Origin of the sequence: Kitasatospora sp. NPDC088160, assembly GCF_044741445.1 — a bacterium.
Classification (GTDB): domain Bacteria; phylum Actinomycetota; class Actinomycetes; order Streptomycetales; family Streptomycetaceae; genus Kitasatospora.
Window position 1 is genome coordinate 1 of the sequence record NZ_JBIUSS010000006.1, and the last position, 88,868, is coordinate 88,868.

General features: G+C 74.6%; 53 protein-coding genes, 1 tRNA gene and 3 pseudogenes. 32 read left to right on the forward strand and 25 right to left on the reverse strand.

Going from position 1 to position 88,868, the window contains the following annotated elements:
• Nucleotides 1-514, forward strand: a pseudogene (locus ACIOGZ_RS10510) (AarF/ABC1/UbiB kinase family protein); the annotation flags it as partial.
• Nucleotides 515-1,172: 658 nt separating this feature from the next.
• On the opposite strand, the gene ACIOGZ_RS10515 reads toward ACIOGZ_RS10510, so the two are convergent.
• Nucleotides 1,173-1,550: a helix-turn-helix domain-containing protein gene (locus tag ACIOGZ_RS10515; protein WP_363585541.1), complete on the reverse strand. Its 378-nt coding sequence runs from the start codon at nucleotides 1,548-1,550 to the stop codon at nucleotides 1,173-1,175.
• Nucleotides 1,551-1,690: 140 nt separating this feature from the next.
• Between ACIOGZ_RS10515 and ACIOGZ_RS10520 the strand changes: the two genes are divergently transcribed.
• Nucleotides 1,691-2,674 carry an NADP-dependent oxidoreductase gene (locus ACIOGZ_RS10520; protein WP_363627786.1) on the forward strand — a complete coding sequence of 328 codons (984 nt, stop codon included), beginning with the start codon at nucleotides 1,691-1,693 and terminating at the stop codon, nucleotides 2,672-2,674.
• Between the two features lie 79 nt (nucleotides 2,675-2,753).
• Here ACIOGZ_RS10520 and ACIOGZ_RS10525 read toward each other — a convergent pair whose 3' ends face one another.
• Nucleotides 2,754-3,845 (reverse strand): polyprenyl synthetase family protein, encoded by a 1,092-nt coding sequence (locus ACIOGZ_RS10525; RefSeq protein WP_363627785.1) that lies wholly within the window; start codon nucleotides 3,843-3,845, stop codon nucleotides 2,754-2,756.
• A 122-nt stretch (nucleotides 3,846-3,967) separates the two neighbouring features.
• On the opposite strand from ACIOGZ_RS10525, the gene ACIOGZ_RS10530 reads away from it, so the two are divergent.
• Nucleotides 3,968-4,300: a cupin domain-containing protein gene (locus tag ACIOGZ_RS10530; protein ID WP_363627784.1), complete on the forward strand. Its 333-nt coding sequence runs from the start codon at nucleotides 3,968-3,970 to the stop codon at nucleotides 4,298-4,300.
• A 123-nt stretch (nucleotides 4,301-4,423) separates the two neighbouring features.
• Here the strand turns inward: ACIOGZ_RS10530 and ACIOGZ_RS10535 are convergent, their stop codons facing one another.
• Entirely contained in the window at nucleotides 4,424-4,765 is a 342-nt protein-coding gene (locus ACIOGZ_RS10535; protein WP_363627783.1) for a DUF6968 family protein, read from the reverse strand.
• Nucleotides 4,766-4,978: 213 nt separating this feature from the next.
• Between ACIOGZ_RS10535 and ACIOGZ_RS10540 the strand changes: the two genes are divergently transcribed.
• Nucleotides 4,979-6,145: a serine hydrolase domain-containing protein gene (locus ACIOGZ_RS10540; RefSeq protein WP_400985579.1), complete on the forward strand. Its 1,167-nt coding sequence runs from the start codon at nucleotides 4,979-4,981 to the stop codon at nucleotides 6,143-6,145.
• A 141-nt stretch (nucleotides 6,146-6,286) separates the two neighbouring features.
• Nucleotides 6,287-7,462, forward strand: coding sequence for a serine hydrolase domain-containing protein (locus ACIOGZ_RS10545; RefSeq protein ID WP_400985581.1), 1,176 nt, complete (start codon nucleotides 6,287-6,289; stop codon nucleotides 7,460-7,462).
• Between the two features lie 147 nt (nucleotides 7,463-7,609).
• On the opposite strand, the gene ACIOGZ_RS10550 is transcribed toward ACIOGZ_RS10545, so the two are convergent.
• Together ACIOGZ_RS10550 and ACIOGZ_RS10555 are read right to left on the reverse strand one after the other, a co-directional pair.
• Nucleotides 7,610-8,311, reverse strand: coding sequence for a response regulator transcription factor (locus tag ACIOGZ_RS10550; RefSeq protein ID WP_363624295.1), 702 nt, complete (start codon nucleotides 8,309-8,311; stop codon nucleotides 7,610-7,612).
• A complete protein-coding gene (locus ACIOGZ_RS10555; RefSeq protein ID WP_400985583.1) occupies nucleotides 8,308-9,546 on the reverse strand; it encodes a sensor histidine kinase in 1,239 nt (412 codons plus the stop codon). The genes ACIOGZ_RS10550 and ACIOGZ_RS10555 overlap by 4 nt, the downstream gene beginning before the upstream one ends.
• 303 nt (nucleotides 9,547-9,849) lie before the next feature.
• Between ACIOGZ_RS10555 and ACIOGZ_RS10560 the strand changes: the two genes are divergently transcribed.
• Together ACIOGZ_RS10560 and ACIOGZ_RS10565 are read left to right on the forward strand one after the other, a co-directional pair.
• Entirely contained in the window at nucleotides 9,850-12,189 is a 2,340-nt protein-coding gene (locus ACIOGZ_RS10560; RefSeq protein WP_400985584.1) for an MMPL family transporter, read from the forward strand.
• A 184-nt stretch (nucleotides 12,190-12,373) separates the two neighbouring features.
• Nucleotides 12,374-12,447 (forward strand) — tRNA-Met (locus ACIOGZ_RS10565).
• 81 nt (nucleotides 12,448-12,528) lie between these two features.
• On the opposite strand, the gene ACIOGZ_RS10570 is transcribed toward ACIOGZ_RS10565, so the two are convergent.
• Nucleotides 12,529-13,161, reverse strand: a complete 633-nt coding sequence (locus ACIOGZ_RS10570) for a cyclase (protein WP_400985585.1) — start codon at nucleotides 13,159-13,161, stop codon at nucleotides 12,529-12,531.
• A 365-nt stretch (nucleotides 13,162-13,526) separates the two neighbouring features.
• Between ACIOGZ_RS10570 and ACIOGZ_RS10575 the strand changes: the two genes are divergently transcribed.
• Complete coding sequence (locus ACIOGZ_RS10575) at nucleotides 13,527-14,705, forward strand: agmatine deiminase family protein (protein ID WP_363627779.1); 1,179 nt, start codon at nucleotides 13,527-13,529, stop codon at nucleotides 14,703-14,705.
• A gap of 212 nt (nucleotides 14,706-14,917) precedes the next feature.
• Here ACIOGZ_RS10575 and ACIOGZ_RS10580 read toward each other — a convergent pair whose 3' ends face one another.
• Together ACIOGZ_RS10580 and ACIOGZ_RS10585 are read right to left on the reverse strand one after the other, a co-directional pair.
• A complete protein-coding gene (locus tag ACIOGZ_RS10580; protein ID WP_363585519.1) occupies nucleotides 14,918-15,652 on the reverse strand; it encodes an alpha/beta hydrolase in 735 nt (244 codons plus the stop codon).
• 251 nt (nucleotides 15,653-15,903) lie between these two features.
• Complete coding sequence (locus ACIOGZ_RS10585; protein WP_063352386.1) at nucleotides 15,904-16,500, reverse strand: TetR/AcrR family transcriptional regulator; 597 nt, start codon at nucleotides 16,498-16,500, stop codon at nucleotides 15,904-15,906.
• 256 nt (nucleotides 16,501-16,756) lie between these two features.
• Here ACIOGZ_RS10585 and ACIOGZ_RS10590 point away from each other — a divergent pair, with 256 nt between their 5' ends.
• The 7 genes from ACIOGZ_RS10590 to ACIOGZ_RS10620 all read left to right on the forward strand — a co-directional run bounded on the left by ACIOGZ_RS10590 (nucleotide 16,757) and on the right by ACIOGZ_RS10620 (nucleotide 23,685).
• On the forward strand, nucleotides 16,757-17,050 hold the full coding sequence (locus ACIOGZ_RS10590) for an agmatine deiminase family protein (protein ID WP_400985587.1): 294 nt from the start codon (nucleotides 16,757-16,759) through the stop codon (nucleotides 17,048-17,050).
• A gap of 87 nt (nucleotides 17,051-17,137) precedes the next feature.
• The gene (locus tag ACIOGZ_RS10595) at nucleotides 17,138-18,136 is read left to right on the forward strand and encodes an agmatine/peptidylarginine deiminase (RefSeq protein ID WP_400985589.1); all 999 of its coding nucleotides are present in this window, start codon (nucleotides 17,138-17,140) and stop codon (nucleotides 18,134-18,136) included.
• Nucleotides 18,137-18,309: 173 nt separating this feature from the next.
• A complete protein-coding gene (locus ACIOGZ_RS10600) occupies nucleotides 18,310-19,968 on the forward strand; it encodes an ABC transporter substrate-binding protein (RefSeq protein WP_363624276.1) in 1,659 nt (552 codons plus the stop codon).
• A gap of 73 nt (nucleotides 19,969-20,041) precedes the next feature.
• Nucleotides 20,042-21,001 (forward strand): ABC transporter permease, encoded by a 960-nt coding sequence (locus ACIOGZ_RS10605; protein ID WP_400985591.1) that lies wholly within the window; start codon nucleotides 20,042-20,044, stop codon nucleotides 20,999-21,001.
• Nucleotides 20,998-21,852 (forward strand): ABC transporter permease, encoded by an 855-nt coding sequence (locus tag ACIOGZ_RS10610; protein WP_063352389.1) that lies wholly within the window; start codon nucleotides 20,998-21,000, stop codon nucleotides 21,850-21,852. Before ACIOGZ_RS10605 ends, ACIOGZ_RS10610 begins: the two co-directional genes overlap by 4 nt.
• Entirely contained in the window at nucleotides 21,849-22,823 is a 975-nt protein-coding gene (locus ACIOGZ_RS10615; protein WP_363585513.1) for an ABC transporter ATP-binding protein, read from the forward strand. The genes ACIOGZ_RS10610 and ACIOGZ_RS10615 overlap by 4 nt, the downstream gene beginning before the upstream one ends.
• 64 nt (nucleotides 22,824-22,887) lie before the next feature.
• Nucleotides 22,888-23,685, forward strand: coding sequence for an ABC transporter ATP-binding protein (locus tag ACIOGZ_RS10620; protein WP_400985593.1), 798 nt, complete (start codon nucleotides 22,888-22,890; stop codon nucleotides 23,683-23,685).
• Between the two features lie 108 nt (nucleotides 23,686-23,793).
• Here ACIOGZ_RS10620 and ACIOGZ_RS10625 read toward each other — a convergent pair whose 3' ends face one another.
• Nucleotides 23,794-24,465 carry a TetR/AcrR family transcriptional regulator gene (locus ACIOGZ_RS10625; RefSeq protein ID WP_363585511.1) on the reverse strand — a complete coding sequence of 224 codons (672 nt, stop codon included), beginning with the start codon at nucleotides 24,463-24,465 and terminating at the stop codon, nucleotides 23,794-23,796.
• Nucleotides 24,466-24,610: 145 nt separating this feature from the next.
• Here ACIOGZ_RS10625 and ACIOGZ_RS10630 point away from each other — a divergent pair, with 145 nt between their 5' ends.
• Nucleotides 24,611-25,792: an agmatine/peptidylarginine deiminase gene (locus ACIOGZ_RS10630; RefSeq protein WP_400985595.1), complete on the forward strand. Its 1,182-nt coding sequence runs from the start codon at nucleotides 24,611-24,613 to the stop codon at nucleotides 25,790-25,792.
• A gap of 397 nt (nucleotides 25,793-26,189) precedes the next feature.
• Here ACIOGZ_RS10630 and ACIOGZ_RS10635 read toward each other — a convergent pair whose 3' ends face one another.
• The 6 genes from ACIOGZ_RS10635 to ACIOGZ_RS10660 all read right to left on the reverse strand — a co-directional run bounded on the left by ACIOGZ_RS10635 (nucleotide 26,190) and on the right by ACIOGZ_RS10660 (nucleotide 35,038).
• The gene (locus ACIOGZ_RS10635; protein WP_363585509.1) at nucleotides 26,190-26,534 is read right to left on the reverse strand and encodes a tRNA-binding protein; all 345 of its coding nucleotides are present in this window, start codon (nucleotides 26,532-26,534) and stop codon (nucleotides 26,190-26,192) included.
• A complete protein-coding gene (locus tag ACIOGZ_RS10640; protein WP_363585508.1) occupies nucleotides 26,534-27,436 on the reverse strand; it encodes a 2OG-Fe dioxygenase family protein in 903 nt (300 codons plus the stop codon). Before ACIOGZ_RS10640 ends, ACIOGZ_RS10635 begins: the two co-directional genes overlap by 1 nt.
• A gap of 367 nt (nucleotides 27,437-27,803) precedes the next feature.
• Nucleotides 27,804-28,967, reverse strand: coding sequence for an alpha-hydroxy-acid oxidizing protein (locus ACIOGZ_RS10645; protein WP_400985597.1), 1,164 nt, complete (start codon nucleotides 28,965-28,967; stop codon nucleotides 27,804-27,806).
• A 349-nt stretch (nucleotides 28,968-29,316) separates the two neighbouring features.
• Nucleotides 29,317-32,550 (reverse strand): AfsR/SARP family transcriptional regulator, encoded by a 3,234-nt coding sequence (locus ACIOGZ_RS10650; RefSeq protein WP_400985599.1) that lies wholly within the window; start codon nucleotides 32,548-32,550, stop codon nucleotides 29,317-29,319.
• Nucleotides 32,551-32,559: 9 nt separating this feature from the next.
• Entirely contained in the window at nucleotides 32,560-33,504 is a 945-nt protein-coding gene (locus tag ACIOGZ_RS10655) for a DUF4184 family protein (RefSeq protein WP_400985600.1), read from the reverse strand.
• 733 nt (nucleotides 33,505-34,237) lie between these two features.
• On the reverse strand, nucleotides 34,238-35,038 hold the full coding sequence (locus ACIOGZ_RS10660) for a maleylpyruvate isomerase family mycothiol-dependent enzyme (RefSeq protein ID WP_363627771.1): 801 nt from the start codon (nucleotides 35,036-35,038) through the stop codon (nucleotides 34,238-34,240).
• Between the two features lie 511 nt (nucleotides 35,039-35,549).
• Between ACIOGZ_RS10660 and ACIOGZ_RS10665 the strand changes: the two are divergent.
• Nucleotides 35,550-35,708: pseudogene (locus ACIOGZ_RS10665) on the forward strand (IS630 family transposase); the annotation flags it as partial.
• 20 nt (nucleotides 35,709-35,728) lie between these two features.
• Here ACIOGZ_RS10665 and ACIOGZ_RS10670 read toward each other — a convergent pair.
• A complete protein-coding gene (locus tag ACIOGZ_RS10670; RefSeq protein WP_400985602.1) occupies nucleotides 35,729-36,631 on the reverse strand; it encodes a hypothetical protein in 903 nt (300 codons plus the stop codon).
• Nucleotides 36,628-36,954 (reverse strand): PadR family transcriptional regulator, encoded by a 327-nt coding sequence (locus tag ACIOGZ_RS10675; RefSeq protein ID WP_363627768.1) that lies wholly within the window; start codon nucleotides 36,952-36,954, stop codon nucleotides 36,628-36,630. The genes ACIOGZ_RS10670 and ACIOGZ_RS10675 overlap by 4 nt, the downstream gene beginning before the upstream one ends.
• Here ACIOGZ_RS10675 and ACIOGZ_RS10680 point away from each other — a divergent pair.
• Nucleotides 36,949-37,212: a hypothetical protein gene (locus tag ACIOGZ_RS10680; RefSeq protein ID WP_400806908.1), complete on the forward strand. Its 264-nt coding sequence runs from the start codon at nucleotides 36,949-36,951 to the stop codon at nucleotides 37,210-37,212. The two genes, ACIOGZ_RS10675 and ACIOGZ_RS10680, sit on opposite strands and share 6 nt — an antisense overlap.
• Before the next feature lie 87 nt (nucleotides 37,213-37,299).
• Here the strand turns inward: ACIOGZ_RS10680 and ACIOGZ_RS10685 are convergent, their stop codons facing one another.
• On the reverse strand, nucleotides 37,300-37,935 hold the full coding sequence (locus ACIOGZ_RS10685; protein WP_400332108.1) for a TetR/AcrR family transcriptional regulator: 636 nt from the start codon (nucleotides 37,933-37,935) through the stop codon (nucleotides 37,300-37,302).
• 146 nt (nucleotides 37,936-38,081) lie between these two features.
• Between ACIOGZ_RS10685 and ACIOGZ_RS10690 the strand changes: the two genes are divergently transcribed.
• Both ACIOGZ_RS10690 and ACIOGZ_RS10695 read left to right on the forward strand, forming a co-directional pair.
• Nucleotides 38,082-38,840, forward strand: coding sequence for an SDR family oxidoreductase (locus tag ACIOGZ_RS10690; protein ID WP_363585498.1), 759 nt, complete (start codon nucleotides 38,082-38,084; stop codon nucleotides 38,838-38,840).
• Nucleotides 38,841-39,004: 164 nt separating this feature from the next.
• A complete protein-coding gene (locus tag ACIOGZ_RS10695; protein ID WP_363627765.1) occupies nucleotides 39,005-39,133 on the forward strand; it encodes a hypothetical protein in 129 nt (42 codons plus the stop codon).
• Nucleotides 39,134-39,497: 364 nt separating this feature from the next.
• On the opposite strand, the gene ACIOGZ_RS10700 is transcribed toward ACIOGZ_RS10695, so the two are convergent.
• Entirely contained in the window at nucleotides 39,498-40,109 is a 612-nt protein-coding gene (locus ACIOGZ_RS10700; protein ID WP_400985605.1) for a TetR/AcrR family transcriptional regulator, read from the reverse strand.
• A gap of 167 nt (nucleotides 40,110-40,276) precedes the next feature.
• On the opposite strand from ACIOGZ_RS10700, the gene ACIOGZ_RS10705 reads away from it, so the two are divergent.
• Nucleotides 40,277-41,236: an alpha/beta hydrolase family protein gene (locus ACIOGZ_RS10705; RefSeq protein WP_400985606.1), complete on the forward strand. Its 960-nt coding sequence runs from the start codon at nucleotides 40,277-40,279 to the stop codon at nucleotides 41,234-41,236.
• An 85-nt stretch (nucleotides 41,237-41,321) separates the two neighbouring features.
• Here the strand turns inward: ACIOGZ_RS10705 and ACIOGZ_RS10710 are convergent, their stop codons facing one another.
• The 5 genes and pseudogenes from ACIOGZ_RS10710 to ACIOGZ_RS10730 all read right to left on the reverse strand — a co-directional run bounded on the left by ACIOGZ_RS10710 (nucleotide 41,322) and on the right by ACIOGZ_RS10730 (nucleotide 45,207).
• Nucleotides 41,322-42,032 carry a hypothetical protein gene (locus ACIOGZ_RS10710; protein ID WP_363627763.1) on the reverse strand — a complete coding sequence of 237 codons (711 nt, stop codon included), beginning with the start codon at nucleotides 42,030-42,032 and terminating at the stop codon, nucleotides 41,322-41,324.
• 200 nt (nucleotides 42,033-42,232) lie between these two features.
• The gene (locus tag ACIOGZ_RS10715; RefSeq protein ID WP_400985609.1) at nucleotides 42,233-42,433 is read right to left on the reverse strand and encodes an MbtH family protein; all 201 of its coding nucleotides are present in this window, start codon (nucleotides 42,431-42,433) and stop codon (nucleotides 42,233-42,235) included.
• A 49-nt stretch (nucleotides 42,434-42,482) separates the two neighbouring features.
• Nucleotides 42,483-43,355, reverse strand: a pseudogene (ddaH, locus tag ACIOGZ_RS10720) (dimethylargininase); the annotation flags it as partial.
• Between the two features lie 33 nt (nucleotides 43,356-43,388).
• Nucleotides 43,389-44,213 (reverse strand): ABC transporter permease, encoded by an 825-nt coding sequence (locus tag ACIOGZ_RS10725; RefSeq protein WP_363624229.1) that lies wholly within the window; start codon nucleotides 44,211-44,213, stop codon nucleotides 43,389-43,391.
• 82 nt (nucleotides 44,214-44,295) lie between these two features.
• Nucleotides 44,296-45,207 (reverse strand): ABC transporter ATP-binding protein, encoded by a 912-nt coding sequence (locus tag ACIOGZ_RS10730; protein ID WP_363375621.1) that lies wholly within the window; start codon nucleotides 45,205-45,207, stop codon nucleotides 44,296-44,298.
• Nucleotides 45,208-45,665: 458 nt separating this feature from the next.
• Here ACIOGZ_RS10730 and ACIOGZ_RS10735 point away from each other — a divergent pair, with 458 nt between their 5' ends.
• Together ACIOGZ_RS10735 and ACIOGZ_RS10740 are read left to right on the forward strand one after the other, a co-directional pair.
• Nucleotides 45,666-46,142, forward strand: coding sequence for a GNAT family N-acetyltransferase (locus ACIOGZ_RS10735; protein WP_363585491.1), 477 nt, complete (start codon nucleotides 45,666-45,668; stop codon nucleotides 46,140-46,142).
• Between the two features lie 408 nt (nucleotides 46,143-46,550).
• Nucleotides 46,551-53,843, forward strand: a complete 7,293-nt coding sequence (locus ACIOGZ_RS10740) for an amino acid adenylation domain-containing protein (protein ID WP_400985612.1) — start codon at nucleotides 46,551-46,553, stop codon at nucleotides 53,841-53,843.
• Nucleotides 53,844-53,917: 74 nt separating this feature from the next.
• Here the strand turns inward: ACIOGZ_RS10740 and ACIOGZ_RS10745 are convergent, their stop codons facing one another.
• On the reverse strand, nucleotides 53,918-54,751 hold the full coding sequence (locus ACIOGZ_RS10745) for an alpha/beta fold hydrolase (RefSeq protein ID WP_331744763.1): 834 nt from the start codon (nucleotides 54,749-54,751) through the stop codon (nucleotides 53,918-53,920).
• Between the two features lie 324 nt (nucleotides 54,752-55,075).
• Here ACIOGZ_RS10745 and asnB point away from each other — a divergent pair, with 324 nt between their 5' ends.
• The 9 genes from asnB to ACIOGZ_RS10790 all read left to right on the forward strand — a co-directional run bounded on the left by asnB (nucleotide 55,076) and on the right by ACIOGZ_RS10790 (nucleotide 88,770).
• Complete coding sequence (asnB, locus tag ACIOGZ_RS10750) at nucleotides 55,076-56,959, forward strand: asparagine synthase (glutamine-hydrolyzing) (RefSeq protein WP_400985614.1); 1,884 nt, start codon at nucleotides 55,076-55,078, stop codon at nucleotides 56,957-56,959.
• Entirely contained in the window at nucleotides 56,956-57,699 is a 744-nt protein-coding gene (locus tag ACIOGZ_RS10755) for an aspartate/glutamate racemase family protein (RefSeq protein WP_400985616.1), read from the forward strand. The genes asnB and ACIOGZ_RS10755 overlap by 4 nt, the downstream gene beginning before the upstream one ends.
• The gene (locus ACIOGZ_RS10760; protein WP_400985618.1) at nucleotides 57,696-59,483 is read left to right on the forward strand and encodes a non-ribosomal peptide synthetase; all 1,788 of its coding nucleotides are present in this window, start codon (nucleotides 57,696-57,698) and stop codon (nucleotides 59,481-59,483) included. The genes ACIOGZ_RS10755 and ACIOGZ_RS10760 overlap by 4 nt, the downstream gene beginning before the upstream one ends.
• Nucleotides 59,480-65,971, forward strand: coding sequence for an amino acid adenylation domain-containing protein (locus tag ACIOGZ_RS10765; RefSeq protein WP_400985620.1), 6,492 nt, complete (start codon nucleotides 59,480-59,482; stop codon nucleotides 65,969-65,971). The genes ACIOGZ_RS10760 and ACIOGZ_RS10765 overlap by 4 nt, the downstream gene beginning before the upstream one ends.
• Before the next feature lies 1 nt (nucleotide 65,972).
• Entirely contained in the window at nucleotides 65,973-66,710 is a 738-nt protein-coding gene (locus tag ACIOGZ_RS10770) for an aspartyl/asparaginyl beta-hydroxylase domain-containing protein (protein ID WP_331744769.1), read from the forward strand.
• 104 nt (nucleotides 66,711-66,814) lie between these two features.
• Entirely contained in the window at nucleotides 66,815-71,287 is a 4,473-nt protein-coding gene (locus tag ACIOGZ_RS10775; protein WP_363585485.1) for an SDR family NAD(P)-dependent oxidoreductase, read from the forward strand.
• Complete coding sequence (locus ACIOGZ_RS10780) at nucleotides 71,284-79,953, forward strand: amino acid adenylation domain-containing protein (RefSeq protein WP_363585484.1); 8,670 nt, start codon at nucleotides 71,284-71,286, stop codon at nucleotides 79,951-79,953. Before ACIOGZ_RS10775 ends, ACIOGZ_RS10780 begins: the two co-directional genes overlap by 4 nt.
• 100 nt (nucleotides 79,954-80,053) lie before the next feature.
• Complete coding sequence (locus ACIOGZ_RS10785; protein WP_400985622.1) at nucleotides 80,054-85,573, forward strand: SDR family NAD(P)-dependent oxidoreductase; 5,520 nt, start codon at nucleotides 80,054-80,056, stop codon at nucleotides 85,571-85,573.
• Nucleotides 85,570-88,770 (forward strand): amino acid adenylation domain-containing protein, encoded by a 3,201-nt coding sequence (locus ACIOGZ_RS10790; protein WP_400985624.1) that lies wholly within the window; start codon nucleotides 85,570-85,572, stop codon nucleotides 88,768-88,770. Before ACIOGZ_RS10785 ends, ACIOGZ_RS10790 begins: the two co-directional genes overlap by 4 nt.
• Nucleotides 88,771-88,868 lie beyond the last annotated feature (98 nt).

Genomic DNA, 88,868 nt, shown 5'->3' on the forward strand with positions numbered 1-88,868 from the left:
GGCCGAGATGGGCAACCCCACCCCCTGGGCCGACCTCGCCGGATTCCGCACCGACATGAGCGCCCTCGTCCCGAAAGTCACCTCCGCATCCCTGGACGATCTCGACTTCGGTGTCACCCTCACCGCCGTCCTCGTCTGCGCCACCCGCCGCGGCGTCCGCTCCAGCCCCGTCATCGCCCTCCTCGGCAAATCCTTCGCCAACCTCGAAGGATCCATCCGCCACCTCTGCCCCGAACTGTCCATCACCGACGTCTTCGCCGACAACCTGCGCACCATCATCTTCGGCCTCACCCGCGAGACCCTCTCCGAACAGCAAGCCGCCCGCACCGCCCTCGAACTCATCATCGCCGCCCCCGGCACCCTCCAGCAGAGCCGCAACATCCTGCGCAACCTCGCCGACAACGACCTCACCCTGAGCATCACCAACACCACGGACCGGCCGGACCACAGCCACACCCACGCCGCACTCATCCTCGCCGCCGCCATCATCTGGGCCACCAGGCACAGAAGATGACCCCGCTCCCGACCACGGCAATGGACAACGAACACCGGGTACGTCCCGCGAGCGCGCCGCCCCGGGTCGGACCTCTCCCGTCACCGGCCCTGTCGCGCATCCTGGGGAAGGCACCGACACAGGGGCGACGTCGTTCTCACCCGCGGTGCGGCTACTGAGCGGGCCGGGTGGCGCCAGGCCACCGCTTTGCACTGCGGGGCGCTGTCCGGGCCCGGGCACTCTCACCTCCCGGACCGCCCGTGAGCGCCTGACACTCCCGGGGATCCTGACCAGACCGGCGCCGGCCCGCCCGGCGGGGCGGACAGCACCGACACCGCCCTGCCCCCGCCCGCCTCCCTGGAGCTCTACGCCCGGGGACTGGCCGGCTCCGCCGAGGCGTTGGCGCACGGCTGGCTCCGACTCTGGCTGACCCCGGAGACCGGCGCGACCACGCCGGTGCGACCATCGGCAGGTTCTCCCACCTGCTGCCGGACGCCGCGCAGCGGGTCACAGCGGCCTGCGCGGAGGCCGAGACCACCGCCGCCGAGGGCGCCGCGCAGGCGGAGGAGTGGCTGCTGGCCACCTGTCCCAGGTCCGCCGTCCACGCCCAGCCGCACGACCTGCGGACGGCGGCGTGCTGAACCCTCGGCTGCGGGAACCGGTCGTGGCCACTGCCGGGCTACCCCGCGACCGGCTCGGGCCGGAGGGCCTGGTCGATGTTCTCCTCGACCCAGGAGCGAAGCGCGTTCAACGGCACCGCGGCACTCTGGCCGAGGCGGGTGAGGGAGTACTCGACGTGCAGGGGGACGACGGGGTACACGGTGCGGTCGAGGATGCCGAAGTCCTCCAGGCGGCGCAGGGTCTGGGTCAGCACCTTGGGGCTGACGCCCTGGAGGCGGCGCTGGAGTTCACCGAACCGCTGGGGACCGTCTTCGAGGGCGCCGATGGCGAGGGCGGCCCACTTGTTCGCGAGCAGGTCGAGCAGGATGCGGCAGGGGCACTGGGCGGCGTAGACGTCGTGCTGCGAGTGCTCGCCGCTGGGGCAGGTGGTCGTCATGCTCACCCTCCTCACCAGGACACTTCCCGATGGGAAGTACTAGCCCTTGAAGGTAACCATACCCGCGGGGATAGCGTCGCCGGCATCGAGGAACGGCCGCTCAACGGCCTTCCGCACTCTGATGCTCCGGGAGATGACGCATGTCCGCAGACACGATGCGCGCGGTGGTCCAGGACACGTTCGGCGGGCCGGAGGTGCTGCGGGTCGCCGAGGTGACGCGTCCGGTGCCGCTGCCGACGGAGGTGCTGGTACGGGTGCACGCGGCCGGGATCAACCCGGTGGACTGGAAGACCCGCGGCGGCTCCGGCATGGCCGGCCTGCTGGGTGAGCCGCCGTTCACGCTCGGCTGGGACGTGTCCGGCGTGGTCGAGGAGGTCGGCTTCGGCGTGACCACGCTGAAGGCCGGTGACGAGGTGTACGGCATGCCGTGGTTCCCGCGCGCCGCGAACGCCTACGCCGAGTACGTGACCGCCCCGGCCCGGCAGTTCGCCCGCAAGCCGGCCACGCTCGACCACGTGCACGCCGCCGCCGTGCCACTGGCGGCACTGACCGCCTGGCAGGCCGTCGTCGACACGGCCCGGGTGCGGGCCGGCCAGCGGGTGCTGGTCACCGCAGCCGCCGGCGGGGTGGGCCACTTCGCGGTCCAGTTCGCCCGCCACCTGGGCGCCCACGTGGTCGCCACCGCCAGCGCCGCCCGGCACCCCTGGCTCAAGGAACTCGGCGCCGACGAGGTGATCGACTACACCAGCACCCGCTTCGAGGACGCCACCGCCGGCATCGACGTCGTCATCGACCTGGTGGGCGACGACCACGACCTGACCAGCACCCGTTCCCTGAAGGTCCTGCGCCCCGGCGGCCTGCTGGTCGCCGTCCCGGCCGGCGTCTCCCCCGAGCTGGCCGCGGCCGCCGAGGCGGCCGGCGTGCGGGTCACCCCGTTCCTGGTCGAGCCGGACGGCGCCGCGCTGACGACGATCGCCGCGCTGATCGACGCCGGCGAGGTCGCCGTCGAGGTGGAGCGGACCTTCCCGCTGGAGCAGGCCGGGGCCGCTCATGCCCGCGGCGAGGCGGGCCGCACCCGCGGCAAGCTCGTCCTCACCACCGGGGTCGGGCCCGGAGCCAACTGACCGCCGATCAGGAACGGACGGGATTCCCCGCTCGCCCCTCCCCCGTCCTCCGCCCTCCCTGTCGCGGGCTCACCTCACCTCACCGGACTCGCTCGACGCTCCACCTCGGCAGGTACTCGAAGAACGCGACGGCTTCCTCCCGCCACCTGGGGCGCCAGGCCGCGGCTTCCGCGGCGGCCGCGTGCGCGAAGCGCCGCATGTCCGCCCGCATCCGCTCCGGGACGCCGTGGCGGTGGGCGATGTCGCGGATGGCGGCGACGGTCTCCTCGGTGCAGGCTCCGTCGCCGAGTGCGGACTCCACCACGGCCCGCTCGGCGTCGGTGGCCGCCGCCAGGACGGCGCGGACGGTGTAGTTGCGCCGCCCCTCCCGGAGGTCCGTTCCGGTGGGCTTGCCCATGGTCCCCGCGTCGCCGAAGAGGTCCAGGTAGTCGTCGCGCAGCTGCCCGCAGATCCCCACCAGCCGGGCGTAGCGGCGCAGTTCCTCGTCGTGGCGGGCGGGCTGGACGCCTGCGGCGAGCAGTCCCAGCTGGAGCGGGGCGAGGACCGAGTAGCGGGCGGTCTTGTAGTCGGCCACGTCGTGCAGCACCTCCTCGTCCGGGTCCGCGGTGAAGTCCCGCTCCAGGTCGATGATCTGGCCGACGAACGTGGCCGTTGCCGCTCGCGTCTGCACCTCGACCATGGCCTGTCGGACCGGGAGCGGGGCCCGGGAATCGAGGAGGACCTGGAGGGACAGCGCGAGTGCGAGGTCGCCGGCGAGGACGGCGAGCCCGAGCGCGGTCTGCGGCCGGTCGGGGAACCGCCCCCGGTAGGCGTAGTAGGTGGAGGGCCCGCCCCGGCGGGTGGGGCTGTCGTCGATGATGTCGTCGTGGACCAGCCCGTGGGTCTGGAGCAGTTCGATGCTCAGCGCGGCGTCCTCCAGCCCCGCCACGGGCTCGGCGGTCACCAGCCGGGCGGCCTCGAAGAGCAGGGCCACCCGCATCCGCTTGCCGCCGCGCAGCGACAGGTCCCGCAGCAGGGCCAGGCAGTCCGGGGTGAACCGGCTGAACGACGGAGCGTCGAAGGCGGCGGCCAGGTCCTGGAAGTACTGCTCGGACAGCGTGCTGAACCGGCGCTCGTACCCGGCGAGACGGGCCCGGATCTGCTCGGTGGGGACGGCGGCGGTATCGGTCACGAAGATGTCTTCCGTTCGGGCGGGGATGCGGGCCCGCGCAGGCGCGGAGGTGCCACGGATCCCGGTGGTGGTCCGTCACCCATGCTGCCCCATCGGCCTCCCGGTCCGAGATACTGGGGAGCATGCAGACGATTTCTCTGGACACACAGGCCCGTGAGCACCTGGAGCGTGCGGCGGCAGCCTCCTCGGGACGCAGCGCGGCGACCGTCTACACCGGCCACGAGCGCGGACTGCGTCAGACCGTCCTCGCCCTGACCGCCGGCTCGGGCCTCGCCGAGCACGACAACCCCGGCGACGCGACCCTCCTGGTACTGCGCGGACACGTGCGGCTCGTCGAGGGCGACACAAGCTGGGAGGGCCGCGCCGGTGACCTGATCCCCATCCCCGAGGCTCGCCACAGTGTCGAAGCGATCGAGGATTCGGCCGTGCTCCTCACCATCGCCAAGCGCGACTGAAACAGCACACCGGACAGGTGCCGGACAGGGCGTGCCCACCTGCGGACGCGCCCTGTCCGGCACCCGCCCCGTCCGAGGCGGCCGCCCCCGTCACCGCCGTCACGCCTCATCCGCTCTGCGCCCTCAGGAACCCTCGCCCCCCAGCATCAAGTCCGTCCCGCCCAGGAAGGTCAGCCCGGCGGCGTCGTTCGACTCGTTCAACTCGCTCAACTCCCTCAACTCGCCGGGAAGGCGGGTCAGGGCGAGTTGCAGGGCCTGCAACGAGTCCACGCCGAAGATCGCCGTCACGCGGTCGACGACGCCCGGGTGTCCGGTGATCCGGTACGGGCAGTACCAGTCCGGCCCCTCCGGGTCGCGGCAGGGCAGCCCGACCTCCAGCAGCACCGGCCTCTGCGTCCCGTCCGGAGCGGTAAAGGCCAGCTCACGACTGGCGATGACCTGGCCAAGCTCGTATTCAGCGCTCACCGCAGCAGTACAACACACCCCACGGTTCGAAGCGCCTCTCCACCGGAAGGCCGGCAAGAGCACTGCCGGGAGCACGGTCCTGGTTGGGGCCGGCTCCCGGAGCCGGCTCCCGGGTGCGGTCTCGTCCTGGGTACGGACGAACTCGCCTGCCCCTGAATGGTCCTCTTGATCAAGGCCGGGAATCACCGGCGCCATTCCTCAGAGGGGTTCTTCGTGAACGAGCATGCACCGCACAGTCGCCTCCCGCGCTCGCGCCGGGGCGGCCGGCACCGGGCGGTGGCGGTCGTGACCGCCGTGGCCGCCGGCGTGATGACGGTCGGAGCGCTGGCACCGACCGCGGCGTTCGCGGGCGGCAAGCCGGACAACGTCCAGTCGAGCCTGAACGCGCTGGTGAAGGACGACGGCCTGCCCGCCGCGCTGGCCGCCGTCAAGGGCCGCGACGGCCGCACCCGCACCTACACCGCCGGTGTCGGCGACGTCGCCACCGGAGCCAAGGTGCCCACGGACGGGCAGGTGCGGATCGGCAGCAACACCAAGACCTTCACCGCCGTCGTCGTGCTCCAGCTCGTCGCCGAGGGAAAGGTCGGCCTGGACTCCCCCGTCGAGACCTACCTGCCCGGCCTGCTGCGCGGCGACGGCATCGACGGACGCAACATCACCGTCCGCCAACTGCTCCAGCACACCAGCGGCCTGCCCGAGTACGTGGACAAGGACTCGATCCTCACCGGTCCGACGCGCTACTACGAACCGCGCGAACTCCTCGACGCGGCCCTGGCCCAGAAGGCCCACTTCGCCCCGGGCACCAGCTGGGAGTACAGCAACACCAACTACCTGCTGGCCGGCCTGATCATCCAGAAGGTCACCGGGCGGCCGCTCGGCGAGGAGGTCAACCGGCGCATCGTCGACCGCATCGGCCTGCGCCACACCTACTTCCCCACCCCCGGGGACACGGGCATCCGCGAGGCCCACCCCAAGGGCTACAACCGGGACGCCGACGGCTCGCTCCGCGACTACACCGAACTGGACCCCTCCTGGGGCTGGGCGGCAGGCGCCGTCGTCTCCACCAACAGCGACATCACCCGCTTCTACACCGCGCTCCTCGGCGGCCGGCTCCTGCCCGCGGCGCAGCTCGCCCAGATGCGCACCACCGTCCCCGCCGACGAGGTGGGCCCCGGCGCCCGCTACGGGTTGGGCCTGGTGAGCCGGCCGCTGTCGTGCGGCGGCCTCTACTGGGGCCACGGCGGGACCATTCCGGGCTACGAGACCGCCGGGGGCGCCACCGATGACGGCCGCGCCACCAGCATCGCGGTGACCATGATCCCAAGTGGTGCGGCCGGACAGCACGTTGAGGCCGCGGTGGACGCGGCCCTGTGCCGCTGACCCTCCCCGATCCGGCCTGAGCTTCCGCACCAGTACGACCCGCGGGTTCTGCGCGCCTCGGCGAGCGCGGAACCCGCGCGCTCGCGTACCCGCGCACCTGCACATCCCGCCAATTCCCCTTTCCCGTAGAGGAGTTCTTCCGTGAACGAGCACGTCCCGCACAGCCGCTCCCCCCAGTCCCACCGGAGCCGCCGCGGTCGGCACATGGTGGCGGCAGCCGTGGCCGCCGGCGTCGTGGCGGCCGGAGTGCTGGCACCGACCGCGGCGTTCGCCGGCGCCAAGCCGGACAGCGTCCAACAGAGCCTGAACGCGCTGGTCAAGGACGACGGCCTGCCCGCCGCACTGGCCTCGGTCAAGGGCCGCGACGGCCGCACCCGCACCTACACCGCGGGCGTCGGCGACCTCGCCACCGGCGCCAAGGTCCCCGTCGACGGGCAGATACGCGCCGGCAGCAACACCAAGACCTTCACCGCCGTCGTCGTCCTCCAGCTCGTCGCCGAAGGGAAGGTCGGCCTCGACGCGCCCGTCGACACCTACCTCCCCGGCCTGCTGCGCGGCGACGGCATCGACGGACGCCGCATCACCGTCCGCCAGCTGCTCCAGCACACCAGCGGCCTGCCCGACTACATGGAAACCCCCGCACTCCCGGACTTCACCACGATCCAGTACCGCTACTTCGAGCCCCGCGACCTCCTCGACGCGGCCCTCGCCCAACAGGCCCGCTTCCCCGCGGGTACCAGCTGGGAGTACAGCAACACCAACTACATCGTCGCCGGACTCCTCGTCCAGAAGGTCACCGGACGGCCCGTCGGCGAGGAGATCACCAAGCGCGTCATCGACCGCATCGGCCTGCGCCACACCTACTTCCCCACCCCCGGGGACACCGGCATCCACGAGGCCCACCCTCACGGCTACTACCGCAGCTCGCCGGACGCGCGGACGATCGACTACACCGAGATGGACTCCTCGGCGGCCTGGGCGGCGGGGGCGATCGTCTCCACCAACACCGACCTCAACTCCTTCTACGCCGCGCTCCTCGGCGGCCGACTCCTGCCCGCGGCGCAGCTCGCCGAGATGCGCACCACCGTCCCCGCCGAGCTCCTGGGCCCGGGGGTCCGCTACGGGCTGGGCCTGCAGAGCAAGCCGCTCTCCTGCGGCGGCCTCTCCTGGGGCCACGGCGGGACCACCGCGGGCTACCGCTCCCGCAACGGGGTCACCGACGACGGCCGCGCCGCCGCCATCACCGTCACCGCCATCCCGGGCGAGGCCGGCGCGCAGCACATGGCGGACGCCCTGGACGCGGCCCTCTGCCGCTGACCGCGCCACCCCTCGGGGCGCCCCCTGCCTGCGCGGGGGGGCGGACACCGGACAGACGGCCTCGCGGCTCCCGTGGGCGGGGACCGCGAGGCCGTCTGTGGAGTACCGCTGCCGGGATCAGTCCGACTCGGGCAGGCTCAGCCCGCCTCAGCCCGCCGGGTTCGCGGGCCGGGCCTCGACCAGGCCGGACTCGTAGGCCGCGATCACCGCCTGGGCACGGTCGCGGACACTCAGCTTGGCGAAGATGCTGGTGATGTAGTTCTTGACCGTGGAGACGCTGATGCCCATCGCCGACGCGATCTCGGCGTTGTCCAGGCCGGTGGCCAGCAGGTGCCACACCTCGATCTCGCGGGGCGTCAGTTCGCCCAGACTGGACACCGGCAACGGCACCGGTGCCGGTGGCAGGCGGGGCGCGGTGACGTACGTGGAGATCAGCCGGGTGAGCAGGCGCGGCGCCACCGCCGCCTCCCCGGTGTGCACGGTGCGCACGGCCGCCGAGAGCTCCTCCGGGGAGACGTCCTTGGGCAGGAACCCGGAGGCGCCGGCGCGCAGGGCGGCGACCACGTACTCGTCCATGTCGAAGGTGCTCAGCGCCAGGACCCGGCAGTCCGGCAGTTCCCGCGTGAGCCGCTCGGTCGCCTGGACGCCGTCGAGAACCGGCATCCGGATGTCCATCACCACGACGTGGGGCCGGTGCCGGTGCGCGAGGTCGACCGCCTGCTGGCCGTCGTCCGCCTCGGCCACCACCTCGAACGCCGGGTCGGGTGCCAGGATCAGGGCCAGGCCCCGCCGTACCAGCGGCTGGTCGTCGGCGATCAGCACCCTGATCCGCTCCGGGGTTCCCGTCATCCGAGCCGTTCCTCTCCGTCGGCCGGCGCCACCGGCAGGCTGGCCGCCACCCGGAAGCCACCACCGTCCACGGCGCCGGCCACCATGCTGCCGCCCTGCAGCGCGACGCGTTCGCGCATGCCGATCAGACCGTATCCGGTGCGGCCCGCCCTCGGTCCGGCCGCACCGCCCGCTCCCGCCAGGGCGCCCACCAGGGTGTCGGCCGGCGCGGCGGTGCCGTTGTCGGACACCTCGACGGTGATCCGGTCCGGGTGGTACGTCAGCCGGACCCGCGCCTGGGCCCGGCCGGCGTGCTTGCGGGTGTTGGTGAGGGACTCCTGGACGATCCGGAACACCGCCAGGCCGGTGCTCGGCGGCAGCGGGCGCTCCTCCCCCAGGACGGCGAACTCAGTGGGAAGACCGGCCCTGCGGGACTCCTCGACGAGCCGTCCGAGGTGTCCGACACCGGGCTGCGGCTCGGCCGGCGACTCCTCCGGCTCGTCGCCGGCCCGGAGCACGTCGAGCAGTTGGCGCATCTCGCGCAGCGCCATCCGCCCGGAGCCCTCCAGCGTGACCAGGGCGTCGCGCACCACCTCGGCGTCACCCCCGAGGTTCGCTCTGGCACCGCCGGCCATCAGCTGCATGGTGGTGATGTGGTGGGCGACGATGTCGTGCAACTCCCGTGCGATGCGGCGCCGTTCCTGCGCCACCGCGCGGTCGGCCAGCAGCCTGCGCCTGGCCTCCACCGCGTGCTGCCAGCGTTTCAGCGCCTCGGCCGCGGCGATGACCAGCGCCACGGCGACCACGTTGGACGCCACTTGCGAGAGCGGAGGCGGCAGCGGATGCCCCCGGCCCAGCAGCGGTACGACGGCCGCCACGAGGGCGGTCGTCACCGCCACCACGAGGCCGCGCGAGCGGGCGACCGCGAACAGCGCGATGCAGAGCGTGCAGTTGAAGTGTTGCGGCACCGGCCCGCTCAGGTTCAGGGCCAGGCCGAGGGCCAGCACAGCCGTCAGCGACGCCAGCGGGTAGCGGCGCCTGGTGAGCAGCGGCATGGCCGCCAGTACGAGCAGGACCAGCGCCGTCAGGGCGATCGGCTGGCTTCCGTCCGGGCCGCCGATCGAGTAGCCGAGGAGGTCCAGGGCGGCAGCCCCGACGGCCACCAGTGCGTCACTGGCCGTCCAGGGCAGACCGTCGGCTCTCGGCGGCTGCGGCTGCGGCTGCGGCAACAGCAGCGGCCGGTGGTGCGTCGACATGCTGGTGGTGGTCCTTTCCGTGGCCGGTCGGCCGTGTGCTGTCGTCCGTGAGCCGCGAGCCGCGAGCCGTTCCCGCGGAGCCCTCGGGGGGGCCTGCGGTCCATTCTCCCTGTGGCCCCCGGCCCCGGGCCGGCACCCGGGACCGATCCCGGACCAGGCCCCTGGTCCTGGTCCGGGCCTGGTGGCGGGCTCAGGTCCTGATGCCGTTCTCCTCCCGCGCTCGGACGAGAACGCCCGGTACGCCGTGATGGTCTGGAGACGTGCCGGAAATCCCCGGCGACAGCACCACAGCCGGAGGACATCGTGATCCGCGCCCTGACCGGATTCTCCACCAGGAATCCGTGGAAGGTGATCGCCGTATGGGCGGTCCTGGGAGTACTCCTGACCGTCCTGAGCCAGACGTTGATCTACCGGGTGACCCAGACGCAGACGGCCGACTTCCTGCCGAAGAGCTACGACTCGGCCGCCGCCATGAAGATCGCCCAGGACCGCTTCGGGACGAAGCCCGACGCCAACCCGGTGACCGTCCTGGTCGCGCGGGCCGACGGCCGGGCGCTGACCGCCGCGGACCGGCAGCAGATCGACGACGGGGCGAAGCGGCTGAGCCGCCTCAAGGTCACCATGCCCAAGCCCAAGGACGCCGCGCCCCTTCAGCGGGACTACTCGCAGGTCCCCCAGGTCGACCCGGCCATGACCGCGCCGGACGGGACCTTCGAGCTGCTCTCCGCCAACCTCACCGGAAACCCCGCCGACCCGGGCCTGGAGAACACCTACCGGGCGTTCCGGGACGGCACCCGGGCGGAGTTCGCCGCCCAGGGACTGCGGACCGGCTTCACCGGCGCCCTCGCCGACCAGGTCGACTCCGCCGACGACGGCAAGACCCTCGCGACCGTCGCGTCCGCCTGCGCCGTCGGCCTGATCATCCTGCTCCACATCCTCGTGTTCCGCAGCGCCCTGGCCGCGCTGCTGCCGCTGATCGCGGTGGCCCTCGTCAGCGGCGTGGCCGCCGGCGCCGTCGTGGGCACCGCCCTGCTCACCGGCATCAAGCTCGACCCGTCCGTACCGAGCCTGATCGGCGTGGTGCTGCTGGGCATCGGCATCGACTACTTCCTGTTCCTGATGTTCCGCTTCCGCGAGCAGCTGCGGGCCCACCCCGAACGCCACCACCGCGCCACCGCCGCCGAGGTCGGCCACAAGGTCGGCACCGCGATCACCTCGGCCGCGCTGACCATCGTCGCCGCCTTCGCCACCCTCGGGGTCGCCAGCTTCGGGCAGTTCCGGGTGCTCGGCCCGGCCGTCGCGGTCTCGGTCCTGGTCATGCTGCTGGCCAGCCTCACCCTGATGCCCGCCGTACTCGCGGCCTGCGGACGCGCACTGTTCTGGCCCTCACGCGCCCTCAAGACCGTGCCCCGCGACGGCGCCACCGCCCGCTTCGCCGACCTGGTGGCCCGCCGGCCCGTGGTCATGGTCCTCGCCTCGCTCGCCCTCCTGGGCGCCCTGGCCGGCGGGCTGGCCGGGATCAGGATGGACTACGGCCTGGGCGGCGGACCGCGCACCGCCTCCCAGACCACCGCCGCCGAGATCTCCCGCGTCCTGCCCGCCGGTGTGGCGGACCCGACCAGCGTCTACGTCGAGACCAAGAACGCCGGCCCCCTCACCCCCGGCGCGCTGAACGGCCTGGCCCAGCGCCTCACCCGGGCCACCGGCGTCGGCCAGGTGGCAGAGCCGGTCCTGAGCGAGAGCCGGCAGGCCGCGCGGATCGACCTCTTCCTCACCGAGGACCCGCAGTCCCAGCAGGCCCGCGACCTGGTCGCCGGCCCGATCCGCGCGGCCGTCGCCCAGGGCACACCCGCCGACCTGAACGCGCACGTCGGCGGCACCCCGGCCGTCTTCGCCGACGTCTCCACCGCCGTCGGCCGCGACCTGCGGCTGGTCTTCCCGGTCGCGGCGGCACTGATCGGGGTCATCCTCCTCCTGCTGCTGCGCAGCCTGCTCGCGCCGGTCGTCCTGATGCTCTCCGTCGGCCTCGGCTTCGCGGCCACCCTCGGCGCGGCCGCCTTGCTGTTCCAGCACGCGATGGGCAAGCCGGGCGTCAACTTCACGCTGCCGCTGGTCCTGTTCCTGTTCGTGGTCGCGCTCGGCACCGACTACAACATCCTGATCAGCGACCGGATCCGGGAGGAGATGGAACACCCCGGCCCGCCCCGGGCCGCGGTCGCGCGCGCCCTCCGGCACACCGCCCCGGCCATCGCGACGGCGGGCCTGGTCCTGGCCGGCTCCTTCGCCGGCCTCGCCGTGACCCCGCAGCCCTCGACCCAGCAGATCGGCTTCGCGACCGCGCTCGGCATCCTGCTCTCCGCGTTCCTGCTGTCCGTCGTCCTGGTGCCCGCCCTGGCCGCGCTCCTCGGCCGCAGCCTGTGGTGGCCCCTGCGTCCAGGCCGTACCACGGCCCGCACGGCCCCCGGGCACCCCCGCGCAGAGGCGCCGCAGTCGCCGCAGTCCCAGCCCTGGTCGCAGTGGCCCACGCCGCCGCGGCCGGACGACCACCCCTCCCCCTACCCTCAGCCCTATCCCCAGCCGTACGCGCCGCAGGAGGAACAGGGCGCAGCCTCCTCCTGGACCGGAAGCAGCCACCACCCGTAGGAAGCGGGCGGGCTCGGACGACGACACCGGGCGCAACGGCCGGCGCCCCCGGTTCCGTCGCGCTGCGGCTGTCGGCTTCCGCTGAACGCGCATCACCTCGGGGCCGCCGTTGGAGCCGCGCACCCGGCCGCCCGGTGGCCGATTAGGTGATCGCCGCCGGGTGCCGTACGGTCGGTACTACCGACGCGGGGTGGAGCAGCTCGGTAGCTCGCTGGGCTCATAACCCAGAGGTCGCAGGTTCAAATCCTGTCCCCGCTACTTCCGACACCGGGGCCGACGCACACTGTGCGCCGGCCCCGGTGCTGTTCTCCCTCGGTCGCCTTCGGCGCGAGCCCCCGGTCAGCTCACCGTCGTGGTGCTGAGCGCCTGTGCGGTGGCCGGGTAGCAGGCGGTGGGCACGTCGACGGTGAAGAACGAGACGGGCACGGTCGCCGTGAAGGTCAGCCCCGGGTCCGTGTAGCTCGTACCGGCCACCGAGGTGCGGATGACGCTGCCGGAGGCCCCGGCGGCCAGGTTCAGGGTCAGCGCGGGAAGCGTGAAGGTGCCGCCGCCGCCGACCGACCCGTTCACCGTGAGCACGACGTTGCCGTTGTTCACCGCGACGCTCGCGCTGCCCGAGTAGCCGGAGCCGCCAGTCAGCGACTCGCCGGTCAGCGTGGCGTTCGCGGGGACCGGCACGGTGAGGACGATGTTGCTGATCGACTGGATGCTGTAACCACCCACCGTGGTGGGCACGGTGAGCGCGTCGGGGGCCAGGGTGACGGTGAACTGGCTGCCGGCCGTGACGGTGGCGGGCGCGGCGGCGTTGACACCGGCGTTGAGGTTGAAGGTCTGTGCCGACCCGATCGGCGGGGTCGCCTGGCAGGCCAGGACGACCGGGGTGTCCGCGGCCGCGGCGGTCGGCGCGAACAGCCCGACCGCGGCCACGCCGCCGGCGAGCACGACCGAGGCACGTCGCAGAGCAGAGGTCATTCCCATGAGGGTTCTCCCGCGAAGCCTGAGGTGGGGGGTGAGGGTGGGGCGCGCGAGCGTCGGGGCGTGGGGTACCTGAGCCGCCCGCCCACCCGGCGGCCCGGCGCAGGCCGGGCGAATTCAGCATGGGCGCGTCAGGGACCTCCAACAATCCTGCTGCGCAAGGCAGTTGCAGCACTTTCCGGCCATTCTCCGGCCGCGCCGCGCTCGGCCCTCATGGCTGGTCGGCGGCGGCCGACGCATGCGTGGCGAAGGCGGCGCCCGTCATCAGCGGACGGGCCGCTTCGGGCTTGACTGACTTTTCAGTCAATGAAAGTGTTGACGGCGAGCTCGACGTCGGCGCTACCCCTGACCGGAGAATCCCCGTGCCCTACCCTGATCTGTCCCGCCGCACCATCCTGCGCTCCCTCGGCGGCGCGGGCGTCCTCGCCCTCGGCCTGACCGCCTGTTCGGACCTCGACGAACCCGTCGAGGACGCCACGCAGGCCCCGCAGCCATCCGGGGCCCCACAGCCGTCCGGGTCCTCGGCGGCTCCCGGTGCGCGCCGCTTCGGCGCCGAATGGGAGAAGCACGTCCGCACCGTGATGTCCTGGCCCGCCTCGGAGAGCGTCTGGGGCGACCAGCTCCCCGACGTCCGGAGGGACATCGCCGGCCTGGCGCGGGCCATCGCCGCCCGCGAACCGGTCGTCCTGATGGCCCGCCCCGAGCAGAAGGACGCCGCGCAGAGCGCGTGCGGCTCCGCGGTCGAGGTCGTCCCCATCGCCGTCGACGACCTGTGGGCCCGCGACACCCTGCCGGTGTTCGTCGAGGAGGGCGGCAAGGTCAAGGGCGTCGACTTCAACTTCAACGGCTGGGGCGACAAGCAGCAGCACGCCAACGACGGCAAGATCGCCCGCACCGTCCTGGCCAAGTACGGCGTCGAACGCATCGAGACGAAGCTGGTCGCCGAGGGCGGCTCCTTCGAGACCGACGGCCAGGGCACCCTGCTGGTCACCGAGAGCTCCGTCGTCAACGGCAACCGCAACCCCGGCATGTCCCGCGACCAGGTCGAGGCCGAGCTCAAGAAGGCCCTCGGCGTCACCACCGTGATCTGGCTGGCCGGCGTCAGGGGCAAGGACATCACCGACGCCCACGTCGACTGCCTCACCCGCTTCGCCGCCCCCGGAGTCGTCCTGCTCGACCAGGCCTTCCCCGGTTCACCCGCCGACGTCTGGTCCCGCTCCGCCGACCAGGCCCGCGGCGTCTTCACGGACGCCGTCGACGCCCGCGGCAGGAAGCTCGACGTCATCGAGCTCCAGCAGCCCGACCCCGACAGGATCACCGGCCGCGGCGACGCCTTCGTCTCCTCCTACATGAACTTCTACGTCGGCTCCAAGGGCGTCTACCTCCCAAAGTTCGGCGACGACCGCGCCGACGTCCGCGCCCAGCAGATCCTCAAGCAGCACTTCCCCGACCGCGAGATCGTCCCCGTCAAGATCGACAACATCGCCGCCGGAGGTGGCGGCATCCACTGCGCCACCCACGACATCCCGGCCGTCGGGTGAACGCGCGGTTCGCCTGACACCCGCCGGGGCGTGCGGTCTCCTCGAAGCTCCACAGAAATCGAACCGTTGATGACTTCAGGCAGCACGGGCCCCTGCCGAGAGTTCAGCAGGGGCCCACGGTGCAGAGAGCTGTGGACGGCCGGGGCCTGCCCTCGACGAGTGGCAGGCCGTCGGCATCAGCTATCGTCTGCCGCCGGTCCGACGGCCCGGCCTCACCTCAGGTGTCGGGTGAAGAACTGGGCCGCGGCGTCCCCGGCGAACTGCGGGACGCCGGTGTGCCCGCCCATGTTGGCGTGCAGGGACTTCTCCTTCGAGCCGAAGGCGTCGAACAGGTCCAGGGCCGCCTGCCGGTCGTTCCCCTCGTCGTCCCACTGCAGCAGGACATGCAGCGGAATGGTGACCTGCCGGGCCTCCTCGAACATGGAGCGAGGCACGAAACTGCCGGCGAACAGAACGGCGGCCGAGATGCGCGGCTCGACCACCGCCAGCCGGATCCCGATGGAGATCACTCCCCCCGAGTACGCGACCGGGCCGCCGATCTCGGGCAGCGCGAGGAGGGCGTCCAGGGCGGCCCGCCATTCCGGGACCGCCTTGTCGACCAGCGGGAGGATGAGGGCGTCGACGATCTCGTCGCTGACCGGCTCGCCGGCCTCCAGCGCCCGGCGCAGGTCGGCGCGGGCCTGCTCCACGGCGGGCCAACGAGGCCGGTCGCCGCTTCCCGGGAGCTCGATGGTCGCCGTGGCGAAGCCGTCCGCCGCGGCGTGCCGGGCCCGGGCCACCAGTCGGGGGTACATCCTGCGCAGTCCGAGGGGAGGGTGGCCGAGCAGGATCAGCGGCGCCGGTGCGGATGCGGCTCCGGGCGTCCACAGGATGCCGGGGATCTCGCCGAGGGTGAACTCGCGCTCGAGGACACCGTCGTCGAGGCGCTGTTCAGAAGTGAAGTGCATGGTCGTGCCTTTCGGGAGGGCTCGGATACGGCGCTCCCGGACGACCTATCGCCCGACCGTGACCCCGGAGGAGAGCACCCATGTGAATACTGCGTTCACGGGTACCACCTCCTCGTTCTCTCGCACGGCCTCCGGAAACATAGCAGCGGTCGCCTCGTCCGCCAAACGGGTTTTTGCGGAGTCTCCGCGACGGCGGGGTGCACCGGCGCCGGCGGCGGCCTGCCCCGCACCTCGGGCAGGTGGAGGATCGGTCAGCAGCGGCACCGCACGACGGCCGGCAGCGCCTCCAACTCCACCTCGATCGCCTCCCGGAGCAAGCGTCGCGCGTGCTCCAGCGGCATCGAACCGGTCAGCCAGCGGGCGCTGAGGCCCTCGATCAGGACGGTGAGGCGTTCGGCGGAGGCCGTGTGGGCCGGCGCCGTGGCCTCGGGGCGGGCGCGGCCGAGCAGGTCCGCGACATCGTGCACCCAGGCGTGGGTGGCCCGTGCCAGTTCCTCCCGGAGATCGGGCTCGAAGACCGCGCTGGCCCTCAACTCCCCCCAGGCCGTGCTGTTCTCCCGCACGTCCGGGGTGTCCTGGAGTTCCAGGAGCAGGACCTGTTCGAGATCGCGCCGGGGATCGTCCGAGTACCCCGCCGAGTCCCCCTCCGCGGTGTAGCGGTCCGCCCGGTCGCTGATGAACTCCAGGGTCTTGCGGAGCAGCCCGGCCCGGTCGGTGAAGTGGTAGTACAGCAGCGAGGTGGACACCCCCGCCTCGGCGGCCAGTTCGCCCACGCGCAGCCCGCGCACACCACGCCGCGCGATGACGCGGGTGGCGGCGATGAGTATCTCTGTTCGACGATCCGACACAAGCGATCACCCTACCCGGCCGGGGCCTCGCGCGGAGGAATTCCTGATCAAAATTTCAGGGCCCAACTCCCGTACGGCCAGGCGGGTGACCCCAGCCCGGGGCTCACGGCGGACTCACGGCAAGCTCGTGGCGGGCTCACGACAGGCCGGTGCGGCAAGGAAAACCGCGATACCGTACGTATCGGGTATTGACTGAATTTTTAGTTGCAGCCAAGATGTGCGTCACCCCACACCTCCCGCCCCCAAGGGAGTCCTCTTGGACACGCCCGTTCCCACCCGCCGCAGCCTGCTCGGATTCGGCGCTGCCGCGGATGCCCGCGGAGACCGATCTGCACACCCTCACCTTCATGGCCTGGCCCGCCCTGTCCTCAACGGCGCCGTCCTCGCACCGCAGTTCGGCGACGGCTACGCAGACGGGGTCGCCTACGCGATCCTCCAGGCCAAGTACCCCGACCGCACCGTGGTCCAGCTCGACATCGACAACATCGCGAGCGGCGGCGGCATCCACTGCTCCACCCAGTCGCAGCCCGCCGCACCGCCCGCCGGCTGAGCGCGGCCGAGCCCCCGCCGACCACCTCGGTCGGCCACTCTCGACCCCATCCTGACTGAAAATTAGAACAAGAGAGAAGGATCCGTCATGACGTTCCAGATGCCGGCCGAGTGGACCCCCCACGACGGGTGCCTGATGGCCTGGCCGACCAGGTCGGACCTCTGGGGGGAGACCTTCGAGGAGGCCAAGCGGGAGTACTCCCAGGTCGCCCGGGCGATCGCCGAGTTCGAGCCGGTCACGATGGTCGCGCTGCCGGGCCGGGGCGCCGAGGCGCAGGAGCTGTGCGGGGAGGGCGTCGAGGTCGTGGAACTCCCCATCGACGACTCGTGGTTCCGCGACTCCGGGCCGATCTTCGTCCTCGGCGAGGACGGCCGGCGGGCCGGTGTGGACTTCCGCTTCAACGCCTGGGGCGGCAAGCACCACCCGTACGACACCGACGACCTGATCGCCGGGCGGCTGCTGGAGCGCCTGGGCGTCGAGCGCGTCGACTCCCGGATGATCCTCGAAGGCGGGGCGATCACGGTCGACGGCGAGGGCACGCTGATCACCACCGAGCAGTGCCTGCTCAACCCGAACCGCAACCCGGGGATGAGCAAGGAGGAGATCGAGGCCGAACTGATCGCGAAGCTCGGCGTCAGCACGATCATCTGGCTCCCGTACGGCGGTCTGCTGGACACCGAGACCGACGGCCACGTGGACGGCGTCTGCGCGTTCGTCGCCCCCGGCAAGGTGATCGTCCAGCTGCCCGCCGACCCCGACCACCCCGACCACGAGCGCATGCGCGCCAACCACGCCGTCCTGGCGTCCGCCACCGACGCCCGGGGCCGCAAGCTGGAGATCCTCGAAGTCCCGCAGAGCGCCTTCGTCGAGGTCAACGGCACCGACGTCGAGGTCGGCTACCTCAACTTCTACATCGCCAACGGCGGCGTCGTCGTCCCGGTCGCCGACGTCCCGGAGGACGAGGGGGCCCTCGCCGCCATCGCGGCCGCCCTGCCCGGCCGCAAGGTCGTCGGGGTCCGCTCCCGGGTGATCGCCTACGGCGGCGGCGGTGTCCACTGCATCACCCAGCAGGTGCCCACCGCCTGAGCCGCCCGCCCGCCGGCCCAGCCACCCGCCCCTCGCCCCGCCCGTCGCCCCGCCCGTCGCCCCGCCCGTCGCCGCGCCCGTCGCCGCGGCCCGGGCAGCGAACCCGTGCTGCCGGGGCCACCCCCTCCCCCCGCCCGCCGGACCCCCGTTGAGCCTGGAAGAAAGAACCCTCGATGCCACGAAGCCAGCGCCCGGAGCACAGATCCCCGCACCGCCGCCACGCCCTGCCGGCCGCCGCCCTGGCAGCCTTCGCCCTGGTCGCCGCCTGCGCCGGGCCGCCGAAAACCGGTGACGGAGGCAGCGGCGACCAGGCGTACAAGCTGTCCGCCGACACCCCGGCCGCCAAGGGCCGGCTCGACTCGTTCAGCTGGGCCGTGTACGCCGAGCCGCCGACCCTCGACTACATCTCGGCGTTCGACTACCCGCAGAACACCATCCTGTCCAACGTGTGCGAGAGCCTGATGCGGTGGACCCCGCAGCTGACCCTGGCCCCCGGGCTCGCAGCGAGGACGACCAGCCCCGACCCCACCACCTGGGTCTACGACCTGCGGCCCGACGTGCACTTCCACGACGGCGGCGTGATGACCGCCGACGACGTGGTGTACAGCCTCGGCCGGCAGATGAACCCCGACAACGCGGCGGCCTGGGCCCAGCAGTTCCAGAACGTCAGCACCGTCACCAAGAGCGGCCCGCTCCAGGTCACCGTCAAACTCAAGCAGCCCGACTCGCAGTTCAACCAGTACATGGCCACGGCCGCGGGCGTCGTCGCGTCCAAGGTCGGCATCGAGGCGGCCGGCAAGGACTACGGCACCTCCGGCAGCCTGGACTGCACCGGCCCCTACCAGCTCGGCTCCTGGAACAAGGGCCAGTCCATCCAGCTGCGGCGCTTCGACGGCTACTGGGGCACCAAGGCCAAGTCCGCGAAGGTCGACTTCCGCTTCCTGACCGACCCCTCGGCGCGCGTCAACGCCATGATCAGCGGTGAGGCGGACGGCGGCTACCTGATCCCGACCGAGAGCTACGACCGCCTGAGCAGGAGCGGCGTGGGCACCCTCTACTTCGGCGAGGGCCTCAGCACGGTCAACGTCAACGTCACCGACATGAAGGGCGTGCTCGGCGACGTCCGTGTCCGCAAGGCGCTGTCACTGGCCCTCGACCGCTCCGGCTTCGTGCGCACCGGGCTCGCCGGCGCCGGCAGCGCCACCGGCTCCCTCACCTCCCGCGCGGCCTGGGCCGCGGCGCCGCCGGACGTCAGGAAGGAGGCGTTCGAGGGGCTCACCCCGACCGCCCCGGACATCGACCGGGCCAAGGCCCTGGTCAAGGAGGCCGGCGCCACCGGAAAGACCGTCACGGTCGCGACCAGCTCCATCGGCCAGGACGTCTCGCTGCTGGCCACCGCCGTCCAGTCGGCCGGCGCCAGGATCGGTCTCGACGTCCAGCTCAAGACGATCGCGCCCAACGCGTTCACCGCGCTGTTCACGGACGCGAAGGCCCGCGAGGGCATCGACCTGTTCCCGGAGACGTACTACGACTCCATCACCGACCCGCTGGACCTGCTGGCCAACTTCAAGACCGGCGCCTACCAGAACTTCGCCGGCTACAGCGACCAGGCCTACGACGACCTGGTCGACAAGGCGACCGCCGCCGCCGACCCGGCTGAGCGCTTCACCCTCGAAGCGCAGCTCCAGAAGACCGCGTCCGACCAGCTGCTGTGGATCCCGGTCGCCGAGTGGCCCACCGCCGTGTTCCTCAACAAGAGGATCACCGGCGCCCCGACCACCATCTCCTACATGTACTACCCGTGGGCGGCCGACGTGGGATCGGCCCAGTGACGTCTCCCGGATCCACCGTGCGGCGGCCGGTCCTCCCGGCCGCCGCCCCGCCCCCGGACGTGAGGGCCTCCACGTGAGCTTCCTGCGCTTCACCGCACGACGGCTGGCCGAGATGGCGGCCACCCTCCTCGGCGCCTCCTTCGTGATCTTCGGCGCGATGTACCTGGCGCCGGGCAACCCGGCCAGCTTCCTGCTCTCGGGCCGCTCCGCCTCCCCCGAGGCACTCAAGGCGATCAACGACCAGTACCACCTGGACGAACCGTTCCTGCTGCAGTACCTGCGCTGGCTCGGCCAGATCGTCCACGGCGACTTCGGCCGCTCCATCACCTACCGCACCGACGTGTCGCGGCTGCTGGCCGACCGGCTGCCCGCCACCCTCCTGCTCGTCACCATGGCCCTGCTCCTGGTCGTCGCCGTCGGACTGCTCCTCGGCTGGATCGGGGCCGTCCGCGGCGGCGCCGTGGACTCGACCATCCTGGTCGCCACCACCGTGGCCGTCGGCACCCCGTCCTTCGTCGCGGCCGTCCTGCTGCAGGGCCTGTTCGCGGTGAAGCTGGGCTGGTTCCCGACCGGCGGCACCGGCGACGGACCCGGCCAGATGCTGTGGCACCTGGCCCTGCCCGCCGTCGCGCTGGCGCTCTACCTGATCGGCATGCTCGCCCGGGTCACCCGCGCCGCGATGCAGGAGGTCCTCGGCCAGGAGCACGTCACCGTGGCCCGCAGCCGGGGCGTCGCCGAGCACGAGGTGATCCGCCGGCACGTGTTCCGCAACGCCCTGGGCACCGTCCTGACCACGGGAGGCCTGATCGTCTCCACCCTGCTGGTGTGCACCGTCCTGGTCGAGTCCGCGTTCAGCGTCGGCGGCATCGGCCAGCTCCTCGAACTGTCCACCACCACCAAGGACTTCCCCACCGTGCAGGCGATCTCCCTGCTCATGGTGGGGTTGTTCATGGCGGTGAACCTCGTCGTCGACCTGCTGCACCCGCTGGTCGACCCCAGGGTCACCCTCGCGCCGAAGAGGTCCGCCGCATGAGCACCACCGTCCTGCGCCGCCCCGGGCTCGCCCGCCTGCGCACCGCCCGAGCACCCCTGTACCACCTCTGCCTCGGCCTCGTCGCCGTGGTCGTCCTGGTCGCCGTGCTCGCCTCCTGGCTCGCCCCGTACGACCCGAACGCCGTCGACCTGGGCAACGCCCTCGCCGGTCCCTCCGGCGACCACCTGCTCGGCGTCGACGCCGCCGGCCGGGACACCCTGTCCCGGCTGATGCTCGGCGCCCGCACCTCGCTGCTCGGCCCGCTCGGGGTGGTCGCCTTCTCCACCCTGGCCGGCGTCGCCATCGGCGTCACCGCGGCCTGGCGGGGCGGCTGGCTCGACTCCGTCCTGTCCCGCTCCACCGAACTGGTCTTCGCCTTCCCCGGCATGCTGCTGGCGATCCTGATCGTCGCGGTCTACGGCGAGGGGCTGATCGCCCCGGTGATCGCCCTCGCCATCGCCTACCTGCCCTACGTCAGCCGCCTCAGCCGCTCACTCGTCCTCGCCGAACGCTCCCGCCCCTACGTCGAGGCCTACCGCGTCCAAGGCCATTCCGGGCTCCAGATCTGCCTGCGCCACATCATCCCCGGCATCGCCCCCGTCGTCCTCGCCCAGTCCACCATCAACTTCGGCTACGCCCTGATCGACCTCGCCGGCCTCTCCTTCCTCGGACTCGGCGTCCCGGCGCTCACCCCCGACTGGGGCCGCATGGTCTTCGACGGCCAGACCGCCATCCAGCACGGCTACCCGCTGTCGGCGATCCTGCCGTGCGTCGCCATCGTGCTGACCGTCGTCGCCTTCAACGTCGTCGGCGAACGCTGGGCCGACCAGGTCGCCAGGAGGGACCGTTGAACGTCCTCGACATCCAGGGCCTGCGGCTGCGCCTGCCCGGCACGGCCCGGCCCGTCCTCGACGGCGTCGACCTCACCGTCGACGCCCGCGAGACCGTCGCCCTCGTCGGCGAATCCGGCTCCGGCAAGAGCCTCACCTCCCGCAGCGTCCTCGGGCTGCTGCCGCGCGGCGCCACCACCGAGGGCGTCGTGCGCGTCAACGGCGACGACGTCCTCACCATGAGCCCGGAGCAACTGCGCCGCCTGCGCACCGACACCGCGGCCATGGTCTTCCAGGACCCGCGCGCCTCCGTCAACCCGCTCCGGCGCATCGGCGACTTCCTCACCGAGACCAGCCGCCGGGGCCCCGGCGGGGCCGACGCCGCCGCCGGACGGGCCGCGGAGATGCTGGCCGCCGTCGGGCTCCCGGAGACCACGCTCGGCAGGTACCCGGGGCAGCTGTCCGGCGGCATGCTGCAACGCGTCATGATCGCGGGGGCGCTGATGGGCGACCCCGCCCTGATCCTCGCCGACGAGGCCACCACCGCGCTGGACGTCACCACCCAGGCCGAGGTCGTCGCCCTCCTCGGCGACCTGCGCGAACGCTTCGGCACCGCACTGGTCTTCGTCACCCACGACCTCGGACTCGCCGCCGCCATCAGCGACCGCGTCTACGTCATGTACGCGGGACGGATCGCCGAAACCGGGCCCGCCGAGGCCCTGTTCGAGCGGCCGCGCCACCCCTACACGGCCGCGCTGCTCGCCTCCACCCCCCGCCTGGACACCCCCCGGGGCCGGCTGGCCGCCATCGGCGGCAGGCCACCGAGCCTGCGCGAGGACCTGACGGGCTGCCCCTTCGCCGCCCGCTGCCCGCTCGCGACCGAGGTGTGCACCGAGCGGGCGCCGGCCCTGCTGCCGCTCGCCGACGAGCCGGCCCGGCGGGCCGCCTGCCACCACGGCGACCGCGTCGCGGAGGTGACCGCCGATGCCTAGGAGCACTGCCGGTAGCGGCACCACGACCAGCCCCGCCACGACGAGCCCCGGAGGAGAACCAGCGATGCCGAAGACCGTCCTGGAGGCCGTCGGCCTGCACCGCGCGTACGGGAGCGTCCAGGCGGTCGACAACGTCTCCTTCACCCTGGCCGAAGGCGGATCGCTGGGCATCGTCGGCGAGTCGGGGTCGGGCAAGACCACCACCGCCCGGATCGTCGTCGGGCTCGAACGGGCGGACTCCGGACGCGTCCTGGTGCACGGCCGGGACCGCACCGAGCACCGGCGCGGCCGGGCCCACCGGCTGGCCCGCGCCCGCGAGGTCCAGATGGTCTTCCAGGACCCGTACCTGTCCCTCGACGCCCGCACCAGCGTCGGCACCGCGCTGCGCGAAACGCTCAGGCTGCACTTCCCCGACGCGGACCACCCCCGCCGGATCGCCGAACTCCTCGACCAGGTCGGCCTCGGCGAGCGCGAGGCCGAGGCCCTGCCCCGCCGGCTCTCCGGCGGCCAGCGCCAGCGCGTCGCCATCGCCCGCGCGCTGGCCGTCGAGCCCGCCGTCCTCGTCCTCGACGAGGCGGTGGCCGCCCTCGACGTCTCGGTGCAGGCGCAGATCCTCAACCTGCTCGCCGACATCCGCGAACAGACCGGCATCGGTTACCTGTTCATCACCCACGACCTGGGCGTCGTCCGGTGCGTCACGGACGAGGTGGTCGTGATGCGGCACGGCCGGATCGTCGAGTCCGGCCCCACCGCCGAGGTCCTCGCCCGGCCCCGGCACGCCTACACCCGGCTGCTGCTCGACTCCGTGCCCAGGCCGGGCTGGGACCCGCGGTCCATCGCGGCCGCCCGCCGGGCCCTGTAGCCGGGCCCTCCGGACTGCCGGGCCTTCCGGACTGCCGGGGTCCCGCGGGGTCGGCGGACTCCACGGGGCCCCGGTGTCGTTCGGCCGACGGGCGGACGACGCCGGGTCCTATGCCGTCCCGGCGTCGGCCGGGGCCTGTGCCGTCCCGGACGGTGCTCCGGCGAGCGCGCGCACCAGCGTCCCCAGCACCGTCGCCGCGTCCACGTTCGAGTCGAGGGACTGGATGGCCGCGAGGCCGTCCACCGCCGCCGCGACCGCCTCGCCCAGGGGTCGCGGGTCGATGCCGCCGCCCCGCTCGTCGGCGAGCACCTGGAAGAGCCGGACGAAGCACGACCGCCAGCGCAGGTACTCCTGCTCCAGACTCCCCCGGACGCGTTCGTCGTTGAGGGCGTGCCAGTGCAGGGCCGCGTGCAGGTGCGACAGGTCCGGGCTCTCGCCCCGGGTCAGCAGGCCGATCACGCGCTCGGCCCGCTCGGCGAAGTCGCCGGGGCCGTCCACCGCTTCCTCCAGCGGGGAGATCCACTCCGGCCGGATGTCCTCGATCACCGCCACGATCAGATCGGTGCGGTCGCGGAAGTGGTAGTGGCACATCCCGTGCGAAACGCCGCACAGCGCGGCGACGTTGCGCGTGGTGAAGCGCCCGGCGCTCTCGCCGGCCAGCAGGGTCCGGGCGGCGGAGACGAGCCGTGACCGGGTCTGCTCCCCCTTGGCCGACGAGCGCGTGCGCCCCTGCGGAACCACGGGGGCCGCCTGAACCTGTTCCTTCTCGCCTGTCGCCATGGCGCAACTCTAGGGCGTGTCCGACCCACGCCCCCGCTCCAGGAATCTTCGTCCGATCCTGCGCAGATAATTGACCGAGCGCTCGGTTAGTTCTACCTTTCGAGTCAATCCCGTTGCCGAGACGGGCAGTTGACCGGAGGACCCGATGAACGATCACGTCCCGAGCAGACCCGGCCTGGGCAGGCCCGGCCTGGGCAGACGACAGTTCCTCACCGCGGCCGGACTCACCGCCGCCGGCCTGGCCGTGACGTCGGCGGCAGGCTCAGCCGCCGCGGCGGCCGGCCTCCGCAGCTCCCGCAACGAGGACACCGCACTGGCGGGTGCGTTCGCCGTCCCGATCGACGGCGCGCGGCACACCCGGACCTGGATGGCCTGGCCCGACAGCACCACGATCTGGCGCAGCCAGCTCGGCGGCATCCAGTCGAACATCGCGCTGATCGCCAGGACCATCGCCAAGTACGAGCCGGTCATCATGTGCGCCAACCCCGCGAGCGCCGCCAAGGCCCGCTCCCTGTGCGGCTCGTCGGTCACCGTGATCACCACCATCCCCGTCGACGACTGCTGGATGCGCGACACCGGCCCGGTCTTCCGCACCGACGGGCCGGGAGCCCTCGACGCCGTCGGCCTCAACTTCAACGGCTGGGGAAACCGGCAGACCCACGCCAACGACGCGCTGGTCGCCCGACGCATCGCCGCCTACGTCGGGGTGCCGTTCACCGCCGCCGGCCTGATCGCCGAAGGCGGCGCCATCGAACAGGACGGCGCCGGCACCCTGATGGCCACCCGCAGCAGCATCGTCAACGACAACCGCAACCCCGGGATGAGCCAGGCGCAGATCGAGACCGCGATGTGCCAGGCCTACGGCGCGTCCAAGGTCATCTGGTTCACCGGCATCAGGAACCAGGACATCACCGACGACCACGTCGACGCCACCTCGCGCTTCCTCGCCCCCGGCGCCGGGCTGGTCCAGATGCCGCTGGCGACCGACACCGACGCGTGGGCCAGCGACGCGCGCGAGCAGTACCGGATCCTGTCCGCCGCCACGACGGCCGCAGGCGGGCCGACCACGGTGACCAGACTCCAGGGCCCGGACTACTACAAGATCCGCTCCACCAACCAGAACTTCGTCGCCTCCTACGCCAACTACTACGCGTGCAACGGCGCCGTGATCTCCGCCCAGTTCGGAGACGGCACGGCCGACGCCGCCGCCCGGGCGACCCTGGCCCGGCTCTTCCCCGGACGCACCGTCGAGCAGCTCGACATCGACTCCCTCGGCGCCGGCGGCGGCGGCATCCACTGCGTCACCCAGCAACAGCCCGCCGTCTGACACCCGGCGGAGCGGCGCGCACACCGGCACGGCCCACCGGCCACGCGCAGGCGTGCGCGCCGAACCCCCCGCAACTGCCCCGGGCGTCCGGCCGGCACGCCCGAACACCTCGTCCACCGCGACATCGTCAGCGCCCTGCCCACCCTGGACACCAGGATCACCCCCGCCCCGACCGACCCCGGCTTCCCCAGCATGCGCGGACGGAGTTTTGAACGATCAGTGCAGGACCCGGCCGGCGGGGGTGCGCCGGAAGAGGTTGTTCACCCTCCACGAACGGGACCGGGCCGGCCGGTCGGGAGGCCCGGGGGAATCTCCCCCGGGCTCCCACAGAGTGACGTCAGGTCGCTCCTCCGCGGCGTCCCCGGCCCGGTCGTCCGGCCGGTGATGCCGGTTCGCGTCAGAGCAGCCGCGCTCCCGGCTTGACCTCCCGGTCCGGGGCGATCAGGACCACGTCGCCGCCGCCCTCGCCCGGCACTCCGAGGACGAGGACCTCGGACATGAAGTCCGCGACCTGCCGGGGCGGGAGGTTCACCACGGCCATCACCAGGCGACCTTCGAGGTCATCGAGCGCGTACAGGTCGGTGATCTGGGCGCTGGACTTCCGAACGCCCAGATCACCGAAGTCGATCCACAGCTTGTACGCGGGCCGGCGGGCGCGCGCAAACGCCTCGGCACGGACGATCCGGCCCGCACGGATGTCGACGTCCAGGAAGTCGGTGATCGTGATCCCGTCCGCCGCCATCAGACCATCACCGAGGGAAGCAACCCGACCGACATCGGCAGGGCGGAGTGGCAGGCGAGGGAGTCGTGCGTGTGGGAGATGTGACCCTCCAGGGCGGGCTTCCGCGTGAAGAAGATCAGCATATCCCTGGTGGAGGTCTGCTGCGGGTCGGCGGCGACCACCGGGGAGAGGCTGTGCTTCCGCTCGTGGTCGACGACCAGCATGGTGTCGAGGAAGTGGCGGTGCTGGTACTGGCCCACGACGAGCTCCGGCTCAACCTCGTCCCAGCGGACCGCGTTGATCTGCCGCATGTCGTGGAGGAAGGTGATGGCGCTGTCGGCGGTCATGTTCTCACTGCCGAGCAGGGTGGTCATGGTGTGGTCCACGCCGTCGCTGTGCACCCCTTCGAGGGCGGGCTCGCCGACGAGTTCGGGCGTGGTGACGGTCCGCAGGTTGAACAGGGTGCACACCCAGCCGGGGTAGTCGTAGTCCAGCTTCGGGCGGTGCGCGATCTCCACGTCCTGGACCATGAACGCCTTGAACAGGAGCAGCCCCTGGAAGGCCCGGTTCAGCTGGAGGTCGTCACCGACCTCCGCGAACTCACGCTTCTGTCCGGAGTCATGGCGTACGAAGTCCTCGTCCGCCGAGAGCGCGAACGGCTGGAATTCGCCCCGGTCGATCGTCCCGTTCTTCACGTCGAAGTGGAAGCGGCCGTTCTTCGACTGGCGGAAGGGGAGGGTGGGGTCGTCCGGCAGGTCGTCACTCACCCGCTGGAGCTGGGCCAGGTCGGCGTCGGTGGCGCCGAGCCCCTTCAGTAAGCCGGCCATGCGCTCTCCAGGGACGAAAGCCGAACGCTGCTCGACATACTCCTTCTTGATCCGGGTCAACTCGGATATGACCTGGTCGAGGTCGTTGGTGTTCATAGAATGAATACTCCGTTCCGGTTCAGGGGACGACTCCCCGCAGGCTCTCGTGTCATCGGTGACGTCCGCCCTGGGGCGGAACCGATCGCCTCCGACGAGAAAAACCTACGAGCAGCTGATCAATGATCAGTCAACGATGGATCTACGTGCGCGTCATGGCTGATTCAAGGTCTTGACGGCTCCACGGACCCGCAGATCACAGTCAAGTGACGGCCAGTCATACACATGAACTCCTGACGGTCAAGCCGACCACAGAGATCCGGTCAGGACCGCTTTCACCACAACCGGGTTCACGTAGTCCGGGGAAGCACGGACCGCATCGCCACCGAATACGTGTCGTGAATTCGGCCGTCGACCGTCGGCCGTCTCAGAGGCGCACCAGCGCCTCGCGGGTCAGGTCGGCCAGGGCCGGGTAGCCGTCGACCGCCATGAGCAGGTCGGCCTCCGCCAGCAGTGAGCGCAGCACGTGCACGATGCCGTCCTCGCCGCCGAGCGCCAGCCCGTACGCGTACGGGCGGCCGACGCCGACCGCGGTGGCGCCGAGGGCGAGCGCCTTGACGACGTCGGCGCCGCTGCGCACCCCGGAGTCGAAGAGCACCGGCAGAGCGCCCGCCGCCTCGACCACGGCGGGCAGCGCGTCCAGGGCGGGCAGGCCTCCGTTGGCCTGGCGGCCACCGTGGTTGGAGCAGTAGAGACCGTCGACGCCGCCGTCCCGGGCCCGGCGGACGTCCTCGGGGTGACAGACGCCCTTGAGGATGATCGGCAGGTCGGTGAGCGAGCGCAGCCACGGCAGGTCGTCCCAGGTCAGCGGGTTGCCGAAGAGACCGGCCCACTCCAGGATCGCCGCACCCGGATCCTCCTCGGGAGCCTTGGCCAGGCGGGCCCGGAAGACCGGGTCGGTGAAGTAGTTCGCCAGGCAGTGGCCGCGCAGCTGGGGGAAGTTGGAGGTGGCGAGGTCGCGCGGGCGCCAGCCGGTGATCCAGGTGTCCAGGGTGACCACGATGCCCCGGAAGCCGACCGCCTCCGCGCGGTGCACCAGGCTGGCGGCGAGGTCTCGGTCGGTCGGGGTGTAGAGCTGGAAGAAGCCGGGCGTGTCGCCGAACTCGGCCGCGACCTGCTCCAGCGGGTCGACGGTGAGGGTGGAGGCCACCATCGGCACGCCGCTGCGGGCGGCGGCCCTGGCGGCGGCGAGGTCTCCGTGGCCGTCCTGGGCGCAGAGGCCGATCACGCCGACCGGCGCCAGGAACAGCGGCGAGGGCAGGGTGTGGCCGAACAGGTCGACGGTCAGGTCGCGACGGGCGGCGCCGACCATCATCCGGGGGTAGAGGCCCCACCGCTCGAAGGCCCGGACGTTGGCGCGCTGGGTGTGCTCGTCCCCCGCGCCGCCGGCCACGTACGACCAGATCGACGGGGGGAGGGCGGCCTGCGCCCCGGCCTCCAGCCCGGCGTACGTCATCGGCAGGGCGGGCTGCACCCCGCGCAGGCCCTCGAAGTAGATCTCGTTCTGGTAGTCACCGAACTGCTGGGCCATGGTTCCCAACCTCCTGTTGGTGCGGTGCGGTGCGGTGCGGTGTCCGTGTGCGGGAGTGACGGGAGTGACGGTTGCGTTGATCTGATGTCTACCGGCCCCTGCGAGCGTTCGGACGTCTTGCCGTAGGTACGTAGGGAGCGTCATCCGTGTTTCGAACGATTGTTGTCCGTACGGCTGTTGCCGGTGCGGCCGTGCTGGTGCCGGTGGTGGGCGCTGTTGCCGTGGGCGCGGGGGCCCCCGTGCGACAGGGCTCGCCGACCGAGCCGTCGGCGCAGGCCTGCGGCGGGTCGGCCGACGTGCACTGCCTCTCGGGGCGCATCGCGTGGAACGGCACCGGTCTCGTCATCCGCTACCGGGGGTGAGGGGTCCGGTCGGCGGTCGCCAGGGCGGCCAGCATCGACGTCACGTCGGCGGCCTCCGGGGCGCTGAGGCGGCTGAGCAGTAGGCGCGCCTTCGCTTCCTGATGCCGGGCGGCGTGGTGGTCGCTGCGGGCGGTCATCGCATGGGCCAACACCAGGTGGGCGAGAGCGCGTTCGCGCTGTCGCCCACCTGCTTCTGCGAGGTCCAGTGCCCGCTCCGCCTGCTGAACGGCCTCGTCGAGCCGTCCGAGCAGGCGCAGGACGTCGGCCAGGCGGCTTCGGGCGGCCGACTCCCGGTTGAGATCGCCGGTGACGCCCGCGCAGCAGATGCAGGACCGCAGCTGCGCCGCGGCGTCGTCGAGTCGGCCCAGTTCCTGGTAGGCGAGGCCGAGGACGTAGTGCACGTACGCGGTCATCGCGACGTCGGCGGTCCCCCCGGGTTCGGCGAGGATCCGCTGACAGGTCTGCACCGCCGTGGCCACGTGACCGGTGCGGATGCGGGACAGGGCCGCGTTCGCGGTGCTCGCCACCTCGCCGGACCGGTGGCCGAGCTGCCGGGCGAGCGCCACCGCCTCGTCGAAGGCGGCGATCGCCTCCTCGTGCCGGCCCTCGGCCTGGGCGATGAGGCCCAGGTCGTTGAGGGCTTGCCGGAGAACGGCCGGGTCCTCCGCCTCCCGGCAGGCTTCGGCCGCCTGCCGGGCCTGTGCGCCGGCCTCGCCGAGCCGGGCCCGGGCCAGCAGGACCGTGCCGAGGAGGAACCGCGACCGGCCCTCCGCGCAACGGTCGCCGGCCGCGACGGCGGCGGCGATCAGCGTGCGGGTGGCGTCTTCCGCTCGGCCGCCGACGGCGCCGAGGCCGAGCGGGCTGAGGGCGATCAGCAGGTTGACGGCCGCCCGCAGGTCGGTCATCGCCGAGGGCCGGCCGTCGGCGAGGGCGCGCAGGGTGTCCGTCGCGACGGCGGCCGCGAGCGCCACGGCGCCGGGTGTCTCGGTCCGGGCCCACCGGCGGGCGTCCGCCAGATCCGCGAAGACCGGGGATACCGGGGAGACCGGGGAGACCGAGGGGCGCAAGGAAGCCGGGGCGACCGGGGAGCGGCCTGGACGGGCGGCCGGGGAGCGGCCAGGAGGGGCGGCCGGCTGCTGGAGCGGCTCGCCGAAGACGTCGGCGACCGGGTCGCCGGGTACGGCGAGGGTGAAGGCCGTACGGGCGCAGCCGAGCAGATGGGTCAGCAGCCGCTGCTGGGCGCCGGCCCGTTCGTGGTCGCCGGTCCGCAGCGACGCCCGGCGGGCGAAGGCGCGCACCAGGTCGTGGTAGCGGTAGCGCCCGGCGCCCGTCGACTCCAGCAGCGCCTGGTCCACCAGCGACTCCGCGAGCCGCTCCGCCTGGTACTCCGCCAGGCCCAGGACTGCGGCTGCCGATGCCAGACCGAGGTCGGGCTCCGCCCAGGAGAGCATCCGGAACGCCGTGGCCAGGGGTGGTGGGAGCAGCCGGTAGCTGAGCTCGAAGACCTGCTCGATCGCCAGGTCGCCCGTGCGCAGGGCGTCGATGCCCTCGCGGTCGTCGGCCAGGCTCCGGACGAGCTCGGCGATCGGCTGATCCGGGGTGGCGGCGAGCCGGGCCGCGGCGATCCGCACGGCCAGGGGGAGCCGGCCGCAGGCATCGACCAACATCCTGGCCTGGGGGCCCTGTCCGGACCGGCGTGCCGCGCCGATGACCGAGTCGAGCAGGCCGATCGCCTCGGGCTCGCTGAACACGTCCAGCGCGACGTGCAGGACCGACGGCACACTGGTGAGCACCGTGCGACTGGTGACGATGACCGCGCAGTCCGACGAGCCGGGCAGCAACGGCTGGATCTGGGCCTCGTCGCGTGCGTTGTCCAGGAGGATGAGCAGCCGTCGTCCCGCGCTGGCGGTCCGGAACAGCGCCGACCTGCTTTCGAGGTCCTTGGGCACAACTGCCGCCCGGACGCCCAGCGTTGTCAGGAAGTCCGCCAGGATGTCGGACGCGTTCGCGGGCACCAGGTCGGCGCCGCGCAGGTCCGCGTACAGCCGGCCGTCGGGGAAGTCCGGGCGCACGGTGTGGGCGGCTCGCACCGCGAGGGTCGTCTTCCCCACCCCGGCCATCCCGGTCACGGTCACCAGTCGCAGTGCGGGGCTGGTCCGTACGGCCGGTGCTCGCCCGGTCAGCGCTTGTCCGATTCCGGCGATGTGGTCCTGCCGTCCGATGAACTGCGCCAGCACCGGGGGGAGTTGGTCCAGGGCTTCACTGTCGGCCGCATCGCCTGCGCTGCGGTCGACGTCTCGTTCGGCGCCGCGGTCGACGTCTCGGTCAGCGCCTCGGTCAGCCGACGCGGGTGATAACGGTACGTCTGGGCGCAAGTCCGGACCGGGTGCAGCGGCCCTCGATCGCATGGCGGCATCCACACCCAGATCGTGACACAACTCCGTGAGCGCGGGCGCCGGTTCGATCCCCAGCTGCTCCACCAGCCGTAATCGAAGCGCGTCGTAGACCGCACGCGCCTCGGACGTGCGCCCTTGCCGCCGCAGCGCGCGGATGAGCAGTTCCTGGAGGCGCTCGTGGAGCGGGTGGTCACCGGCCAGCTGCTCCAGCTCCGACAGGTAGCCGGAGGGAGCGTCGAGGGCCACGTCGAGGGCCGCGCCGAGTCCCGCACCGTGGGCCACGTCGAGGGCCACGTCGAGGGCGAGGCGCTCCTCCAGGAGGGTGAGGCGCAGCCTCGAAAGCCGCTCCCGCTCGCGGCACATGAGCGGCCCCGGCAGGCCGGCGAGCGGCTCCCCGCGCCACTGGGCCAGGGCTTCTCCCAGTGCGTTCCGGGCGTCCTGCGGGCGCTTGGCGGCGCACGTCCCGGCCAGTTCCTGCAAGCGCTTGACCCGCCACAGGTCCACGCGGTCCGGCTCGACGGCCAGACGGTAGCCACCCGTTCGGGAGACCAGCACCCTGGGCGCCGTGCGCACGGGCTCCAGCAGGTTCCGCAGCTGCCACACGTAGGTGCGCAAGCTGGTGTCGGGCGCACCGGGCGGCCGGTCTCCCCACAGGCCGTCGATCAGCTCGTCGACCGTCACGACCGCGTTCGGGCGCAGCAGCAGGGCGGCCAGTACCGACCGCTGCTGCGGGCCGCCGAAGTGCAGGTCCGTGCCGGCGCGCCGGACCCGCAGCTCGCCGAGTAACGCGAAGCTCAGCGAATCCTGATCATGATCTGGACGCACGTGTTCCCCTCATCTGGTCGGCCGGGTACCGAACCGGCCATCGGCCTCTGCCTGGTGTTCCGATTGTCGGTGAACGGCCCCGCGTTCTCCCTGCGGACCCGGGCGTACTGTGTCAACTCTGCCCCGGCGGAGGCGGGTTGCCGTGAGGGCGCGCCGACTCCACCACATGAGGACGTACAGGGCCAGGCTGCCGATCAGGCCGGCGCCCGCGCCCTTCGCCGCGTCGGACAGCACCCCTTCGACGACGGCGCTCAGCGGCAGCCCGTCGGCCACCGCCTCCGGGCCGGCGAGCCACCGCCAGGCGTGGGCAACGGCTCCGACGAAGGCGACCAGGGCCATGGCGAGGAGGACGGGGCGCCGGGTTTCGCTGCCAGGCTTCGTGCGGCCCTCAGTGGCGAGGAAGCGGGCCCGCCTCGGCCACACGTACACCGCGATGGCGGCCAGGCCGCCGATCGTGCTCGCGTGCTGCAACGCCCGCGCCCAGGTGAGGCTGCCCACCAGCGTGGAGTTGAGCCAGGGCGTACGGGCGACCACGAAGCCGTCGAAGTGGGTGAAGGCGTCCCAGACCAGGTGCGTGGCGATGCCGATCAGGGCGGACAGCACGATCCACCCGGCTCGTCGCGCCAGCGCGCCGGCAGCGCGGAGCCGCGACGCGGCGCTGGGCTCCGGCAGCGGCAGCGGCAGCAGGGACGCCAGCGGGCGTTCGCCGGCGCGGAGCAGTCCCCACAGGGCGAGGGCGTACGGCAGGGCGACGGTGACGGCGCCCGGAGCGCTGTGCGAGGTCGTGGCGTTGACGAACGGTTCGTACCAGGACTGCGCACTGACGGGCAGTCCCGTGGTGACGACGAAGTAGGGCAGGTCCGGTGCGACGGCTCCGGCAACCAGCGCGGCCCGACTGAAGGGTCTCCGCAGCAACGGCAGTACGGCCGCGGGGTGGGCCAGGGTGAACGGCATGAGCATCCTCTCGCGCAGACCCCAATAGTCCGTCGAACGGAATGCTACGTCAAACGGACTAATGACCTCTGGCGGATGCGCCGCGTCATCCCTCGCGGCTCCGGCTGCGGCGGGCGACCGTGCTGTCGATGCCCAAGGCCCGATAGGCCAGATGGGCCTGAACGCCGTCCGGAATCCGGCATCCTCCCCGTCACGGTCGCCGCGGGTCCGCTCGCAGAAGCCAACCCTCACCACCGGCGAACTCGATGCCCTGGAAGGAAGCACCGAACGCCACCCGGTCGAACCCGACTTCCCGGTGCAGAGAGGTTGTCGTCTTTCCGGGCTTGAGGACTGCGTTCTCGCTGGTCAGGCATAGGGTCGGCGGTCTCGTGGCAGTGGTGACGTGTCGTGTCGTCGCGTTGGTGGAGGTCGAGGATGCCGTCGGTCGTGGGACTGCTGGAACAGCGTGAGCTCACCGCTCGCCGTCGTGTCGACGATCTGCGGGAGGAGGCCGACCGCCTCCAGACGGAGCTGGCCGTGGCCGAGCGGGAGTGGAACGAGTGGGTCATCGCCCGCTCACGCGTTGGCGAGGTACTGGCCCCGGGCAACGACGCCGTCATCGGCCCCGCCGCCTCCGAGGGTCTGCCGGCTCCCGGTGTGCAACCGGCGCGGCCCGAACCGGCGGAGGCGGCGAAGAGTCGTGTCCTACCGGCTCGAGGCCCGGTCCCCGCCCCGCCCCCGTCCCCGCTACGTCCTACTTCTCCTCCGGCTCCCAGGCGCGGAGCAGGTCGAGCAGCCCTGCGTCTCCGTCAACGTGCAAGGAATCGGCCTGGATCCGGTCGTACAGGTAGAGGACCAACTCACTGGCCGTGCCGTGGACGGAGGCGCCGGCTGCGTCCGAGTCCTCGCCGGTCGCGGCGGTGGGCGCGGGGATGCGGGTGGTGCGTGCGCCGTCGCCGTCGACGGTGAGGCGCCAGGAGCGGCCCTCGGCGGCGTGGAAGTCGAAGGCCGTGGGCTTGTGCGGCCAGGCACTCGGCGTTCCGCAGACGGTGAACAGGAACTCCTCCACACCGTCGAGTACCACCTCGACCGGCAGCGGCTGCGGGGCGCCCCAGGCGAGCTGGGCGTCGTACGTGTGCACCGCGGTCTCCTGGACCCGGTGCCGGGCGACACCGCCGGAGGTTGGCGGTGACTGCGACGCGGGCCACCACGTCCAGCAACCGCTCTCCGGTCCTGCCTCGCGCAGGGCGCTCAGCAGAAGCTGCGTCGACGTGGCCAGCCAGGCCAGCAGGGCCTCACGCTCCCGCGGCACTACCAGAGCGGCGCGCGCGGCGACGGCCTCGGCCGGGGGCGCGTCGGCAGGCCCCGCACCGACGATGGCGGCCCAGAAACGGTCTCCCCCACCCAGGTGCTTCACCAGATCGAACAACGTCCACCCGGGGCAGGTCGGCACCTGTGCGTCAAGACTGGGCGCGGCGGCGACCACGGCGCGGAATGCGGTCGACCGTTCATCGATCAGTCGCAGCAGGTCAGGGAACTCAAGATTCTTTTCCACGCCGGATGTCTATCACCGTGCTCCGGTGATCGGACAGCGATTTTCACAGTCGCCGCCGGTTGGCCACTGCGGACGTCTCGCCTCCCACCGCTCGGGTGACAAGCTGCGCACTGCTGCGAGGACGCCGGTGGTGGCGGTACGCCAGGCGTCGTGCCGGTGGGTGCCCTGGCCTCGCCGCGCGGCCGGGCACCTCGGCGACGTGACGTCCACCCGGTGCGCGCTGTTCGGAGACCTTGTGTCGCGCCTCGAGGACGACTTCGCCACGCGGTGTGCGACCGAGCGAGACGCCCAGGACCGCAGTGAGTACGGTCGTGTCACCGTACCGGCAGATGCGACCGTGTGCGGGACTCGGATCGTCGTCTGCGTGGGCGAGTTCGGGTCGCCGGCCCTGGTCTGCGCGGACAACCCCGGCGCCTTCCTGGTGCTCTGACCGCGAAGGTTCACCGGGTTCGCGGTGGCACGGTCCGGACCGGTTGGACGTGGGTGGACATCCGAGGTTCGGGGAGGCGTGGTGGCGGAGCCGGTCAAGGTCCGGAGACTGGCCGGCCAGGAGGGCCAGCAGTTACAGCGGATTGTGCGGCGTGGCAGTACGGGTTCGGTGCGCTACCGGCGGGCAATGATGTTGCTGGCCTCGGCCGGCGGGAACCGCGTGCCGGTCATCGCCCAGCTGCACCGTCCCCGAGCTGCCGGTCAGCGGAGGAGGCGACCGCTTCGCTTCAGGCGGCCGGCGAGCCCGACGGCCACCACGGTGGCCGGCAGCGCGGCCGCCAGGCACGCCACGACAGCCGCCTCGCCCCACGCCACCGTGTAGGCGTGGGCGAGCAGCGGCGGGGAGGCCAGGGCCATCGCCGCCAGCTCGCGGCCGCCCCGCGATCCACTGGACCAGGTCAGCGCGACACCGGTCGCGGCGAGGACGACCAGCGGCCAGCACCCGTAGTCGGTGCTGACCCACGGCACCCCGTGCGAGGCGATGGCCGCCCGCGGCACGACCACGAGCGCGACCACGGCAGCGGCCGCGCCCGCTCGCCCCGCCGCGACGCCCTCCGCCCGCCGGTCCTGCGGGCAGGCGAGCAGCACGGCCGCCGCCAGAACCATCGCGGCCGGGGTGACCACCGGGTCACCGAACCCCGGCCCGCTGACCACCGCGGCCACCGCGAAGGAGAGCAGCCCGGCCACCGCGCAGGGCACCCCCACGCGCCACCGGCCGGCCAGCGCCGCTACCGCCCCCGCGACCACGACCAGCGACGAGACGAGCAGCGCGCCCCACGCCCCCGACAGGTCGGCTTCGAGTCGCACCCCCAACGGGGCGGGCGAGGAGACGACATCGGCGTACCAGGTCAGCAGGTGCAGGCCGCAGGCGGCGGCCGAGGCGGCCAGCGCGAAGGGGTACGCCAGCGCGAGGACCTTCGCGACGGGAGCGGCCGGGCCCAGCCCCATCCGCATCCTCATCGCGTGCGCCGCCAGACCCGCGCCCTCCCGCAGCCGCGAACCCAGCGGCTCGCCCGCGGTCATCTCGCGGAAGGTCGCGACGATCTCCCCGCCGTGGGCCCGGCGGTAGGCGGCGGGATAGAGCCGCAGGACGCGCTCGATCATGCGGAGGCCGCCGGCGGCTTGGCGACGGACAGGCGGCGGGTGGCCTCCTTCGCCGCCGCGGCCAGGCGCTCGGCCTCCACCGCGAGCCGCTCCCGCCCCGCCGGGGACAAGGTGAAGATCCGCCGGGCCCGGCCGTCGACGATCTCCTCGCGGTCGATGTCGATCAGGCCGTCGGCCAGCAGCCGGTCCAGGGCCCCGTACAGCGCACCCGTGCGCAGCGCGACCCGGCCGCCGGTCATCGTCTTGACCTCCTGCGCGATGGCGTATCCGTGCCGGGGCGCGTCCGCGAGGGCGGTCAGCACCATCAGGGTGGGCTCTTGCATCACACGTTCACTCACCTCACGAAGATAGTCACTCCGCCGGACCATCTCAACGCGGTCGGCCGGGGCCCTGAGGTGCGGTGCCGGGGCCTATCGCCGTTCGGCGCGTCATTCGGCGCTCCGTTCGACGCCACGTTCGACGCCCGGTTCCTGCGCGGGCAGGCCGCGGAGCAGCGTGCCGAGGAACAGTTCGAAGCGGGGGGTGCTGTCGCCGAGGTCGAGGGGGTGCTCCTGAACAGCGGTGATGCGCTGACCGCTTGAGCTCGCCTTCGTTTGCCGACAGGTATCGCGGGTGAAGGCGTCGCGGTCTTTGGCATTGCGCGTCAGTGTCGAAGTTCCGGCTTCGGGTCAGGCCGGCGGGTCGGGGGTGTATCTGGCGAGCATGGTCTCGACGGCCTCTTCGACGGCGTTGTGGATGTCGGAGGCTGCGGGGTTCCAGCCGGTCAGCAGCATGCGGGGCCACAGGACGTAGTTGGCGATCATGCCGAGGAACTGGTTCGCGGCGCTCTCAGCGTCGGGCACATCAGCGTTGCCCGCCTCATGCTCGGATTCCAAGTAGTGCTGGACGGAGGCGAAGTAGGGCAGTTTGCCGAGCTGGAACTGCATCCGTCCCAGCTCGGGGAAACGAGGCAGTTCGGCGATGACGATCCGGAACAGGCCTGTCATGCGGGGCTGGCTGATCAGGTCGGCGTAGCGGTGGCCGATGGCTGTCAGCCCGGAGCGCAGATCTCCCGCCTGCGGCCGGGCGGCGGTATCGCCGGCGTCACGCTGCCAGGACTCGGTGACGATGGCCTCGAAGAGGGCCGCCTTGGTGGGGAACCGCTTGAACAGGGTGGACTTCGAGACCCCGGCCGCTTCGGCGATCCGTGCGAGGGAAGTGCCGGCGTAGCCACGGTCCAAGAACAGTTCTGTGGCCGCGGAGGTGATCGCCTCGCGCTTCTGCTGGGCGAGCCTGCGGTGATGCGCGGTGAGTTCTGCTGCCATGCGGAGAGTATGCCGCAGTCCCGAGGCGAGTCACTTGACTCGCCTCGGGGGCCCGCTTACGGTGCACCAACAAGGCGAGTCAAGTGACTCGCCTCTGATCTGTGGCACCTGGGCGGATCCTGGTTGTCGCACGGTGGAGGAAGTTCATGACAATCGACAAGATCGCTTTGGTGACCGGTGCGAATCGCGGCCTCGGGCGCAGCGCGGCCATCGCCCTGGCCACACGCGGAGTGCGGGTCGTGGTCACCCACCGCGGCGATGTGGCCGGGGCTGAGAGGACGGCGGAACAGGTGCGGGCCGTGGGTGGGACTGCCGCTGTTCTCCGGCTCGACATCAGCGACGTCTCCTCCTTCGCGTCCTTCACCTCCGAACTGGGCGCGCAGCTGGAGCGCTGGGGTACTTCGAGGCTCGACATCCTGGTCAACAACGCGGGAGTGGGAGTCTTCGGGCCGCTGGAGACTGTCACGATCGACGACTTCGACACGGTGATGGGCACCAACGTCCGGGGCACGTTCTTCCTCATCCAGTCGCTCGTGCCGCTGCTGGCCCAGGGCGGCCAGGTCATCAACGTCTCGACGTCACTGACCCGCCACACCAGCCCCGCCACCTCGGCCTACTCCGCGTCGAAGGCCGCCGTCGAAGCTCTGAGCCGCACCCTCGCCGCAGAACTCGGACCACGCGGCATCCGGGTCAACTCCATCGCCCCGGGGCCGACCGCCACCGACTTCAACGGTGGAGCGATGCGGGACGACGCCGGAATGCGCCAGGTTCTGGCCGGACAGACCGCGCTCGGCCGCGTCGGCGAACCTGAGGAGATCGGCGACGCCATCGCTACGCTGGCCTCCGAGGGACTGCGCTGGGTCACCGCCCAGCGCATCGAGGTCTCCGGCGGTGCTCTCCTGTGACGCCGGGCGACGGTCGGTAGGGAAGCAGGCAGTGACGGCCCCGGCTCACTCCGAGCCGACCGACTCGTCCTCATCCTCGTCCAGCTCTGGCGCATCAGGGTCCCGAAGCGGGCTCAGGGCGCCGGCGGCCGGAAGGATGGCGGTGACCACTGTGCTGGACGACCATGATCGTTCTCACCGATAACGGCTGTACCGATGTTCAACTCAGCGCCGCCAGCTACCAGCCGGCCCCCGGCGACGTGGAGGGCTGGGCCTTCGGCGCGGGCGGCCAGCCGAGCGTCACCGCGCCGTAGCACCGACCCGGTACGCGCGCCGCTGCGGACGACCTGCGGCGGCGCGCGCTTGGCGGGCACCGCCGCCATCCTCTACTTCACACTCGTGGTGCACCTGCCCGCCGCACTGGCCCTCTCTGTCAGCCTTGGGTGAGACAGCCCGCTTTGGCGGGTTGGCCTGAGAGGGCCCGAGCAGCAGTTCCACCCCTGGTGACCAGCACCGATCCGTCCGCCCGTGGTGGACGAGGCGTTCACCGCCGTCGAACACGAGCTGGGCACCACGGCCGCAGCCGGGGCGGGGCATAGTGATCAGGTCCATCCACGCCATGCCGGCCAGGACCGGCCGAACCGAGGAGAGCTCACGGTTGCGGAAGGCCGTGGCCCGTCAGGATGACGGCGGTCGCTGGAGGCCCTGGAGGAGCAGGTCGACCAGGCGGCGGGGGTCGTAGCGGGGGTCGTCGTCGCGGCCGGCGCAGAGGTTGCCGATGCCGCGCATCAGTTCGTAGGCCTGCGTTCCGGGCCTGGTCTCGCCGGCCTCGGCCGCGGCGGCGAGCAGTTGGGCGCAGACGGGCACCAGGCGGTCGAGGAAGTAGGCGTGCAGCGCGTCGAAGCCGCCGCCGTCCGATTGCAGCGCGTTGGCGAGTCCGTGTTTGGTGACCAGGAAGTCGACGAAGAGGTCGACCCATTGGCGAAGTGCCGCGAACGGGGAGTCGGCCTCGGCCAGCAGGGCCGGGCCGGCTTCGGCGCAGGCCTCGACCTGGTGGCGGTAGACGGCGACGACGAGGTCCGCGCGGGTCGGGAAGTGGCGGTAGATCGTCCCCGTTCCGACGCCCGCCCTGGCCGCGATCTCGCGGATCGGCGCGTCGACGCCGGAGGAGACGAACACCTCGGCGGCGGCGGCCAGCAGCGTCTGCCGGTTGCGCTGCGCGTCGGCCCGCCTTCCTCTGGCCGGCGACTCCCCGGACCGGGTCTCCCCGGACTGGCCCGCAGTGGACACCACGCTCTCCTCCCGATAGTCGTTGACGAAGCGGAACGCTGTTCCGTATAGTAAGTGGAACAAGGTTCCGGTTTCAGCATAGCCGAAACCGGACGCTCCCGACCGCCTCGCCCGCCGCCGGCCGCTCAGGCCCGGCCGGGAGAGGCCCCTGAAGGGACATGCGCACCATGAGCGAATCGACGCACCCGGCCGACACCTTCGGCCCGCCCGTTCCCGTCCTCTCCGTCAGTCCGGTCGTCCTGCCGGTGCCCGGCCGGGCCGTGGACCTGGAGGTGCGGGTCTCCGCGCCGCTGACCGGGAGCGACCTGCCGGTCGTCCTCCTCTCCCACGGCCAGGGCCACTCGAACAACCTCTCCTCGCTGAACGGCTACGCCCCCCTCGTCAACTTCTGGGCCGCGCACGGCTTCGCCGTGATCCAGCCCACCCATCTCAGCTCGACGACGCTGGACCTCGCCCCCGACACCCCCGGGGCACCCATGTACTGGCGGTCCCGGGCCGAGGACATGACGCACATCCTCGACCGGCTCGACGCGATCGAGGCCGCCGTCCCCCAACTCCTCGGACGCCTGGACCACGGCAGGGTCGCCGTCGCCGGGCACTCGATGGGCGGGCACACCGCGAGCCTGCTGCTCGGCGCCCGGCTCACCGACCCCGACGACGGGACGACGGTGGACCTGGCCGAACCCCGGATCACGGCGGGCGTCCTCCTGGCCGCACCCGGCAGGGGAGGTGACGCCCTCACCCCGCTGGTGGCCGAGAACTACCCCTTCCTCTCGACCCCGGACTTCTCCCGGATGACGACGCCCGCGCTCGTGGTCGCCGGGGACAAGGACGCCTCCGCCCACCTGACGGTCCGGGGGCCGGACTGGCACACCGATCCGTACACCCTCTCCCCCGGCCCCAAGTCGCTGCTCACCCTGTTCGACGCGGAGCACGGGCTCGGCGGCATCTCCGGATACGACGTCGCCGAGACCACGGACGAGAACCCCGCACGGGTCGCGCTGCTCCAACGGCTCACCTGGGCCTACCTGCGCACCGCGCTCCACCCCGGCGACCCCGCCTGGCAGACCGCATGCGACGCGCTGGCGGCCGACGCCGACCCGCTCGGCCGGGTCGACTCCAAGTAGCACCGGCCGAGCGCGTGCGTCATTCGACGCCGTCCCCTCGGTGAGTGCCAGGGCGCGGGTGGTCGACGGCCGCCGACCACCCGCGCTACTCCACCGGCGAAACGTGCAGCGCGGGAAGCGTTGGGGCCGTGGCCGGTCGTCCCGTCAACTCGCGGTAATGGCGCACCCGGAACACCCCGGACAGGCTCGCCGTCACCGTCACGGCGACCGCCAGCCAAAGGGCAGCGCCCGCCATGGCGAGCACCCCGAAGACCCGGTCGACCGCCGTGAGGCCCAGGCCGAAGACCGCCACCGACGGAAGGAAGGACAACAAGACGGGCAGAGCGATCCAGGTCGAACTGCGCGCGGTGTCCCCGCCGCGGGCCCGGAACGCCTGCCGGGAAGTCCGCATCGCCTCACGGACCCCGATGCCGTCGATCACCATCGCCGGCAGTACCAGGTAGGAGGCCATCGCCCACGAGAGCCCGACCAGCAGCAGCGACCCGAAGAAGATCACCACCACCCCGACCAGTGCCCACACCACGATCGCCGGCAGCCGCCGCAGCGCCCGCCCGTAGCCGGCCCCGATCCCGACCGGCCGCCCCTGCATCGCGTCATCCGCCGCGGCGACCAGCACCGCGTTGAAGAACGTGGCGCAGACCGCCCCGACGAGGATCGCGACCACCACCAAGGCCACGTTCCCCAGGACGGCCCCCGACCACAGCCCCGTCACCCCCAAGGCGAGCGCCCCGACCAACCCGGCGAGCACCACGCCGGCGATCCCGGGCAGGAGCAGCAGCGCCTTGTGCTCCCACATCACCCGCGCCGATTCCCTGACCGGCCTCTCCGTGTACAACGTCCCACCCCAAAGGTTCTCAACCGGGCGCGGCCGGCCACTCCCGGGGCCCCTCCGGCAGCTCCAAGCACGCTTCCTGATCGGCCGATTCGTCGAACTCGTCGCGCAGCGGCCTCAGCAGGAACTCTGCCATTCCGTGGGGCAGCGGGGCGGGGCGGCGGTCAGTCGTGGGTCAGGGTTCGGGGGCGGATGTCGGGCCAGGTCTGCTCGATGTGGTCGAGGCAGGCCTGCCGACGCGCCGCGCCGAACACCGTCTTCCAGCCCTCGGGCACGGCGGCGAAGGCGGGCAAGAGTGAGTGCTGGCCCTCTCCGTTGACCAGGACCAGGTAGTCGGCGTCGGGGTCGTCGAAGGGATTCGTCACCACGTCGTCCTCTCGTGCTTGGTGAAAACCGGTGAGCTTGCCGGTGCGGTCAGCGGCCGCGCAGTTCCAGGGTGCAGCACTTGACGCTGCCGCCCGCCTTGAGGAGTTCGGTGAGGTCCACGCCGATCGGCTCGAAGCCGCGTCGGCGCAGTTCACCGATCAGGTGGGTGGCCGACTCGGGGAGCAGGACGTGGCGGCCGTCGGAGAGCGCGTTGAGGCCGAAGACGGCGGCGTCCTCGGCGGTCGCCTGGATGGCGTCCGGGAACAGTTCGCGCAGTACCGCCCGGCTGCCGGGGGTGAAGGCCTCCGGGTAGTACATGATCTCGTCGTCGGAGAGGACGGCGAGCGCCGTGTCCAGGTGGTAGAACTCCGGGTCGACCAGGGTCAGGCTGGTCACGGGGACGCCGAAGAACTCCTGGGCCTCGGCGTGCGACCTCGGGTCGGTGCGGAAGCCCGTGCCGGCCAGCAGCCGACGGCCGGCCAGCAGGTAGTCGCCCTCGCCCTCGTTGATGTGCTCGGGCCACAGCAGTTCGGACCAGCCCTGCTCGCGGAACCAGGACAGGTAGGCCGGGCCCTCGGCCGTGCGCTCGGCGTGGCGGAAGCGCGCGCCCAGGACCTTCCCGTCGACCACGGTCGCGCCGTTGGCCGCGAAGACCATGTCGGGCAGTCCGGGCAGCGGGTCGATCTCCTCGACGGTGTGGCCGAGTTCGCGGTAGAGGTCGCGCAGCCTGGTCCACTGGGCGAGCGCGAGTGCGCCGTCGACCGGCTTCTCCGGGTGCATCCAGGGGTTGATGGAGTAGCTGACGCCGAAGTGGCTGGGCCGGCACATCAGGAAACGGCGCTGGCTTGCGACGCGGGCTGTCATCGGGGTGGTTCTCCTTGGTCTGCGTGCTGCGTGCTGCGTGCTGCGTGGTGTTCGTGTTGCTCCGGGGGTCCGGGAAAGTCCGGGAGCCGTTCAGTCGACGAGCCGGCGGCGCATCCCGCGGACGGCCAGGAACCAGGCGAGGACGGCGAATGCGGCCAGGACGGCCCCGTGCAGGGCGTCGCCCGCCCCGAGCGTCCCGAAGGCGGCGTGGCGCACCAGCTGCGTGCAGTGGTAGATCGGGTTGACGGCCGCCACCCCCTGGACCCAGTCGGGCAGCCCGTCCAGCGGGAAGAACACGCCCGCGGCCATCACCAGCGGTGTGAGCACGCCGGACACCACGAGCCGCAGCCAGTCGATCGCCGGCACCAGGCAGGACACCCACATGCCGAGCAGGGCGAAGGCGAAGCCGGAGACCAGCGCCACCAGCGGCACCAGCAGCAGCTCCGGCCCCGGCGGCAGGCCGATGGCGAGGCAGACCAGCAGCGGCGCGGTGCCGTAGACGGAGGACTTGACGGCGATCCAGGACGCCTCGGCCGTGACCAGTTCCCAGACGTCGACGGGCTGGCACAGGACGGCGTCGTAGATCTTCTGGTACTTGCGACGGTTGAAGCTCTCGAACATCCCGGCGAAGGCCGAGGCGAAGAGCACCGAGGTGACCACCATGCCGACGCCGACGAACTGCGGGTACGGGTGCCCCTGGACCGAGTCGATCAGCCGGCTGAAGCCGATGCCGAACCCGGTCATGTAGACCAGCGGCTCGATCAGCGAGCCGAAGGTGATGGCGGGCCAGTAGCGGCGGAAGAGCAGCAGTTCGCGCAGCCACACCGCCCGCATGGTCGGCCACAGGGCGGGCGGGAGGCCTGGGGCGGGACCGGTCTGGGCCTCGGTGCGGGGCATGGGCGTCGCCGTGGTCATCGGGTGTCCTCTCTGTGGGGGCGAGCAGGCGGGCGGGCAGGCGGGCGGTGGTCCAGGGGGCGAGGGAGCGGCCGGCCCGGGCTCAGCCGAACAGCTCTCCGGTCAGCGCGACGAACACGTCCTCCAGGGAGGTCGGGCGCAGCACGTCCGGCGGTCCGAGACGCTCGCGCAGCTGCGCGGAGATCGTCTCGGCGCGCAGGACGGAGACCGCCGGCCCGGTCCGCCGGCTGGGCAGTCCGGCCCGGGCGGCCTCGGCCTCGACGAGTTCGCGCCGGGCCGCGTCGCCCCGGTACTCGGCGGCCTGCGCGCCCGCGTGCGCGCGCAGCAGTTCGGCGGGGGTGCCCCGGGCGATCACCCGGCCGCCGGTCACCACGGCCACCTCGTCGGCGAGCCGTTCCGCCTCTTCGATGTAGTGGGTCGACATGACCACCGTGGTGCCGCTCTCGCGCATCCCGTCGATGACGTCCCACAGGTCCTGCCGGATCTGCGGGTCCAGGCCCACGGTGGGCTCGTCCATGAGCAGCAGCCGTGGGTTGTTGACGATGCCCCGGGCCAGTAGGACCCGTCGGCGCATGCCGCCGGAGAGCGCGTCGGCGCGGGTGTTCGCGCGGTCGGTCAGCCGGACGGCGGCCAGCGCCTGGTCGACCGCCTCACGGTAGCGCTCGCGCGGCAGGGCCGTGAACCGGACGAAGACGTCGAGATTCTGGCGCACCGTCAGTTCGGGGTCGATGTTGTCGTGCTGCGGGACGACGCCGACCAGGGAGCGGGCGCGGCGGGAGTCCTCCGGCATCCGGTGCCCGAACACCTCCACGGTGCCCGCGTCCGCGCGGGTCTGCCCGGTGAGCATCCGCATGGTGGTGGACTTGCCCGCGCCGTTGGGCCCGAGCAGGCCCAGGAACATGCCGGGCGGCACTTCCAGGTCCAGGCCGCCCACCGCGGTGGTGGCACCGAACGTCTTGACCGCGCCGCTGATTCGGACGGCAGGAGTGTCCACGCGGGCGCTCCTTTCGGGGAGTCGGGGAAGGCAGGAGAAGCGCAGGGGATGTGCAGGGGATGTGCGGGGGAAGACGAGGGGAAGGCGGAGGAAGTCGGGCGAAGCCAGGGGAAGTTCGGCGTCGGGGAAGGTACAAGGGAAGTCGGGGAATGTCACCGCCCGGTGCGCCGAAATCCTCGCTCCCCGGGGGCCGGGCCCGCGCGATCATCTAACCGCAGAATCGACTTGTCAGGAACCTGCTTTCGGGGGTTCCCCTGTCCATGACCAGGTGTTAGGTTGCTCGAAGATCAATGCCGCCGGGACGCACTATGTCGGCCCATCCGGGGGGAAATTCGGCTCCATCGCCCGTAGTTCGCGACCGTAGCGTCGGTGTGCGACGGGTGCCGATCACGTATTCCTCCTTCGGTCGTCACCCGCGGCACCACCGCCCCTTCACACACCTGACCGAGGAGATGTGGATGCAGTCCGACGGACCGCTCACCGCGAACGTCCGCCTGCGGGCCGCGGTAGCCGAGGACGCCGGTGTCGTCACCGAGGTCTTCCTGGCCTCCCGCACCGCGACCATGCCGTACCTGCCCCGTCTGCACAGTGACGAGGCCACCCTGAGCTGGATCACCCACGTCGTGCTCCCGGACACCCGGGTGTGGCTGGCCGAGGAGGCCGGGACCGGGGCCGTGCTGGGCTTCGCCTCGCTCGACGGCAACCTGCTCGACCACCTCTACCTGCGCCCCGAGGTGCGCCGCCGCGGCATCGGGACCGTGCTGCTGGAGGCCGTCAAGTCGGCCAGCCCGCAGGAGCTCTCGCTGCACGTCTTCCAGAAGAACACCGAGGCGCGCGCCTTCTACGAGCGGCACGGCTTCGTCGTGGTGGACACCAACGACGGCAGCCGCAACGAGGAGAACGAGCCGGACATGACCTACCGCTGGACCGCGTGACTCCCGCCCGCACAGCGCGGTAGCCGGTAGCCCCCCCGCCGAGGGACGTCGGCGGGCCCCCGCGGCCCCGGAGCCCACAAGGACCCCCGGAGGCCACCACGGCCGGGGGCCCGCGACGGCCCCGGGACCCCCGGCGGCCCGCACACCACCACGGTCTGTGAATCACCACGGCCCGCAGATCACCACGGCCCGCTCATCACCACGGCGGGGCTCACCGCGGCCTGAACTCACCACGGCCGCGGCCCCCGACGGCCCCGGGGCCCACGACGCCCCGCGACTCACCGTGGCCGCAACTCACCACGGCTCACCACGGCCGGGGCCCACAACGGCCAAGAGCCACCGGAAACCACCGTCCGGCCCGCCCGACCCACCCGGCCGGCGGGGCGGTTCCACCTGGAGGGATGCCCCGTGCTGGGCGAACACAGCCTGCCCGCGGAGACACCGCTGTCGTACGCACAGTTGGCGCTCTGGTTCAACGACCGCCTCCAAGGCGGCGACGCCTCGTACAACGTCCCGGTGGCGCTGCGGCTGACCGGCCCGGTCGACCACGAGGCGCTGCGGTGCGCCCTCGCCGACGTGGTGGAGCGGCACGCGGCCCTGCGTACCGTCTTCCCCGAGCGCGACGGCGTGCCGCGCCAGCACGTGCTGGCGATGGCCGAGCTGCCGCCGGTCCTCACCGTGGTGCCCGTCACCGAGGAGGAGCTGCCCGCCCTGATCGAGGCCGGGGCCGGGCACGTCTTCGACCTGGAGGCCGAGGCCCCGCTGCGGGTGCACCTGTTCGTGCTCGGCCCGCAGCAGCACGTGGTGCTCATGGTGCTGCACCACATCGCCGGCGACGGCTGGTCGCTGGCCCCGCTGGCCCGCGACCTGAGCACCGCCTACCTGGCCCGCGGCCAGGGCCGGGCGCCCGTCTGGTCCCCGCTGCCCGGCACGTACGCCGAGTACGCCGTGCGCCAGCACGCGAACCTCGGTGACCTGGACGACCCGCAGGGCCAGGGCGGGCGGCAACTCGCCTACTGGCGCCAGGCGTTGGCGGGCCTGCCGGACTTCCTGGAGCTGCCCACCGACCACCCCCGCCCCGCCGCGATGTCGCACCGGGGCGAGTACTTCCCGTGGGACCTCCCGGCCGAGCTGCACCGCGAGCTGCTGGCGCTGTCCCGCTCCTGCCGGGTCAGCATGTTCATGGTGCTCCAGGCGGCGCTGGCGACGGTGCTGACCCGGTCGGGGGCCGGTACGGACATCCCGATCGCCAGCCCGATCGCGGGCCGCACCGACGAGCGCTACGACGACGTGGTCGGCTACTTCGTCAACCCGCTGGTCCTGCGCCTGGACACCTCCGGTGACCCGACCTTCCGCGAGCTGCTCAAGCGGGTGCGCCGCACCGACCTCCAGGGCTTCGCCCACCAGGAGTTCCCGTTCGAGCGGCTGATCACCGCGCTCAACCCGCACCGCTCGCTGGGCTGGCACCCGCTGTTCCAGGTGATGCTGGCCTTCCAGAACACCCCCGAGGCCTCCCTCGCGCTGCCCGGCATCGAGACCGAGATCGCCGAGGCGGGCCCGGGCGGAGCGAAGTTCGACCTGTCCTTCAACATGCGCGAGGTGCACGACGCCGACGGCGCCCCGGCCGGGCTCGGCTGCTTCGTCGAGTACAGCACCGACCTGTTCACCCGCGCGGGCGCCGAGGCCCTGACCGCCCGGCTCGGCCGGCTGCTCGCCGCGGCCGCCGCCGACCCGGACCAGCGGATCGGCGAGTACGACCTGCTCGGCGCCGAGGAGCGGCTCGACCTGTTCGAACGCGCCCACGGGCCCGCCCTGCCCTTCCCCGCGGTGCCGCACGACGACGCCTTCGCGGTGCCGCACGACGGTGCCGCCACGATGACGCACGACGGCGCCCTCACCGCGACCCAGCACGGCGCCCCCGCGGTGACGTTCCACGGCGCCTTCGAGGAGCGCGCCGCCCTGGAGGGCGAGGTCACGGCCCTCGTCGCCGAGGACGGCCGGTTCACCTTCGCCGAGGTCAACGAGCGCGCCAACCGGCTCGCCCGGGAGCTCGTGCGGCGCGGGGCCGGCCCCGAGCGCTACGTCGTCCTGGCGCTGCCGCGCACCACCGACCTGCTGATCGCGCTGCTCGCCGTCCTCAAGTCGGGCGCCGCCTACATACCGGTCAGCCCCGCCATGCCGCGCGAGCGGCTGGCCGGCATCCTCGCCGACGCCGCCCCGGTCTGCGTGCTCGCCACGGCCGCCGACGCCGGCCGGCTGCCGGACGGCGCGCCCGTCCTGGTGCTGGACGAGCCCGGGGCGCGGGCCGCCGTCGCCGCCCACCCCGGCGGGAACCTGACGGACGCCGACCGCACCGGCCCCACCGGCCCGGACGACCCGGCCTACGTCATCCACACCTCCGGCTCGACCGGCGTGCCCAAGGGCGTGGTGATCCCGCACGGCGGCCTCAGCAGCCTGATGCACCACCACCGCACCCGCATGGTCCGCCCGTCCGGCGGCCCGCAGGGCCGGCGGCTCCAGCTCGGCCTGGTCGCCTCGATCACCTTCGACACCGCCTGGGAGCCGCTGTTCTGGCTGCTGGAGGGCCACCCGCTGCACCTGCTGAGCGACGAGGTCCGGCTCGACCCGCAGGCCCTGGTCGGCTACGTCCGCCGGGAGCGCCTCGACTTCCTGGACCTCACCCCGACGTACGTCCCGGCGCTCACCGCCGCCGGCCTCTTCGCCGAGGGCCACCACCGCCCGGCCGTGCTGATGCTGGGCGGCGAGGCCGTCGGGCCGGCGCTGTGGACCGAACTCTCCGCCCTGCCGGACGTCGCGGTGTTCAACTACTACGGCCCGACCGAGTGCACCGTCGACGCGCTCGCCTGCTCCCTGGCGGACAGCCGCACCCCCGTCATCGGCCGCCCGCTCGACAACACCCGGGCGTACCTGCTGGACGACCTGCTGCGCCCCGTCCCGCTCGGCGTGCCCGGCGAGCTCTACCTGTCCGGGCCGCACCTGGCCCGCGGCTACCTGCGCCGCCCCGCCCTGACCGCCGAGCGCTTCGTCGCCGACCCGTACGGCCCGCCCGGCGCCCGGATGTACCGCACCGGCGACCTCGCCCGGATGCGCCGCGACGGCCAGGTGGAGTACCTCGGCCGGGCCGACGGGCAGATCAAGATCCGCGGCTTCCGGATCGAGCCCGGCGAGATCGAGGCGGTGCTGCTGCGCCACCCCGCGATCGTGCAGGCCGCCGTCCTGGCCCGGGGCGCCGGCGCCGAGGAGCGCCACCTCGCCGCCTACCTGGTGACCGAGGACGGGAACGCCCCCGACCTCGCCGAGGTGCGCGAGCTGCTGGCCGGGCAGCTGCCCGACTACATGATCCCGGCGGCCTACGCCGTCCTGGCCCGGCTCCCGCTCAACTCCAGTGGGAAGCTGGACGGTTCCGCTCTTCCCGAGCCCGGGCTGCGGGCCGCCACCGGCCGCTCCCGGGCCCCCCGGGACGCCCGCGAGGCCGCGCTGTGCGCGCTGCTCGCCGAGGTCCTCGGCGTGGCCGAGGTCGGCCCCGACGACGACTTCTTCGCGCTCGGCGGCCACTCCCTGCTCGCCACCCGGCTGGTCAGCCGGGTGCGCACCGCCCTGGGGGCCGAACTGCCCATCCGGGCGGTCTTCGAGAGCCCGACGGCCGCCGGGCTCGCCCGCGCGGTGGACGCCGGGCGATGTCGCCCGGCGCTGACCGCCGCCGCCCGCCCCGAGCGGATCCCGCTCTCGCACGCCCAGCGCCGGCTCTGGTTCCTCCAGCAGCTGGACCCGCACAGCGACGCGTACCACATCCCGCTGGCCCTGCGCCTGACCGGCGCCCTGGACCGGGACGCCCTCGCCGCCGCGCTGCACGACTGCGCCGCGCGCCACGAGGCCCTGCGCACCGTCTTCCCGCTCCCCCGCGGCGAGGACGCGGCTCCCCACCAGCAGATCCTCGCCCCGGAGCAACTCCCACCGCTGCTACGGCACTCCGGCACCGCCACGGTGACCGAGGAGGGCCTGGCCGAGGCCCTGCGCACCGCCGCCGCCCAGCCCTTCGACCTCGCGTCGGAGCCGCCGCTGCGCGCCCACCTCTTCGCCCTCGCCCCCGAGCGGCACGTCCTGCTGCTGACGGTCCACCACATCGCCTGCGACGGCTGGTCGATGGGCCCGCTCGCCCGCGACCTGGGCGCCGCCTACCAGGCCCGGACGGCCGGCCGGGCCCCCGAGTGGACCGCCCTGCCCGTCCAGTACGCCGACTACACCCAGTGGCAGCTCACCCTGCTCGGGGACGACGAGGACCCGGGCAGCACCGCCGCCCGGCAGTGGCAGTACTGGAGCGGGGCGCTGGCCGGCCTGCCCGAGGAGATCGCGCTGCCGGTGGACCGGCGGCGCACCGCCGAGACCGGCCAGGAGGCCGGCCGGGTGCCGCTGCGGCTGAGCGGCGCGGACCACCGCGCCCTGGCGGAGCTCGCCCGGGCCGACGGCGCCAGCCTCTTCATGGCCGTCCAGGCCGGTCTGGCGGCGCTGCTCACCCGCCTCGGCGCGGGCACCGACCTGCCGATCGGCACCCCGATCGCCGGGCGCACCGACGAGGCCCTGGACGACCTGGTCGGCTTCTTCGTCAACACGCTGGTGCTGCGCACCGACACCGACGGGGACCCGGGCTTCCGGGAGCTGCTGCGCCGCGTCAAGGACGCCGACCTCGCCGCCTACGCCCACCAGGACCTGCCGTTCGAGCGGATCGTCGAGCTGGTCAACCCGGAGCGCTCCCCCGGCCGCCACCCGCTCTTCCAGGTCGCCCTGGTGATGGAGCAGGCGGGCGCCGCCGTGGAGATCCCCGGCCTCGACAGCGAGTTGCTCACCGCCGGCCCGGCGCCGGCCAAGTTCGACCTCACCGTCACCCTGGGCACGCCCGCCGGCCCGGACGACGAGCTGACCGGCGCCGTCGAGTACCGCGCCGACCTGTTCGACCGGGCCACGGTCGAGGCGATCGCCGGCTACCTGACGCGGCTGCTCGGCGCGGCCGCGGCCGACCCCGAGCGGCCGATCTCCCGGCTCGAACTGTCCGCCGAGGGCGAGCGGCCTCGGCTGCTGGAGCGCTCCGCCGGCGAGCGGCGGGAGCTGGCGCCGACCACGCTGGCCGCCCTGGTGTCGGCAGGGCTCGCCGCGCCGTCCGACACCCCCGCCCTGGTGTTCGAGGGCCGGGAACTCGGCCCGGCCGAGCTGGACCGCCGGATCGACGCGCTGGCCCGCCGGCTCGCCGCGGTCGGCGTCCGCCCGGGCAGCCGGGTCGCGGTGGCCGTGCCCCGCTCGGTGGAGCTCGTGGTGGCGCTGTGCGCCGTCCACCGCGCCGGCGGCGCCTACCTCCCGCTGGACCCGGACTACCCGGCCGACCGGCTCGCGTACATGCTGGCGGACGCCCGCCCGGCCGCGGTGATCGCCGCCCCGGAGCAGGCCGCCGCGCTGCGCCCCGCCGAGGGCGTGCCGTGCCTGTCACCGGAGGACCTGCCGGCGCCCGAGGGCGTCACGCCGACCGCCCCCGGCCCCGGGGACCCGGCCTACGTGATCTACACCTCGGGCTCGACCGGGCGGCCGAAGGGCGTGCTCGTCCCGCACCACGCCATCGCCAACCGGCTGCGCTGGGGCCAGGAGGAGTACCGGCTCGGCGCCCGGGACGGCGTCCTGCAGAAGACCTCGGCCAGCTTCGACATCTCGCTGTGGGAGTTCTTCTGGCCGCTGATCACCGGCGCCACCCTGGTGCTGGCGAAGCCCGACGGGCACCGCGACCCGGCCTACCTGGCGGAGCTGATCCAGCGCGAGGGCGTGAGCGTCGCCCAGTTCGTGCCGTCCATGCTGGACGTCTTCCTCCAGCACCCGCGGGCCGCCGAGTGCACCGGGCTGCGCCTGGTCGTGGCCAGCGGCGAGGCGCTGCCCGCGGCCACCGTGCGCCGGTTCCGGCAGGTGCTCCCGGGCGTCCGGCTGGACAACCTCTACGGGCCCACCGAGGCCACCGTGGAGGTGACGGCCTGGGAGTGCGGCCCGGCGGACGAGCAGGCGCACCCGGTGCCGATCGGGCGGCCGGTCTGGAACTCCGGCGGCTACGTCCTGGACACCGCCCTCAACCCCGTCCCGCCGGGCGTGCCGGGCGAGTTCTACCTGACCGGCGAGCAGCTCGCGTACGGCTACCTCGGCCGCTCGGCGCTCACCGCCGAGCGCTTCGTCGCGGACCCGCACGGCGCGCCGGGCACCCGGATGTACCGCACGGGCGACCTGGCCCGCCACCGCCCCGACGGCGTGGTGGAGTACCTGGGCCGGGTGGACAGCCAGGTGAAGCTGCGCGGCCACCGGATCGAGCTCGGCGAGATCGAGACCCGGCTCGGCGAGCACCCGGCGGTCACGGCCTGCGCCGTCGCCGTGCGCGAGGACCGGGCCGGCGCCGTACGGCTGGTCGCGTACGTGGTGCCGGACGGCGCCGCGCAGCCGCCCACGGCCGCCGCGCTGCGCGCCCACCTGCGCGGCCACCTGCCCGACCACATGGTGCCCACCGCCTACGTGCTGCTCGGCGCGCTCCCGGTGACGGCCAACGGCAAGCTGGACCGCCGGGCGCTGCCCGAGCCGCAGACCCACGTCGAGAGCCGGGCCCGGGAGCCGCGCACGCCGGCCGAACGCACGCTGGTCGCGGTCTTCGCCGAGCTGCTGGGCGTGCCCGCGGTCGGCCCGGAGGACGACTTCTTCCTGCTCGGCGGCCACTCGCTGCTGCTGATCCGGCTGGTCGAGCGCATCCACGCGGAGTTCGGCGTCGACCTGCCCGTGAAGACGCTGTTCGAGGCGCCGACCCCGGCCGCGCTGGCGCAGCGGCTGACCGGGCAGCGGCCCGGGCGCGCCGACGCCCCCTTCGAACCGCTGCTGGCGCTGCGGGCCGCGGGCGGCCGGGCACCGCTGTTCTGCGTCCATCCGGTGACGGGCGACGGCCTCGGCTTCATCGGCCTGCTGCGCGGGCTCGACCCGGACCAGCCGGTCTACGCCTTCCAGGGCATCGGCCCGGTCGGCGGCGGGGAGCGGCCGGCCGACGTGGACGGCCTGGCGCGGGAGTACCTGGCGCGGATGCGCGCCGTCCAGCCGCACGGCCCCTACCGGGTGCTCGGCTGGTCCTTCGGCGGGCTGGTCGCGCACCAGATCGGCGTGCTGCTGCGCGAGCAGGGCGAGCAGGTCGACCTGGTCGCGCTGCTGGACAGCCATCCGGCGCCGCCGGACGCCGGGGAGGTCACCGACACCGCCGTGCTGGCCGAGCTGCTGACGGCGACGGGCGCGCCCGCCGCCGAGGTGGCGGCCGTCCTGGCGCAGCAGTGGCGGCCCAAGCCCTCGGAGCTCCTCGACCGGCTGGCCGTGGCGCTGCGCGAGGCCGCGCCGCGCGACGAGGACGAGCTGGCGGTGTTCCTCGACTCCTGCCGCTACCACGCCGGGCTGATGGCGGCGTGGACCCCGGGGGTGCTCGACGCGCCGCTGACCACCTTCACCGCGACCGGCGACCACCGGCCGCAGCAGACGGTGGCCGTCTGGTCGGCCCACACCACCGGGCCGGTGGCCGACCACCCGCTCGCCGCCCGGCACCTGGACCTCGCCGACGCCGGGCCGATCGACGAGATCGCCCGGGTCGTCGCCGCCGTCCTGCGACGGGCCGACGAGGGCCGGCGATGACGGTCCGTCCGGAGCGTTCCGGACGGACCGCCACCCGCCGCCCGGCCCCGTCGTACGGAACCGGGCGGCCGGGGTCAGGCGCCCGGCGCCCGGCCCTCCTGGGGGCCGTCCGCGGTGTCCAGGCACGCCCGGGCCTGCGCCGCGAGCTCCGCGAGCACCTCGGCCCGCTGCTGGTGCAGGAAGAAGTGGTCGCCCGGCAGGATGCGGTGGCGGAAGCCGGCCGCCGTGGTGGACCGCCAGCCGGTGATCCACTCCGGTCCGGCCATCAGGTCGTCGGCGCCGCCGAGCGCCAGCACCGGGCAGGGCAGCACAGTCGGCCGGATCCGGTCGTTGTACTCGCCCAGCAGGGTGACGTCGGCCCGGAGCACCGGCAGGATCATCTGCATCAGGTCGGCGAACTCCAGCACCTCGGCCGGGGTCCCGCCGAGGCCGACGATGCGCTCCAGGAGTTCGTCGTCGGTGAGTCCGTGCAGCCGGGTGACGTCCGGCGTGCCGGGCGCCCGGCCGCCGGAGACCACGAGGGACAGCGGCAGCGGCCGCGCCTCGGCGGCGAGCCGGCGGGTCGTCTCGTAGGCGATCCGGGCGCCCATGCTGTGGCCGAAGAGGATGAACGGTTCGTCCGCCGGGCGGCTCGCCAGCAGGGCGAGCAGGCCGTCGACGACCTCGTCCATGACGGCCGACGGCTGCTCGGCGAGGCGGGTGCCCCGGCCCGCCAGTTCCACCGGAACGATCGTCAGGCCCGGCTGCTCGCCGGACCGGGCCCACGGCAGGTAGGCGCTCGCGGAGCCGCCGGCGTGCGGCAGGCAGTAGACGCGTACGGGCCCGGACCGCCCGTTCGGCGCGGCGTCCCGGTGCCACGGCGTCCATCGGGCCACCTCGTCGTGCTGTACGGCGGACGAACCGGTCATCGCTGCTCCTTTTTCTTCCCCAGTCAATTACGCGAAGCCTGAACAGGCCTCCCGCACGACTTTATGCGGTAATTCACGGGTTGGTCCAGCCCGCTTTCCGGCATGCCCTGAGCAGATCCAACCGGGCGATGCCGCAGCTCAGTTGTGCCCTGAAATAGTTGGTTGGCGCATAAGGATCTTGAGTCTTTCCCGGAACACCGAGCTCTGTTACGGTGCTCCTCGTCCGGGTTTCTTTCGGATATTTCCAGAGTATTTCGATCGGCGAGTTCCGACGACGAGTTCCGACGACGAGTTCCGAACGCACGACGGGAGAGGGCGGACAGAATGTGCGGAATAACCGGCGTATTCGTCCTGGGCGGCGGTCGCCCGGCCGATGCCGCCGTGGTCCGGGAGATGACGGCGTGCCTGGTGCACCGCGGCCCCGACGACGACGGCCACTACGCCACGGACGGCCTGTGCCTGGGCTTTCGCCGGCTGGCCCTGAACGACCTCGCCGGCGGCAACCAGCCGCACCGCACCGAGGACGGCACCCTGGTGTCGGTCTGCAACGGCGAGATCTACAACCACCGCGAGCTGCGCACCGCGCTGAGCCGCCGCGGCCACCGGTTCCGCACCGAGAACGACACCGAGGTGCTGCTCCACCTGTACCGCGAGTACGGCGAGGACCTGACGGCCCACCTGGACGGCCAGTTCGGCTTCGCCCTGCACGACGCCGCCGCGCAGCGGCTGCTGCTCGCCCGCGACCGGGCCGGCATCGTCCCGCTCTTCTACACCGTCGCCGACGGCCAGCTGATCTTCGCCTCCGAGATCAAGGCGATCCTGCGCCACCCGGCCGTCAGCGCCCGGGTGGACTTGCGCGGCCTCGACCAGGTGCTGACGCTGCCCGGGCTGGTCAGCCCGCGCACCATGTTCGAGGGCATCAGCGCCCTGCGCCCCGGCGAGCGGCTGATCGCCGACCGCTCCGGCGTGCGCACCGAACGGTACTGGGACCTCGACTTCCCGCTCGCCGCCGACCTCGCCCCGGTGGCCCCCGAGGCCCTGGACCGGGAGCTGGAGCGGTACGCCCACCGCACCGCCGAACTGCTCGACGGGGCCGTGCGCAGCCGGCTGCTCGCGGACGTGCCGATCGGCATGTACCTCAGCGGCGGCCTGGACTCCAGCCTGATCGGCGCCCTGATGGCCCGGGCCCGGCCCGGCCACGCCTGGCCCAGCTTCTCCGTCACCTTCCCCGGCCGCGACTTCGACGAGGGCCCGCACCAGCGGCTGGTCGCCGCCAAGCTGGGCACCGAGCACCACGAAGTCCCGGTCGGCGAGCACGAGGTGGCCGAGCGGATCACCGCGATGGTGCGCCACGCCGAGGCACCCGTGCGCGAGTCGTACAACGTCTGCTCGCTGGCGCTGTCCGAGGCCGTCCGCGCCGCCGGGACGGTCGGCGCGCTCAGCGGCGAGGGCGCCGACGAGCTGTTCGGCGGCTACCCCGGCTACCGCTTCGACGCCACCGGGCTCGGCGGCAGCCGGCTCACCGGCCTGGACGCCCGGCTGGAGCGCGAGATCCGCGAACGGATGTGGGGCGTCGACCTCGGCTACGAGCAGGACCAGCTGCCCGCCCAGGAGTTCCGCCGCGAGCTGTACGCCGAGGACCTGGCTTACGGGCTGGACGAGTTCTCCGTCACCAACCAGCGCCTGGTCGACCCCGAGCGGCTGTCCGGGCGCCACCCGCTGCACCAGCGCTCCTACCTCGACTACCACCTGCGGCTCGCCGACCACCTGCTCGGCGACCACGGCGACCGGATGGCCCTGGCCAACGGCGTCGAGCTGCGCTTCCCCTTCCTGGCGAACGCGGTGGTCGACCACGCCACCACGCTGCCACCGGAGTTGATGCTCGCCCACGGCCGGGAGAAGGCCGTGCTGCGCCGGGCGGCCGAGGGGCTGGTGCCCGGCGAGGTGCTCAGCCGGCAGAAGTACGGATTCCGCGGCCAGACCAGCAGCCACCTGCTGAGCACCGGCGCCGACTGGTTCGAGGAGCTGGTCTCCCCCGCGACCGTCCGCCGCCAGGGCTACTTCGACCCGGACACCGTCGCCGCCCTGACGCAGCGTCAGCGCGGCGACGGCCAGCAGGTGCACGCCCACCTGGACACCGACTACCTGATGCTCGTCGCGACCTTCGCCCTCTTCGTCGAGGAGTTCGATCTGCCGTGCCTGGGATGACCGCCACAGCCGCCGGGCCGATCGCCGGCCCCGGCACCCGCCCGCGCCACCCGCTGGTCGGGGTGGTCGGCGGCATGGGCCCGCTGGCCTCCGTCGAACTGCTGCGCACCGTCTACCGGGCCTGCCGGCTCCACCCCGAGCAGGACACCCCCCGGGTGCTGCTCTGGTCCGACCCGGCCGTGGTGGACCGCACCGAGGCCATCGGCAGCGGCGAACTCGACGAGCTGCGCCGCGCCGTGGAGTCCTCGCTGCGCGGCCTGCTGGCCGCCGGCGCGGAACGCGTGGTGATCGCCTGCATCACCGCCCACCACGTGCTCGGCGACCTGCCGGCCGACCTCGCGGCGCGCTGCGTCTCGCTGGTCGACGTGGTGCACGAGGAACTGGCCGCGGCCGGCGAACCGCACCTGCTGCTCTGCTCCTCCGGCACCGCCCGGGCCGGCATCCTCACCTCGGGCGCCGCCGGGGCCCGGGCCGCTGGCCAGCTGGTGGCGCTGCGCCCACCGGACCAGGAGGCGCTGCACCGGGAGATCCACCGCCTCAAGCGCGGCGAGGACCCGGCCCGCACCATCGACTTCCTGCGCGAGACCCTGCCCCGCTACGGCGTGCGGGCCTTCGTCGCCGCCTGCACCGAGCTGCACCTGGTCACCAGGGCGATCGAGGACGCCGGTCTGAGCGAGGCCCTGCCCTCCCTCGACCCGCTGACGGTCGTGGCCCACCGGATCATGAACGGAGAGTTGTGAGCCACACGAGCATCCTCGACCGCTGGGCCGACCAGGTCGAGCGCCGAGCCGCCGCCCCCGCCCTCGCCACCGCCGAGCGGGTCTGGAGCCACCAGGAGCTGGCCGGGCTGGCCGCCGGCCTGCGCGACCGCCTCGCCACCGGCACCGGCCCGGTCCTGGTTGCCTGCGCGGACCCCGTCCCGGTGGTCGCGGCGATCCTCGCCTGCGCCGCCACCGGCCGCCCGTTCGCCCCGGTGGACACCCGCCAGCCCGCCGCCCGCTGGACGGCCCTGCTGGAGGACCTCCGGCCGGGCACCGTGCTCGCCGACGCCGCCGGCCGCTCCGCGCTGGCCGCCGCCGGGCCGGGCCCGACCGTCGCCGGGCAGCACCTGGCCGTCGCCGGACAGGGCGAACTGCCGCTGCTCGCCGCCGAGTCGATCACCCCGCTGCCCTGGGCGGCCGACGACTGGACCGGCATCAGCGGCCCCGACGCCGGCTACGTCTACTTCACCTCGGGCACCACCGGCCGCCCCAAGGGCATCCGGGGCAGCTTCGAGGCGGTCGCGCACTTCCTGGACTGGGAGATCGCCGAGTTCGGCATCGACCCGGGCACCCGGATCTCCATGCTCACCTCCCCCGGCTTCGACGCCTTCCTGCGCGACGCCCTCGTCCCGCTGTGCGCCGGCGGCACCGCCGTGCTCCCGGCGCCCGGCGCCATCCCCGTCGGCGCGGCCCTGGCCCGCTGGCTGACCGAGCAGCAGGTCGACCTGCTGCACTGCGTGCCCACCGTGTTCCGCACCCTGCGCGCCGCCGGGCTGGCCGCCGACTCCCTGCCGCGGCTGCGCAGCGTGCTGATGGCCGGGGAGCCGGTCCGCCCCGCCGACATCGCCTGGTGGCGGGGCCTGTTCGGGGACGGCAAGGAACTGGTCAACCTCTACGGGCCGTCCGAGACCACCATGACCAAGGTCTTCCGCCGGCTCACCGCCGAGGACGCCGAGGCCGAGACCGTCCCGGCCGGCCGGCCGATGCCCGGGGTCGAGATCGCGGTGCTGTTCGGCGGACGCCCGGTGGTGGACGCGATCGGCGAGATCGAGATCCGCACCCCGTTCCCGCTGCGCGGCTACCTGGGCGACGCGGCCGGCGGCTTCGTCGCACCGGACCGGTACCGCACCGGCGACCTCGGCCGCCTCGGCGCCGACGGCACCCTGGAGGTCCTGGGCCGCCGCGACCAGCAGGTCAAGGTGAACGGCGCCCGGGTCGAACTCGGCGAGATCGAGGACCTGCTGCGCCGCCACCCCGCGGTGGCGGACGTCTGCGCCGCCCTGGTCGAGGAGGCCGACGGCGAACCGGTGCTCTGCGCCTACCTGGTCGCCGACGGCGCCACCGACGAGGAACTGCGCGCGCACGCCGCCGAGGGCCTGCCCGCCCCCGCCCGCCCCGCCCTGTACCTGCGGCTCGCCGCGATCCCGCGCACCCTCAGCGGCAAGGCCGACCGGCGGGCGCTGCCCAGCCCGGCCGCCGCCCTGGCCGGGCGCACCGGCGAACAGCCGCTGGACGGCCTGGAGGCCGGCATCGCCGAGCTGTGGCGCGAGCTGCTGCACGTGCCCGCCGTCGGCCGGCACGACGACTTCGCCCTGCTCGGCGGGGACTCGCTGGGCATCGCCCGCCTGCTGGACGGGCTGCGCACCCGCTTCGGCGTCGAGGTGCCGCTGCGGGTGTACGTCGGCGACCCGACCGTCGCCGGGCTGGCCGCGGCCGTCGCCGCCGGCCGCGCGGACGCCTCGCCGGAGGGCGGCCGCCGATGAGCCGCGACACCTCCCTGCCGCTGCGCGGCGACCGCGCCCGCGCGCCGCTGTCCTACGCCCAGCGGTCCATCTGGCGGGCCGAGCAGGTGCTGCCCGGCACCGCCCTGCACAACGAGAGCGCCGCCTTCCACGTCAGCGGCCCGCTGGACGTGGCCGCCCTGGAACGGGCGCTGGCCGCCGTCGCCCGGCGGCACGAGGTGGTGCGCTGCGCCGTCACCGCCGACGGGGCGGGCGAGCCGTGGCAGCTGTTCGCCGACCGGGTCCGCCCCGCCGTCGAGACCGTCGACCTGACCGGCGTCCCCGAGGGCGAGCGCGCGGACCGGCTCGCCGAGCTCACCGCCCGCGCCGTGGCCGTGCCCTTCGACCTGGCCCGGCCCCCGCTGATGCGCACCCAGCTGTTCCTGCTGGGCGGGGACCGCTCGCTGCTGCTGTTCACCGCCCACCACATCGTGGTCGACGCCTGGGGCTTCGGCGTCTTCCTGGAGTCGCTGGCCGCCTGCTACGCCGCCGAACTCGGCGGCGAGGCCCCGGACCCGGACCCGGCCCAGGAACCGGCCGCCGGACCCGACTTCGGCGACTTCGCCGCCTGGCAGCGCGGCGACGACAGCGACACCAGCCACGCCGGCGGAATCGACCACTGGCAGACCCGGCTGGGCGGCGAACTGCCCACCGCCGACCTGCCGTCCGACGTCGGCCCCGGCGGCGACCCGGCGGCCGGCGCGCTGCACCACTTCACCGTCCCCGCCGACCTGGCCGCCCGGCTCAGCGCCTTCGGCCGGGGCGAACTGGCCAGCCTGTCCACCGTGCTGCTCACCGCCTTCTGCGCCACCGCCGCCCGCTGGACGGGCCAGGACGACCTGGTGGTCGGCATGCCGGTGGCGACCCGCGGCCGCACCGCGCTGGCCGGCGTGGTCGGACCGCTGCTCAACCTCGTCGCCCACCGCAGCGACCTCGGCGGCGAGCCGAGCTTCCGGCAGGCCCTGGCCCGCACCCGCCGGCACCTGAAGGCCGACCTGCGCCACCGCGACACCCCCTTCGACCTGGTCCTGGAGCGGCTGGGCCGGGCCGCGGGCGGGCGCACGCCGCTGTTCCAGCTGATGTACTCCTTCCACAGCGGCCCCACCACCACCCTGGAGCTGCCCGGCGTCACCACCGCCCCGGCGCCCTCGCACAGCGGCACGGCCAAGTACGACCTGACCTTCTTCCTGCGCCCGCGCCCCTCCGGCGCGCTGGACGCGACGCTGGAGTACCGCACGGCGCTGCTCGCCCCCGCGACGGCGGCCGACTTCGCGGACTCGCTGCTGTGCCTGCTGGAGGCCGCCGCGGCCGACCCGGACCGGCCGCTGGCCGAGCTTCCGGTGCTCTCCGAAGGCCGGCGCCGGCGCGTCCTGGTGGACTTCAACCGGGCGCCCGACGCCGAGCGCGCCTGGGCCACCGTGCCCGAGGCGCTGCGCGAACTCGCCCGGCAGGACGGCGCCGCACCGGCCGTCGAGTCACCCGGCCGCGCGTTCAACCGGGCCGCGGCCGACGCGGCCGCCGACCTGGTCGCCCGCCGGCTGGTGGCCCGGCACGGCGTGGCGCCGGGCGACCGGGTGGCCCTGCGCGTCGAGCGCGGCGCGCAGCTGGTGCCGCTGATCGTCGGCATCTGGCGGGCCGGGGCCGTGCTGGTCCCGCTGGACGAGGCCATGCCCGCCGCGCGGGCCGAGCACGTGCTCGCCGACAGCGGCGCCCGCCTGCTGATCGGCGACCCCGCCGAGGGGCTGCCCGCCGCCGACCCGGCCGCGCTGCTCGACGAGGGCCCGGACGCCGGGACCGGGCAGCCGCTGCCCGGCGCCGGCCCCGAGGACCTCGCGTACCTGATGTACACCTCGGGCTCCACCGGGCTGCCCAAGGGCGTGGCGGTGCCGCACGGCTGCGTCGCCAACCTGCTGCACAGCGTGGTCCGCGCCGAGCCGGGCCTGCGGGCCGACGACACCCTGCTCGCCGTCACCTCGATCACCTTCGACATCTCCGTCCTGGAGCTGTTCGCCCCGCTGCTGGCCGGCGGCCGGGTCGTGGTCGCCCCGCGCGAGAGCGTCCGCGACGCCGAGGCGCTGGGCGCGCTGCTGGAGCGCAGCGGCGCCACCGTCATGCAGGCCACCCCCTCGCTCTGGCGCGGGCTGCTGGACGGCGGCTGGGCGGGCCGGCCCGGACTGCGGGCGCTGTGCGGCGGCGAGGCGCTGGACGCCGACCTCGCGGATCGGCTGCTGGCTCGCTGCGCCGGGCTGTGGAACCTGTACGGGCCGACCGAGACGACCATCTGGTCCACCGTCGGGCGGGTGCTGCCCGGCGAGGGCGTCACGGTGGGGCGCCCGGTGGCCGGCACCGTCTGCTACGTCCTGGACCGGCGGCTGCGGCCGGTGCCGCGCGGGGCCGTCGGCGAGCTGGTGATCGGCGGGGCCGGCGTCAGCGCCGGGTACCGCAACCGCCCGGAGCTGACCGCCGCCGCCTTCGTCGCCGACCCGGTCGACCCGGCCGGCGGCACCGTCTACCGCACCGGCGACCTGGCCCGCCACCTGCCGGACGGCCGGATCGTCGTGCTCGGCCGGGCCGACCAGCAGGTGAAGATCCTCGGTCACCGCATCGAGGTCGGCGAGGTGGAGTCCCTGCTCGCCGCCCACCCCGAGGTCCGCCAGGCGGCGGTGGTCGTGGACCGGGGGCAGCCCGCCGGGCCCCGGCTGGTCGCCTTCGTCACCGCCCGCACCGGGGACGACGGGCTGCCCGACCGCCTGCGCCGCCACCTGCGCGAGCGGCTGCCCGCCGCCGCCGTCCCCGGGGTGATCGCCCCGCTGCCCGCGCTGCCGCTCAACACCAGCGGCAAGGTGGACCGGCCGGCGCTGCTGCTGCGCGCCGGGGAGCTCACCGCCGCCCGGCGCAGCGCACCGGTCACCGAGGCCGAGCGGGCCGCCGTCGCGCTCTGGGCGGAGGTCCTGGGCCTGCCGCCCGAGCGGGTCGGCACCACCGACGACTTCTTCGCCGCCGGCGGCAACTCCATCGCCGCGACCCGGCTGCTCGGCCGGGTCCGGGCCCGCTTCGGCGCCGCGCCCTCGCTCGCCGAGTTCTACACCGACCCCACCCCCGCCTCCCTGGCGCGGGTGCGGCCCGCCGCCCCGGCGCCCGCCGTCCGGACGGCCGGGCCGGCCCCGGACGCCGTCCCGATGACCGACCAGCAGCGCCAGCTGTGGCTGCTGCACCGCCTGGCCCCCGACTCGCCCGCCTACCACCTGCCCGCCGCGCTCGACCTGACCGGCCCGGTGGACGAGGCGGCCCTGACCGGGGCACTCGCCGACCTGACCGCCCGGCACCCGGTGCTCGCCGCCCGCTGCGAGCTGCGCGAGGACGGCCCGGTGCTGGTCCTCGCGCCGCCCGCCGCACCGGCCCTGGCCGTCCTGGACGCGGCGCCCGAGGAGGTGCCCGAGCTGGCCCGGGCGGAGGCGGTGCGCCCCTTCGACCTGGCCGGTGAGCCGCCGCTGCGGCTCACCCTGGTGCGCACCGGCCCCGAGCGCTCGGTGCTGCTGTGCACCGCGCACCACCTCGCGGTCGACGGCTGGTCGATCGGCGTGGCCGTGCGCGAGCTGGCTGCGCTGTACGCCGCCCGCCTCGGGCTGGCCGAGCCGCCGCCCGCGCTCGACCTGGACTTCGCCGGCTACGCGGCCGACTGCGCCGACGAGGCGGGCCTGAGGCTGCGCCAGGAACACCTGGAGTACTGGCTGAAGCGGCTCGACGGGCACCCCGGCGTGCTCGACCTGCCCGCCGACGCACCGACCCGGGCGCGGCCGACGGGAGCCGGCGAGACCCTGCCGGTGGCGCTCGCCCCGGAGCTGACGGCCGCGCTGCGCGAGGGCGCCGCCCGGCTGCGCACCACGCCCTTCACCCTGCTGCTCGCCGTGTACGCGGCGCTGCTGGGCCGCTACGCGGGCAGCGACGACGTGCTGGTGGGCGTGCCCGTCGCCAACCGCGACCGGCCCGAACTGGAGTCGCTGGTCGGCTCGTTGGCCAACACCCTGCCGGTGCGCGTGGACCTGGCCGGGGCGCCGTCCTTCGCCGAACTCGCCGCCCGCACCGGGCGGGCGCTGGCGGGCGACCTCGGCCGTCCGCTGGTCGCCTTCGACCGGCTGGTGGCCGGCCTCGGCCTGCCCCGCGACCCGGGCCGCCCGACCCTGGTCCAGGCCTCGCTGGTGTTCCAGGACGCGCCGCCGGCCGACGTCCGGCTGGGCGCGGCCGCCGGCGTGCTGCGCCAGGTCCCCACCGGGGCGGCCAAGTACGACCTGACCCTGGCCCTGGACGAGCGCGCCGACCGGATCGCCGGCGCCCTGGAGTACGCCACGGACCGCTTCGGCCCGCAGTTCACGGACCGCTTCGCCCGGCACTTCCACGTCCTGCTGCGGGCCGCCCTGGCCTCGCCGCAGGCCCCCCTCGACGCCGTCGAGCTCACCGACCCCGCTCTGCCCGCCCCGCGCCCGGCCCGCCCCGCGGGCGAGGCGCGCGCCGGGCACGCCGTCTCGGTGTCCGAGCTGTTCCGGGCCCGGGCCACCGCCCGTCCGGACGCCCCCGCGATCCGGGCCGAGGGCGTGACGGTCGGCTACCGGCAGCTCGACGTCTGGAGCGACCGGATCGCGTCCCGGCTGCTGGAGCGCGGCGCCGCCCCCGGCCGGTTCGTCTCGGTGCTGCTGCCCGCCGGCCCGGTGCAGAGCGCCGCGATCCTCGGCGTCGCCAAGACCGGGGCCGCCTTCGCGGTGCTCGACCCGGCCGACCCGGACGCCCGCCTGACCGCGCTGCTGGCCGACGCCGAACCGGTGTGCCTGCTGGCCGCCGAGAGCACGCTCGCCCTGCACCCCGAACTGCGGGAAGGCGTCGGGCACTTCGCCGGTATCCCGGTCGAGGCCGTCGACCCGCGGGTGCCGGCCGCCGACGAGCCCGCGGGCCCCGCCCCGGCCGCCTCACCCGCCGGCCCCGGCGACCCGCTCTGCCTGGTCTACACCTCCGGCTCCACCGGCACGCCCAAGGGCATCGCCCTGCCGCACGCGGCGCTCGCCCAGTTCGCCCACTGGCAGCGCGAGCACTTCGGCATCCGGTCGGACAGCCGGATCGCCCAGTGGGCCCCGTTCACCTACGACGCCGCGTACACCGAGGTGTTCGCCGCGCTCTGCTCGGGCGCGGTGCTCTGCCTGCCGCCGCAGGGGCTGCGCCGCGACCCGCTCGCGGTGGCCGGGTGGCTGCGGGCCGAGCGGATCACCCAGATCCAGACCGTCCCGGCCTTCTTCCAACTGGTCACCGAGGCGCTGGACGCCACCGGATCGCACCTGCCGGACCTCGCCCACGTGCTGATGGCCGGCGAGGTGCTCCCGGTGGCCCTGGCCGCCGCCTGGGCGCACCGTCCCGACCGGCCGCGGCTGCACAACCTCTACGGGCCCACCGAGTGCGTGCTGGCGACGCACCGCGAGCTGGCGCCGGGCGAGGAGTTCCCGGCCGGGGTACCGATCGGCAGCCCGATCCCGGGCCGCGAGGCGGTGGTCCTGGACCGCCGGGGCCGGCTCTGCCCGGTCGGCGTGGTCGGCGAGATCCACCTGCGCAGCGACTTCCTGGCCGGCTCGTACCACCGCAGGCCCGAGGAGAGCGCCCGGGCGTACGTCGCCGACCCCTGGCAGGCCGGGGGCCGGCTGTACCGCACCGGGGACCTGGGCCGCCGCCTCCCGGACGGCGAGCTGGCGTTCGTCGGCCGGATCGGCAGCCAGCTGAAGATCCGCGGCAACCGGATCGAGCTGGAGGAGATCGAGGCGCTGCTGGAGCTGCACCCCGGGGTCCGCGAAGCGGCCGCCGCCGCGCACGGCCAGGGCGGGGCCCGCCGACTGGTCGGCTACGCGGTCGCGGCGCCCGGGGTCACCGGCGCCGAGCTGCGGGCGCACCTGGCCGAGCGGCTCCCGGCGGCGGTCGTGCCGGACACCGTGCTGCTGCTGGACGCGCTGCCCAGGACGCGCACCAACAAGCGGGACCGGGCCCGGCTGCCGCTGCCCGGGGCCGCCGCCCGGCCCGCCGACGCCGCCCCGCTGGCCGGGGTCGAGCAGCTCGTCGCCGACGCCTGGCGCCAGTTGCTGGGCGGCGGCCCGGTCGGCCGGCACACCAACTTCTTCGAGGCCGGCGGCGACTCGCTGCTGGCCGCCCGGCTCCAGCTGGAGCTGGCCCGCCGCCTGGAGCGGCCGGTCCGGCTGGTGGACGTCTTCGGGCGGCCCACCATCGCCGAGTTCGCGGCCGGCCTCACCGAGGGCGCCGCCCCGGACGGCCGGGCCGCCGCCGAGACCGCCGAGCCGCGCGGCGAACGCCGCCAGAGCGCCGTCCGGGCCCGCGCCAGGGCCCGCCGCGAGGCCCGGGACCGGGCCGAGGGCCCGGCCGCCGACCAGCACACACCGGCCGGGCCGACGACCCGGACCGCACCGACAGGGAGGGACTGACATGGACGTTCAGGGCGTGATGACGGAGCTGCACGGCATCCTCGGCACCGAGGGGCTGGAGCGGGTCGAGGAGTGCCTGCGCATCCTCACCGGCGAACAGGCCCCGGAGTACCTGCACGACGACCAGGAGCCGACCCGGCTGTTCTTCCCCGGGATCAGCGCCCTGCCCTGGCACGACACCGCCGAACTGCCCTGGGTGGCCCGGATGGAGGAGGCGTACGACCGGATCAAGGCCGAGTTCCTGGAGCTGCGCGCCGAGCAGGCCCGCTTCGCCCCGTACGAGGACCTGTACACCAAGGAGCTCGGCTGGCAGGGCTGGGACACCTACCAGCTGTACCGCAACGGCAGCTGGCGCGACGAGGTCCTGGAGCGCTGCCCCGAGACCCACGCCGCCGTCTCGGCGAGCCCGCACGGGCCGCGCGACGGCATGTTCACCATCCTCAACCCCGGCGTGCACATCACCCCGCACACCGGCGGCGTGAACCTGCTGCTGACCGCGCACCTGCCGCTGATCGTGCCGCCCGGCTGCGCCATCAAGGTCGGCGACGACGAGCGGGGCTGGGAGGAGGGCAAGGTGATCCTCTTCGACGACAGCTTCATCCACGAGGCCTGGAACAAGGGCACCCAGCAGCGCGCCGTCCTGCTCTGGGACGTCTGGCACCCGGAGCTGACGCCCGTCGAGGTCCGGGCCCTGGAGTTCCTGATGCCCCGTTTCCAGCGCTACCTCATGGCGGTCTGAGCCGCACGGCGGCCCTGAACCCCATGGCGGTCTGAGCCCCGGCCGCGTACCCGGTCCTGCCCGCCCCGCCGCGCGCGGAGCCCACCTCACCCACGGAGAACACCTTGAACGCACAGCCGGTCATTCCCGACGAGGCCGAGACCGACGGCCGGGTCGCCGTCGTCGGCCTCTCGGGCCGCTTCCCCGGAGCCGATTCCGTCGACGCGCTGTGGGAGCTGCTGGCCTCCGGCACCGAGGCGATCAGCCGGTTCGGCCCCGAGGAGCTGCGGGCCGCCGGGGTGCCGGACGGCGAGGCCGGCAAGCCCGGGTACGTGGCCGCCAAGGGCGTGCTGGCGGATGTCGCCGGCTTCGACTCCCAGCTGTTCGGCTACAACGCGCTGGAGGCCTCGGTCATCGACCCGCAGCAGCGGATCTTCCTCGAATGCGCCTGGGAGGCGCTGGAGGACGCCGGCTGCGACCCCGACCGGGCGCGCGGGCCGATCGCGGTCTACGCCGGGTCGCTGCTGAGCACCTACCTGATCCACAACCTGCTGCCGCGCACCGACCTGCGGGACTCCCTCGGCGTGCCGATGCTCTTCCAGGGCAACCAGCCCGACCAGCTGGCCCCCCGCGCCGCGTACAAGCTCAACCTGCGCGGCCCGGCGGTCAGCGTGCAGACCGCCTGCTCGACCTCGCTGGTCGCGGTGCACCTCGCGGTGCAGAGCCTGCTGTCCGAGGAGTGCGACCTCGCGCTCGCCGGCGGCGTCACCGTCACCGTGCCGCACCGCTCCGGCTACCTGCCGGTGCCCGGCGGCATCGAGTCCCCGGACGGGCACTGCCGGCCCTTCGGCGCCGAGGCGGCCGGCACGGTCTTCGGCAACGGCGCGGGCGTCGTGGTGCTCAAGCGCCTCGCCGACGCGCTCGCCGACGGCGACCGGGTGCACGCCGTCATCCTCGGCTCGGCCGTCAACAACGACGGCGCGAACAAGGCGGGTTACACCGCCCCGGGGGTCGCCGGCCAGACCGCCGTGATCCGCGAGGCGCTGTCCGTCGCGGGCGTCGCCCCGGACAGCATCGGCTACGTCGAGGCGCACGGCACCGGCACCCCGATCGGCGACCCGATCGAGGTCGAGGCGCTCACCGCCGCCTTCCGCGCCGAGCAGGACGCCGACGACAGGTCCGCCACCGGCTGGTGCGGCCTGGGCTCGGTCAAGTCCAACCTCGGCCACCTGGACACCGCCGCCGGCGTCACCGGCCTGATCAAGGCCATCCTGACGGTGCGCGGCGGCCGGATCCCGGCGAGCCTGCACGCCGAAGCCGTCAACCCCGAACTCGGCCTCGCCGACAGCCCGTTCTTCGTCCCGGCCGGCCTCACCGACTGGCCGGTCGCCGACGGCCCGCGCCGGGCCGCCGTCAGCGCCTTCGGCATCGGCGGCACCAACGCGCACGTGATCCTGGAGCAGGCCCCCGAGCCGGCCCCGCGCGAGGCCGCCGCACCGGGCGCCGTCCCCGTCGCCCTGCCGCTGTCGGCCCGCACCGCCGCCGCGCTGGACGCCGCCGCCGAGCGGCTCGCCGACGACCTCGCCGCCCACCCGGACCGCCCGCTGGCCGACGTCGCCCGCACCCTGCGCACCGGCCGCCGCCAGCTGGTCCAGCGCCGCGTCGTGGTCGCGGACGACACCGCCGCCGCCGTGGCCGCGCTGCGCGGCGCCGGCCGCCGGGAGTCGGTCCGGGCCCGCGCCGGGCAGGGCGCCGCCCCCGTCGCCTTCCTGCTGCCCGGCCAGGGCGCGCAGTACCCGGGCATGGCCCTGGGCCTGCACCGGGCGCACCCGGTCTTCCGGGCCGCCCTGGACGAGGCCGCCGACCTGCTGCGCCCGCACCTGGGCCTCGACCTGGTCGAGCTGCTGCGCGGCGGCGACGCCGACCTGCTGCGCCGCAGCTCCGTCACCCAGCCCGCCGTGCTGGCGGTCGGCCACGCCACGGCCGCGCTGTGGCGGCACTGGGGCGTGCGCCCGGCGGCGCTGCTGGGCCACAGCCTCGGCGAGTACACCGCGGCGCTGCTCTCCGGCGTCCTCGACCTGCCCGAGGCGCTCGCCCTGGTCGCCGCCCGCGGCCGGCTGATGGAGCAGACCGCGCCCGGCGCGATGCTGGCCGTCCCGCTGGACGAGGCGGCCGCGGCCGACCTCGCCGCCGCGCACGGCCTGGACCTCGCCGCCGTCAACGGACCGGGCGCCTCGGTGCTGTCCGGCAGCGCCGAGGCCGTCGAGCGGGCCGCCGCCGAGCTGGGCGAGCGGGGCCTGCGCGCCCTGCGCCTGCCGGTGGAGCGGGCGTTCCACAGCGCCCTGTGCGCGCCCGCCGCCGAGCAGTTCGCGGCCGAGCTCGCCAAGGTCACGCTGCACGAGCCCACCGTGCCGTTCCTGTCCAACCTCACCGGTGACTGGATCACCCCGGAGCAGGCCACCGACCCCGGTTACTGGGTGCGCCAGATGCTCGCCCCGGTGCGCTTCCACGACGGGCTCACCCGCCTGGCGGCGCTCGACGAGCGGATGGTGCTGGTGGAGACCGGCCCCGGCAGCGTGCTGACCGACCTGGCCCGCGCGGCCGCTGAGGGCACCGCCGGGCCGCGGCTCGCCCTGCCGCCGCTGCCCACCCGCGGGCGGCGCGGCGCCGAGGACGAGCCCGGCAGCGCCGTCCTCGCGCTCGGCAGCCTGTGGGCGCACGGCGCCGCCGTGGACTGGGAGCCCGTCGACGCCGACGCCCGCCCCGCCGACCTGCCCGGCTACCCGTTCGAGCGGCTCCCGCACTGGATCGAGCCCGCCGTCCCCGGCCGGGCGCCCGCCACCGCGCTGCCCGCCGCGGACCTCGACGCCGTCCACGCGACCGTCGACTGGCGCCCGCTCGGCGAGAGCGCCGGGGACGACCCGCTGGCCGGCCGCCGCCAGACCTGGCTGGTCCTGCTGGACCGGGCCGCCGCCGCCCAGCCCCTGGTCGAGCTGCTGACCGCGCGCGGCCAGATCGTCACCACCGTCCAGCCCGGCCCGGCCTACCGCCGGGTGCGCCGCGGCGTCTACGAGCTCGACCCCTCCGACCCGGCCCAGTACGCGAAGCTGCTGGCCGACCTGCGCGGCCTGGTCCGCACGCCCACCGCCGTCCTGTACGCCTGGGGCCTGGACGAGACGCCGGACGAGACCGCCGGCTACTTCGGCCTGGTCCACCTCGCCCGGGCGATGTCCGCCGAGAGCGTGCTGAACGAGGTCCGGCTCGGCGTCGTGACCGCCGGGGCCTTCCCGGCCGCCCCCGGCGAGCAGCCCCGGCCCGCCGCGGCCCTGCTCAGCGGCCCGGTCCAGGTGCTCGGCGAGGAGTACCGCAACCTGCGCTGCACCCAGGTCGACCTCGCCGTCGGCGCCGCGCTCGACGAGGCCGCCGCCGACGCGGTGGTGCGCGCCGTGCTCACCGGCCCGGCCCGGCTGCTCGCCCTGCGCGAGGGCGCCCTGCTCACCCGCACGGTCGAGCCCGCCGAGCGCCCCGTCCCGACCGCCCCGGCCCGGGTGCGGGCCGGCAGCACCTGGCTGCTCACCGGCGGCCTCGGCGGGATCGGCCTGACCCTCGCCCGGGCCCTGGCCCGGGCCGGCGCCGCCCGGCTCGTCCTGCTCGGCCGCGGCGCCGCCGACGAGGCCGTGCTCGCCACAGTGCGCGAGAGCGGCGCCGAGGTGCTGGCCGTCCAGGCCGACGTCACCGACGCCGAATCGCTGGACCGGGCGCTGGAACAGGCCCGTTCGGCCTTCGGCCGGATCGACGGCGTCGTCCACGCGGCCGGCGTGCCCGGCGGCGGCTCCATCGAGCTGCGCTCCGACGACAGCATGCGCACGGTCCTCGCCCCGAAGACCGCCGGCCTGCGCCACCTGCTCGCCGCGCTGCGGCCCGGGGAGGCCGAGGTGCTGGTGCTCTGCTCCTCGCTCGCCACCCTGATCCCGACCTACGGCCAGGCCGACTACGCGGCCGCCAACGCCTACCTCGCCGCCGTCGCGGAGGCCGAGGCCGCGCGCGGCGAGCGCCACGCGGTGGCCGTCGACTGGGACATGTGGGCCGGCGTCGGCATGGCCAGCCGGGCCGAGGTCCCCGAGGCCCTGCGGGCCTTCCAGGCCGACATGCTGGCCGGCGCGCTCACCCCCGAGCAGGGCGCCCGCGCCTTCGCCGCCCTGCTGGAGGGCCCGCCCGGACGGGCCGTGGTGGCCCGGGCCGGCGCCGCGATCGCGGACGGCACGCTGCGCACCTCCGCCGCCCCGGCCGCCGAGGCCCCCCGGACGGCGGCCCTGCCCCGCCCCGAGCTCGCCACGCCGTACACCGCCCCGGCCACCCCGACCGAGGAGCGCCTGGCCGAGATCTACGCCGAACTGCTCGGCCTCGACCGGGTCGGGGTGGACGACGACTTCCTGGAGCTCGGCGGGCACTCGCTGCTGGCCGCCCAGATCGCGGCCCGGCTGCGGGCCGAGTTCGAGGTCGACGTCCCCGCCCGGGTCTTCTTCGAGGGCGGCCGCGTCGCCGACCTCGCCACCGAGATCGAAGACCGCATCCTCGCCGACCTGGAGAACCAGTGACCAACCCCGCAGGCCGCCGCGAGGACCGCCTCGCCCGGCTCACCCCCGAGCAGCGCGCCGCCTTCGAGGCGCGCGCCCGGGGCCGCGCAGGCACCACCCCGGCCGCCACGGCCGGCCCCGCCGCCACCGCCCCCGCCGTGCCGCCGCGCGACCCGGCGCTGCCGGCGCCGCTGTCCTTCGGCCAGGAGCGGCTCTGGTTCCTGGAGCAGCTCACCCCCGGGCTCGGGGTGTTCAACGAGTACGTGGGCCTGCGCCTGAGCGGCCCGCTGGACGTCGCCGCGCTGGAGGCCGCGCTGGACGGCCTGGTGGAGCGGCACGAGGCGCTGCGCACCGTCATCGCCGCCGGCCAGGACGGCCCGGTGCAGCGGGTGCTGGAGCGCACCGCCCCGGTGCTGCGGGTGGTCGAGCCGGCCGGCGGCGAGGCCGGCTGGAGCGAGGCCGAGGAGCGCGCGCTGGCCGAGCGAGAGGCGGCCCTGCCGTTCGACCTGGAGCACGGCCCGCTGCTGCGCGCCCTGCTGATCCGCTCCGCGCCCGAGCGCGCCCTGCTGGTCGTGGTCAACCACCACCTGGTCGGCGACGCCTGGTCCCGCGCGGTGCTCGTGGAGGAGCTCTGCGCCCGCTACCGGGCCTTCCGCGAGGGCGGCCCGGCCCCCGAGCCGCTCGCCGTGCAGTACGCCGACTGGGCGCAGTGGCAGCGCCGCGAACTCACCGACACCGCGCTGGCCGAGCCGCTCGGCTACTGGCGCGAGCGGCTGGAGGGCGCCCCGCACGTCCTGGAGCTGACCACCGACCGGCCCCGGCCGGCCGTGCCCGGCCACCGGGGCGGCCGGGTGCACTTCACCCTGGACGCCGCCACCACCGAGGCCGTGGAGGGCGCGGCCCGGGCGGCCCGGGCCACCCCGTTCATGGTCACGCTGGCCGCCTGGCAAGCCGTCCTGATGCGCCACTCCGGCCAGCAGGACGTCGTGGTCGGCGTGCCCACCGCGGGCCGCGACCGGCCCGAACTCGCCGGGCTCGTCGGCATGTTCGTCAACAGCCTGGTGCTGCGCTCGGACCTCTCCGGCGACCCGACCTTCGGCGAACTGCTCGGCCGGGTGCGGGAGACCTCGCTCGGCGCGCTGGCCCACGCCCAGGTGCCCTTCGAGCGCCTGGTCCGCGAGCTGCGCCCGGACCGCGACCTCAGCCACGCCCCGCTCTACCAGGTGCAGTTCGGCTACCGCAACGTCCCCGCCCCCGACATCGCCCTGCCCGGCGTCACGGTCGAGCTGGTCGAGCTGGACAACGGCCTGTGTCGCACCGACCTGAGCCTGGAACTCGCCCGTGACGGCGAACTCACGGCAGGCGTCTGCGAGTTCAGCGGCGACCTGTTCGACGACGACACCGTGCGCACGCTGACCGAGGCGCTTCAGCGGGTGCTGGCCCGCGGCGCCGCCGACCCCGGACTGCGGCTCTCCGAACTGCTCGCGCTCACCCCCGTCGAGCAGGCCCTGCTGGCCTCGGCCGGCGACGGCCCGGCGCTGCCCGCGGACGCGCCGGACGTCGTGACGGCCTTCGCCGAGGCCGTGCGCACCCGCCCGGACGCCGAGGCCGTGCTGCCCGGCGGCCGCCCGGAGCTGGCCCTCACCTTCGCCCGACTGGACGCCCGGGTCGACGAGTTGCTCGCCCGCCTCCAGGCCGCCGGGGTGCGCCCCGGCGACCGGGTCGGCCTGTGCCTGCGCCGCGGCACCGACCTGCCCGCCGCCATGCTCGCCGTGCTCCGGGCCGGCGCCGCCTACCTGCCGCTCGACCCGGACTACCCGGCGGCCCGGCTGCGCCACGTGGTCGAGGACGCCGAGCCCGCCGTGGTCGTGGTGCACGCCGCGACCCGGGACGCCGCGCCCGCCGGCGCCCCGCTGCTCGACCTCGACGCCCCGGCCGAGTCCGCCGGACCCGCGCCCACAGCCGCACCCGTGGATCCGGACTCCCCCGCGTACGTCATCCACACCTCCGGCTCGACCGGCCGCCCCAAGGGCGTCGTCGTGCTGCGCCGCAACCTCACCGCCTTCCTGGCGGCGATGGACCGCGTGCTGGCGGACGACGGGGAGCCCGCCACCTGGCTGGCCGTCACCAGCGTCTCCTTCGACATCTCCGTCCTGGAACTGCTCTGGACGCTCAGCCGGGGCCACCGCGTCGTGGTCAACCCCGACCCCGGCACGGCGGCCCCCACCCCGGCCGCACCGGCCTCGCAGGACGCCCCGGCCGTCCCCGAGTTCAGCCTCTTCTACTTCGCCAGCGACACCGCCGGCGCCGAGCCCGGCCCCGACCAGTACCGGCTGCTGCTGGACGGCGCCCGCTTCGCCGACACCAACGGCTTCTCCGCCGTCTGGCTGCCCGAGCGGCACTTCCACGCCTTCGGCGGGCCGTTCCCGGCCCCCTCGGTGCTGGCCGCCGCGATCGCCCAGGCCACCCAGCGGATCGGGATCCGGGCCGGCAGCGTGGTGCTGCCGCTGCACCACCCCGTCCGGGTCGCCGAGGAGTGGTCGGTCGTCGACAACCTGTCCGGCGGGCGGGTCGGGCTCTCCTTCGCCTCGGGCTGGCACGCGGACGACTTCGTCCTCGCCAAGGACGCCTACCAGGACCGCCAGGCGCTCACCGTCAGCGGGATCGAGCAGGTGCGCCGGCTGTGGCGCGGCGAGCGGCTCCCCTTCGAGGGGCCCGGCGGCCGCACCGTCGACGTCCAGGTGCTGCCCCGCCCCGTCCAGGCCGAGCTGCCGTACTGGCTCACCTCCTCGGGCAACCCCGAGACCTGCCGGACGGCCGGCCGGGTCGGCGCCCGGCTGCTGACCCACCTGCTGGGCCAGAGCGTCGAGGAACTCGGCGAGAAGATCGCCCTCTACCGGGAGGCCTGGCACGAGGCCGGCCACCCGGGCGAGCCGCACGTGACCCTGATGCTGCACAGCTACGTCGGCGCGGACGCCGCCGACGTCCGGGCGCACGCCTGGCAGCCGTTCCGCGACTACCTGCGCAGCTCGGTCGGCCTGATCGAGAACCTGGCCCGCGGCCTCGGCATGGACGTGCGCAGCAACGACTTCACCGCGGAGGACCAGGAGGCCCTGCTCGACCACGCCTGCGCCCGCTACCTGGGCCACGGCTCGCTGATCGGCACCGCCGAGGAGTGCCTGCCGCTGGTGCACCGGCTGGCCGCGGCCGGCGTGGACGAGATCGGCTGCCTGGTCGACTTCGGCGTCGACACCGACGTCGCGCTGGCCGCCCTGCCCCGGCTGGCCGAGCTGCGCCGCACCGCGGCCGCCGCACCGGCCGCCCTCGCGGTCGCGGCCGACACCGAGCTGACGGCGCTGGTGCGCGCCCACGGCGTCACCCACCTGCAGTGCACCCCCTCGCGGGCCCGCACCCTGCTCGACGAGGCCGACCCGCAGGCCCTGCGCGGCCTGCGGCAGCTGCTGCTCGGCGGCGAGGCCCTCGACGCCGAGCTGGTGCGCCGGCTGGCCGAGCACCTCGGCGGCCCGATCCGCAACATGTACGGGCCGACCGAGACGACCGTCTGGTCCACCACCGCCGTGGTCGACCCGGCCGAGGGCCTGGTCACCATCGGCGGCCCGATCGCCGGCACCACCGTGCGCGTCCTCGACCCGTACGGGCGGCGGGTGCCCGTCGGCGTGCCGGGCGAACTCCTGATCGGCGGCGCCGGGGTGACGGCCGGCTACCTCGGGCTGCCCCGGCTCACCGACGAACGCTTCGTCGCCGACCCCGAGGCGACCGACCCCGCCTCGGCAAGCCCCGGGTCGGCCGGCTCCGAGTCGGCCGGCCCGGGCTCGGCCGACCCCGCCGCCCGGCTGTACCGCACCGGCGACCTCGTCCGCACCCTGCCCGACGGCCGCCTCCAGTACCTCTCGCGCAACGACCACCAGGTCAAGATCCGCGGCTTCCGGATCGAGACCGGCGAGGTCGAGGCCGCGCTCACCGCGCTGCCCGGCATCCGCCAGTGCGTGGTCACCGCCTACGGCCTGGGCACCGCCCGGGCCGCGCTGGCCGCCTACCTGGTGCCCGAGGACCCGGCCGCGCCGCCCGCCCCGGCCGAGCTGCGGGCCGCCCTGGCCGGGCAGCTGCCGGGCTTCCTGATCCCGTCCCGGTTCATCCCGCTCGACGCGCTGCCGCTCACCGGCAACGGCAAGGTCGACCGCGCGGCGCTGCCCGCCCCCGAGACCGTCCCCGCCGCCGGCCGCGACCGCACCGCGCCCGCCACGCCGACCGAGGAGCGGATCGCCGCGATCTGGCGCGAGGCCCTGACGCTCGACGAGGTCGGCACCGAGGAGGACTTCTTCGAGCTCGGCGGCCACTCCCTGCTGGCCGCCCGCATGGTCGCCGGGATCCGCCGCGACCTGGACGTCCAGCTGCCGCTGCGCACCCTGTTCGACTCGCCGACCGTCGCCGCCCTCGCCCGGGCCGTGGACGCGCTGGGCGCCGACGGGGCCACCGCGGCGCCCGCCCAACCGGTCGAGCTGCTGCCCGACCCGGCCCACCGCCACGAGCCCTTCCCGCTGACGGACGTGCAGCGCGCGTACTGGATCGGCCGCAGCGGCGCCGTCGGCGGCGACGTCGCCTGCCACCTCTACCTCGAAGTGGACGTCGCCGACGTCGACCCGCTGCGCCTCCAGGACGCCTGGCAGGCCCTGGTGCGGCGGCACGACGCGCTGCGCCTGGTCTTCGCCGAGGACGGCACCCAGCGCATCCTGCCCGAGGTGCCCGCGTACCAGCTGGCCGTCGAGGACCTGCGCGGGCTGCCGGAGCCCGAGCGGGCCGCCGCCCTCGCCGGGACCCGCGCCCGGATGTCGCACCAGGTGCTGCCCGCCGACACCTGGCCGCTGTTCGAGCTGCACGCCAGCCGGACCGAGGGCACCGACGCCCGGCTGCACCTGAGCATCGACACCCTGATCGCCGACGGCGGCAGCGTGCAGATCCTGCTGCGCGAGCTGCTGGCGATCTACCAGGGCTCGCTCGACCCGCGCCCGATGGAGCTCTCGTTCCGCGACTACGTGCTGGCCGAGCGGACCCGCCGCGAGGGCCCCGCGCTGCAGCGCGACCTCGACTACTGGCACGGCCGCCTGGAGACCCTGCCGCCCGCCCCCGCGCTGCCGCTGGCGCGGCGTCCCGAGGAGCTGACGCAGACCAGGTTCCACCGCCGCGAGGCGCACCTGCCCGCCGAGCTGTGGGAGCGGCTGAAGAGCCGGGCCGCCGCCGGCCGGGTCACGCCCTCGGCGCTCGCCCTGGCCGCCTACGCCACCGTGCTCGGCACCTGGGCGGCGGCCGACCGCTTCACCCTCAACCTGACGCTGTTCAACCGCGTCGGCGACCACCCCGACCTGGCCGCCATGGTCGGCGACTTCACCGCGCTCAGCCTCTTCGAGGTGGACGGCGCGACCGCCGGCTCCTTCGCCGAGCGGGCCCGCCGGCTCCAGGACCGGCTCTGGGAGGACCTGGACCACCAGCTGGTCAGCGGCGTGCGGGTCGGCGGCGACCTGGCCCGCCGACGCGGGGTGGCCGACGCCGCCATGCCGGTCGTCTTCACCAGCGAGCTCGGCGCCGGCGAGGTCGGCGGCAGCCGGGTGCTGCGGGAGCTCGGCGCCAAGGTCGCCCACACCATCACCCAGACCCCCCAGGTCTGGCTGGACCACCAGATCTCCGAGGACGAGGGCCGGCTGCGGCTGACCTGGGACGCCGTCGAGGAGCTCTTCCCCGAGGACCTGCTCGACGCGATGTTCGAGGCCTACACCGGCCTGCTCACCGCCCTCGCCGAGCGGCCCGACGCCTGGACGGACCCGTACCTGGCCGCCCTGCCCGCCGCCCACGCCGAGGCCTACCGCGCGCTCAACGCCACGGACGGCCCGCGGCCCGACGGTCTGCTGCACGAGCCGTTCCTCGCCCAGGCGCGCACCGCCCCCGAGCGGACCGCCGTGGTCTCCGCCACCGGCACCGTGACCTACGGCGAGCTGGAGCGCGCCTCCGCCGCCGTGGCCCACGCGCTGCGCGGGGCCGGCGTCGGCCCCGGCGACCTGGTCGGCGTGCGCGCCGACCGGGGCTGGGAGCAGGTCGCGGCCGCGATCGGCGTGATCCGGGCCGGCGGCGCCTACCTGCCGCTGGACGCCGGACTGCCGGCCGCCCGCGTCGCCCGCTCGCTCGAACACGCCGGCGCCACCGCGCTGCTCGCCCGGGAGTCCTGGGACGCGGCCGGCGCGGTGCCGGCCGGGGTCACCCTGCTGGGCTTCGAACAGGCGCTGGCCGCCCCGGCCGACGCCGAGCCGGCCCCGGCGCCCACCACCCCGGCGGACCTCGCGTACGTCATCTACACCTCGGGCTCCACCGGTGACCCCAAGGGCGTGATGATCGACCACCGCGGCGCGCTCAACACCGTGGTGGACGTCAACGACCGGTTCCGGGTCGGCCCCGCCGACCGCGTCCTCGGCCTCTCCTCGCTCGGCTTCGACCTCTCGGTCTACGACCTGTTCGGCACCCTCGCCGCCGGCGCCGCGCTGGTGCTGGTCGGGCCCGGGGAGGAGCGCGACCCCGCGCGCTGGTCCCGGCTGGTCGCCGAGCACGGCGTCACCGTCTGGAACTCCGTCCCCGCGCTGATGGAGATGCTGCTCGCGTACGCCGGCGGCAACCCGGCCGCCGACCTGGAGTCGCTGCGCCTGGTCATGCTCAGCGGCGACTGGATCCCCGTCGGCATGCCCGACCACGTCCGCGCGCTGTCGCCCAAGGCCGAGGTGATCAGCCTGGGCGGCGCCACCGAGGCGTCGATCTGGTCCGTGCTGCACCCGATCGGCGCGGTCGAGCCGGGCCGCCCGAGCATCCCGTACGGGCGGCCGATGCGGAACCAGGGCATGGTCGTCCTGGACGAGGCCTTCCGGCCGCGCCCGGTCGGCGTCGCCGGCGCCCTGTTCATCACCGGCGTGGGCCTGGCCGTCGGGTACCGCAACGCCCCCGAGCTCACCGCCCGGGCGTTCCCGACCCACCCGGTCACCGGGGAGCGCCTGTACCGCACCGGCGACCTGGCCAGGCTGCTGCCCGACGGCGAGCTGGAGTTCCTCGGCCGGGAGGACTGCCAGGTCAAGGTGCGCGGCATGCGCATCGAGCTGGGCGAGATCGAATCGGCGCTGGTCCGGATGGACGGCGTCCGGGAGGCGGCGGCGCTGGTCGAGGGCAACGGGCTCGGCGCCCGGCTCGCGGCCTTCGTGGTCCGCGAGGCCGCCCGGCCGCAGCCCGCCGCCCCCGCTCCCGCGGCGGCCCCGGCCCTGGACGCCGAGCGGGTCCGCCGGCTGGAGGCGCGCCTGCGCCAGCCCGGCCGCCGCGCCGACCTGGCGGGCCGTGAGGTCCTGCCCTTCGCCCTGCCGACCGACACCCTGGACCTGCGCCGGGCCGCCGCCCTGCGCGGCGCCGCCACCGGGTTCGCCGACGCCCCCGTGCGGCTGGCCGACCTGCACGCGCTGCTGACCGTGCTCGCCCGCCAGGACGAGGACGGCGTGCCCCGGTACGCCTACGGCTCGGCCGGCGGCCTGTACCCGGTGCAGACCTACCTGGCCGTCGCCCCCGGCAGGGTGGCGGGCCTGCCGGCCGGCACCTACTACGTCGACCCGGCCGGGCCGGCGCTGGTCGCCCTCGACGGAGCACCGGGCTCGGCCCGGGCGCTGGACCGGGCGCTCTACAGCGAGGCCAACGGGCCGCTGCTCGACCAGGCCGGCTTCGCCGTCTTCCTGGTCTCCCGGACCGCCGCGATCGCCCCGGTGTACGGCGAACTCGCCGACCGCTTCTGCCTGTTGGAGGCCGGGGCGATGGCGCAGCTGCTGCGCCACCGCGCCGCCGACTGCGCGGTGGCGCTCTGCCCGATCGGCGACGTCTTCCCGGATCCGCTGCGCGAGGCGCTGCGGCTGGAGGAGGGCCAGCGCGTGCTGCACACGCTCGTCGGCGGCCGACCGCTGAACGCGTCCGCCGAGGAGCCCGGCTCCGGCACCGACTGGACGGCCGCGCTGCGCGACGCGCTCGCCGAGCGGCTGCCCGGCTACATGGTTCCGCAGCGGGTGCGGGCGGTCGAGGCGCTGCCGCTGTCCGCCAACGGCAAGGTCGACCGGGCGGCGCTCGCCCGGCTGGGCGCCGCGGTGCCCGCCCCCGCCGTCGTCTCCGCCGTCCCCGTCGCCCCCGCCCTCGCGGCGGCCCCGGCTTCACCGGTGGCGCGAGCGGCGGCGCACGGGCCGAGCGCGCTCGGCGCGATGGAGCGGCTCACCGAGCTGTGGCGGGAGGTGATGGACGGGGCGGAGGTCGGCGTCGACACCAACTTCTTCGAGGCCGGCGCCAACTCCATCCACCTGGTCCGGGTCCAGCGGCGGATCGCCGAGGACTTCGGGCAGGAGCTCTCGGTGGTCGAGATGTTCGACCGGCCGACCATCCGTCACCTGGCCGAGCTGCTGGACCGGCCGGCCGGCGCCCCGGCGCCGCAGGCGGTACCGGCTGCATCGGCACCCGAGCCCGCCTCGGACACGGCCGGACCCGACACCGCTGGACCCGACACCGCCGCATCCGACACCGCGCAGCCCGCCGGCGGCGACCGCCGGCAGCACCACGAACGGCGCCGCGCCGCCCGCCGAGGCGGCTCCGGCACCGGCCCGACCGGCTGACCCCGACGGCCGGCGGCCGACACCCCGCACCCCGTGCCGGGTGTCGGCCGCCGGACCCCCGCGAGCCGCGTCGCATCACCACCCATGAGGAGAAAGCCCGATGACCACCCACGCCCCTGGGGGCCCGGCCGCCGCACCGCCGGACCTGCCGGACGCGATCGCCGTGACCGGCCTCGCCTGCCGGTTCCCCGGAGCTCCCGACGCCGGGGCCTTCTGGGCCAACCTGGTCGCGGGCCGCGAGAGCGTCACCTTCCGGAGCCCCGAGGAGCTGGCGGCCCTGGGCGTCCCCGCCGAACGGCTGGCCGACCCCCGGTTCGTCGGGGCGGGCGGCGTGCTGGAGGGCCTCGCGGAGTTCGACGCCGAGTACTTCGGCATCCCGCCCCGCGACGCCGAGCTGATGGACCCCCAGCACCGGCTGTTCCTGCAGTGCGCGGTCACCGCGCTGGAGGACGCCGGGCAGCTGACCGACGGCGTCGAGGGCGGCGTGGGCGTCTACGCCTCGGCCGGCTTCAACTCCTACCTGACGCACCACCTGCTGCCCAACGCGGCCCACCTGGCCGACCGGGCCGACGTCCAGTGGCTGGCCGCCGGGGACAAGGACTACCTCGCCACCCAGACCTCCTACCGGCTGGGCCTGACCGGCCCGAGCCTGAGCGTGCAGAGCGCCTGCTCCTCCGCCCTGCTCGCGGTCCACCTGGCCGCCGAGGCGCTGCTCAGCGGCGAGTGCGACGTGGCGCTGGCCGGCGCCGTCTCCGCCGGGATCGGCCAGGGGCTCGGCTACCTGCACGCCGAGGGCGGCATCCTCTCCGCCGACGGGCACTGCCGCCCCTTCGACGCCGACGCGACCGGCACGGTCTTCGGCAGCGGCGTCGGCGTGGTGGTGCTGAAGCGGCTGGCCGACGCGGTCGCCGACGGCGACACCGTACGGGCCCTGCTGCTCGGCTCGGCGGTCAACAACGACGGGAACCGCAAGGTCGGCTTCACCGCGCCGAGCCTGGACGGACAGGTCCGGGTCGTCTCGGCGGCCCAGTCCGTGGCCGGGGTCACGCCCGGCGAGGTCTCCTGCATCGAGGCGCACGGCACCGGCACCGCGCTCGGCGACCGGATCGAACTCGCCGCGCTGGGGCGGGTGTTCGCGGACGCCCCGGACTCCCGCCGGGTGCTCGGCGCGGTCAAGTCGAACGTCGGCCACCTGGACACCTGCGCCGGGATGGCCGGGCTGATCAAGACGGTGCTCGCACTCCAGCACCGCACGCTGCTGCCGACCGTGCACTTCGAGAGCCCCAGCCCCGAACTGGCCCCGGGCCTGTTCCGGGTGCTGACCGAGGCCGAGCCGTGGTCCGGCCGCGACGGCGCCCGAATCGCGGGCGTCAGCTCCTTCGGCATCGGCGGCACCAACGCCCACCTGATCCTCCAGGACGCGCCGCCGCTGCCCGCCGCGCCCGCCGCCGAGCCCGCGCAGTGGGAGCTGCTGCCGCTGTCCGCCAGGAGCGAGCGGGCGCTCGACCGGGCCGCCGAGCGGATCGGCACGGCGCTGGCCGCCCCCGGTGCGCCCGGCGCGGGCGACGCCGCGTTCACCCTCCAGACCAGGCGGCGCCACCACCCGTGGCGGCGCGCCGTCCTGACCGGGCGTTCGGGCGAGGCGTCCCCCGCCGCCCAGGCCGTCCAGGCCGTCGGAACCGGTCGGAAGGTGGCCTTCCTCTACCCCGGGCAGGGGGCCGGCCACCCCGGCATGGCGGCCGAGCCGTACCGCGCCGAGCCGCTCTTCCGCGCCGCGCTCGACCGCTGCCTGGACGCCCTGCGGCCGTGGACCACGGCGCCGCTGCGCGAGCTGCTGCTCGACCCGGCCCACCCGGACCTGTTCGACCGGACCGAGACCGCCCAGCCGGCCCTGTTCGCGGTGGAGTACGCGCTCACCGCGTGGTGGACGGGGCTCGGCGTCCGGCCGGTCGCACTCGCCGGGCACAGCGTCGGCGAGTTCGCGGCCGCCTGCGCCGCCGGGGTCTTCGACCTGCCCGGCGCCGCCCGGCTGGTGGCCGAACGCGGCCGGCTGATGGGCACCATGGCGCCCGGCGCGATGCTCAGCGTCCCGCTGCCCGAGCCGGAGCTGCGCGCCCTGCTGGACGACCCGGCCGGGCCGGAGCTGGCCGCCGTCAACGCGCCCGACCGCTGCGTGGTGGCCGGCGCCCCCGAGGCGGTCGCGCGGCTCGCCGAGCGGCTGGCCGCGCGCGGTGTGGCCGCCCGGCAACTGGCCGTGCGGCACGCCTTCCACTCCCGGGACGCCGAACCGCTGCTGGAGGAGTTCGCCCGGCTGGTCGCCACCGTCCCGGTCCAGGCGCCCGCCGTGCCGCTCGTCTCCGGCCTGACCGGGCGTGAGCTCACCGCCGAGGAGGCCGCGTCACCGGAGTACTGGGCGCGCCAGCTGCGGCACACCGTCCGCTTCGCCGACGCGCTCGCCGCGCTGCCGGGCGACGGCCCGCTGCTGGAGCTCGGCCCCGGCCGGGGGCTGAGCGGCTTCGCCGTACGGACCCTGGGCGCCGGACGCCCCGCGCTGCCCACCCTCGGCGGCGCCGCGCCCGCCCCGGACCAGCCGCCGGCCCGGCTCACCGCGCTGGCCCGGCTGTGGGAGCGGGGCACCGAGGTCGACTGGTCCGCCCTCGGCGAGCGCGCCGGGCGCCGGCACGTCTCGCTGCCGGGCTACCCGTTCGAGCCCACCCGGCACTGGTTCGAGCCCACCGCCGCCGAACCCGCCGCCGTCACCGCCCAGGGCCCCGCCGGGCCCGCGCAGGTTTCCGACGGTGCGAGCGGCGTGGACGACTGGCTGCACGTCGTGTCCTGGACGCAGGCCCTGCCGCCGTCCGGCACCGGGCCGCTCCCGCCGTCGGTGCTCCTGCTCGCCGACGAGTCCGGCCTCGCCGAGGCCGTCGCCGGAGAGCTCGCCGCCGCCGGTGCCCAGGTCAGCCTGGTCCGCGCCGGGGCATCCACCGCGCTCACGCACGGCACCCCGTTCACGCTCGACGCCGACGACCCCGCCGCCTTCCCCGCGCTGGCCGCCGCCCTGGCCGCGCGCGGCACCGCGCCGGACGCCGTCCTCTCCTGCTGGGCCCTGGACACCCCGCCGCTGCGCTCGGCCACCCCGGGCGAGGCGGCCGACGGCGCGCTGCGCGCCCTCACCGTCCCGGTCCAGCTGGCCCGGGCCCTGGGCGAGGCGTTCCCCGGCCGGCCGCTGCGGATGCTGCTGGTCACCGACGCCGCCCACGGGGTGCACGGGCAGCCCGCCCGCACCCCGCAGGCCGCCGCCGGGCTGGGCGCGGTGCGGGTGCTGCCGCAGGAGCTGCCCGGCGTCACCGTCCAGGCCCTCGACCTGGACTGCCCGACCCGGGAACCCGAGGAACTGGCCCTGGCGGCGCAGACCGTGGTGGCGCAGCTGCGCGCCGGGCACGCTGCGGCGCCGCTGACCGCCGTCCGCGGCCGGGCGCACCTGGTGCCGGCCCCGGAGCGGCCCGTCCTCACCGACCCGGCCGGGCCGCAGCCCGCCGCGCCGTCCGGCGTGTGGCTGGTCACCGGCGGCCTGGGCGGGATCGGTCTGGCCGTGGCCGGCCACCTCGCCGAGGACGCCGACCGGACGCTCGTCCTGCTCACCCGCCGTGCCGTCCCCGACGGCGCCGGCTGGCGGAGCCTGCGCCCCGAGGACGCGGCGCCCGCCGCGAGCTGCCCGCCGGAGCTGGCCGAGGCCCTCGCCGGGCTGACCGCGCACGGCGCCCGGCTCTGCCTCGTCCAGGCGGACGTCACCGACGAGGCCGCGCTCGGCGCCGCGCTCGACCGGGTCCGGGCCGCGTACGGCCCGATCGCCGGGGTGGTCCACGCCGCCGGGGTGCCCGGCGGTGGCGTCACCGCCCTGCGCAGCGCCGGGGAGATGGCGCGGGTGCTCGCCCCCAAGGTGCTCGGCACCGTCCTGCTGGAGCGGCTGACGGCCGTGGACCGGCCGGTGCTGGTGCTCTGCTCCTCGGTGCTGGCGGTCACCGGCGCGGTCGGCCAGGCCGACTACACCGGCGCCAACGCCTTCCTGGACAGCTTCGCCGCCGGCTCCCGGGCCGCCGTGTCGATCGGCTGGGACCGCTGGTCGCAGACCGGCATGGCGCTGCGGTCCGGCCGGCGCGACTGGCTCGACGGCGGCGAGGTGCTCGACCACGCCCTGTTCGACGCCCGCCGGGCGGAGCCGGACGGGACGGTGGAGCTGCGGCTGCGCCGCACCGGGCAGAGCGCCTGGCCGGCCGAGGAGCACCGGATCGGCGACGTCCCGGTCCTGCCCGGCACCGCGCTGCTCGAACTCGCCGTCGCCGGGCACCGGTTGGCGGTCGGGGACGGGCCGGTCGAGCTGGACGCGGTCTTCACCCACCCGCTGCGGATGCCCGCCGACGCCCCGCCCGAGGTCACCCTGCGGCTGCGTCCGGCGCCCGACGGCGGGCACCTGTGGGAGGTGCGCTCCACCGCCGTGCCGTCCAGGCCGCACGCCCAGGGCCGGATCGCGCCGTACGGGGGCGACTCCCCCGAGCGCCTGGACCTCGACGGCCTCGCGGCCCGCTGCGCCCCGGTGCCGCAGGTCGCGGTGTCCGCCGCCGCCGGGGAGCGGCCCGGCGGCGCCAGCGGGCTGCGCACCGGGCCGCGCTGGGAGAGCGTCACCGAGGTCCGCGAGGACGGGCGCGGCGGGGCGATGCTGCGGCTGCGCCTGCCCGAGGCGTTCCACGGCGACCTGGCCGCGCACCCGCTGCACCCCGCGCTGCTGGACACCGCCACCGGCGCCGTCACCGCCCGCACCGGCAGCCACCTGCCGGTCGCCTACCGCCGCCTGGTGGTGCTCGGCCCGCTCGGCCCCGAGGCCGTGGTGCGGGTCGACCGCCGCTCCGGTGACGCCGGGGCGGGCGACACGCTGGTCGTCGACGTGGTCGTCGCCGGGCCGGACGGCGCTCCGGCCGTGCTCGTCGAGGGCTTCGTGCTGCGCCCGGCCCCGGCCGCCCCCGGCCCGGACGCGGGGCACGCCGCGGCCGCCGGGCCCGAGCAGGGCGGCATCCCGACCCGGGAGGGCCTGCTGGCCTTCGACCGGATCCTGGCCAACCGTCACCTCCCGCACGTGCTGGTCAGCCCCCGCGCGGCCGGGCCGGCCACGCCCGTCCCGACCGCATCGCAGGCCGCGCCGGAGGCCGCCCTGGCGTCCGCACCGGCGACCGGCCCCGAGGGGCTGGAGGAGCAGATCGCCGCGGTCTGGTCCCGGTTGCTGGGCGTCCCCCGGATCGGCCCCGAGGACAGCATCTTCGAACTCGGCGGCGACTCCCTGCTGATCGTCCAGATCACCGCCGAACTCCAGCGGCAGGGCCTGACCGTCTCCCCCGGCGACCTCTTCGCCCACCCCACCGTCGGACAGCTCGCCGCCCGGCTGCGCGCGGACCGCACGCCCGCCGCCGCCCCGGCGTCCGACACCCCCGCCCCGCCCACCGCTCCCACCGAGCCCGATCCGGCCCCCGCGAAGGGGGCGGGCGAGGCGTTCTCGGACGCGGACCTCAGCGAAGACGACCTGGCCCGGGTATTCGCCCTGTTCCGGTCAGGAGAGGACACCAAGTGAACGACATCGAGGACATCTACCCGCTCTCGCCGACCCAGGAGGGGATGCTCTTCCACAGCACCACCTCCCCCGAGCACGGCCTGTACGTCGAGCTGACCACCTTCCGGGTGCGCGGCGAACTGGACCTGACGGAACTGGGAGCAGCCTGGCAGCGGGCGATCGCCCGGCACCCGGTGCTGCGCACGGCCTTCGTCCGCGAGCGGATCCGCACCCCGCACCAGGTGGTGCTGCCCAAGGCGGACCTGCCGATCGAGTTCCGCGACCTGTCCGGGCTGGACGAGCCGGCCCGGGAGCGCGCCGTCGCCGAGGAGCTGGAGCAGCGCGCCCGCGAGCGCTTCGACCTGGCCCGGCCGCCGCTGATGCGGCTGCTGGTGCTGCGCCTGCCCGACGAGCACCTGGTGGTGTGGACGTACCACCACCTGCTGCTGGACGGCTGGTCCGCCGCGCTGCTGCTGGCCGAGGTCACCGCCGGACTGTCCGGTGACGCCGCCGAGCCGCCCGCGCCGCCCGCCTTCCGCGAGTACATCGCCTGGCTGGGCCGTCAGGAGGCCGAGCGCGACCGCGCGTTCTGGACCGGCTACCTGGCGGGCTACCGCGAGCCGGCGACGCTGAGCCTGCCCGGCGTGCGCCCGGGCGCCAAGCCGTCCGGCGACTTCCGCACGGTGCGGGCCGAGCTGCCCGCCGAGACCGTCACCGCGCTGCGGCGGCTGGCCGCCGGCAAGGCGACCACGCTCAGCAGCCTGGTCGAGGCCGCCTGGGCGGGGACGGTCGCGCGCCACAGCGGCCGCGACGACGTGGTGGTCGGCGTGACCGTCTCGGGCCGCCCCGTCGACCTGCACCGGGCGGACCGGATGCTCGGGATGTTCATCAACACCGTCCCGGTGCGGGTGCGGATCGACCGGGAGCTGCCCGGCGACGAGTGGCTGGCCCGCCACGCCGCGACCCGCCACCCGCTGCTGGACCACCAGCACACCCCGCTGACCGACATCCAGCGCTGGGCCGACACCGCGCCCGGCGTGCCGCTGTTCGACACCGTCGTGGTGGTCGAGAACTACCCGGACCGCACCGAGGCGGTGCTCTCCCACGGCGCGGTCACGGTCAGCGACGTCCGCTACGAGACGCGGACCAACTACCCGGTCACCCTGGTCGTGCGGGCCGCCGCCGAGATGCAGCTCCAGGCGGTGGTGGACGCCGGGCGGATCACCCCGGAGGAGACCGGCGCGCTGCTCGACCACGTCGTCGCGGTGCTGACCCGCATCGCCGCGCAGCCCGGCCGCCCGGTCCGCGAGCTGCTCGCCGTCCCCGAGGCGGCCCGCGCCCGCCAGCTCGACACCTGGAACGGCAGCGAGATCGACCGCGGCGAGCCGTCGGCCCTGCTGTCCGGGCTGATCGACGACGCGGTCCGCAGCCGCCCGGACCACCCGGCGGTGGTCGACCAGCAGACCCGGTACAGCTACCGCGAACTCGACCGGCGGGCCGAGGCCCTGGCCCGGCAGCTGGCCGCGCGCGGCGTGCACCCCGGCGACCGGGTGGGCGTCTGCCTGGGCCGCAGCGCCGACCTGGTGACCGCGGTGCTGGCCGTCGCCCGGGCCGGGGCCGCGTTCGTCCCGCTCGACCCGGCCCACCCGGTGGAGCGGATCGGCCTCGTCCTGGCGGACGCGGCCCCGGCCGTGGTGCTCACCGACGCGACCGGCGCGCCCGCGCTGGCCGGCTGGGACGGCACCGCCGTCGACCTGGCCTCCCTGGACCTGGCCGACCTCGACCTGACGCTCCAGGAGGCCGCCGACCCCGCCGCCGCCGAGCTGCCGGGCGCAGCCCCGGACGGCCTCGCCTACCTGATGTTCACCTCCGGCTCCACCGGCCGCCCCAAGGGCGTCGCCGTCGGCCACCGGGCACTGGCGAACCTGGTGGACAGCCTGGCCCGCCGTCACCCCGGCCTCGACGGCGACACCCGCTTCCTCGCCCTCACCACGCTCGGCTTCGACACCTCGCTGGCCGAGCTGCTGGTGCCGCTCGCCGTCGGCGCGACGGTGCACGTCGGCGGCCAGGCCCTCGGGCTGAGCGGCCGCGAACTCGACCGCTACAGCGTCGAGCACGGCATCACCGCGCTCCAGGCCACCCCGTCCCGCTACCGGGCGCTGCTGGACTCCGACTGGCAGGGCGCCGGCCGCCCCCGGCTCTACAGCTGCGGCGAGGCCTTCCCCGCGGACCTGGCGGCGCCGCTGGCCGAGCGCGGCGAGTCGGTGTGGAACATGTACGGGCCGACCGAGACCACCGTGTACTCCAGCGTCGAGCGGATCACCGCCGACACCACCCGGGTCACCGTCGGCCGCCCGATCGCCAACACCGTGCTGCACGTGCTGGACACCGTGGACGGCGAACTGCTGCCGGTCGGCTGCGTCGGCGAGCTGTGCATCGGCGGCGACGGCGTGGCCCAGGGCTACTGGCAGCGGCCCGAGCTGACGGCCGAGCGGTTCGTCACCGACCCGTTCACGGGCGGCCGGATGTACCGCACCGGCGACCACGCCCGCCGCCTGCCCGACGGGCGGATCGAACTGCTCGGCCGGATGGACCGCCAGCTCAAGCTGCGCGGCTACCGGATCGAGCCCGGCGAGATCGAGCAGGTCCTGCTGGCCCTGCCCGAGGTGGCGGCCGCCGCGGTCGCCGTCCGGGAGGGCCGCCTGGTCGCCTGGGTGGTGCCCGCGGACCGGGGCGCCCCGCTCGACACCCCCGGGGTCCAGGCCGGGCTGCGGCGCTCGCTGCCCTCCTACATGGTCCCCGAGGCGGTCACCGTCCTCGCCGAGCTGCCGCTCACCCCGGCCGGCAAGACCGACCTGCTCGCCCTGCCCACCCCGGCCGGGTTCGCCGACGAGGCCGCGCCGAGCGGCGGGCCGGGCGGCACGGCGGACCACGAGGCGCTGGTGGCCCGGCTGTTCCGCGAGGTCCTGGCACTGCCGGAGGTCGGTTTGGACGACGACTTCTTCGAGCTGGGCGGCGACTCGCTGCGCGCCCTGCGACTGGTCTCCCGGCTGGAGGCGGAACTCGGCTGCTCGCTCGACATCGAGCTGCTCTTCGACTCCTCCACGGTCCGCGACCTCACCGCGGCCATCGGCCCCGCCCTGGCCGACGCCGACGCACCGGCCGACGCCGACGCACCGGCCGGCTCCGACGCCCCGGGCTCCGACGCCGACCAGTGAACCAACCGGCGTGCCCGCGGGCGGGCCCCGCCCCCCGGGCGCCCCCGCCCCCCCCCCCCCCCAGGGGGGCCCCCCCCCCGGCGAGGAAAAACCGCCCC

Excerpts from the sequence above, each read along its gene's own strand:
- ACIOGZ_RS10625 (WP_363585511.1), bottom strand. The coding sequence starts at position 24,465 with ATGGCGACAGGCGAGAAGGAACAGGTTCAGGCGGCCCCCGTGGTTCCG.
- ACIOGZ_RS10620 (WP_400985593.1), top strand. The coding sequence starts at position 22,888 with ATGCCGAAGACCGTCCTGGAGGCCGTCGGCCTGCACCGCGCGTACGGG.
- asnB (WP_400985614.1), top strand. The coding sequence starts at position 55,076 with ATGTGCGGAATAACCGGCGTATTCGTCCTGGGCGGCGGTCGCCCGGCC.
- ACIOGZ_RS10520 (WP_363627786.1), top strand. The coding sequence starts at position 1,691 with ATGTCCGCAGACACGATGCGCGCGGTGGTCCAGGACACGTTCGGCGGG.
- ACIOGZ_RS10670 (WP_400985602.1), bottom strand. The coding sequence starts at position 36,631 with ATGATCGAGCGCGTCCTGCGGCTCTATCCCGCCGCCTACCGCCGGGCC.
- ACIOGZ_RS10725 (WP_363624229.1), bottom strand. The coding sequence starts at position 44,213 with ATGACCACGGCGACGCCCATGCCCCGCACCGAGGCCCAGACCGGTCCC.
- ACIOGZ_RS10655 (WP_400985600.1), bottom strand. The coding sequence starts at position 33,504 with ATGCCGTTCACCCTGGCCCACCCCGCGGCCGTACTGCCGTTGCTGCGG.
- ACIOGZ_RS10595 (WP_400985589.1), top strand. The coding sequence starts at position 17,138 with ATGACGTTCCAGATGCCGGCCGAGTGGACCCCCCACGACGGGTGCCTG.
- ACIOGZ_RS10610 (WP_063352389.1), top strand. The coding sequence starts at position 20,998 with ATGAGCACCACCGTCCTGCGCCGCCCCGGGCTCGCCCGCCTGCGCACC.
- ACIOGZ_RS10770 (WP_331744769.1), top strand. The coding sequence starts at position 65,973 with ATGGACGTTCAGGGCGTGATGACGGAGCTGCACGGCATCCTCGGCACC.
- ACIOGZ_RS10580 (WP_363585519.1), bottom strand. The coding sequence starts at position 15,652 with ATGCACTTCACTTCTGAACAGCGCCTCGACGACGGTGTCCTCGAGCGC.
- ACIOGZ_RS10635 (WP_363585509.1), bottom strand. The coding sequence starts at position 26,534 with ATGGCGGCGGACGGGATCACGATCACCGACTTCCTGGACGTCGACATC.
- ACIOGZ_RS10745 (WP_331744763.1), bottom strand. The coding sequence starts at position 54,751 with ATGACCGGTTCGTCCGCCGTACAGCACGACGAGGTGGCCCGATGGACG.
- ACIOGZ_RS10550 (WP_363624295.1), bottom strand. The coding sequence starts at position 8,311 with ATGACGGGAACCCCGGAGCGGATCAGGGTGCTGATCGCCGACGACCAG.
- ACIOGZ_RS10765 (WP_400985620.1), top strand. The coding sequence starts at position 59,480 with ATGAGCCGCGACACCTCCCTGCCGCTGCGCGGCGACCGCGCCCGCGCG.
- ACIOGZ_RS10645 (WP_400985597.1), bottom strand. The coding sequence starts at position 28,967 with ATGGCCCAGCAGTTCGGTGACTACCAGAACGAGATCTACTTCGAGGGC.
- ACIOGZ_RS10640 (WP_363585508.1), bottom strand. The coding sequence starts at position 27,436 with ATGAACACCAACGACCTCGACCAGGTCATATCCGAGTTGACCCGGATC.
- ACIOGZ_RS10785 (WP_400985622.1), top strand. The coding sequence starts at position 80,054 with ATGACCACCCACGCCCCTGGGGGCCCGGCCGCCGCACCGCCGGACCTG.
- ACIOGZ_RS10695 (WP_363627765.1), top strand. The coding sequence starts at position 39,005 with ATGATCGTTCTCACCGATAACGGCTGTACCGATGTTCAACTCAGCGCC.
- ACIOGZ_RS10515 (WP_363585541.1), bottom strand. The coding sequence starts at position 1,550 with ATGACGACCACCTGCCCCAGCGGCGAGCACTCGCAGCACGACGTCTAC.
- ACIOGZ_RS10705 (WP_400985606.1), top strand. The coding sequence starts at position 40,277 with ATGAGCGAATCGACGCACCCGGCCGACACCTTCGGCCCGCCCGTTCCC.
- ACIOGZ_RS10600 (WP_363624276.1), top strand. The coding sequence starts at position 18,310 with ATGCCACGAAGCCAGCGCCCGGAGCACAGATCCCCGCACCGCCGCCAC.
- ACIOGZ_RS10675 (WP_363627768.1), bottom strand. The coding sequence starts at position 36,954 with ATGCAAGAGCCCACCCTGATGGTGCTGACCGCCCTCGCGGACGCGCCC.
- ACIOGZ_RS10690 (WP_363585498.1), top strand. The coding sequence starts at position 38,082 with ATGACAATCGACAAGATCGCTTTGGTGACCGGTGCGAATCGCGGCCTC.
- ACIOGZ_RS10555 (WP_400985583.1), bottom strand. The coding sequence starts at position 9,546 with ATGTCGACGCACCACCGGCCGCTGCTGTTGCCGCAGCCGCAGCCGCAG.
- ACIOGZ_RS10755 (WP_400985616.1), top strand. The coding sequence starts at position 56,956 with ATGACCGCCACAGCCGCCGGGCCGATCGCCGGCCCCGGCACCCGCCCG.
- ACIOGZ_RS10685 (WP_400332108.1), bottom strand. The coding sequence starts at position 37,935 with ATGGCAGCAGAACTCACCGCGCATCACCGCAGGCTCGCCCAGCAGAAG.
- ACIOGZ_RS10735 (WP_363585491.1), top strand. The coding sequence starts at position 45,666 with ATGCAGTCCGACGGACCGCTCACCGCGAACGTCCGCCTGCGGGCCGCG.
- ACIOGZ_RS10570 (WP_400985585.1), bottom strand. The coding sequence starts at position 13,161 with ATGACCTCTGCTCTGCGACGTGCCTCGGTCGTGCTCGCCGGCGGCGTG.
- ACIOGZ_RS10530 (WP_363627784.1), top strand. The coding sequence starts at position 3,968 with ATGCAGACGATTTCTCTGGACACACAGGCCCGTGAGCACCTGGAGCGT.
- ACIOGZ_RS10630 (WP_400985595.1), top strand. The coding sequence starts at position 24,611 with ATGAACGATCACGTCCCGAGCAGACCCGGCCTGGGCAGGCCCGGCCTG.
- ACIOGZ_RS10710 (WP_363627763.1), bottom strand. The coding sequence starts at position 42,032 with ATGTGGGAGCACAAGGCGCTGCTGCTCCTGCCCGGGATCGCCGGCGTG.